Origin of the sequence: Brachybacterium rhamnosum (assembly GCF_039526185.1) — a bacterium.
Classification (GTDB): domain Bacteria; phylum Actinomycetota; class Actinomycetes; order Actinomycetales; family Dermabacteraceae; genus Brachybacterium; species Brachybacterium rhamnosum.
Map to the genome: position 1 here is coordinate 109,313 of NZ_BAAAIS010000001.1, position 112,229 is coordinate 221,541.

At 73.1% G+C, this 112,229-nt stretch carries 100 protein-coding genes and 1 riboswitch (2 of these 101 running past the window's edge); of the genes, 53 read left to right on the forward strand and 47 right to left on the reverse strand.

Annotated features, from left to right (window positions below):
• Both ABD080_RS00555 and ABD080_RS00560 read right to left on the reverse strand, forming a co-directional pair.
• Positions 1-620, reverse strand: the 5' portion of a protein-coding gene (locus ABD080_RS00555; protein WP_343903301.1) for a VOC family protein. Its footprint begins 178 nt before the window's first position; 620 of the gene's 798 nt are visible here — the first part of the coding sequence; the start codon lies at positions 618-620; its stop codon lies beyond the left edge, outside the window.
• 34 nt (positions 621-654) lie between these two features.
• Positions 655-822: a ribbon-helix-helix domain-containing protein gene (locus ABD080_RS00560; RefSeq protein WP_264451556.1), complete on the reverse strand. Its 168-nt coding sequence runs from the start codon at positions 820-822 to the stop codon at positions 655-657.
• A gap of 272 nt (positions 823-1,094) precedes the next feature.
• Between ABD080_RS00560 and ABD080_RS00565 the strand changes: the two genes are divergently transcribed.
• Positions 1,095-2,219 carry an AMP-binding protein gene (locus ABD080_RS00565; protein WP_343903302.1) on the forward strand — a complete coding sequence of 375 codons (1,125 nt, stop codon included), beginning with the start codon at positions 1,095-1,097 and terminating at the stop codon, positions 2,217-2,219.
• On the opposite strand, the gene ABD080_RS00570 is transcribed toward ABD080_RS00565, so the two are convergent.
• Positions 2,200-3,603 carry an L-serine ammonia-lyase gene (locus ABD080_RS00570; RefSeq protein ID WP_343903303.1) on the reverse strand — a complete coding sequence of 468 codons (1,404 nt, stop codon included), beginning with the start codon at positions 3,601-3,603 and terminating at the stop codon, positions 2,200-2,202. The two genes, ABD080_RS00565 and ABD080_RS00570, sit on opposite strands and share 20 nt — an antisense overlap.
• A complete protein-coding gene (locus ABD080_RS00575) occupies positions 3,600-5,249 on the reverse strand; it encodes a DEAD/DEAH box helicase (protein ID WP_343903304.1) in 1,650 nt (549 codons plus the stop codon). The genes ABD080_RS00570 and ABD080_RS00575 overlap by 4 nt, the downstream gene beginning before the upstream one ends.
• 58 nt (positions 5,250-5,307) lie before the next feature.
• Here ABD080_RS00575 and panD point away from each other — a divergent pair, with 58 nt between their 5' ends.
• The 3 genes from panD (at position 5,308) to leuS (ending at position 9,925) form a co-directional block, all read left to right on the forward strand.
• Positions 5,308-5,733, forward strand: a complete 426-nt coding sequence (gene panD, locus ABD080_RS00580; protein WP_137771089.1) for an aspartate 1-decarboxylase — start codon at positions 5,308-5,310, stop codon at positions 5,731-5,733.
• 107 nt (positions 5,734-5,840) lie between these two features.
• Entirely contained in the window at positions 5,841-6,767 is a 927-nt protein-coding gene (locus tag ABD080_RS00585) for an AEC family transporter (protein ID WP_137771090.1), read from the forward strand.
• Between the two features lie 236 nt (positions 6,768-7,003).
• Positions 7,004-9,925: a leucine--tRNA ligase gene (gene leuS, locus ABD080_RS00590; RefSeq protein WP_343903305.1), complete on the forward strand. Its 2,922-nt coding sequence runs from the start codon at positions 7,004-7,006 to the stop codon at positions 9,923-9,925.
• 93 nt (positions 9,926-10,018) lie between these two features.
• On the opposite strand, the gene ABD080_RS00595 is transcribed toward leuS, so the two are convergent.
• A complete protein-coding gene (locus tag ABD080_RS00595) occupies positions 10,019-11,371 on the reverse strand; it encodes an MFS transporter (protein WP_137771092.1) in 1,353 nt (450 codons plus the stop codon).
• A 121-nt stretch (positions 11,372-11,492) separates the two neighbouring features.
• Here ABD080_RS00595 and ABD080_RS00600 point away from each other — a divergent pair, with 121 nt between their 5' ends.
• Entirely contained in the window at positions 11,493-12,770 is a 1,278-nt protein-coding gene (locus ABD080_RS00600; RefSeq protein WP_343903306.1) for a hypothetical protein, read from the forward strand.
• Between the two features lie 56 nt (positions 12,771-12,826).
• On the opposite strand, the gene clpB is transcribed toward ABD080_RS00600, so the two are convergent.
• Positions 12,827-15,556 carry an ATP-dependent chaperone ClpB gene (gene clpB / locus ABD080_RS00605; protein WP_343903307.1) on the reverse strand — a complete coding sequence of 910 codons (2,730 nt, stop codon included), beginning with the start codon at positions 15,554-15,556 and terminating at the stop codon, positions 12,827-12,829.
• Between the two features lie 280 nt (positions 15,557-15,836).
• Between clpB and ABD080_RS00610 the strand changes: the two genes are divergently transcribed.
• Positions 15,837-17,258 carry a PrsW family intramembrane metalloprotease gene (locus tag ABD080_RS00610; RefSeq protein ID WP_343903308.1) on the forward strand — a complete coding sequence of 474 codons (1,422 nt, stop codon included), beginning with the start codon at positions 15,837-15,839 and terminating at the stop codon, positions 17,256-17,258.
• A gap of 16 nt (positions 17,259-17,274) precedes the next feature.
• On the opposite strand, the gene ABD080_RS00615 is transcribed toward ABD080_RS00610, so the two are convergent.
• The 4 genes from ABD080_RS00615 to ABD080_RS00630 all read right to left on the reverse strand — a co-directional run bounded on the left by ABD080_RS00615 (position 17,275) and on the right by ABD080_RS00630 (position 20,079).
• Positions 17,275-17,706, reverse strand: coding sequence for an RNA-binding S4 domain-containing protein (locus ABD080_RS00615; protein ID WP_240811311.1), 432 nt, complete (start codon positions 17,704-17,706; stop codon positions 17,275-17,277).
• An 83-nt stretch (positions 17,707-17,789) separates the two neighbouring features.
• The gene (locus ABD080_RS00620) at positions 17,790-19,241 is read right to left on the reverse strand and encodes an amidase (protein ID WP_137771097.1); all 1,452 of its coding nucleotides are present in this window, start codon (positions 19,239-19,241) and stop codon (positions 17,790-17,792) included.
• Positions 19,238-19,741, reverse strand: a complete 504-nt coding sequence (locus ABD080_RS00625) for a low molecular weight protein-tyrosine-phosphatase (protein ID WP_343903309.1) — start codon at positions 19,739-19,741, stop codon at positions 19,238-19,240. The genes ABD080_RS00620 and ABD080_RS00625 overlap by 4 nt, the downstream gene beginning before the upstream one ends.
• Positions 19,738-20,079, reverse strand: coding sequence for a GNAT family N-acetyltransferase (locus ABD080_RS00630; RefSeq protein WP_137771099.1), 342 nt, complete (start codon positions 20,077-20,079; stop codon positions 19,738-19,740). Before ABD080_RS00630 ends, ABD080_RS00625 begins: the two co-directional genes overlap by 4 nt.
• A 24-nt stretch (positions 20,080-20,103) precedes the next feature.
• Here ABD080_RS00630 and ABD080_RS00635 point away from each other — a divergent pair, with 24 nt between their 5' ends.
• Entirely contained in the window at positions 20,104-20,469 is a 366-nt protein-coding gene (locus ABD080_RS00635; RefSeq protein ID WP_137771100.1) for a DUF952 domain-containing protein, read from the forward strand.
• A 49-nt stretch (positions 20,470-20,518) separates the two neighbouring features.
• Positions 20,519-21,145 carry an L-threonylcarbamoyladenylate synthase gene (locus tag ABD080_RS00640; protein WP_259360237.1) on the forward strand — a complete coding sequence of 209 codons (627 nt, stop codon included), beginning with the start codon at positions 20,519-20,521 and terminating at the stop codon, positions 21,143-21,145.
• Here ABD080_RS00640 and ABD080_RS00645 read toward each other — a convergent pair.
• Entirely contained in the window at positions 21,132-22,496 is a 1,365-nt protein-coding gene (locus ABD080_RS00645; protein ID WP_343903310.1) for an MFS transporter, read from the reverse strand. The two genes, ABD080_RS00640 and ABD080_RS00645, sit on opposite strands and share 14 nt — an antisense overlap.
• A gap of 81 nt (positions 22,497-22,577) precedes the next feature.
• On the opposite strand from ABD080_RS00645, the gene deoD reads away from it, so the two are divergent.
• Entirely contained in the window at positions 22,578-23,300 is a 723-nt protein-coding gene (deoD, locus tag ABD080_RS00650; protein WP_137771103.1) for a purine-nucleoside phosphorylase, read from the forward strand.
• Between the two features lie 74 nt (positions 23,301-23,374).
• Here the strand turns inward: deoD and ABD080_RS00655 are convergent, their stop codons facing one another.
• From ABD080_RS00655 to gcvT, 7 genes are all read right to left on the reverse strand, one after another.
• A complete protein-coding gene (locus ABD080_RS00655; protein WP_240811123.1) occupies positions 23,375-23,617 on the reverse strand; it encodes a hypothetical protein in 243 nt (80 codons plus the stop codon).
• 77 nt (positions 23,618-23,694) lie between these two features.
• Entirely contained in the window at positions 23,695-24,450 is a 756-nt protein-coding gene (locus ABD080_RS00660) for a gamma-glutamyl-gamma-aminobutyrate hydrolase family protein (RefSeq protein WP_343903311.1), read from the reverse strand.
• A gap of 128 nt (positions 24,451-24,578) precedes the next feature.
• Complete coding sequence (locus tag ABD080_RS00665) at positions 24,579-25,730, reverse strand: glycosyltransferase family 4 protein (RefSeq protein WP_343903312.1); 1,152 nt, start codon at positions 25,728-25,730, stop codon at positions 24,579-24,581.
• Between the two features lie 100 nt (positions 25,731-25,830).
• The gene (locus ABD080_RS00670) at positions 25,831-27,042 is read right to left on the reverse strand and encodes a cobalamin-independent methionine synthase II family protein (RefSeq protein ID WP_343903313.1); all 1,212 of its coding nucleotides are present in this window, start codon (positions 27,040-27,042) and stop codon (positions 25,831-25,833) included.
• Between the two features lie 116 nt (positions 27,043-27,158).
• The gene (gene gcvP / locus ABD080_RS00675; RefSeq protein WP_343903314.1) at positions 27,159-30,095 is read right to left on the reverse strand and encodes an aminomethyl-transferring glycine dehydrogenase; all 2,937 of its coding nucleotides are present in this window, start codon (positions 30,093-30,095) and stop codon (positions 27,159-27,161) included.
• Between the two features lie 117 nt (positions 30,096-30,212).
• Positions 30,213-30,584 carry a glycine cleavage system protein GcvH gene (gcvH, locus tag ABD080_RS00680; protein ID WP_343903315.1) on the reverse strand — a complete coding sequence of 124 codons (372 nt, stop codon included), beginning with the start codon at positions 30,582-30,584 and terminating at the stop codon, positions 30,213-30,215.
• Positions 30,585-30,627: 43 nt separating this feature from the next.
• Positions 30,628-31,761 (reverse strand): glycine cleavage system aminomethyltransferase GcvT, encoded by a 1,134-nt coding sequence (gene gcvT / locus ABD080_RS00685; protein ID WP_343903316.1) that lies wholly within the window; start codon positions 31,759-31,761, stop codon positions 30,628-30,630.
• A 136-nt stretch (positions 31,762-31,897) separates the two neighbouring features.
• Here gcvT and ABD080_RS00690 point away from each other — a divergent pair, with 136 nt between their 5' ends.
• Positions 31,898-32,476: a GNAT family N-acetyltransferase gene (locus ABD080_RS00690; RefSeq protein ID WP_343903317.1), complete on the forward strand. Its 579-nt coding sequence runs from the start codon at positions 31,898-31,900 to the stop codon at positions 32,474-32,476.
• A gap of 31 nt (positions 32,477-32,507) precedes the next feature.
• Here the strand turns inward: ABD080_RS00690 and ABD080_RS00695 are convergent, their stop codons facing one another.
• On the reverse strand, positions 32,508-33,797 hold the full coding sequence (locus tag ABD080_RS00695; protein ID WP_137771110.1) for an arginine deiminase: 1,290 nt from the start codon (positions 33,795-33,797) through the stop codon (positions 32,508-32,510).
• Between the two features lie 117 nt (positions 33,798-33,914).
• Here ABD080_RS00695 and ABD080_RS00700 point away from each other — a divergent pair, with 117 nt between their 5' ends.
• Positions 33,915-34,763, forward strand: a complete 849-nt coding sequence (locus ABD080_RS00700; RefSeq protein ID WP_137771111.1) for an aldo/keto reductase — start codon at positions 33,915-33,917, stop codon at positions 34,761-34,763.
• Positions 34,760-35,551, forward strand: coding sequence for an SIR2 family NAD-dependent protein deacylase (locus ABD080_RS00705; RefSeq protein ID WP_343903318.1), 792 nt, complete (start codon positions 34,760-34,762; stop codon positions 35,549-35,551). The genes ABD080_RS00700 and ABD080_RS00705 overlap by 4 nt, the downstream gene beginning before the upstream one ends.
• Before the next feature lie 15 nt (positions 35,552-35,566).
• On the opposite strand, the gene epsC is transcribed toward ABD080_RS00705, so the two are convergent.
• Positions 35,567-36,160 carry a serine O-acetyltransferase EpsC gene (epsC, locus tag ABD080_RS00710; RefSeq protein ID WP_264449581.1) on the reverse strand — a complete coding sequence of 198 codons (594 nt, stop codon included), beginning with the start codon at positions 36,158-36,160 and terminating at the stop codon, positions 35,567-35,569.
• Positions 36,161-36,163: 3 nt separating this feature from the next.
• Positions 36,164-37,093, reverse strand: coding sequence for a cysteine synthase A (gene cysK / locus ABD080_RS00715; RefSeq protein WP_137771114.1), 930 nt, complete (start codon positions 37,091-37,093; stop codon positions 36,164-36,166).
• A gap of 202 nt (positions 37,094-37,295) precedes the next feature.
• On the opposite strand from cysK, the gene ABD080_RS00720 reads away from it, so the two are divergent.
• Positions 37,296-38,846, forward strand: coding sequence for a DUF5129 domain-containing protein (locus tag ABD080_RS00720; RefSeq protein WP_343903319.1), 1,551 nt, complete (start codon positions 37,296-37,298; stop codon positions 38,844-38,846).
• 80 nt (positions 38,847-38,926) lie between these two features.
• Here ABD080_RS00720 and trpS read toward each other — a convergent pair whose 3' ends face one another.
• Together trpS and ABD080_RS00730 are read right to left on the reverse strand one after the other, a co-directional pair.
• Positions 38,927-40,000: a tryptophan--tRNA ligase gene (gene trpS, locus ABD080_RS00725; RefSeq protein ID WP_343903320.1), complete on the reverse strand. Its 1,074-nt coding sequence runs from the start codon at positions 39,998-40,000 to the stop codon at positions 38,927-38,929.
• Entirely contained in the window at positions 39,997-41,004 is a 1,008-nt protein-coding gene (locus tag ABD080_RS00730; RefSeq protein ID WP_343903321.1) for a LacI family DNA-binding transcriptional regulator, read from the reverse strand. Before ABD080_RS00730 ends, trpS begins: the two co-directional genes overlap by 4 nt.
• A 159-nt stretch (positions 41,005-41,163) precedes the next feature.
• Here ABD080_RS00730 and ABD080_RS00735 point away from each other — a divergent pair, with 159 nt between their 5' ends.
• The 10 genes from ABD080_RS00735 to ABD080_RS00780 all read left to right on the forward strand — a co-directional run bounded on the left by ABD080_RS00735 (position 41,164) and on the right by ABD080_RS00780 (position 54,595).
• Positions 41,164-42,459, forward strand: coding sequence for a sugar ABC transporter substrate-binding protein (locus ABD080_RS00735; protein WP_137771118.1), 1,296 nt, complete (start codon positions 41,164-41,166; stop codon positions 42,457-42,459).
• A 109-nt stretch (positions 42,460-42,568) separates the two neighbouring features.
• Complete coding sequence (locus ABD080_RS00740) at positions 42,569-44,155, forward strand: ABC transporter permease subunit (RefSeq protein ID WP_343903322.1); 1,587 nt, start codon at positions 42,569-42,571, stop codon at positions 44,153-44,155.
• Positions 44,156-44,167: 12 nt separating this feature from the next.
• Positions 44,168-45,061 carry a sugar ABC transporter permease gene (locus ABD080_RS00745; RefSeq protein WP_137771120.1) on the forward strand — a complete coding sequence of 298 codons (894 nt, stop codon included), beginning with the start codon at positions 44,168-44,170 and terminating at the stop codon, positions 45,059-45,061.
• Between the two features lie 5 nt (positions 45,062-45,066).
• Positions 45,067-47,043 carry a glycoside hydrolase family 13 protein gene (locus tag ABD080_RS00750; RefSeq protein WP_343903323.1) on the forward strand — a complete coding sequence of 659 codons (1,977 nt, stop codon included), beginning with the start codon at positions 45,067-45,069 and terminating at the stop codon, positions 47,041-47,043.
• Positions 47,044-47,143: 100 nt separating this feature from the next.
• Positions 47,144-48,838: a glycoside hydrolase family 13 protein gene (locus tag ABD080_RS00755; protein ID WP_137771122.1), complete on the forward strand. Its 1,695-nt coding sequence runs from the start codon at positions 47,144-47,146 to the stop codon at positions 48,836-48,838.
• A gap of 80 nt (positions 48,839-48,918) precedes the next feature.
• Positions 48,919-50,178: a carboxylate--amine ligase gene (locus ABD080_RS00760; RefSeq protein WP_137771123.1), complete on the forward strand. Its 1,260-nt coding sequence runs from the start codon at positions 48,919-48,921 to the stop codon at positions 50,176-50,178.
• Positions 50,179-50,196: 18 nt separating this feature from the next.
• Positions 50,197-51,444 (forward strand): carboxylate--amine ligase, encoded by a 1,248-nt coding sequence (locus ABD080_RS00765; protein WP_137771124.1) that lies wholly within the window; start codon positions 50,197-50,199, stop codon positions 51,442-51,444.
• Between the two features lie 83 nt (positions 51,445-51,527).
• On the forward strand, positions 51,528-52,028 hold the full coding sequence (locus tag ABD080_RS00770) for a YbhB/YbcL family Raf kinase inhibitor-like protein (RefSeq protein WP_343903324.1): 501 nt from the start codon (positions 51,528-51,530) through the stop codon (positions 52,026-52,028).
• A 186-nt stretch (positions 52,029-52,214) separates the two neighbouring features.
• Entirely contained in the window at positions 52,215-53,459 is a 1,245-nt protein-coding gene (locus ABD080_RS00775; protein WP_343903325.1) for a glycosyltransferase family 4 protein, read from the forward strand.
• The gene (locus ABD080_RS00780; protein WP_343903326.1) at positions 53,456-54,595 is read left to right on the forward strand and encodes a glycosyltransferase family 4 protein; all 1,140 of its coding nucleotides are present in this window, start codon (positions 53,456-53,458) and stop codon (positions 54,593-54,595) included. The genes ABD080_RS00775 and ABD080_RS00780 overlap by 4 nt, the downstream gene beginning before the upstream one ends.
• Here the strand turns inward: ABD080_RS00780 and ABD080_RS00785 are convergent.
• The 4 genes from ABD080_RS00785 to dnaK all read right to left on the reverse strand — a co-directional run bounded on the left by ABD080_RS00785 (position 54,504) and on the right by dnaK (position 58,652).
• Positions 54,504-54,953, reverse strand: a complete 450-nt coding sequence (locus ABD080_RS00785; RefSeq protein WP_137771128.1) for a heat shock protein transcriptional repressor HspR — start codon at positions 54,951-54,953, stop codon at positions 54,504-54,506. The two genes, ABD080_RS00780 and ABD080_RS00785, sit on opposite strands and share 92 nt — an antisense overlap.
• Positions 54,954-55,012: 59 nt before the next feature.
• Positions 55,013-56,008 (reverse strand): DnaJ C-terminal domain-containing protein, encoded by a 996-nt coding sequence (locus tag ABD080_RS00790; RefSeq protein WP_343903327.1) that lies wholly within the window; start codon positions 56,006-56,008, stop codon positions 55,013-55,015.
• A gap of 128 nt (positions 56,009-56,136) precedes the next feature.
• Entirely contained in the window at positions 56,137-56,790 is a 654-nt protein-coding gene (locus ABD080_RS00795; RefSeq protein ID WP_137771130.1) for a nucleotide exchange factor GrpE, read from the reverse strand.
• Positions 56,790-58,652, reverse strand: coding sequence for a molecular chaperone DnaK (gene dnaK / locus ABD080_RS00800; RefSeq protein WP_137771131.1), 1,863 nt, complete (start codon positions 58,650-58,652; stop codon positions 56,790-56,792). The genes ABD080_RS00795 and dnaK overlap by 1 nt, the downstream gene beginning before the upstream one ends.
• Positions 58,653-59,017: 365 nt before the next feature.
• On the opposite strand from dnaK, the gene nhaA reads away from it, so the two are divergent.
• On the forward strand, positions 59,018-60,862 hold the full coding sequence (gene nhaA / locus ABD080_RS00805; RefSeq protein WP_425546101.1) for a Na+/H+ antiporter NhaA: 1,845 nt from the start codon (positions 59,018-59,020) through the stop codon (positions 60,860-60,862).
• A gap of 210 nt (positions 60,863-61,072) precedes the next feature.
• Here the strand turns inward: nhaA and ABD080_RS00815 are convergent, their stop codons facing one another.
• Positions 61,073-61,924: a helix-turn-helix transcriptional regulator gene (locus ABD080_RS00815; protein WP_137771133.1), complete on the reverse strand. Its 852-nt coding sequence runs from the start codon at positions 61,922-61,924 to the stop codon at positions 61,073-61,075.
• Positions 61,925-62,013: 89 nt separating this feature from the next.
• On the opposite strand from ABD080_RS00815, the gene hxlB reads away from it, so the two are divergent.
• Positions 62,014-62,589 carry a 6-phospho-3-hexuloisomerase gene (gene hxlB, locus ABD080_RS00820; RefSeq protein WP_370297002.1) on the forward strand — a complete coding sequence of 192 codons (576 nt, stop codon included), beginning with the start codon at positions 62,014-62,016 and terminating at the stop codon, positions 62,587-62,589.
• A 53-nt stretch (positions 62,590-62,642) separates the two neighbouring features.
• Positions 62,643-63,266, forward strand: coding sequence for a 3-hexulose-6-phosphate synthase (gene hxlA / locus ABD080_RS00825; protein WP_137771134.1), 624 nt, complete (start codon positions 62,643-62,645; stop codon positions 63,264-63,266).
• 994 nt (positions 63,267-64,260) lie between these two features.
• Here hxlA and ABD080_RS00830 read toward each other — a convergent pair.
• Positions 64,261-65,454, reverse strand: a complete 1,194-nt coding sequence (locus ABD080_RS00830; protein ID WP_343903328.1) for an alcohol dehydrogenase catalytic domain-containing protein — start codon at positions 65,452-65,454, stop codon at positions 64,261-64,263.
• 225 nt (positions 65,455-65,679) lie between these two features.
• Here ABD080_RS00830 and ABD080_RS00835 point away from each other — a divergent pair, with 225 nt between their 5' ends.
• The 7 genes from ABD080_RS00835 (at position 65,680) to ABD080_RS00865 (ending at position 72,836) form a co-directional block, all read left to right on the forward strand.
• On the forward strand, positions 65,680-68,358 hold the full coding sequence (locus ABD080_RS00835; RefSeq protein WP_343903329.1) for an excinuclease ABC subunit UvrA: 2,679 nt from the start codon (positions 65,680-65,682) through the stop codon (positions 68,356-68,358).
• Between the two features lie 483 nt (positions 68,359-68,841).
• Complete coding sequence (locus ABD080_RS00840) at positions 68,842-69,390, forward strand: type 1 glutamine amidotransferase domain-containing protein (protein ID WP_137771137.1); 549 nt, start codon at positions 68,842-68,844, stop codon at positions 69,388-69,390.
• A gap of 7 nt (positions 69,391-69,397) precedes the next feature.
• Complete coding sequence (locus tag ABD080_RS00845; protein WP_343903330.1) at positions 69,398-69,709, forward strand: putative quinol monooxygenase; 312 nt, start codon at positions 69,398-69,400, stop codon at positions 69,707-69,709.
• Between the two features lie 252 nt (positions 69,710-69,961).
• Positions 69,962-70,996 carry an NAD(P)H-dependent flavin oxidoreductase gene (locus ABD080_RS00850; protein ID WP_343903331.1) on the forward strand — a complete coding sequence of 345 codons (1,035 nt, stop codon included), beginning with the start codon at positions 69,962-69,964 and terminating at the stop codon, positions 70,994-70,996.
• Entirely contained in the window at positions 70,996-71,865 is an 870-nt protein-coding gene (locus ABD080_RS00855; protein ID WP_343903333.1) for a spermidine synthase, read from the forward strand. The genes ABD080_RS00850 and ABD080_RS00855 overlap by 1 nt, the downstream gene beginning before the upstream one ends.
• A gap of 208 nt (positions 71,866-72,073) precedes the next feature.
• Positions 72,074-72,412, forward strand: coding sequence for a hypothetical protein (locus tag ABD080_RS00860; RefSeq protein WP_137771140.1), 339 nt, complete (start codon positions 72,074-72,076; stop codon positions 72,410-72,412).
• Between the two features lie 10 nt (positions 72,413-72,422).
• Positions 72,423-72,836: an SRPBCC family protein gene (locus tag ABD080_RS00865; protein ID WP_137771141.1), complete on the forward strand. Its 414-nt coding sequence runs from the start codon at positions 72,423-72,425 to the stop codon at positions 72,834-72,836.
• A gap of 31 nt (positions 72,837-72,867) precedes the next feature.
• On the opposite strand, the gene ABD080_RS00870 is transcribed toward ABD080_RS00865, so the two are convergent.
• Both ABD080_RS00870 and ABD080_RS00875 read right to left on the reverse strand, forming a co-directional pair.
• A complete protein-coding gene (locus ABD080_RS00870; protein WP_137771142.1) occupies positions 72,868-73,065 on the reverse strand; it encodes a hypothetical protein in 198 nt (65 codons plus the stop codon).
• A gap of 131 nt (positions 73,066-73,196) precedes the next feature.
• Positions 73,197-73,796 carry a class I SAM-dependent methyltransferase gene (locus tag ABD080_RS00875; RefSeq protein WP_137771143.1) on the reverse strand — a complete coding sequence of 200 codons (600 nt, stop codon included), beginning with the start codon at positions 73,794-73,796 and terminating at the stop codon, positions 73,197-73,199.
• A 268-nt stretch (positions 73,797-74,064) separates the two neighbouring features.
• On the opposite strand from ABD080_RS00875, the gene ABD080_RS00880 reads away from it, so the two are divergent.
• Both ABD080_RS00880 and ABD080_RS00885 read left to right on the forward strand, forming a co-directional pair.
• On the forward strand, positions 74,065-75,303 hold the full coding sequence (locus ABD080_RS00880) for a glycosyltransferase (protein ID WP_343903334.1): 1,239 nt from the start codon (positions 74,065-74,067) through the stop codon (positions 75,301-75,303).
• Positions 75,300-76,073 carry a PIG-L family deacetylase gene (locus ABD080_RS00885; protein ID WP_137771145.1) on the forward strand — a complete coding sequence of 258 codons (774 nt, stop codon included), beginning with the start codon at positions 75,300-75,302 and terminating at the stop codon, positions 76,071-76,073. The genes ABD080_RS00880 and ABD080_RS00885 overlap by 4 nt, the downstream gene beginning before the upstream one ends.
• 28 nt (positions 76,074-76,101) lie before the next feature.
• On the opposite strand, the gene ABD080_RS00890 is transcribed toward ABD080_RS00885, so the two are convergent.
• A complete protein-coding gene (locus tag ABD080_RS00890) occupies positions 76,102-76,827 on the reverse strand; it encodes an endonuclease/exonuclease/phosphatase family protein (RefSeq protein WP_343903335.1) in 726 nt (241 codons plus the stop codon).
• Entirely contained in the window at positions 76,824-77,861 is a 1,038-nt protein-coding gene (locus ABD080_RS00895; RefSeq protein ID WP_240811127.1) for an ADP-ribosylglycohydrolase family protein, read from the reverse strand. Before ABD080_RS00895 ends, ABD080_RS00890 begins: the two co-directional genes overlap by 4 nt.
• A gap of 102 nt (positions 77,862-77,963) precedes the next feature.
• On the opposite strand from ABD080_RS00895, the gene ABD080_RS00900 reads away from it, so the two are divergent.
• The 6 genes from ABD080_RS00900 to ABD080_RS00925 all read left to right on the forward strand — a co-directional run bounded on the left by ABD080_RS00900 (position 77,964) and on the right by ABD080_RS00925 (position 84,620).
• Positions 77,964-78,806 (forward strand): hypothetical protein, encoded by an 843-nt coding sequence (locus ABD080_RS00900; protein WP_240811128.1) that lies wholly within the window; start codon positions 77,964-77,966, stop codon positions 78,804-78,806.
• 51 nt (positions 78,807-78,857) lie between these two features.
• A complete protein-coding gene (locus tag ABD080_RS00905; RefSeq protein ID WP_343903336.1) occupies positions 78,858-80,828 on the forward strand; it encodes a M13 family metallopeptidase in 1,971 nt (656 codons plus the stop codon).
• A gap of 19 nt (positions 80,829-80,847) precedes the next feature.
• Complete coding sequence (locus ABD080_RS00910; RefSeq protein WP_343903337.1) at positions 80,848-81,420, forward strand: hypothetical protein; 573 nt, start codon at positions 80,848-80,850, stop codon at positions 81,418-81,420.
• Positions 81,421-81,434: 14 nt separating this feature from the next.
• A riboswitch (TPP riboswitch) is annotated at positions 81,435-81,539 on the forward strand.
• A gap of 57 nt (positions 81,540-81,596) precedes the next feature.
• The gene (locus ABD080_RS00915) at positions 81,597-82,187 is read left to right on the forward strand and encodes an ECF transporter S component (protein ID WP_240811129.1); all 591 of its coding nucleotides are present in this window, start codon (positions 81,597-81,599) and stop codon (positions 82,185-82,187) included.
• 10 nt (positions 82,188-82,197) lie between these two features.
• Positions 82,198-84,231: an ATP-binding cassette domain-containing protein gene (locus tag ABD080_RS00920; protein ID WP_343903338.1), complete on the forward strand. Its 2,034-nt coding sequence runs from the start codon at positions 82,198-82,200 to the stop codon at positions 84,229-84,231.
• Positions 84,228-84,620: an ankyrin repeat domain-containing protein gene (locus ABD080_RS00925; RefSeq protein ID WP_343903339.1), complete on the forward strand. Its 393-nt coding sequence runs from the start codon at positions 84,228-84,230 to the stop codon at positions 84,618-84,620. The genes ABD080_RS00920 and ABD080_RS00925 overlap by 4 nt, the downstream gene beginning before the upstream one ends.
• Here ABD080_RS00925 and ABD080_RS00930 read toward each other — a convergent pair.
• Positions 84,593-85,060: a GNAT family N-acetyltransferase gene (locus ABD080_RS00930; protein ID WP_137771152.1), complete on the reverse strand. Its 468-nt coding sequence runs from the start codon at positions 85,058-85,060 to the stop codon at positions 84,593-84,595. The genes ABD080_RS00925 and ABD080_RS00930 overlap by 28 nt on opposite strands.
• 60 nt (positions 85,061-85,120) lie before the next feature.
• Between ABD080_RS00930 and ABD080_RS00935 the strand changes: the two genes are divergently transcribed.
• Both ABD080_RS00935 and ABD080_RS00940 read left to right on the forward strand, forming a co-directional pair.
• Complete coding sequence (locus ABD080_RS00935; RefSeq protein ID WP_377827173.1) at positions 85,121-85,456, forward strand: deaminase; 336 nt, start codon at positions 85,121-85,123, stop codon at positions 85,454-85,456.
• Between the two features lie 34 nt (positions 85,457-85,490).
• Complete coding sequence (locus ABD080_RS00940) at positions 85,491-85,631, forward strand: hypothetical protein (protein ID WP_168198108.1); 141 nt, start codon at positions 85,491-85,493, stop codon at positions 85,629-85,631.
• On the opposite strand, the gene ABD080_RS00945 is transcribed toward ABD080_RS00940, so the two are convergent.
• From ABD080_RS00945 to ABD080_RS00960, 4 genes are read right to left on the reverse strand one after another with little or no spacing between them, the layout of a single operon-like run.
• Positions 85,621-86,640 (reverse strand): alpha/beta fold hydrolase, encoded by a 1,020-nt coding sequence (locus ABD080_RS00945; RefSeq protein ID WP_343903341.1) that lies wholly within the window; start codon positions 86,638-86,640, stop codon positions 85,621-85,623. The genes ABD080_RS00940 and ABD080_RS00945 overlap by 11 nt on opposite strands.
• Positions 86,641-86,651: 11 nt before the next feature.
• Positions 86,652-87,701: an Fpg/Nei family DNA glycosylase gene (locus ABD080_RS00950; RefSeq protein WP_343903342.1), complete on the reverse strand. Its 1,050-nt coding sequence runs from the start codon at positions 87,699-87,701 to the stop codon at positions 86,652-86,654.
• Positions 87,701-88,189 (reverse strand): ribose-5-phosphate isomerase, encoded by a 489-nt coding sequence (locus ABD080_RS00955; RefSeq protein WP_137771155.1) that lies wholly within the window; start codon positions 88,187-88,189, stop codon positions 87,701-87,703. The genes ABD080_RS00950 and ABD080_RS00955 overlap by 1 nt, the downstream gene beginning before the upstream one ends.
• A gap of 34 nt (positions 88,190-88,223) precedes the next feature.
• Entirely contained in the window at positions 88,224-88,832 is a 609-nt protein-coding gene (locus ABD080_RS00960) for a DsbA family protein (protein WP_343903343.1), read from the reverse strand.
• 145 nt (positions 88,833-88,977) lie between these two features.
• Here ABD080_RS00960 and ABD080_RS00965 point away from each other — a divergent pair, with 145 nt between their 5' ends.
• The 6 genes from ABD080_RS00965 (at position 88,978) to ABD080_RS00990 (ending at position 97,781) form a co-directional block, all read left to right on the forward strand.
• Positions 88,978-90,696: an ABC transporter transmembrane domain-containing protein gene (locus tag ABD080_RS00965; RefSeq protein WP_343903344.1), complete on the forward strand. Its 1,719-nt coding sequence runs from the start codon at positions 88,978-88,980 to the stop codon at positions 90,694-90,696.
• Positions 90,693-92,579, forward strand: a complete 1,887-nt coding sequence (locus tag ABD080_RS00970) for an ABC transporter ATP-binding protein (RefSeq protein WP_343903345.1) — start codon at positions 90,693-90,695, stop codon at positions 92,577-92,579. The genes ABD080_RS00965 and ABD080_RS00970 overlap by 4 nt, the downstream gene beginning before the upstream one ends.
• A 234-nt stretch (positions 92,580-92,813) precedes the next feature.
• On the forward strand, positions 92,814-93,431 hold the full coding sequence (locus ABD080_RS00975; protein WP_240811133.1) for a ribonuclease FAU-1 family protein: 618 nt from the start codon (positions 92,814-92,816) through the stop codon (positions 93,429-93,431).
• Positions 93,432-93,726: 295 nt separating this feature from the next.
• A complete protein-coding gene (gene pepN / locus ABD080_RS00980; RefSeq protein ID WP_343903346.1) occupies positions 93,727-96,282 on the forward strand; it encodes an aminopeptidase N in 2,556 nt (851 codons plus the stop codon).
• Positions 96,283-96,328: 46 nt separating this feature from the next.
• Entirely contained in the window at positions 96,329-97,273 is a 945-nt protein-coding gene (locus ABD080_RS00985; protein ID WP_343903347.1) for a mechanosensitive ion channel family protein, read from the forward strand.
• A 13-nt stretch (positions 97,274-97,286) separates the two neighbouring features.
• Positions 97,287-97,781, forward strand: coding sequence for a globin (locus ABD080_RS00990; RefSeq protein ID WP_137771161.1), 495 nt, complete (start codon positions 97,287-97,289; stop codon positions 97,779-97,781).
• A gap of 31 nt (positions 97,782-97,812) precedes the next feature.
• On the opposite strand, the gene ABD080_RS00995 is transcribed toward ABD080_RS00990, so the two are convergent.
• Positions 97,813-98,292 carry an acyl-CoA thioesterase gene (locus tag ABD080_RS00995; protein ID WP_343903348.1) on the reverse strand — a complete coding sequence of 160 codons (480 nt, stop codon included), beginning with the start codon at positions 98,290-98,292 and terminating at the stop codon, positions 97,813-97,815.
• Positions 98,293-98,333: 41 nt separating this feature from the next.
• Between ABD080_RS00995 and ABD080_RS01000 the strand changes: the two genes are divergently transcribed.
• On the forward strand, positions 98,334-99,281 hold the full coding sequence (locus ABD080_RS01000) for an acyl-CoA thioesterase (RefSeq protein ID WP_343903349.1): 948 nt from the start codon (positions 98,334-98,336) through the stop codon (positions 99,279-99,281).
• Between the two features lie 79 nt (positions 99,282-99,360).
• Here ABD080_RS01000 and ABD080_RS01005 read toward each other — a convergent pair whose 3' ends face one another.
• The 5 genes from ABD080_RS01005 to ABD080_RS01025 all read right to left on the reverse strand — a co-directional run bounded on the left by ABD080_RS01005 (position 99,361) and on the right by ABD080_RS01025 (position 107,101).
• Complete coding sequence (locus ABD080_RS01005; protein WP_343903350.1) at positions 99,361-100,674, reverse strand: extracellular solute-binding protein; 1,314 nt, start codon at positions 100,672-100,674, stop codon at positions 99,361-99,363.
• A gap of 35 nt (positions 100,675-100,709) precedes the next feature.
• Positions 100,710-103,277, reverse strand: a complete 2,568-nt coding sequence (gene glgP / locus ABD080_RS01010; protein ID WP_343903351.1) for an alpha-glucan family phosphorylase — start codon at positions 103,275-103,277, stop codon at positions 100,710-100,712.
• 224 nt (positions 103,278-103,501) lie between these two features.
• Entirely contained in the window at positions 103,502-105,184 is a 1,683-nt protein-coding gene (gene ettA / locus ABD080_RS01015; RefSeq protein ID WP_137771166.1) for an energy-dependent translational throttle protein EttA, read from the reverse strand.
• Positions 105,185-105,326: 142 nt separating this feature from the next.
• A complete protein-coding gene (locus tag ABD080_RS01020; RefSeq protein WP_343903352.1) occupies positions 105,327-106,013 on the reverse strand; it encodes an HAD family hydrolase in 687 nt (228 codons plus the stop codon).
• A gap of 11 nt (positions 106,014-106,024) precedes the next feature.
• Positions 106,025-107,101 carry a YlbL family protein gene (locus tag ABD080_RS01025; RefSeq protein WP_240811135.1) on the reverse strand — a complete coding sequence of 359 codons (1,077 nt, stop codon included), beginning with the start codon at positions 107,099-107,101 and terminating at the stop codon, positions 106,025-106,027.
• Between the two features lie 83 nt (positions 107,102-107,184).
• On the opposite strand from ABD080_RS01025, the gene ABD080_RS01030 reads away from it, so the two are divergent.
• Together ABD080_RS01030 and ABD080_RS01035 are read left to right on the forward strand one after the other, a co-directional pair.
• Positions 107,185-108,648, forward strand: coding sequence for a zinc-dependent metalloprotease (locus ABD080_RS01030; protein ID WP_343903354.1), 1,464 nt, complete (start codon positions 107,185-107,187; stop codon positions 108,646-108,648).
• Positions 108,638-109,264: an NUDIX hydrolase gene (locus tag ABD080_RS01035; protein ID WP_137771169.1), complete on the forward strand. Its 627-nt coding sequence runs from the start codon at positions 108,638-108,640 to the stop codon at positions 109,262-109,264. Before ABD080_RS01030 ends, ABD080_RS01035 begins: the two co-directional genes overlap by 11 nt.
• Here the strand turns inward: ABD080_RS01035 and ABD080_RS01040 are convergent.
• Positions 109,243-109,857: a M48 family metallopeptidase gene (locus tag ABD080_RS01040; protein WP_343903355.1), complete on the reverse strand. Its 615-nt coding sequence runs from the start codon at positions 109,855-109,857 to the stop codon at positions 109,243-109,245. The two genes, ABD080_RS01035 and ABD080_RS01040, sit on opposite strands and share 22 nt — an antisense overlap.
• Positions 109,858-110,340: 483 nt before the next feature.
• Between ABD080_RS01040 and ABD080_RS01045 the strand changes: the two genes are divergently transcribed.
• Positions 110,341-110,499: a DUF5679 domain-containing protein gene (locus ABD080_RS01045; RefSeq protein ID WP_137771171.1), complete on the forward strand. Its 159-nt coding sequence runs from the start codon at positions 110,341-110,343 to the stop codon at positions 110,497-110,499.
• A gap of 144 nt (positions 110,500-110,643) precedes the next feature.
• Here ABD080_RS01045 and ABD080_RS01050 read toward each other — a convergent pair whose 3' ends face one another.
• Together ABD080_RS01050 and ABD080_RS01055 are read right to left on the reverse strand one after the other, a co-directional pair.
• The gene (locus tag ABD080_RS01050) at positions 110,644-110,931 is read right to left on the reverse strand and encodes a WhiB family transcriptional regulator (protein ID WP_137771172.1); all 288 of its coding nucleotides are present in this window, start codon (positions 110,929-110,931) and stop codon (positions 110,644-110,646) included.
• A 351-nt stretch (positions 110,932-111,282) separates the two neighbouring features.
• Positions 111,283-112,229, reverse strand: partial view of an ATP-dependent DNA helicase UvrD2 gene (locus ABD080_RS01055; RefSeq protein ID WP_137771173.1) — the end only. It continues 1,144 nt past the right edge of the window; the window shows 947 of its 2,091 coding nt (coding positions 1,145-2,091); the start codon falls outside the window, past its right edge; it ends in the stop codon at positions 111,283-111,285.

Sequence of the window (112,229 nt, forward strand, 5' to 3'; positions counted from 1 at the left end):
CCGTACTCGGAGGAGGTGACACGGGTGCGGGGCGCTCCCGGCAGCGGAGCGTGCAGACCGATCGAGCCCGCCCGGCCCGGCCCGCGCAGCTTCTGCCAGCCGGGCGCTGCGGGGCCGACGGGGGTGAGGCCGAGGTGGGCGAGATGGGCCGCGTCACGCTCGGGGTCCTCGCTCGCGAGCACCGCGACGACGGCGAGGCGGGCGTCCGCTCCGGAGGCGTCGTGGCCCTGGTAGCCGTACAGGTCCTGCTGATCCTCGTTCAGGGAGATGCCCTCCCCCGCCGGTCCGTCGATCCGGCCCTGGCGGCCGAAGCTCTCGTCCCACACGGAGACCTCCACGCCGGCCTCCTCGAGGTGGGCCGCGGCGGCGTCCGCATCGGGCACGGCGAGGCACAGGTCGGTGTCCCCGGGGCGGGCACCGCTCGCCGCGCCGGCGACGGAGTGGAGCATGACCCGTCCGGCGCCGGCGGCGAGGTCGCCGAACGCGTCGTCGCCGGCGGTGACGAGCCGCTCGAGGCCGAGCGTACGGAGGAACGCGATCATCGAAGGGACGTCATCGGTGAAGCGCAGGGGGAAGACGGTGAACATGGGGGTGTCGGAGGCGGGGTCGATGGTGGTCACGGGATCTCCTGCGGTGGGGGCGGGACTGCCGACGTCAGGCGCGGTCGCCGTCGAGATAGCGCCGGAGCGCCTCCTCGACGAGCGCGCTGAGGCTGAGGGACTCGTCGATCGCTCGGTGCTTGACCTCGCGGACGAGATCCGGCGGCAGGTACACGTTGAACTGCACCTTCGGGGGGCGGGACCTCGAGCTGCTCTCTACCATGCGAGGATGCTAGCAATGGTGGACGAGCGCGGCAAGGGCTCGACGGTGCGAGCCGGCGAGGGGCCCGGGGCACGGAGCGGACGCGCAGGCCCCCGCACCTCCGGCACACGGCCCGGAGGACGGGCGCACCTGCGGCGACGACGCGTCGCGACTACCGTGGTGCCCATGGCACTCCCCTCCTCCGACGGTCCGCTCCGCGGCACCGCCGGTCCGCACCTCCCCGCCCGCACCGGGGAGAGCGCGCCGCGTCCGGGCGCAGGGGTGCGGTGAGCATGGCGCTGCACCGTCCCGGCCGGCTCGCCCACGCCCGCACCGCCCTGCGGCTGCGGGCCGCGACGCGACCCCGGTCCGTCGTGCTCATCGACGTGCACGGCGAGCTCACGGCCGGCGACCTCCAGGGTCATCTCCAGCTGCTCGAGCGGCGCGGCGCGGAGCGCCCGCGGCTCGGCGAGCTCCCTCCCTGGGCGCCGCTGCGCCAGGTGCTCGTCACGGCGCTCGCCGGCCACGGCCACCTCGACCTGCGCTCGAGCGGCACCACCGGCGCCCCCCGGGTGCTCGAGCGCGGGCCGCTCACCGCCCCGCAGCTGCGCACGCTCACCGACCTCGCCCGCCGGATCGGCGTGCGCAGGGGAGCCCGCGTGGCGACCGCGATCCCCGGGGTCCACGCGCACGGGCTGCTGCTCGCCCTCGCCGCGCTGAGCGCCGGGTCCCCGCTCGTGGACGTGAGCCATCTGCGGGTCGTGGACCGGGTCGCCCTGCTGCACCGCACCTCGCCGCGGATGCTCGTGGGCACCCCCGTGCACCTCGCGGACATCCTCGCCGCGGACCGCGAGCTCAGCGGCCACGTGCCGCTGCGCATCGACCGGATCGTCTCCACGACCGACGTCCTGCCCGACGAGCTGCGCGCGGACCTCGCCCGCCACTGGCACGCCCGGGTCCACGACGTCTACGGGAGCGTCGAGACCGGGACCCTCACCGTGGACGGCAGGCCCCTCCACGGCGTGGAGATCCGGGTGCGGGACGGCGTGCTGCGCACCCGCACCTCCTTCACCCGCCGACGCTGGCTCGTCACCGACCACGGCGAGATCGACGAGCAGGGCTCCGTGCACGTGACCGCCCGGGCCGACGCCCCGGACGCGAGCCCCGGCATGCTCCGCGATCCCCGCGGCGTGGTGCGCCTGCTGCAGTCGCAGGACGGCATCCGCTCGGTGCACCTGCGCTTCGTGCCCGACGAGGAGCTCGGCCGGCGCACCGTGGCCCACGTGGTGCTCGAGGAGGAGGAGGAGCACGAGGAGGGACGCGTCATCACGCCGCACGGGGTGCGGGCGCTGGTCCGGGACCGGCTCGGCGCCTCCTCCGTCCCGCGCGAGGTGCGGATCAGCAGTCGGGGACGCTGACCGGGACCCCCTGGCCCATCGTCACGGCGAGCCCGCCCATGGCGGTCTCCTTGTAGCGCTCGGACATGTCCTTGCCCGTCTGCCGCATGGTCTCGATGACCGCGTCGAGGGACACGAAGTGCTCGCCCGTGCCGCGCAGCGCGAACCGCGCCGCGGTGATCGCCTTGACGGCCGCCATGGCATTGCGCTCGATGCACGGCACCTGCACGAGCCCGCCCACGGGGTCGCAGGTGAGCCCGAGGTTGTGCTCCATCGCGATCTCCGCCGCGTTCTCGACCTGGGCGGGCTTGCCGCCCATGGCCTCGCACAGCGCGGCCGCGGCCATCGAGCACGCCGAGCCCACCTCGCCCTGGCAGCCCACCTCGGCGCCGGAGATCGACGCGTGCTCCTTGTACAGCGAGCCGATCGCCCCGGCGGTCAGCAGGAAGCGCACCGCGATCTCGTCCGGGTCCACGCCCTCGATGTACCGGGTCGCGAAGTGGAGCACGGCGGGGATGATCCCGGCGGCCCCGTTCGTGGGCGCGGTGACGACGCGACCGCCCGCCGCGTTCTCCTCGTTGACGGCGAGCGCGGCGAGGGAGACCCACTCGAAGGCGTTCATCGGCAGGCGCACCGGGTCCTCGGCGCTCAGCGAGTCGAACCACGAGGCGGCGCGTCGCTTCACCTCGAGGCCGCCCGGCAGCACCCCCTGGGTGCGGACGCCCCGATCGATGCACTCGCTCATGACCTGCCAGATCTCGAGCGCCCCGGAACGGATCTCCTCGTCGCTGCGCCACTGCCGCTCCCGCAGCAGCATCGCCTCGGAGATCGAGATGCCGCGCTCCTCGCAGACCCGCAGCAGCTGCGCGCCGGTCGTGAAGATCGCCCGGCCGTCGTCCTCCGCGGCGAGCTCCGCGAGGGGGCGGTCCATGTCCGCCTCGTCCACGACGAAGCCGCCGCCCACGGAGAACATGGGTCGTCGGGCGACCTCCTCCCCCTCGGCGTCGAGGGCGAGGAAGGTCATCCCGTTGGAGTGCTGGGGCAGGAAGGTCAGCGGGTGCAGGACGATCGTGGAGGGCCGCAGGGAGACGGGCACGGCGCCTCCCAGCAGCAGCCCGCCCTCCGCCTCGATGCGCGCGACCCGCTCCCGGGCGGCGACCGGGTCGACGGTCTCGGGGTCCGCGCCCTCGAGCCCCATGACGACGGCGTCGAGGGTGCCGTGGCCCGCCCCGGTGGCCGCGAGGGAGCCGTAGAGGTGGACGGCGACGTCCGCCACGCGCGGGCCGAGCGCGGGATCGGCGAGGAGCTCACGGGCGAACAGCGCGGCCGCCCGCATCGGTCCGACGGTGTGCGAGCTCGAGGGACCGATCCCGATCTTGAACATGTCGAACAGGCTGATGCTCATCGCGAGCCGCGGCCCTTCCCGCCTGCGCCGGGGCCGCGGCCACGGCCGGTTCCGCGCCCTGTGCCGCGACCGGCGTCGGACCCCCCGGAACGCCCGCGGCCGGCATCGCCGCCGCGCCGCCCGCGACCGGTGTCGGCTGCGCCGTGGCGACCGCGGCCGCCCTGCTCGGCGCCCTCGACGCGGCCACGACCGGAGGCCCCTCCGCGCGGGGCGCGGGTGGGGGCGCCGGAGCGTCCCCGGGACCCGGCACCGCCGGCACCTCCGGCGCCGCCGGGGCGACCGCCGCCGCGGCGTCCGGAGCCGCTCTCCGGCTCCTCCTCCCAGGAGGCGCGCCGCTCCTCGTTCGCGCGGCGCTCCTCCGCCTTGCGCGCGCTCGCCCCGCCCTTGCGGCTGAGGTCGAGCTTGCGCGGGGCGCCCTTGTACTTCACCGCGGCGGGGTCCTCGGCCGGCTCGCCCAGCGGCGTGCGACCGCCCAGCGCCGCGATCGCCTCGACCGAGGCGTCGGGGGCGTCGGCCCAGGTCCCCTCGACCTTCGCGCCCTCGAGCACGGAGCGGGTGACCTTGACCTGGTGCGGGAGCGCAAGGGTGACGACGGTGCCGGCGGCGCCCGCGCGCGCGGTGCGTCCCGAGCGGTGCACGTACTCCTTGACGTCGTCGGCCGGGTCGACATGGATCACCATCGTGACGTCGTCGATGTGCAGGCCGCGCGCGGCGACGTCGGTCGCCACGAGCACCGGGTAGGCGCCCTGCCGGAACCCGGCGAGCACGTTGGTGCGCAGGCCCTGCTGCTTGTTGCCGTGGAGCGCCGCGGCGGGGACCCCGACCTCGATGAGCTCCTGGGCGACGCGCTCCGCGCCCAGCTGCGTGCGCGTGAACACGAGGGTGCGGCCCTCGCGGTTCGCGAGCTGGGCGGTCACCTCGCGCTTGGCGGAGGGGGCGATCGCGAGCACGTGGTGGGCCATCGTCTCGACAGCCGCGGCGACCGGGGTGGTCTCGTGGGTGACCGGGTCCACGAGGAAGGTGTCGACGATCTCCTCGACCTGACCGTCCAGCGTCGCCGAGAAGAGCATCTTCTGGGTGCCCATCTCCGTCGCGGCGAGGATGTCGCGCACCTGGGGCAGGAAGCCCAGATCGGCCATGTGGTCGGCCTCGTCGATGACCGTGGTCTCGACGCGGTCCAGGAAGATCCCGCCGCGCTCGGCGAGGTCGATGAGGCGGCCGGGCGTGGCCACGACGATCTCGACGCCGCGGTTCAGGGCCTCGGCCTGCTTGTCGATGTTCATGCCGCCGGAGACGAGCTGGGCGCGCACGCCGATGGCGCGGGCGAAGGGGTGGATCGTGTCCACGACCTGCACGGCGAGCTCACGCGTGGGGACCAGCACAATGCCCAGCGGCCGACGGCGGTGCACCTTGCGGTGCCGGAAGCGGGCGGTCATCGCGAGCGTGAACGCGAGGGTCTTGCCGGAGCCGGTCTCCGCGCGGGCGAGGACGTCGCGACCCGCGAGGGCGTCCGGGAGGATCGCCTCCTGGATCTCGAAGGCGCGGTCGAGTCCCTGCTCGGCGAGCACGCCGAGCAGCTCCTCGGGCAGGGCCATGTCCTCGAACCGGCTGGATCGGTGGGTGGAACGGCGGCGAGCCTTGGGCATCGTGATCCTCCTGACGGATGCGGGCGCCCCCATCATCGCGCATGGGAGACTGGTGCACGTGCTGCGCACTCTCATGACCTCGAAGATCCACCGTGCCACGGTCACCCAGGCGGACCTGCACTACGTGGGATCGGTGACGATCGACGCCGATCTCGTGGATGCCGCCGGCCTGGTCGAGAACGAGCAGGTGACGATCGCCGACATCACCAACGGCGCCCGCCTGACCACCTATGTGATCCGCGGCGACGCCGGGACCGGTGTGATCGGCATCAACGGCGCGGCCGCCCATCTGGTCGCCCCGGGGGACCTCGTCATCATCATGGGCTACGGCCAGCTCGACGAGCGCGAGGTCGCCGAGCACGAGCCGAAGGTCGTCCACGTCGACGACCTCAACCGGATCGTGGCCCTCGGCCACGACGGTGCCGAGCCGGTCCCGGGCATGGCCGACCAGATCAGCGGCCGCCACAGCGTCGGGGCACGCTGACCGCTCCCCCGGCCGGGTTCCGTCCCGCGCGCTGGACCTCAGCAGCGGACATCCACCTACCCCTATAGGATCGGGACCGTGCTGACCCCCGTGCCCTCCCCCGCCCGATGAGCGGGGTCCTGGCCGGGTTCTTCATCGTCTGGACGCTCATCGCGATCGGATGGATCGCCGGGCGCACCGGGATCCTCGGCCCCCAGGGCCGCTACGTCCTGAACCGCGCGACCTTCTTCCTCGCCTCCCCCGCCCTGGTGCTCGTGGGCCTGCTCGGGTCCGACCCCCGCGAGGTGTTCTCGGTGCCGATGGCGGTGGCCGGCATCTCCGGGCTCCTCATGGGCGTGCTGCTGTGGGTGGGCCTGCGGCTGTTCACGAAGCGCCGCGGCACCGAGCTCACGATCGCCGCGATCAGCGGCTCCGTCGTCAACGGCGCGAACATGGGCTTCCCGATCGCCGCATACGTGCTCGGCGACATCTCGCACGCCCTGCCGGTGATCCTCTTCCAGCAGGCGGTCTACACGCCCCTGTACCTCTTCGTCCTGCACACGCAGACCCAGGAGTCGAGGCTCGGGCTCGCCGGCGTCGCCCGCAGCATCGGTGCGAACCCGACGATCATCGCGGCCGCCGTGGGCGGGGTGCTCGCCGGCGCCGGCGTGCGGCTGCCCGAGGTGGTCCTCGAGCCGTTCTCCTCCCTCGGCGACATGGCGATCCCCGCGATGCTCCTCGCCTACGGGCTCTCCCTGCACGGGTCGAGGCCGCTCGCGAAGGACGACGGCTACCGAGGCCTCATCGCGATCTCCTCGATCGCGAAGATCGTGCTCATGCCGCTGCTCGCGCTCGGCATCGGGCTGCTGTTCGGCCTCAGCGGCCACGGGCTGTACGAGGTCGTCGTCATGGCGGCCCTGCCCACGGCGCAGAACGTCTACGTCGCCGCCGCCCGCTACCAGGCCGCGGAGAACCTTGCCCGGGACACGGTCCTCATCACGACGATCGGCACGGTCCTCGCGCTGCTCGCCGTCTCCGCGCTGCTCGGCGTGTGACTCCCGACCGGCTCCCCCGGGCAGGCAGGACCGACCCTCACGACGCGCGGTAACATGGCCGGGTGACTCGACGGCTCCTGCTTCCGTAGCCGCGTCGGACAATCCCGCCTCCCCCGCACCACGGTGCCGGGCGCGGAGCTCGGGACCGGCGCGGCTCCCCTCGCCTGTGCGGGGGTTTCTTCATGTCAGGACCGTCGTGCGGAGGCTCCGCACCATCCGAGGAAGGCGAGACATCCATGAGCGAGGCACCCCACCGGTACACGGCAGAGGTGGCGGATCAGATCGAGCTGCGCTGGCAGCGGCGCTGGGACGAGGAGGGCACCTTCCGTGCCGCGAACCCCGTCGGCGCGCTCTCCGACGGGCGCTCCGCCGCGGAGCTCGGCGAGAAGATGTACATCATGGACATGTTCCCGTACCCCTCGGGGGCGGGGCTGCACGTGGGTCATCCGCTGGGCTACATCGCGACCGACGTCATCGCGCGCCATCAGCGCATGCTGGGCAAGAACGTGCTCTACACGATGGGCTACGACGCCTTCGGCCTGCCCGCCGAGCAGTACGCCGTCCAGACCGGCACGCATCCCCGCGTGACCACCGAGTCGAACGTCGCGAACATGCGCCGCCAGCTGCACCGCCTGGGGCTGTCCCACGACTCCCGCCGCTCCCTCGCGACCACCGACCGCGAGTTCGTGCAGTGGACGCAGTGGATCTTCCTGCGCATCTTCGACTCCTGGTACGACCCCACGGCCGAGAACGCCGACGGCATCATCGGCCGCGCACGCCCGATCGCCGAGCTGCGCGAGGAGCTGCGCGCCGGGACCGTCGACCCGTTCGCGCTCGCCCAGCGGCAGTCGATCATACTGCCCGAGGCCTGGGCCGGCCGCACCGCCGCCGAGGTCCCCACCGCCTCCGACGCCGAGATCGCGCAGCTGGCCGACGCCTTCCGCCTCGCCTACATCTCCGAGACCCCGGTGAACTGGTGCCCGGGTCTGGGCACCGTGCTGGCCAACGAGGAGGTCACCAACGACGGCCGCTCGGAGCGCGGCAACTTCCCCGTCTTCACGCGGCGCCTGCGCCAGTGGAACATGCGCATCACCGCGTACTCCGACCGCCTCATCGACGACCTGGACCGCGTGGACTGGCCCGAGTCGGTGCGCTCGATGCAGCGCAACTGGATCGGCCGCAGCCACGGCGCCGAGGTCACCTTCCCGCTGGCCGGCGTCGAGGACGCGACCTTCGACGTGTTCACGACCCGCGCGGACACCCTCTTCGGAGCGACGTTCACGGTCCTCTCCCCCGAGCACCCGCTGCTCGAGGACGCCTCCGCCCTGCCCGCCGCCTGGCCCGAGGGCACGAAGGACACGTGGACCGGCGGCGCGGCGAGCCCGCGCGAGGCGGTCACCGCCTACCAGGAGCGCGCCGCGTCCCTCGGCGCGGAGGAGCGCACCGCGGACGACCGCGAGAAGACCGGCGTGTTCACCGGCTGGTTCGCCGTGAACCCCATGGACGGCCGCGAGATCCCCGTGTTCACCGCGGACTACGTCCTCACGGGCTACGGGACCGGCGCGATCATGGCGGTCCCCGCGGAGGACGAGCGCGACTTCGCCTTCGCCGACCGCTTCGAGCTGCCCGTGATCCGCACCGTGCGCCCGCCGGAGGACTTCACCGGCGGCGCCTGGACCGGCGAGGGCGAGAAGATCAACTCCGCCTCCGCCGAGCTGGACCTCGACGGCCTGGACAAGGACGAGGCGAAGGCCCGCGCCACCGCCTTCGCCGAGGAGAAGGGGTTCGGCCGCGCCCGCACCACCTACCGCCTGCGCGACTGGCTGTTCTCGCGCCAGCGGTACTGGGGCGAGCCGTTCCCGGTCGTCTACGACCCCGCGGACCCGGAGACCCCGATCCCGCTGCCGGCCTCGATGCTGCCCGTGGACCTGCCGGAGGTCGAGGACTTCTCCCCGAAGACCTTCGACCCCTACGACAAGGACACCGAGCCGCAGACCCCGCTCTCCCGCGCGACGGACTGGGTCGAGGTCGAGCTGGACCTGGGCGAGGGCCCCAAGCGCTACCTGCGCGAGACGAACACGATGCCGCAGTGGGCCGGCTCCTCCTGGTACCAGATGCGCTACATCGACCCCACGGACACCGAGCACCTGGTGCGCCCGGAGAACGAGGAGTACTGGCTGGGCCCCCGCGAGGCGGGCGGCACGGGCGGTGTGGACCTGTACGTGGGCGGCGTGGAGCACGCGGTGCTGCACCTGCTGTACGCGCGGTTCTGGCACAAGGTGCTCTTCGACCGCGGCGACGTCACGAGCCAGGAGCCCTTCCACCGCCTGTTCAACCAGGGCTACATCCAGGCCTTCGCCTACACCGACTCCCGGGGCGTGCACGTCCCCGCGGAGGAGGTCGTCGCCGAGGCCGACGGCACCTTCACGTACCAGGGCGAGCAGGTCACCCAGGAGTACGGGAAGATGGGCAAGTCGCTCAAGAACGCCGTCGCCCCCGACGACATGTACGAGGAGTACGGCGCGGACACCCTGCGCGTGTACGAGATGTCGATGGGCCCGCTGGACCTGTCCCGCCCCTGGGAGACCCGCGCCGTCGTGGGCTCGCAGCGCTTCCTCCAGCGCCTCTGGCGCCTGGCGGTCTCCGAGGAGACCGGTGAGCTGATCGCCTCCGACGCCGAGCCGGAGCCGGCGACCCTGAAGACCGTGCACCGCACGATCGAGGGTGTCACCCGGGACATGGCGCAGATGCAGTTCAACACGGCGATCGCGAAGCTCATCGAGCTCGTGAACCACCTGACCAAGACCTCCGGTGAGAACGGCGCGCCACGCGCCGCGCTCGAGCCGCTCGTGCTCATGGTCTCGCCCTTCGCCCCGCACCTCGCGGAGGAGCTGTGGCAGCGACTGGGCCATGAGGAGTCCCTCGTGCGGGCGCCCTACCCGGTCGCCGACCCGGAGCTCGCCAAGGCCGAGGCGGTCACCTGCGTGGTCCAGATCAAGGGCAAGGTGCGTCACAAGGTCGAGGTCGATCCCGAGATCGGCGAGGCCGAGCTCGAGGCGCTGGTCATGGCCGAGGGCCGGGTCCAGCAGCTGCTCGAGGGGCAGACGGTGCGCAAGGTGATCGTGAAGGCACCGCGCGTGGTGAACATCGTCGTCTGAGGCACCTTCCGCGGATGCGGACGGGGCGCGGGGAGCGCTGCTCCCCGCGGCCCGTCGTGCGTCCGGTGCCCCGTGGACGCCGGCGCCGGCCTCTCAGGCCTCGCTGCTCGCCGCGGCGCTCCGCGCGGGGCCGACGGGCTCGGAGAGGTCCTTGCCCCGCGTCTCGCGCAGGGTGAGGATCGTCAGGCTCGAGACGAGGATCAGCACGATCGCGTAGACGCCGAAGAGGTGCTGATCACCGATCGCGGTGTTGAGGTACGGGGCGGTGCCGCCGAACAGGGCGATCGCGACCGCGTAGGGGATGCCGAAACCGCTCGTCCGGCGCGCGGTCGGGAACATCTCCGCGTACATCGCCGGGGCGTGGGAGAGGAAGCCGGCGATGAGCCCGAGCTGCACGCTGATCGCGACGACGAGCTGCCACATCTGCCCGCCCTCCACGAGCGAGACCATCGGCAGGTAGCAGATGCCGCTGCCCACGAGGGCGATGAGCGCGCAGGTCCTCCGGCCGATCCGGTCCGAGAGCGCGCCCCAGAGAGGCAGCACGAGCACGAGCACGACGTTGCCGATCACCGAGGCGCCGAAGGCCTGCTGGGCGCTGTACCCCAGGTTCTGGGAGGCGAGCGAGGCCATGGAGACGGACCAGATGTAGAAGACGACGGTGAGCCCCGCGGTCATGAGGATGACCTGGAGGCTCGTGCGCCAGTGCACGAACAGGCCCACGAGGACGTTCTCCCGGGGACCCGCGGTGCCGTCCTCGGCGCGGGAGGCCTCGAACACCTCGGACTCCTCCATCGAGCGGCGGATCCACAGCGCGACGAGGCCCAGCACGGCGCCGATCGCGAAGGGCACACGCCAGCCCCAGGCCGCCATCTGCTCCTCGGTGAGGGCCGTGCTGAGCGCGAGACCCAGCACGAGGCTCGCGAGAAGGCCGAGGGTGCCGGTCACGTAGATCGAGCTCGCCCAGAAGCCGCGGTGCTCGCGCGGGGCATGCTCGGCGAGATAGGTCTGCGCGGAGGGGAGCTCGCCGCCGTGAGCGAGGCCCTGGATCAGACGGGCCAGGAGCAGCAGGAAGGAGGCGAGCACGCCGACCGTGCCGTAGGTGGGCAGCACGGCGATGAGCAGGGACCCGATCGAGGCGGCGAGCACGGCGAGGGAGAGCGCGTGCTTGCGCCCCACCCGGTCGCCGATCCAGCCGAAGACGACGCCGCCGAAGGGCCGGGCGACGAAGCCGACGGCGAAGATCGCCATCGTGGAGAGGAAGGCGGAGGTGCGGTCGCTGCTGTCGAAGGCCTGCGCCGAGAAGTAGACGGCGAAGGACGCGTAGACGTTCCAGTCGTACCACTCCAGCGCGTTGCCGATCCCGGTGCCCAGCAGGGTCTTCGCCCGTGACTGGCGGGCGGGGGCCGGCGCGGGAGCAGGATGGTCGGGAGTGTGGGGGAAGGACATGCGCGCCACTGTAGGACCGCGGGGAGGCGCCCCGCAGAAATGGTTCCTCCCCAGGACACCGTCGTCCACAGTCCGGCCGGCCGCCCGGCGCGCGCCGCACCGCCGCGCCTAGGTTCGCCGCATGGACACCTTCTGGGGATGCGACCCCCTCGACATGGACGAGTACATCGAGAGCATCGACGAGCGGATCGAGCTCCTGCGGGACCTCATCGAACTGCTCCGCGGCGCCTCCGCCTCCGTCGACTGGACCGGGCCGGACGCCGCGGCGCACCGCTCGCGCACCACCGCGGTCACCGATGACCTGGGCGGCGCGTGCGATCTGCTCGCCGCGCGCCGGGCTCTGCTCGAGGGCCACCGCGACGCCCAGGAGCGTGCTTCCTCCGCCGAGGGCGGCGGGGATCCCTACGCGATGGTGCGGATGGACGCCTTCGAGGGTCTCCGGGACCTCGGCGGGCGCCTGCGACCGTCCACCGGTGCGGGGCTGCCCGACCCCGGTGACCTCGGCCCGTGGATCGGGGGCCCGCTCGGCCACCCGATCGGCCCCTCCGGGCCGGACGAGCCCTTCGACACCCACGAGACCCTCGACCGCTGGCGCGAGCGCGCCGGGGAGACCTTCGAGAAGATCCGCCCGCTGCTCGGCGGTCCTCTCGCCGCCCCGATCGACCCGACGCTCCCCTCACTGCCCCACGACCCCACCGACGGCCTGCCCGACCCGGTGCCCGCTCCGGTGCCGGAACGGGGCGCGGTGCAGGACGACACCCCGTTCGCCCTGGACCAGGACCGGATCACCGAGGCCTCCACGAACCGGAAGATCCTGTTCGGCCAGGTCCCCGGGCTGGGCGGTCTGCAGACGGCCGCGACGCTCACCGAGAGCAGCAGGGAGTTCCTCGACGGGGTCGAGTCCCGGATGGAGTCCGCGGGGCTGGGCGCCGCGACACCGATCGTCGGCCTCGCCCGGATCCCCCATGACCTTGCCGGCGTCGCCCTGGGCGAGGGATCCGTCTACGACACCGTCACGGGCGCCGTGGACCAGCAGTTCGCGAACGTCTCCCAGACCTCCGCGGAGATCTCCGAGTCCGTGGGCGAGGGCGACTGGGCCGGGGCGGCCCGTGCCAGCGAGCGCGGCATGCTGCGTCACCTCGGAGCGAGCGCGGATGCGCTCACAGCGAACCCGGTGCCCGCGCTCAGCGAGGCGATCGGCACCGTCGCCGGGCGCGGGGCCGATGTCATGGACATGGCCTCCCCCGGCAGCGGCGATGCGCTGCGGGAGGCGGGAGAGGCGATGCACGGCGCGGGCGAGGCCTGGCAGGCGAAGGTCGACGAGATCACCGACACCGAGAAGATCTACCGCTACCGGCTCGAGAACGCGCCGTTCCCGTGGGAGCGCCGCAGCGCCTGAGACGGCGGGAGGACCGGACAGGGTTCACCCGTCCGGCCCTCCCCGCGGGCACGAGCTCAGCGCAGTGCGGGATCCCCGGAGGCGTCCTCGGAGCCCGGAACGGTCGCCCCGTCGGAGGTCCCCCCGTCCTCGGGCGCTCCCCGGTCCTCGCCGTCCACGTCCTCCTCCGGGTGATCGCCCTCCAGGACGGACAGGGCGAGACCGTCGCCGTCCGGCGCCACGCGCACGGCGACCGTGGCGTCGTCGAGCACCTCACCGCGCAGGATCAGCCGTGCGAGCGCGTCGCCGATCTCCTTCTGCACCAGCCGCTTGAGCGGGCGCGCGCCGTACAGCGGATCGAAGCCCACGTCGGCCAGCCAGTGCGTCGCCGCCTCGTCGACGTCGAGCCGGATCCGACGGTCCGCGAGCCGCGCGCCGACCGCCTCGATCTGGAGGGAGACGATCCGCGAGAGCTCCTCGCGCTGCAGCGCGTCGAACATGACGACGTCGTCGAGACGGTTGAGGAACTCCGGCTTGAAGGACGCGCGGACCACCTGCATGACCCGCTCGTGCTTCTCGGCCTCCGGCAGCGACGTGTCCTGCAGCACGTGGGCGCCGAGGTTCGAGGTGAGGATGAGGATCGTGGAGCGGAAGTCCACGGTGCGCCCCTGGCCGTCGGTGAGCCGGCCGTCGTCGAGCACCTGCAGCAGGATGTCGAAGACGTCGGGGTGGGCCTTCTCGATCTCGTCGAGCAGGACCACCGAGTACGGCCGGCGCCGCACGGCCTCGGTGAGCTGCCCGCCCTCGTCGTAGCCGACGTACCCCGGAGGGGCGCCGACGAGACGGGAGACGGTGTGCTTCTCCCCGTACTCCGACATGTCGATGCGGATCATCGCCCGCTCGTCGTCGAAGAGGAACTCGGCGAGCGCCTTCGCGAGCTCGGTCTTGCCGACGCCCGTCGGCCCCAGGAACAGGAACGAGCCGGTCGGGCGGTTCGGATCGGCGATGCCCGCGCGGGCACGGCGTACCGCGTCGGAGACCTCGGCCACGGCGCGCCGCTGACCGATCAGCCGCTCGCCGATGATGTCCTCCATCTCGAGCAGCTTCTGCGTCTCGGACTGCAGCAGGCGACCGGCCGGGATGCCCGTCCACGTGCCCACCACCTCGGCGATGTCATCGGGACCCACGTGGTCGGCCACGAGCGGTCGCTCGTCGCCCACCTCCCCCGCGGCCTCGGACTCCTCCGCCTCCCGCAGCTGGGTCTTCAGCGCGGGGATGTCGCCGTAGAGGATCTTCGAGGCGGCGGTGAGGTCGCCCTCGCGCTGGGCGCGGTCCGCCTGCATCCGCAGCTGCTCGAGCTGGGCCTTGAGCTCGCCGACCTGGTTCAGCCCGGCCTTCTCCCGCTCCCAGCGGGCGGAGAGCGCGGTCATCCGCTCGGTGCGGTCCGCAAGCTGACCGCGCACGGAGTCGAGGCGGGCGATGCTGCCCGGGTCCTCGCTGCCCTGGAGGGCCATCTCCTCCATCCGCAGGCGATCGACCTGACGGCGCAGGATGTCCAGCTCCTCCGGGGAGGAGTCGAGCTCCATGCGCTGGCGGGACGCGGCCTCGTCGACGAGGTCGATGGCCTTGTCGGGGAGCTGGCGCCCGGAGATGTAGCGGTCCGAGAGCGTCGCGGCGGCGACCAGCGCGGCGTCGGTGATCGAGACCTTGTGGTGCGCCTCGTACTTGTCCTTGAGGCCGCGCAGGATCGTGATGGTGTCCTCGACGCTGGGCTCGCCCACGAACACCTGCTGGAAGCGGCGCTCGAGGGCCGGGTCCTTCTCGATGTTCTCGCGGTACTCGTCCAGGGTGGTCGCGCCGACCATCCGCAGCTCGCCGCGGGCGAGCATGGGCTTGAGCATGTTGCCGGCGTCCATCGCCCCGTCGCCGGTGCCGCCCGCGCCCACGACGGTGTGCAGCTCGTCGATGAAGGTGATGATCTGGCCGTTGCTCGTGCGGATCTCGTCGAGGACGGCCTTCATGCGCTCCTCGAACTCGCCGCGGTACTTGGACCCGGCGACCATCGAGGAGAGGTCCAGGGAGATCAGGCGCTTGCCGCGGAGCGAGTCCGGGACGTCGCCCGCGACGATGCGCTGCGCGAGGCCCTCGACGACGGCGGTCTTGCCGACGCCGGGCTCGCCGATGAGCACCGGGTTGTTCTTGGTGCGGCGGCTGAGCACCTGGACGACGCGGCGGATCTCGGTGTCGCGCCCGATGACGGGGTCCAGTCGGCCCTCGCGGGCCTGCTCGGTGAGGTCGAGGCCGAACTTCTCGAGGCTCTGGAAGGTGCTTTCGGGGTTCTGGGAATCGGGGGTGCTCATACGATCCTCTCCGGAGGTGAGTCGGGTGACGGCATCGCGCAGGGCGGCGGGGCCCGCGCCGGCCGCCTGGAGGAGGCGGGCGGCGGCGTCCGTGCCGAGCGCGATGCCGATCAGGAGGTGCTCGGTGGACAGGTAGGTGCGGCCGGCGGCGTCGGCCTCGCGGCGTGCGGCCTCGAGGGCGTCATAGCCGGCGCCGACGAAGGTCGGATGGCCGGCGCCGTCGCCGCTGACCCGGGGCAGCTGTCCGATCGCGGTCGCGACCTGCTCGAGGACGGCGGCCGGATCGGCACCGGCCTCGATGAGGGCGGCACGGCCGATGCCGTCCGCCTGGCCGAGCAGCGCCTGCAGCAGGTGCAGGGAGCTGACCTGGGGGTTGCCGAGCTCTGCGGCGTGCTGGGCGGCGGCGGTGATCGCTTCCTGCGATCGGGTGGTGAACTGGAACTCCATGGCGCTCCTTCCAAGCTGTGCGGGGGACATGAAGTGCAACGGGTACAGAGTTGAGTCTATTCCGCTCAAGGTGCGGGAGTGTCGGGACGGGGCTTCCCTCCGACCCGACACTCCCGCACGACCCCCTCACTGTGGCGACCGTCACCGATAGCATCGCATCCAGACCGTCCCGCCGGGGAGAGGAGGGAACCATCGGTTCCACCGTTCTCCCCTCCCCCGCACCGCCCGCGGGCGACGCGCACCGCCGTCGTCCCTCCCCGATCCCGAAGGCGCTCCTCCCATGACCCAGCCGCCGTCCGCCCATCCGGGGCCGCCGCCCCCGGGTCGCCCCCAGCAGCCCACCAGCCGGCCCCGTCCCGGCGCAGGCTCCCCCGCCGCGGGTGCGCCGGGGTTCCAGGCGCAGCCCCCGTACGTCGACTACGGCATCCCCCGCTCCTACGACACCTCCGTGCGACCCTCCTCGGGCCTCACCGCGGCCCGCTACGCCCCCGCGCAGATCCAGCGCCCCGTCCAGCCGCAGCCGCAGTCGGCCTGGGCGACCCAGACCCGCCGGGTGCAGGAGGTCGGTCGCGAGGCGGAGCCGGTCCCCCGCGTCACCGTCCTCACCTGGATCGCCCTGGCCGTCCTCGGCATCGGCCTGCTCCTCGTGCTCGGCTTCTTCTTCGTCTACCTCACGCTGTCGTACTCCTCGAGCCCCGTCTGGTGGCCCGTCATGGGCTTCCTCGCGTTCCTCTCCCTCGTCGTGATCGTCGGGATCATCCTGCTCGCGGATCGCTGGGACCCGCAGCCGATCCCGCTGCTGCTCATCGCGGTGATGTGGGGTGCCGCCATCGCGAGCTTCGTGAGCTTCTGGGTGAACACCCTGGGCTCGGTCCTCGTCTGGCGGATCACGGGCAGCGAGGCGGTCACGAGCTTCTTCGGCCCCGTCATCAGCGCCCCAATCGTCGAGGAGACCACGAAGGGCCTCGGGCTCCTGGTCCTCATGCTGCTCGCCCGGCGCTACTTCAACGGGCCGCTGGACGGCCTCATCTACGGCGCGCTGATCGGCGGCGGCTTCGCCTTCACCGAGAACATCCTGTACTACGCGAACGGCTTCGATCAGATGGGCCTGGGCGGTGTCGCCGTGCTGGTCGTCATGCGCGGCGCGCTGAACATCTTCGGCCACGCCATCTACACCTCGCTGACGGGCCTGATCATGGGCTTCGTCGCCCGCAAGTGGGGCACGATCTCGGGCCTGCTCGTGTTCGTGGTCGCCGTGATCCCGGGGATGCTGCTGCACGCCGGATGGAACCTCACCGCCTCCCTCGCCGGCGGCTGGACCGTCACGATCATCATGTTCGCGCTCGAGGCCCTGCTGTCCCTGCTGTGGCTGTGCCTGATCGGCGTGCTGGTCTGGGACGAGGCGCGCCTCACCCGGGTGCGCCTGGGCGACTACGCGAACACCGGCTGGCTCACCCACGAGGAGGTCACGATGCTCGCCACCTGGAAGGGGCGCCGTGAGGGGCGTGCCTGGGCGAAGCAGATCGGCGCGAAGCCGCTCATGAAGCGGTTCATCCGGGAGAGCGCGGATCTCGCCTCCGTGCGCCAGCGGCTCCTGGCCGACGGCGCGAACCCCAAGGTCGTCGCCCTCGAGGCGGGTCTGCTGGGTCGTCTCTCGACCAACCGCCAGCAGCTGTTCGCCGCGAGCGGCCAGCCGCGCTGAGCCGGTCCGGTCGGGTTCAGCGCCCGGCGCGGTCCTCGGGCAGGTCCTCGTCGTGCTCGGCGCCGGGCAGGTCCCGGCCGCGCAGCCGGTCCAGCGCGCGCCGCTCCCGCTTGGTGGGGCGTCCCGCGCCGCGGTCCCGTCGCGGCGGGGCGCCGAAGAGCTGCGGCGGCGGCTCCGGGCTGTGGTCCTCGTAGGCGGTGCGCGCGACGGGCGCGCCCACCCGCTTCCCGAGCAGCTGCGTGACCACGACGATGCGCTCGCGCCCCGGGGAGCGCAGGCGCAGCTCGTCCCCCACCGCGATCCTCTGGCTCGCCTTGGTGGGCTCGCCGTTGCGCCGCACGTGGCCCGCGCGGCAGGCGGCGGTGGCCGCGGAGCGGGTGGGGTACAGCCTCACGCTCCACAGCCAGGTGTCCAGGCGCACCGCGGCGACGGTGGGAGCGGGGCGCACGGGTGCGGGCGCCGGCGCGCCGGGCCCTGCCGACGCCTCCGCGCCTGATGTCGTGCCCGCCGCAGCGGCCTCCTCGGCCCCGCTCATGCGCCGGCCCCGCCCCGGGAGGCGTCCGCGGCGCGCAGCGGCCACGGGTCGTGCTGCTCGATCTGGGCGGCGACCTGCAGCAGCAGGGCCTCGGCGCCGGGACCGGTGCCGCCCAGCTGGACGCCGAAGGGCAGCAGCACGCCATCGACCTCCTCCCGGTGCGCGGGGATCGCGATCGCCGCGGCGCCGGTCATGTTCCAGGTGCTCGTCCACGGTGTGAAGGCGCACTGCGCGTCGAAGTCCGCGGCGCCGTCGTCGAGCTGGAGGGTCTCCGGGCGGGCGGGCGGGCCCGCGAGCCCCGGGGTGAGGACGAGGTCCAGATCCGCGAAGGCCTCCCCCGTGCGTCGTGCGAGCGCCTGCACGCCGGAGATCGCCGTGAGCAGGTCCGTCCCGCTGTACCCGCGTCCCTGCTCGCGCAGCCAGCGGGTGAGCGTCAGCAGCTCGCCCTCGCGCTCCGGGGGCACGGGGATCGTCGCGGCGCCCACCGTCCACAGAGGCATGAAGCTGCGCCATTCCTGCGGGGTGAAGGGGGCGGGGACCGGCACGGGGTGGTGTCCGAGGTCGCGCAGCAGCGCGACCGTGCGCTCCACGGCGCGCAGGGCGGCGGGGTGGACGTCGACCTCGGCGGCGAGGGGCGTCGTGAGCACGCCGATCCGGAGCCCCTCGGGCGCCGGGGCCTCGCAGGCGGAGAGGTAGCCGCCGGGCAGGAGCGGCGCCGGCTGGGCGTCGCCGGGACGGGGCCCGGCGATGAGGTCGAGGCCGGCCGCGGCGTCGCGCACGGTGGTGGCGAGCATGCCGTCGGCGACGAGCCCGGCGCCCTCGGTGCCGAAGGGACCTGTCGAGACGAGACCGCGGGAGGGCTTGATCCCGACGAGGCCGCAGCAGGCCGCAGGGATCCTCACGGACCCGCCGCCGTCGGATCCGTGGGCGAGGTCGACGACCCCGCTCGCGACCGCGGCACCGGCCCCGCCGCTCGATCCGCCGGCCGTGCGCCGCACGTCCCAGGGAGTGCGGGCCGGGGCACCGGTCGCGGGCTCCGTGTACGCGGGCATGCCGAACTCGGGCGTGGTGGTCTTGCCGATCGTCACCGTGCCGGCGTCGAGGATCCGTGCGGCGACGCCGTCGGTGACCTCCGCGATCGTGCCGCGCAGCGCGGTGCTCCCGGCCTCGAAGGGCTGGCCGGCGATGCGGGTGAGGTCCTTGACGGGCAGCGGGACGCCGAGCAGGGGCCGGCGGCGGGCGAGGTCCTCGAGACGCCCGGCGCGGCGGGCGTCCTCGAGCTCGTGCTGGGCCCGTTCGGCCTGCTCCCGGCTGAGCTCGTCGAGGACGTGGGCGAAGGCGCCGACGGCGGCTCCGCGGGTCGCAGCCGCGGCGAGGGCCTGCTCGGTCACCTCCCGGGCGTCGAGGTCCCCGGCGCGCAGCGCGGCGGCGGTCCCGAGGGCGCTCATGAGGCGGTGCCGTGCCCGCCCGCGGCGAGGGCGCCGCGCACGTGCTCCACGAGCCCCGGGAGGGCCGCGTCCACCTGCGTGTAGGTGGTCTCGAAGTCCTCGTCGCCGCCGTACCAGGGGTCGCGGATGCCGAGGTCCTCCCCGGCCTGCGGGTCGAAGGAGCGCAGCATGCGGATACGCTCGCCGAGCCGTTCGCCGGCGAGGCGCTCGAGGGGTCGGACGTGGTCATGGTCCAGGGCGAGGACGAGGTCCGCCCGGGACAGCTCCTCGCGGGTCACGGCGCGGGCGCGGTGCGCGGAGGGGTCCATGCCGTGCTCGCGCAGGAGGGCCCCGGCGCGGGGGTCCACGGGGTTGCCCTCCTCGTAGGAGGTGGTCCCGGCGCTCGCGACGTCGACGCGGTCGCCGAGGCCGGCCTCCTCGAGGGCGGCGAGCAGCTGGAACTCGGCCATCGGCGACCGGCAGATGTTGCCGGTGCAGACGGTGAGGATGCGATAGGTCACCGGGGGTCCTTCCCCTCCTCGGGGACGTCGGCGAGGAGGTCGTGGTGCTCAGGATGCCGTTCGAGCCAGGCGCGGGCGAACCAGCAGGTGGCGGTGAGACGCAGGCCGCGCTCGCGGGAGTCCTGGACGGCGGCGCGGACGAGCGCGGAGCCGATCCCCTGCCCGCCGTGCTCCGCGGAGACCACCGTGGAGCGCAGGTCGCGGACGCCCTCGCGGAGCGGGTCCGGCCCGTAGGCGAGCACGCCGACGACGCCGTCGCCGGCGAGCGCCTCGAAGCGATCGCGATCCTCGTCGTGGACCAGCCGCACGTGCGGGGGTCCGCCGGGCTTCTCGTGCATGCACGGAACGCTACACTGCCCCTCATGCCCTCGCCCCTGATCTGGCACATCACCGAGCTGGCCGCCTGGGAGGCGGCCGTCCGGGAGGGCACCTACACCTGCTCCACCCGGGGTCGCGATCTCACCGAGGTGGGATTCCTGCACGCCTGCTGGCCCGAGCAGGTCTCGATGGTCGCCAAGCGCGTGTACCCGGACCGTCCTGCCGACCTCGTGATCCTCGAGATCGACGTCGCGCGCGTCGAGGCGACAGGCGTCGCCGTGGACATCGAGGCGGATCGGGACGGCCGCGGCCGCGGCTACCCGCACATCAACGGACCGCTCCCGATCGGCGCCGTGCAGCGGCTGCGCCGCACGAAGTGGATCGGCCGCGAGTTCGTCGTCGTCGCCTGATTGATGTGCGGATGCCGCCGTCGCGGCGCTCGCGGACGTAGCATCGAGCATGGCTCCCTCGGCTCGCTACCTCGACATCCATCCCGTGGACCCGCAGGCGCGGAACATCGACCAGGCCGTGCGCGTGCTGCGTGACGGCGGTCTCATCGCCTATCCCACGGACTCCTGCTACGCGCTGGGCTGCACGCTCGACTCCCCGGAGGGGCTCGAGCGGATCCGCCGCATCCGCCAGGTGGGCAAGGACCACCACTTCACGCTCGTGTGCGCGGACTTCGCGCAGCTGGGTCAGTTCGTCATCGTCTCGAACCCCGTGTTCCGCCTGGTGAAGAACGCGACGCCGGGCCCGTACACCTTCATCCTGCCGGCCACCAAGGAGGTGCCGCGGCGGATGTCCCACCCCAAGAAGCACACGGTGGGCGTGCGCATCCCCGATCACCGTGTGGCCCATGCGCTCGTCGAGGCGCTCGGCGAGCCGATCGTCTCCTCGACGCTGCTGCTGCCGGGCCAGGAGGACCCGCCGGCGGAAGGCTGGGTGGTGCAGGACCTGCTGGACAACCAGGTGGACGTCATCATCGACTCGGGTGAGGTGGGCATCGAGCCGACGACCGTCGTGGACCTCTCCTCCGGGGAGCTCGTGATCGCCCGGGAGGGCGCGGGGGACGTCAGCCGGTTCTGACGCTCCCCTCCTCCACGCCGCGGTCCCGCCCCGCGAGGGCGCCGGAGACCACGAGAATCCCCAGCGCGTAGAGCGGCACGAGCCACAGGGCGTGACGCAGGGTCAGGGCGTCGGCGAGCGCGCCGATGATCGGCGGGGAGACGAAGAACCCGAGCCGGGCGAGCCAGCCGACCACGGTCATGCCCACTCCGTGGGGGACGCCGGGGACCTCGTCCGCCGCGCGGTACACGGCGGGGAACAGCGTCGCGACGCCCCAGCCGGCGAGGGCGAAGCCGATCACGGCGGTCACGGGGCTCGGCACGAGCAGCGCGAAGGACATGCCGGCGGCGGAGACGAGCGCGCCGATCCGGGCGGTGGTCCGGTCGCCGAGCCGGTCGACGACCGCGTCCCCGGTGAAGCGTCCGACGGTCTGCGCCCCCTGGAGGGCCACGAAGGCCATGCCCGCGACGAAGGGGCCGACGGCGTAGGTCGAGGTCATGAACAGGGCGCCCCAGGTGTTGCCGGCGTCCTCGGTGGAGCCGGCGAAGACGAGCAGCATGCCGAGGGCGAGCACGAGTCCGAGCGCGCGCGGCGCCATGCCCGCGATCCGCAGGCCGGAGGGGGCCGGGTCCGCGGGGACCTCGGCGGCGGAGGCGGCCGACGGCGCCGCCTGGGCGGTGGCCCCGCCGGAGGCGGCCGACGGCGCCGCCTGGGCGGTGGCCCCGCCGGGGGCGGCCTGCTCCCTCTCGAGGGTGTCGTGCCCGGGGAGCATGCCGCGCAGGGCGAGCAGCGCCAGCGCGCCGAAGACCACGAGGCCGAGCACGCCCTGTCCCCAGGTCGGCAGGGCGATCTGGGCTGCGAGGGAGCCGAGGAGGCCGCCGGTGACCGCGCCGAGCGACCACCAGCCGTGGTAGCTGTTCATGATCGAGCGGCGGTAGCGGCGCTCGACGCGCATGCCGTGGGAGTTCATGGCGACGTCGGTGACGGCGTCGGCCGCCGCGGCGAGGAACAGCGAGAGGGCGAGCCACAGCCAGGATCCGGAGACGTACACGGCGAGGTGCACGGTCGAGGCGACCACCTGGGCGGCGACGCTCACCCGCGCGGAGCCGAACCGGGTCATCAGGGCGGCGACGGTGAGGCCCGCGGTGAGCCCTCCGAGGGGGCCGAGCCCGACGGCGAGCCCGAAGGCGGCATTGCTGAGCCCGATGTGCTCGACCAGCTCGGGGTAGCGGGGCAGGATCGCGCAGAACGAGGCGCCGTTGAGGAAGAAGAGCAGCGAGACCGCCCAGCGGGCGCGGCGGGCGTCCGCGGCGACGCCGGGCGAGGGCGTGGCGGGCCGGGCATCGCCGGGCTGCGGGGAGTGAGCGTTCACGGGGCACCATTGTGCTGCCCTCGTGCCCCGGGCGACAGCGCGCCGCGCCGCCCGGGCGCCGCGCGACCGTACGCTGGCGGCATGTCGACCCATATCGGAGCCGCTCCGGACCAGATCGCCCCTGCCGTGCTCATGCCCGGCGACCCCTACCGCGCGCGGTGGATCGCCGAGACCTTCCTCGAGGACCCCGTCCAGTACAACGACGTGCGCGGCATGCTCGGGTACACCGGCACCTACGCGGGGGTCCGCGTCTCCGCGCAGGGCTCCGGCATGGGCCAGCCCTCGCTCGCCATCTACGCCCACGAGCTGTTCAGCGACTACGACGTCGAGACCATCATCCGGGTGGGCACCTGCGGCGGTCTCTCGGAGCGGGTCGGCGTGCGGGACGTGGTGCTCGGCGTCGCGGCCTCCACGGACTCCGCCATGAACCGGGCCCGGTTCGGGGACGTCACCTTCGCCCCGGCCGCGGACTTCGAGCTGGCGCGGATCGCGGCCTCCGTCGGCGAGGAGCGGCTGCTGCCGGTCGTCGCGGGCGGGCTGTTCTCCGCGGACCAGTTCTACTCCCCCGCCCCCGAGGTCACGAGCACGCTCGCCGGCTACGGCGTGCTCGGCATCGAGATGGAGGCGGCGGCCCTGTACACGCTCGCGGCGCAGTTCGGTCGGCGGGCGCTGGCCTTGTGCACGGTCTCCGACCACCTCGTCACGGGCGAGGAGACGAGCGCCCAGGAGCGCCAGGAGACCTTCGAGGACATGGTCGTGATGGCGCTCGAGACGATCGTCCGGATGGACGGGCGATCCTCATGACCCGATGATCCCGGGACGCGGACGGGCCCGGCACCTCGCGGTGCCGGGCCCGTGTCGTCGCGGGGCGCTCCTCGTCAGACGAGGAAGCGCGGGACCGTGTCGAAGGTGAGGTACAGCGAGAGCAACACCATCGCGAGACCCACGATGAAGGTCACAGGGGTGAACAGGCTCAGCACGTACAGCCCGCCCGCGAAGAGGACGAACAGCAGCGCGAACAGCACGATCGACAGGACGGTGCTGTTGCCCTCCGACGTGGTGGCCGGTTCGACGGTCTCGACGTGATCGCCCTTGGCGACGATGGCCTGCTCAGTGCTCATGCTCTGCTTCCTCCGCTCCTCCCGGGCGCGCCGGCCGTCCCGGGTTCGGGACGGGGCGCAGACGGTCGTGGCCCATCCTAGACCAGCGCCGACGGTGCCGCGGACCGGCCCGCCGTGCGCAACGCCGTGACGAGCGCCGCGAACAGGCCCTCCCCAGGTCCGTGCCCGCTCTCGAGCTCGGGGTGCCACTGCACCGCGATGACGGGGCTGCCGGCGACGGCCTCGACGGCGAGCGGGAGGCCGCTCGCGTGGCGGGCCACGACACGCAGCGAGGAGGGCACCTCGCGCACGCCCTGATGGTGGAAGGCGGTGACCTCGGCGCGGGTGCCGACGGCGAGCGCGGTGTCGCTGTCCGCGTCGACCTCCGCGGTCACGGGCGTCGGGACGATGCCCGTGAGCGGATGCGCGGGGAGGTCCACGGGGAGATGACGGTGGAGGTCGCCGCCCTCGGCGACGACGACGAGCTGCAGGCCCCGGCAGACGCCGAGCACGGGCACCCCGGTACGGCGCGCGGCACGGTACAGCGCGGTCTCGAAGGCGTCGCGCGCCGGGTCCGCCGCCATGTCCGTCTCCCGCGGAGCCTCGCCCAGGAGCGCGGGGTCCAGATCGGTGCCGCCGGTGAGGACGAGGCCGTCGAGGTCCTGGACCTCCTCGTCCGTCCACTCGTCCTGCGGGGCGATGATCACGGCACGGGCGCCGGCCTCACGGATCGCGCGGACGTAGTGCGCGGTGAGGGTCACGGCCTCGTGCCCCTCCCACGCGCCGGACATCATGCGGCCGGTCCCTGCGGTCACGCCGATGAGCGGGCGACGGGTGGTGGGGCGCTGCGCCATGAGTGGTCCTTTCCGCGGGCAGGGTGGCCGCCGTGCGGCGACAGGACCATGTCACCCCATCGCGCGCACCCGCGGCGACATCTGTGGCCGAATGTGACGGCGACCGGATGCGACGGCGCGCTCCCGGTTCAGCGGACGGTGCGCTGGTGCACGTCCGCGTGCCGGGCGATCGCCGTCGCGTAGTGGCCGCGGAGCTGCTCGGCGAGGACCGGCCAGGTGCGCTTGCGCACCGAGTCCAGCGCCGCCCGCCCGAACGCGAGCCGCTTCGCGTCGTCGAACAGGAGATCCGCGGCGTGGTCGCGGAGCTCGTCGAGCATGCCCGGCGTGTACAGCCAGCCGGTCCGGCTCGGCGTCACGAGATCGACCGGTCCCCCGCGGCGCGGGGCGATGACCGGCAGCCCCGAGGCCATGGCCTCCTGGATGGTCTGCCCGAAGGTCTCGAGCTCGCCGGGGTGGATGAAGAGGTCCGCGCTCGCGAGGTGCGCGGCGAGGTCCGTGCCGGAGCGGAACCCCGCGAAGCGCGCCCGCGGCATGGCCCGGCGCAGCGCGTCCCGCTCGGGCCCGTCGCCCACCACGAGCAGCCGCACCCCCGGCGTGTCATGGATGACCTGGAGATCCGCGACCTGCTTCTCCGGAGCGAGGCGGCCCACGTAGACCACGAGCTTCTCGTCGGCCTCCGCGTAGCGGGCCCGCAGCCGGGCGCTGCGCAGCGACGGGGAGAAGAGGGAGGTGTCCACGCCGCGGCGCCACAGCGCGAGCCGCTCCACCCCGTGGGCCGCGAGCTGGTCACGGGTCGCGGTGGAGGGCGCGAGGTTCACGGTCGCACGGTTGTGGACGTCCTTGAGCAGCTGCCAGGACGCGGCCTCGAGGAACGGCATCCCGTACTTGGCGGTGTAGCCGGGGATGTCGGTCTGGTAGACGGCGACGGTGGGGACGCCGGCCTTCTGCGCGGCGACGACCGCACGACCCCCGAGGATCGTGGGCGAGGCGAGGTGGATGACGTCCGGGGCGAAATCGGCGATCCGGCGGCGCAGACCGGTCGCGCTCGCCGCCGCGATCCGCACGTCGGTGTAGCCGGCCAGCGGCACCGAGGCCACTCGGTGCACGCGGACCCGACGGCCACCCGAGGTGCGCCAGAAGCGGTCGGCGTGCGGCCACTGGGGGGCGATGATCTCGAGGTCGTCACCCTGGCCCGCGAAGTGGTCCACGACGCGGAGCACGGAGTTGGTGACGCCGTTCATGTGCGGAAGGAACGATTCGGTGATGACGAGGATCCTCACACCGGCGATGCTCCGCCCCCGCCGTTTCCACGGCCCCACCGACGTGTGACACATCGGGGACGCCCGGGTGAACTCTTCGCTCCCCCGGGCGCCCCGGCACTCAGAGGCGGGAGGAGGCGATCCGGGCGCCCGCGACGAGCGACTCGAGCTTCGCCCACGCGATGTCGGGGTGGATGCGCCCGCCCAGACCGCAGTCCGTCGAGGCAATCACGCGCTCGGGGCCGACGATCCGCGCGAAGCGCTCGATGCGCTGGGCGACGAGCTCGGGGTGCTCGACGACGTTGGTGGCGTGGGAGACGACACCGGGCACGATGACCTTGCCCTCGGGCAGCTCGACGTCCTGCCACACGGTCCACTCGTGCTCATGGCGCACGTTGCCGGCCTCGAAGGAGTAGTACTTCGCGTCGATCTCGAGCAGGAGACCCACGATGTGGCGCAGCTCGATGTCCGTCGTGTGGGGGCCGTGCCACGAGCCCCAGCACAGGTGGAACCGGGTCTGCTCGGTGGGCACGTTCGCGAGCGCGCGGTTCACGGCCTCGACGCGCTTGCGGGTGAAGGCGACGTAGTCCTCGACGCTCGGCTCGGGGTTGATCTGGTCCCAGTTCTCCGCGATCGAGGGGTCGTCGACCTGCACGATGAGGCCGGCCGCGGCGATCGCCTCGTACTCGGGAGCCATGACCTCGACCCAGGCGTCGAGGAAGGCGTCGACGGTCCCGTAGTGGGCGTCGACGATGCGGCTGCCGGAGCCCGGGGAGAGAGAGGGCAGGAAGCCGGTCGCGTAGCCCGAGGCGTCGAGCGCGGCGCGGAGGTTCGCGGTGTCCTGGGCGACGAGCTCCCGGCCCGCTGCCGAGTAGGAGACGGGGCCGGTCGCGGCCGGGAACGTCGTCTGCGCGCCGACGGTGATCCCGGAGGTCGGGTCCTGGTACGCGCGCTGGAAGATCGTCCAGTCGCGGCGGTCCGGGAAGACGGTCAGGCGCACGTCGCCGGGGGACGAGCGCACCGGCTCGGAGGAGAAGTGGTCCTCTCCCGTGAGCTCGAGGCCGTCGACGCGGTCGAAGATGTAGGACCACCAGGCGCCGTAGTTCACGGCCGAGGTCATGAGGTGGCCGTACTCGCCGTCGTTCGGGATCGAGATGCCGATCTCGCGCTGCTTGGCGACGACGTCCGCCACGGCCTGTCGCAGCACGCCGCGGAACTCGTCCGTGGGCTCCGGGGTCAGGCCGTCCTCGCCCACCTGGCGGGCGGAGTTGGCGGCGATGAGCTCGGGGCTGCGGGGCAGGGAGCCGGCGTGCGTGGTGAGGATCTCGGTCATACGTGCAGGCTAGCGGCCTGATCGTCCATTCGTCATCTGCGCGTCACGACCGTTCACATGCCGCCGGCCCGTCGGAGCGGTGCTCCGACGGGCCGGCGGCGGGTGGGGCGCCCTGCTCAGTCGCGGGGCCAGGTCGCCACGAGGTTGCGGTCCCCGTGCGCCTGGTCGATGCGGCGCACGGCGGGCCAGTACTTCGACTGGATCCGCATCTGGACGCTGTCGTGCACGGAGAGGTCCTCGGGCGTGGCCCAGGTGCCCGGGTACACGGCCACCTCGCGGGAGTAGGGGTGGGTCCACTCCCCCGCGACGACCGACGCCGCGGTGTGCGGGGCGCCCACGAGCGGGTTGTCGTCGGCCGGCCAGACGCCCGCGGCGACCTGCTCGGCCTCCTTCGCGATCATGAGCATCGCGTCGACGAAGCGGTCCAGCTCGACGAGGTCCTCGGACTCGGTGGGCTCGACCATGAGCGTGCCCGCCACCGGGAAGGACATGGTGGGCGCGTGGAAGCCGTAGTCCACGAGACGCTTGGCGACGTCGTCCACGGTGATCCCGGTGCGGGCGGTGAAGGGGCGCAGGTCCACGATGCACTCGTGGGCGACGAGCCCGTTCTCCCCCGTGTAGAGGATCTCGTACGCCTCGGAGAGCCGGGCGGCGAGGTAGTTCGCGGCGAGCACCGCGGAGGCGGTCGCGTGCCGCAGCCCCTCGGGTCCCATGAGCCGGATGTAGGTCCAGGAGATCGGGAGGATCGAGGCGGAGCCGTAGGGCGCCTGGGACACCGGGGCGCCGCCGTGCATCTGCGCGCCGGCCCCGGTCACGGGATGCTCGGCCTGCTGGATCGCGGGATGGCCGGGCAGGAACGGGGCGAGGTGCGCCTTCGCGGCGACCGGGCCCACGCCCGGCCCGCCGCCGCCGTGGGGGATGCAGAACGTCTTGTGGAGGTTCAGGTGGGAGACGTCGCCGCCGAACTCACCGGGCCGCGCGACCTGCAGCAGCGCGTTGAGGTTCGCGCCGTCCACGTAGACCTGGCCGCCCGCGTCGTGCACGAGCTGGCAGACCGTCCGCACCTGCTCCTCGTAGACGCCGTGCGTGGAGGGGTAGGTGATCATGATCGCGGCGAGCTCCTCGCCGTGGTCCTTGATCTTCTGCTGGAGGTCGTCGAGGTCGATGTTGCCGCGCTCGTCGGAGGCGACGACCACGACCCGCAGGCCGGCGTTCACGGCGGAGGCCGCGTTCGTGCCGTGGGCGGAGCTCGGCACGAGGCACACGTCCCGCGAGCCCTCGCCGCGGGAGGCGTGGTACGCGCGGATCGCGAGCAGGCCCGCGAACTCGCCCTGGGAGCCGGCGTTGGGCTGCAGGGAGACCGTGTCGTAGCCCGTGAGGTCCGCGAGCCACTGCTCGAGCTGGGTGACCAGCTCGAGGTAGCCCTCCACGTCCTCGCGCGGGGCGAGCGGGTGCACGGCGTTGAAGCCGGACCAGGTGATGCCCGCCATCTCGGTCGCGGCGTTGAGCTTCATCGTGCAGGAGCCGAGCGGGATCATCCCGCGGTCCAGCGCGAAGTCGCGGTCCGCGAGGCGGCGCAGGTAGCGCATCATCGCGGTCTCCGAGCGGAAGGAGGAGAAGACGGGGTGGCGCAGGTAGTCGACCTCGCGCGCGAGCTCCCCCCAGCCCTCGCCGGACTCCACGGGCGTGAGCTCGGCGCCCGGGGTCTCCGCGAAGGGGGCGAGCACCGCGGCGATCCCGGCGAGATCGGCCTCGGTGACCGTCTCGTCGAGGGAGAGGTGGACGACGTCCGCGTCCACGGCGCGAAGCAGCCATCCGGACTCCGCGGCGGCCGCGACGATCTCCGGCGCGCGGGCGGCCGTGCGGATCTCGAGGGTGTCGAAGAAGGAGTCGTGGACGAGCGCGAAGCCGCTCGCGCGCAGCTGCGCGGCGAGGGTCGCGGTGCGGTCCGCGACCTGCCCGCCGATCGCGGCGAGCCCCTCGGGCCCGTGGTAGACGGCGTACATGGCGGCCATGACGGCGAGCAGGACCTGCGCGGTCGTGATCGAGCTGGTCGCCTTCTCGCGGCGGATGTGCTGCTCGCGGGTCTGCAGCGAGAGCCGGAAGGCGGGGTTGCCGTCGGCGTCCACGGATATGCCGACGAGCCGGCCGGGCAGCTGCCGCTCGAGGCCCTTGCGCACGGCGACGAAGCCCGCATGGGGGCCGCCGAAGCCGAGCGGGATGCCGAAGCGCTGCGAGGAGCCGATGACGACGTCCGCGCCGAGCGAGCCCGGCGAGGCGAGGCGGGTGAGGGCGAGGAGGTCCGCGGCGACGATCGCGACGGCCTTGCTCGCGGTGACGGCGGCGAGCACCTCGCTCGGGTCCCACACGCGGCCGGAGGCGCCCGGGTACTGGACGAGGGCGCCGAGGTAGTCCTCCCCCTCGGGGGCCCCGTCGACCGCGAAGTCCACCTCGCGCAGCTCGATGCCGAGCCCCGCGGCACGGCCCGCGAGCACGTCCTTCGTGGCGGGGAGCGCGTCCGCGTCGATGAGGAACACGGGCGCCTTCCGCTTCGCGGTGCGGCGGGCGAGCATGAGCGCCTCCGCGGCGGAGGTCGCCTCGTCGAGGGTCGAGGCGTTGGAGACGTCCATCCCGGTGAGGTCGCAGATCATCGTCTGGAAGGTCAGGAGCGCCTCGAGGCGGCCCTGGGAGATCTCGGGCTGGTAGGGCGTGTAGGCCGTGTACCAGGCGGGGTTCTCGAGCACGTTGCGCTGGATGACCGCGGGGGTGTGCGTGCCGAAGTAGCCGGTGCCGAGGAGCGAGCGGCGCACGGTGTTGCGGTCGGCGAGGGCGCGCAGCTCGGCGAGGGCGACGGGCTCGGTGACGCCGGAGGGGACGGAGGTGGCCTCGCGGGCCTCCTCGTCGAGCAGGATCGTCGAGGGGACGGCGGCCTGCAGCATCTCGTCGAGCGTGGCGTAGCCGAGCGCGGCGAGCATGCGCTCCTGGGCGGCGGGGTCGGTGCCCACGTGCCGCGGCACGAAGGACTCGTGGGAGGGGACGGGCTGGGCGGTCATCGAGCTGGGGCTCCCGGGGGGTGAGGGGCGGGCGGCGGTGCGCGGCGGGGGTGGGCCGCACGAGGGGCAGGACGTCCGACGGCCCCGCGGCGGGTGCCGCGGGGCCGTCGGCTCCGCTCAGGACTGGGTGAGCTCGCGGTACTCGTCCGCGGAGAGCAGATCCTCCGGGAGCTCCTCGAAGCTCGCCTTGAGGAGCCATCCCTGCTCGAAGGGCGAGGAGTTCACGAGCTCGGGCGCGTCGACGACCTCCTGGTTCTGCTCGAGGACGGTGCCGTCGATCGGCGAGAACAGGTCCGAGACGGACTTCGTCGACTCGATCTCGCCCATCTCGGTGCCGGCGGTGAGCTCGTCGCCCACGGCGGGCAGGTCGACGTAGACGACGTCGCCCAGCTGGCCGGCGGCGAAGTCGGTGACGCCGATGACGGCGTGGCCGTCGGCGTCGATGCGGACCCACTCGTGGTCCTTGCTGTAGCGGATCTCGTCGGACATGGGGTGGTCCTTCCTCGGGGTGCGGAGGTCGTGCCGGACGGCGTCAGGCGCGGGAGTAGAAGGGGAGCTCGACGACGGCGACCGGGAGGTCCTTGCCGCGCACGTCGATCACGAGCGGTGTGCCGACGGCGGCGTGGTCGGGCCGCACGAGCGCGAGCGCGATCGGGTGGCCGAGGGTCGGCGAGAGCGCCCCGGAGGTGACGCGGCCGATCTCCTCGCCCTCCGGGGTCCGCACGGCGGCCTCGGCGCGGCCGGCGCGGCGGCCCTCGCCGGCGAGGCCGACGAGCACGGGGAGGGCGGAGGGATCCGCGGCCTCGTAGGCGGCGCGGCCCACGAAGTCCTCCTTGGAGCGCAGCGCCACGACGGGGCCGAGGTTCGCCTGACGGGGGTCGAGGTCGAGGGAGAGCTCGTGCCCGTACAGCGGCATGCCCGCCTCGAGGCGGAGGGTGTCGCGGCAGGCGAGGCCGCACGGCGTGAGGCGGTCCCCGCCGGCGGCGGTGAGCTGATCCCACAGCTGCTCGGCGAGCTCGTTCGGCACGTAGAGCTCGAAGCCGTCCTCGCCGGTGTACCCGGTGCGCGCGACCAGCAGCTCCTCGCCGCGGTAGGTGCCCGCCAGCGCCCGGTAGTAGCGCAGGGCCGCGAGGTCCTCCGCCGTGAACCCCTCCGTGCCGCCGTCGGCCCCGAGCAGCGCCGCCACGAGGATCTCCTCGCTCGCAGGTCCCTGCACGGCGATCAGCGCGGTCTCGAGGGAGGCGTCGCGCACCTCGGCGTCGAAGCCGGCGGCGCGCTCCTGCAGCGCGGCGAGGTCCGCCGCGGCGTTCGAGGCGTTGGGGACGGTGAGGAAGTGGTCCTCGGCGAGGCGGTAGGTGATGAGGTCGTCGATGACGCCGCCGTCCTCGGCGAGCAGCAGCGAGTACTTGGCCCGGCCCACGCTCATCGAGGAGAGCTTCCCGGCGAGCGCGTGGTCGAGCAGGTCCCCCGCCTGCGGGCCGCGCACGTGGATCTCCCCCATGTGCGAGAGGTCGAAGAGCCCCGCGGAGGTGCGCACGGCGGCGTGCTCGGCGAGGTCGGAGCCGTAGCGGACGGGCATCCTCCAACCGGCGAAGTCGGTGAACGTCGCACCGAGGCGCTCGTGCACCTGCTCGAGGGGGGTGCTGCGGAGGTCCGACGCGGACATGGGTCTCCTTCGAGGTGCTGGCCCTGACGCGCCCGGCACGGCCGGACGCATGGTCACCCTACCGCCAGCCCGCGGTGGTCACGGCGAGTTCGGCGGAGCCCGCCGCCAGGCCCCCGCCGCCCGGTACGGTGGGGGCGTGACGACGACGGGCGCCTGGGAATGGCCGGTGCGGATGCAGAGCGACAGGCTCTCGATCCGTGAGGCCCGCGAAGCCGACCGTCCCGCCCACATCCGCCTCATGACGGACCCCGTGACGCGGGAGTACCTCGGCGGCAGCGTCGACTACGCCTCGCGCCAGGCGCTCGAGCTCTCCCCCCTCGGCCTCAGCTGGGGCCAGTGGGCGCTAGCGCTGCGCGAGGACGACGCGATGATCGGCTCGATCAGCCTGGACCGCGACCGCGGCGAGCTCTCGCTCAGCTACGCGCTGCTGCCCGAGCGCACCGGCCAGGGCTACGCCGCGGAGGCGTGCCTCGCCGTGCTCGCCTGGGCGCAGGAGCATCTCGAGGACCGGCACGTCATCGCCGTCACCCAGACCCGGAACAAGCGGAGCGTGGCGCTGCTGCGCCGGCTCGGCTTCACCGTGCGCCAGGGGCTCGAGGAGTTCGGGGCCCAGCAGCTGCTCATGGAGCGCTCCCTGCTCGAGGCCCTGCCCACGCTCCCCGCCGCGCTGCAGACCTCCGCGGACCCGCCGCCGCCCACGCGCCGCCGGGCCTGAGCGGGCCCCGCACCGGCCCCTCCGCCCCCCCTCAGCCGCGGGACACGGGGCAGCTCATGCACCGCGGGCCGCCCCGGCCGCGTCCGAGCTCGTCCCCGTCGAGCTCGAGCACCTCGATGCCGAGCGAGCGCAGGTGGTCGTTGGTCGCGCTCGCTCGGGCGTAGGCGACGACGCGGCCGGGGGCGACCGCGAGCACGTTGCAGCCGTCGTCCCACTGCTCCCGCGCCGCGGCCGTGGGATCGAGCGGGGGCGTGATCACCCGCAGCGCGTCGACCCCCATCCCGCGGGCGAGCACCGCGTCCATCTCGCCCGCCGGGTGCGCCCGGGTGACGAGTCCTCCGGGACCCTGCTCGATCTCGATGGTCTCCAGCGGGCCGAGCGGTCCGTAGCGCAGCATCGACTCGTGGTCCACGACGGTGGTGACGGTGTCCAGGTGCATCATCGAGCGCCGGTGCGGGAGGGCGATCGCGACGACCCGCTCGACGGTGCCCTCCCCGCGGGCGGCGTCCTCGAGCAGGGCCGCGGCGAGGTGCTCGACCCCCACCGCGCTCGTGCGCTCGGAGAGCCCCACCGCGACGGTCCGCGGCGAGAGCACCATGACGTCGCCGCCCTCGAGGGTCGCACGGCCGCCGCCGTGGCCCGGCGCGTGCACCCGTCGCAGTCCCGTCGATCCGGCCCCGGCGCCCTCGCCCGTGCCGGCGAAGCGCGGGTGGTGGCGGTACACCGCCTCGAGATGGAGGGACTCGCGCCGGCGCGCACCCCGGCGCATGGGGCTCAGCACCGCGGTGTCCCCGATCCAGGCCGAGGGGTCCCGGGTGAACAGGTGGTTCGGCAGCGGGTCGAGCACCATGTCGTCCTCGGCCGCGAGCTGCAGGGCGAGGGAGCGGGGGGTGACGCCCAGCGCCCGCAGCTCCCCCACCGTGATCCCGCCGAGGAGGATCGTGAGCAGTCGGTCGGGGTCGAGCGCGCGGAAGGCGGCGCGGAGATCGGCCGCGGCCATGTCGCCGAGCACCCACGGGTCCAGGGTGCCCTCCAGCAGCTCCTCGCGGGCCGCGGGATCGGCGAGCACGCCCCGGAGGAGGTCCGCGAGGCGCAGCACCTCCGCCCCCTCGCCCTCGAGCAGGGTGATGAAGTCCTCGTGCTGGGCGCGGGCGCGGTCGCCCCACAGGACCTCGTCGAAGAGGAAGCGCTCCCGGGTGTCCGGGGTGAGGCGGTCGATCTCCGGCCCCGGCGTGTGGACGATCACCGAGCGCAGGGGCGAGATCTCGTCGAGGACCCCGAGGACCGGACGGGCGGGACGGGCGGGCGGCGCGGCGGTCATGGCTCTCCTTCACCTCGCGGTGCGTGCACGCTACCAGCGGCCCTCCCCGGTGCACCCGGACCTCGCCGGGCGGACTAGCCTGGTGACGTCCGAGACCCGCTCCCCGGAGGAGAACCCATGTCCGAGACCACCGGCCTCAGCATCCCCACCACGACCCTCGCCGACGGCACCCCCTTCCCGCTGATCGGCCTCGGCACCGGCCAGCCCAAGGGGCCCGCGGGCGCCGAGGTCGTCGCGGCCGCGCTGCGCGAGGGCTACCGCCTCGTCGACACCGCCGCCCAGTACGGCAACGAGACGGCCGTGGGCGAGGGCGTGCGCCGCTCCGGCGTGGACCTCGACGAGGTGCTCGTCGCGACGAAGATCGCGGGCGGCGACCAGGGCCGCGCGGAGGCCCGCGTGGGCTTCCAGGAGTCCCTGCGCCGGCTGGGCCTGGACCGCGTGGCGCTGCTGCTCATCCACTGGCCGAACCCCTCGCGCGGTCTCGCCCTGGACACCTGGCGCACCCTCATCGACCTCAAGGAGGAGGGCCTCGCCCAGCACATCGGCGTCTCCAACTTCCGCCCCGAGCAGCTCCAGGAGCTCTTCGATGCGACGGGCGTGTGGCCCGAGGTCAACCAGATCCAGCTCTCCCCCGCCCTGCCCCGCCAGGAGTCGCTCGCCTTCCACGCCGAGCACGGGATCGTCACCGAGGCCTGGGGCCCGCTCGGCGGCCGCGAGGGCCTGGGCGAGCAGTTCGCGCTGCGCAAGGTCGCCGAGAAGCACGGTGTGAGCACCTCCCGCGTGATCCTGCGCTGGACGATCGACCAGGGCGTCGTCGTGATCCCCCGCTCCTCGAACCCGGAGCGCCGCCGGGAGAACGCGACCCTCGACGGCTTCACCCTCGACGACGCCGACCGCGCGCTGCTCGCCTCCCTCGACCTCGGCGAGGAGACCGCTTGGGACTCCCGTGAGCACGAGGAGTGGTGACCTCCCCCCGTCGCAGCGCGTTCGTCCCCGGCCCTGAGCACCACCGCATCGTGGTGCTCACCGGGGCGGGGCTGAGCGCCCGGACGGGGCTGGGCACGTTCCGGGGGCCGGGCGGCGTGTGGGACCTCGAGCCCGAGCTCGAGGCGGCCATGCACGCCGGCCGGCTCCCCGGCTCGATCCCGCAGCTGTGGAGCGTGTGGGGCCGCATGGCGGGGATCGCCGCGGCTCACGGCCCCACCCCCGGCCACCGCGCGCTCGCCCGGATGGGCGCGCACGTGATCACGCAGAACATCGATGGGCTGCACCAGGCGGCGGGGAGCGAGGACGTCGCGGAGCTGCACGGCAGCGCGCTGCGGGCCACCTGCCTGGACGCGTGCTGCGACTGGCGCGCCCCCACGACCCCCGGCCCGGGTGAGCGCGCGGAGGACCACGGCGTGCCCGCGGCGTGCCCGGTGTGCGGGGCGCCGACCCGGCCGGACGTGGTGCTCTTCGACGAGCAGCTGCCCGCGACGGATCTCGACCTCGCCCTCGAGCTCGCCCGCTCGGCGGATCTCTTCGCCGCGGTGGGCACGAGCGGCGTCGTCTTCCCGGCGGCGCAGCTCGCGCCCCTCGCGAGGGAGGCGGGCGCGCTGACCGTGCTCGTCGACCTCGACCCGCCGTCCCAGGCGGGGCCGCGCACGGGCTTCGACCTCGTGATCGAGGGCGACGCCCATGAGGTGCTCCCCGCATGGGAGCGCGCCGTCAACGGCGTCGCCCAGCGGAGCTTCCTGGACCCCTTCGGCTCCTGACCCCGCGGCGCGGGCTCAGATGTAGATCGCGGGATCCATCTGCTCCTCGGGATGGGCGGCGCCGCGCCGCACCGTCGCCGGGACGCCCACGGCGGTGGCGCCGTCGGGCACGTCCTTGACGACGACGGCGTTGGCGCCGATCTGCGCGCCCGCACCGACCAGCACGGGGCCGATGATGCGGGCGCCTGCGCCGATGACCGCGCCGTCCCCGACGGTGGGGTGGCGCTTGACCCGCTGCATGGAGCGGCCGCCCAGCGTGACCCCGTGGTAGAGCATGACGTCGTCGCCCACCTCGGCGGTCTCCCCCACCACCACGCCCATGCCGTGGTCGATGAAGAAGCGTCGGCCGATGGTCGCGCCGGGGTGGATCTCCACGCCGGTGATCGAGCGGGCGCCCTGGGCGAGCACCACGGCGGCGGTGCGCGAGGGGCGGTCGCCGCGCGCCCACAGGCGGTGCGCAGCACGGTGCACCCAGATCGCGTGCAGCCCCGGCGAGCTCAGGAGCATCGTGAGGTCGTCGGTCGAGGCGGGGTCACGTCGACGCGCCGCCGCGAGGTCCTCGCGGACGCTCGCGACGGCGTCGAGGACGCGGTCGAGGGGACGGGGCACCCGTCAGTCCATGTACTCGGCGTACAGCGGGGTGGAGAGGTACCGCTCGCCGAAGGACGGGACGATGACGACGATCGTCCTGCCGGCGAGCTCCTCGCGGGAGCCCACGCGCACGGCGGCCTCGATCGCGGCGCCGGAGGAGATGCCGACGAGCAGACCCTCGCTGCGGGCGACGGAGCGGGCGCGCTCCATGGCGGTCTCGGCGTCGATGTCGAGGACCTCGTCGTAGACCTCGGTGTCCAGGAGGGCGGGCACGAAGTTCGCTCCGATGCCCTGGATCTTGTGGGGGCCGGGCTGGCCGCCGTTGAGGATCGCGGACTCCTCGGGCTCGACGGCGAAGACCTTCACGCCGGGCTTGCGCTCCTTGAGCACCTGGCCCACGCCGGTGATGGTGCCGCCGGTGCCGATGCCGGCGACGATCGCGTCGACCTCGCCCTCGGTGTCGGACCAGATCTCCTCCGCGGTGGTGTCGCGGTGGATCTGGGCGTTCGCCTCGTTCTCGAACTGCTTGACCTGGACGGCACCGGTCTCCGCGGCGATCTCCTGGGCCTTCTCGACGGCGCCCTTCATGCCCTTGGGGGCCTCGGTGAGCACGAGCTCCGCACCGAAGGCGCGCAGCAGCGCGCGGCGCTCCTTGGACATCGACTCGGGCATCGTGAGGACGACCTTGTAGCCTCGCGAGCTGCCGATCATGGCGAGCGCGATGCCGGTGTTGCCGGAGGTCGCCTCGACGATGGTGCCGCCGGGCTGCAGCTGGCCGGACTTCTCCGCGGCGTCGATCATGGCCACGCCGATGCGGTCCTTGACGGAGTTGGCGGGGTTGTAGAACTCGAGCTTCGCGAGCACGGTCGCCTTGACGTCCTCGCCCAGATGGTTCAGGCGCACGAGCGGGGTGCGGCCGACGAGCTCGGAGACGTTCTCATAGATGGGCATGCGGTTTCTCTCCTGTCCTGGGGCGGCCGCCACGGCGGTCCGCGGAGTCCGTGCAAAGTTCTGCTTCTGGGGAGTATAGGTGGGACCACCTGGACATCGGGGAGCCCCGTCCACCCTGCGTCATGCGGCGACGACCGGCGTCGGGCGGAGCTCCCGACGATCGTCGGCCCGTCGGCGGCGGGAGCCTGCCTACGGTGGGGTCATGAGCGCATCACCAGTCCCCGTCATCGCCGACGCCCTGCCGCCGGGCGCCGGAAGCCGCCCGCACGAGCGGAGCCACCGCCTGCTGATGCTCGCCCTCGCCCTGCTGGCCCTCCTCGCCCCGCTCGCGGCGGTCCCCGCCGCGCACGCGACGCCGCCCGCCGTCGAGGTCCTCGACGAGGCCGGGGTGCTCGGCGATCCGCAGGCGGTCGAGGACCGCATCTCCGCGGTCTCCTTCCGCGAGGAGGTGCAGCTCGAGGTGCTCACCCTCGACTCCGCGACCCAGGACGTGGACACCTCGGACGACCGCGTCCTCAACGACGCCGTCCTCGCCTACGCCCGCGCGGAGCACCCGGAGTGGATCGACGGGGACACCTGGGCGGACGGCGTCGTGATCGTCGCGCTCGACCCGGTCCAGCGCAAGCTCGGCACCTACGCCGGCGACGACGTCAAGCTCTCCGACAGCGGCTTCGAGGACGTCCAGGACGCGATGCGCGACGACGCCGCCGACGGCGCCTGGGAGGACGCGCTCGAGGCCGGGGCGCAGGAGTACGCGGACCTCCTGGGGCGTCCCTGGTGGCAGAGCCCCGGGGGGATCCTCGGCGCGGCCGTCGCCCTCGTGCTCGTCGCGATCGGCGCGATCTCCGCCCTCTGGCGCGGCGCGGGCGTGCGCCACCGCGTCGCCGAGGCCCGGGCCCGGCACGAGGACGTCCGCACCCGCCGACGGGAGACCGAGGACGCCGCGGCGCGGATCCCCCGCGACTCCGCCTACGGCGCCGCGGTCCTCGCGGACGTCGAGGACCATCGCCGCTCGGCCGACGAGGCGGAGCGCCTGGCCCAGCAGCTCCCGGACCGCCCAAGACCGCTCTGGGGCATCTCCCCCACCACCTCCCGTCTCGGGGAGGACTACGAGGAGGCGGTGGGCACCGCCGACGCCGCGGACGACACCATCATCAACGCGGCCCACCTGCTGGGCCGCTCGGGGGACCATCGCGCCGCCTGGCAGGAGGAGCGGCGACCGCTCGACGAGTCCCTCGCCGCGGTCGAGGAGACCATCCTCGACTCCGAGGTCGAGGAGAAGGGCCCGAGCGCGGCCGCGGACGCCCTGCGCGCGACCGCCCGCGAGGTCGCCCCGGAGCTCGAGCAGGTCTCGCGCGACTACCTCGAGGGCGCCCGGACCCCGGACGAGTGCCTCGAACGACTCGACGAGCTGACCGCTCGCCTGGCGACCGCGAGCTCCCGGCTGCGGGATGAGGTCATCGGCGCCCGCGCGGAGGACCGCGACGAGATCGAGCTGATGCGGCAGGCCGAGCCGGAGAAGGGCTTCGTGAGCGAGTTCCCCAGCTCGGTGCGGGGACGCCGACAGGCCCGGCACCCGGCGGCCTACGCCACGGACTACTCGCTGAGCCCCGTGCTGTGGACGGGCGCCTGGTACGGCGGGGCGACGTCGGCCCTGGACACCCACCGCCACCCGCCGGCCTCCTCGAGCGGCAGCACGAGCGGCTACTCGGGCGGCGGCTTCTCCGGCGCGGGCAGCTCGAGCAGCTTCTGAGCCCGCCCTCCCCGTCGACGCGAGGCGGCCCGGACCCCCGACGGGATCCGGGCCGCCTCTGCATCCGGCTGCTCAGCGGATCAGTAGACCATCCCCATGACCTCGCGCACGTGCGCGAGGGTCTCGTCGGCGACGGCGTTCGCGCGCTCGTTGCCCGCGCGGAGCACGGAGAAGAGGTACCCGGGATCCTTCTCGAGCTCGGCGCGACGGGCGCGCAGCGGGGCGAGGTGCTCGTTGATCAGCTCCGCGGTCATGATCTTGAGGGTGCCGGCGCCCTTGTCGCCGATCTCCTCCGCGATCTCCTCCGGCGTGCGGTCGGAGCAGAGAGACGAGAGCATGAGCAGGTTCGCGACCTCGGGGCGGTTCTCGGGGTCGTAGGTGATCAGCCGCTCCGAGTCCGTCTTCGCCTTCTTGATCTTCTTGAGCGTCTCCTCCGGGCTCATCCGCAGCATGACGGTGTTGCCGAGGGACTTGCTCATCTTCGCGGAGCCGTCGAGGCCCAGGATCGTGGGCGCCTCGGAGAGCAGCGCGTCGGGCTCGGGGAAGTACGCCTCACCGCCCGCGTAGCGCTCGTTGAAGCGCCGGGCGATGACGCGGGTCTGCTCGATGTGCGGCAGCTGGTCCTTGCCCACGGGGACGAGGTTGCCGTGGCAGAAGAGGATGTCCGCCGCCTGGTGCACGGGGTAGGTGAGCATGAGGCCGCCCATGGCCGTCTTGCCCGCCGCCTGCAGCTCCGCCTTTACGGTGGGGTTGCGCTCGAGCTCGGGCTGGGTGACCAGGGACAGGAACGGCAGCATGAGCTGGTTCAGGGCGGGCACCGCGGAGTGCGTGAAGATCGTGGAGCGCTCGGGGTCGATCCCGGCGGCGAGGTAATCGGTGAGCAGCTCGCGCACGGAGCCCTGGATGTCTCCGAGGATCTCGCGGTCGGTGATGACCTGGTAGTCCGCGACGATGACCCAGCTCTCCACCCCGGCGTCCTGCAGCCGCACCCGGTTGCGCAGCGAGCCGAAGTAGTGGCCGATGTGCAGGGCCCCGGTGGGGCGGTCGCCGGTGAGCATCCGGAGCCCCGAGGGGTCGGTGCGGATCTTCTCCCAGAGGGCGTCGCTGCGCTTCTGGGAGGTGGAGTAGCTGTCGGTGCGGTCTGTCTCGGTCACCGCCCCATGCTAGCGGCCGCGCCGGTCGAGCCGCGGGCCACGAGCTGGGGCCGGACCACGACCTCCGTGCGGGCGGGCCGGCGGGACTGCTCCCCGCCGCCGAGGGCCGCGCGCACGGCGGCGCGTGCGAGGGCCGGCACGGCCTGTCGCACGGTGGTCAGCGGCGGGTTCGTCAGCGCCGCCCAGAAGACGTCGTCGTAGCCGACGACGGAGACGTCCCCGGGCACGCTCAGCCCCATGGCGCGGACCGCCTCGAGGGCGCCCGCCGCCATGACGTCGGACCCGCAGACGATCGCGGTCGCGCCGCGGTCCACGAGGTCGCGCGCGGCCTCGTAGCCGCCCGCGTAGGAGAAGTCCGTGAAGGCGACGGGACGGTCCTCGGGCGCGGCGGCGGCCATGCCCTCGTCGAAGGCGCGGAGCTTCTCGCGCACCGGCCAGGTGTGCTCGTCGCCCATCGCCAGGCCGATCCGGCGGTGGCCGAGGTCCTGGAGGTGGCTGAGGGCGGAGCGCACGGCGTGCTCGTCGTCCGTGGAGAGGTAGGCGGCGTCGAGGTCGTCGCGCACGCCGTTGACGAGCACGAGCGGGGTGCCTGCGGCGATCACCTCGCGGTAGTGGTCCATGGGGCCGACCTCCTGGGCGTGGTGGCCGGAGACGACGATGATCGCCTCCGCCCCGCTCGAGAGGAAGCGCTGGAGGATCTCCCGCTCGCGGTCCACGGTCCGCGCGCGCATCCCGACCAGGAGCGAGGCGCCGCGCTCGAAGAGCTCCGCCTCGATCCGCTCCGCCCACGCGGTGAACACCTGGTTCTCGAGGTCCGGGACGAGCAGGCCCACGAGCGGCCCGCTGCGGACGGCGTCGAGGCCCACGTCGCGGCCGAGCCGCCGCGCGACGTCGATGACGACCCGCCGGGTCTCCTCGTTGACGCCGCTGCGGCCGTTGAGCACCCGCGAGACGGTCGCCTCGCTCACACCGGCCTCCTGGGCGATGTCGATGAGTCGTGCCATGCCGCCCATCCTCTCCGATCGTGGCTCCATCGCCGTGACCGATTCGTTGCCTGCAAGATCTTGCGTATTCTTGCACATCCTCCATCCGTGGATCTACAGTGCTCACATCATTCACCGGCCCAAGGGTGGTCCGGGATGACACGATTCGAAGGAGAAGACGTGCTGATCCGTCGCAAGAACTTCCTGGCCCTCAGCGGTGCCGCCACCGCCACTGCCCTGCTCGCCGCCTGCGGCGGTGGCTCCTCCGACGACGCGGGCACCACCGGTGGCGCCTCCGACGCCGGCGGGGCCTCGGGCGCCTCCGACGCGGGCGGCGCCGTCACCCGCGCCGACGCCGACCTCGTCATCTGGACCGACGAGGAGAAGGCCGTCTCCCTCGAGGAGCCGGCCAAGGCGTGGGGCGAGGCCAACGGCCTCACCGTCGCGGTGCAGACCGTCGCCGAGGACCTCCAGCCCAACTTCATCACCGCCAACCAGGCCGGCAACGGCCCGGACATGATCGTCGCGGCCCACGACTGGATCGGGAACCTGGTCCAGAACAGCTCCATCCAGCCCGTGCAGCTCCCGGCCGCCGCGACCGAGGCCATCGCCCCGATCGGCCTCGAGGCCGTGACCTACGACGGTCAGACCTACGGCGCCCCCTACGCGGTCGAGACCCTCGTGCTCTTCGCGAACAAGGCCCTCACCGACGTCCCCGAGCCGAAGACGGTCGAGGAGCTCGTCGAGGCCGCGAAGGCCGGCGGCGCCGAGAACGTCCTCGCGCTCCCGGTCGGCGAGCAGGGCGACGCCTACCACATGGAGCCCTTCTACACCTCGGCCGGCGGCTACCTCTTCGGCAAGGACGGCGAGGGCAACTTCGACCCGTCCGACGTCGGCGTCGGCAAGGAGGGCTCGATCACGGCCGCCGAGAAGATCGGCGAGCTCGGCAAGGACGGCGTGCTGAAGACCTCGATCTCTGGCGACAACGCGATCTCCCTGTTCACCGACGGGAAGGCCGCCTACCTGGTCTCCGGCCCGTGGGCGCTCGAGGACATCCGCACCGCGAAGATCGACTTCGCCATGAGCGCCGTCCCCGGCTTCGAGGGCATGGACCCCGCGGTGCCCTTCGCGGGCGTCAACGCCTTCTACGTCGCGACCAACGGCAAGAACCCCGCCTTCGCGCAGCAGTTCGCGACCGCGGTCGCCTCCTCCGCGGACATCGCCGAGCAGATGTTCCCGAAGAACGAGCTGCCCCCGATCAACCTCGAGCTGCAGGAGAAGCTCTCCGGCGACTACCCCGAGATCGTCAAGATCGCGGAGCTCGCCGGCAGCGCCGAGCCGATGCCCGCGATCCCCGAGATGGCCGCCATCTGGGGCCCGCTCGGCCAGGCCGACGCCAACATCGTCGGCGGCGCCGACCCGGAGTCGACCATGACCTCCGCGGGCGAGGAGATCACCAAGCAGATCGGCGGCTGACCGCCCCCCAGGTGATCCCGAGCGGGGTGCGCCGCGATCGCGCCGCACCCCGCTCCCCCTCCGCCGGCACCCCGCCGGCCCTCCGCCGTGACCGAAAGGCAACGCCGCCATGTCCTCCGCCCAGGCGCCCGCGCACCGCGAGCGCACCACGACCATCCCCGCCGTGATCGCCCGCGTGGTGCTGCTCGGCGCCGTCCTCGCGGTGGTCGCCTTCACCGTCCCGATCGCCGTCGCCCAGAAGCAGTGGATGTGGCTCGTGGTCATGCTGCTCGCCGCGGTCGCGATCTTCGTCGTCTACTCGACCAAGCGCTTCATCCCGGGGAAGTACCTCCTGCCGGGCACGCTGTTCCTCGCCGTCTTCCTCATCACCCCGATCGTCCTCACGATCGGCTACTCGTTCACGAACTTCGGCGACGGCACCCGCGGCACGAAGGAGCAGGCGATCGAGCAGATCGTCGCGAACTCCGTGCAGCAGACGGACGACTCGACCTGGTACAACATGTCGGTCGCGGTCGAGCCGGGCGGCGACGCCGCGGCCGGTCCCTTCACCCTCCTGCTCGTGGACCCCGCGAGCGGCGAGGTGCTCGCGGGCGACGCCGAGACCTCCCTCGAGCCGGTCCCCGCCTCCGACGTCACCGTCACCTCGGGCTTCGTCACCGCCGCGAAGGACTACGAGGTGCTCGACGCCCGCCAGGTCAACACGGCCTACAAGGCGCTGCAGGAGCTCGCGGTCCCCGTCGACGACACCTCCGCGGTGCGCGTCCAGGGCGCGAACCAGGCCTTCGTCGGCACCACCGCCCTCTCCTACGACGAGGCGAGCGACACCATCACGAACGCGGCCACCGGCGAGACCTACACGGTCGGCAAGGTCGGCGACTCCGAGTACTTCGTCGGCGCGGACGGCAAGCGCGCCTTCAGCCAGTCCTGGCTGCAGGGCGTGGGCGGCGAGAACTACCTGCGCCTGTTCACCAACGGCGCGATCGCCAAGCAGTTCGGCGCCGCCTTCGTGTGGACCCTCGTCTTCGCGCTCGGCTCGGTGCTGCTGACCTTCGTGGTCGGCTTCGCCCTCGCGCTCGTGCTCAACGACGAGCGGATGAAGGGCCGGCGCCTGTACCGCTCCGTGCTGCTGCTGCCCTACGCCGTGCCCGGCTTCATCTCGCTGCTGGTCTGGTCGAGCTTCTACAACAAGGACTTCGGCCTCATCAACGAGACCCTGGGCCTCTCGCTGAACTGGATGGGCGACCCGACCCTCGCCAAGGCGGCCGTGCTGCTGACGAACCTCTGGATGGGCTTCCCGTACATGTTCATCGTCTCGACGGGTGCGCTGCAGGCGATCCCGAACGACGTCATGGAGGCCGCGCGGATGGACGGCGCGAACCGCCTCCAGACCACCGTCAAGGTCGTCACGCCGCTGCTGCTGGTCGCGGTCTCCCCGCTGCTCGTGGCGAGCTTCGCCTTCAACTTCAACAACTTCAACGCGATCCAGCTGCTCACCGAGGGCGGACCGTTCCTCCCCGGCGAGTACACGCGCGGCGGCACGGACATCCTCATCTCGATGATCTACCGCATCGCCTTCGGCGGCTCGGGGGCCGACTTCGGCTTCGCCTCCGCCGTCTCCGTCGCCCTGTTCGCCCTCACCGGCATCCTCGCGGCGATCCAGTTCCGGTTCACGAACGTCCTCGAAGACGTCAACTGAGAGGCGGCCACCATGAGCACTCCCCCCACCTCCGTCACCCAGCAGCGACGTCTCCCGTTCGGCCGCTGGTTCGCCGAGATCGGCTGGCGCCACGTCGTCGGCATCCTCGCCGTCCTCTTCGCGATCTTCCCGATCCTCTTCGTGGTCTCCGCCTCGCTCAACCCGCTCGGCACGGTCTCCTCGACCGGGATCATCCCGAAGTCCTTCAGCCTCGTGCACTACCGCGAGCTCATCTCCGGCGCGCGCGGGCCCTTCCTCACCTGGTACCTCAACACGATCATCGTGTGCGTCGTCGTCGCCGTGGTGCAGGTGTTCCTCTCGACCCTCGCCGCCTACGCGTTCAGCCGCTTCCGCTTCGCGGGTCGCCGGATCGGCCTGCTCTCGCTGCTGCTGATCATGATGTTCCCGTCGGTGCTCGCGATGATCGCCGTGTACACGATGATCTCGGGCCTCGGCCAGATCTTCCCGGGCCTCGGCCTGAACTCACTGCCCGGCTACATCGTGGTCCTGCTCGGCGGGTCCCTGGGCCAGGTGTGGCTCATCAAGGGCTTCTTCGACACCGTGCCGAGGGAGCTCGACGAGGCCGCGATCATCGACGGCGCGAGCCACTGGCAGGTCTTCTCCCGGATCCTGCTGCCCACGCTCACGCCGATCCTCGCCACGACCGTGCTGCTCGCCCTCGTGGGCGTGCTCAGCGAGTTCCTGCTGGGCTCGATCTTCCTCACGGCGAACGACAAGAAGACCCTCGCGGTGGGCCTGTACGGCCTGCTCTCGGGTGACCGCTCGAACAACCTCGGCGTCTTCGCCGCGGGCTCCGTGATGATCATGATCCCGGTGATCGTGCTGTACCAGTTCCTCCAGCGCTACATCGTCGGCGGCTCGACCGCCGGCGCCGTGAAGGGCTGATCCCCGTGACCGATCTCCTCGTCGGCCCTCCCGGCCTCCCGCCCGTCGACGACTCCGGCGTGCCGCTCGCGGAGCAGCCGCACCACGACGGCGGCCCCCGCCACGTGCGGCACGAGGGCGCGCTGCGCCTCGGCGACCACGCCGTCCTGCGCGTGTGGGTGCCCGCCGCGTACCCGGTGCGCGCCGTCGCGCTGCGGGCCATGGTCGACGGGGAGATCCTCACCGCCACGCTCGAGGAGGAGCCCGCCTCCCCCGGCGAGCGCGGCCGCTGGTTCACGACGACCCTCGTCGCCGCGAACCCCGTGGTGGGCTACCGCTTCTGCGTGCTCGCCGATCCCGGCGCGGTCACCGCCTCCGGTGCCCCCGTGCCCGCCTACGCCTGGCTCACCGCCGCGGGCCTCGTCCCCTGGGACGTGGCCGACGCGACCGACTTCCGCCTCGTGGCCCACGACCCGGCGCCGGAGTGGGTCGACGACGCGGTCGTCTACCAGGTCTTCCCGGACCGCTTCTCCCGCAGCGCCCGCGTGCCCGTCGATGCCGAGGGCCGCCCCGCCCCCGCGGAGCTGCCCGACTGGGCGGTGCCCATGGCCTGGGACGAGGAGCCCGCCGTGCGCGGCGATCTCACGGGCCGCCAGTACTACGGCGGCGATCTCGACGGGGTCATCGACCGGCTCGACCACATCGCCTCCCTCGGCGCGGACACGCTCTACCTCACGCCCGTCTTCCCCGCCGGCTCCGTGCACCGCTACGACGCCTCGACCTTCGACCGCGTGGACCCGCTGCTGGGCGGCGACGAGGCCCTCGCCCGGCTCTCCGCGGCGCTGCACGAGCGCGGCATGCGCCTGCTGCTGGACCTCACCACGAACCACACGGGCGCGACCCACGAGTGGTTCCGCGCCGCCCAGGCGGACCCTGCCTCCGAGGAGGCCGGCTTCTACCTCTTCACCGATCACCCGGACGGCTACGTCAGCTGGCTCGACGTCGCCTCGCTGCCCAAGCTCGACCTGCGCTCCGACGCGCTCCGGGACCGCCTCACCCGCGGCCCCGGCTCGGTGGTGGGCCGCTACCTCGACTCGCCGATCGAGGCCGACGGTTGGCGCATCGACGTCGCCAACATGACCGGGCGCCACCGCGACGTGGACGTGACCCACGAGGTGGCGCGGGAGATCCGCGGCACCCTGCGGGAGGCGCAGGAGCGCACCGGCCGGGAGACCTGGCTGATCGCCGAGCACGGCCACGACGCGTCGGGGGACCTCGCCGGTGACGGCTGGCACGGCACCATGAACTACGCGGGCTTCACCCGCCCGCTCTGGGCCTGGCTCGCCGATCCCGGCTCGAGCCTGAACTGGCTCGGGCTGCCGATGACGCTCCCCTCCCTGCCGGGCACCGCCGTGCGCCGCACCCTTGCCGGCTACGGCGCCCACCTCCCCTGGCCCTCCCGCCTGCACTCCCAGAACCAGCTCTCCAGCCACGACACCCCGCGCACCCGCTCGGTGGTCGGGACGCGGGAGCGGCAGCTCGTCGCCGTCGCCGCCCTCGCGACCCTCCCCGGCGTGCCGACCCTCTTCGCCGGCGACGAGATCGGCGCCGAGGGCCTCACCGGGGAGCACTCCCGCACCCCGATGCCCTGGGACGCGATCGCCGCCGAGGACGTGACGGCCGTGGACACCGCAGTGCTCGCCGCGACCCGCGCGCTGCTGGGCCTGCGCCGCGAGGAGGTCGCGCTGCGCCGCGGCGGCCTTCGCTGGCTCCATGCCGGGGCCGACTCCCTCACCTTCGTGCGCACCCACCCGGACGGCGACGTGCTCGTGCACCTCGCGCGCGACGCCCATCCGCCGGTCCTGCTGGACCCGCAGGGACCCGGCCCGGCCGGGGCCCCCGCCGTGCGGGCGGTCGTCGGCGCGGTCACGGCCGAGGTCGACGGGCCCGTGCTCCGCCTCGCGGCCACGGGCCCCGGCGCGGTCGTGATCGCCCTGTCCTGAGCGGCGTCCTCGCCGCTCCCGCACCGAACACCCGCCCCGCGGTCCCGATACACCTGAGAACCTGTCCCGAGCCTCGGGCACCACCACCGGAAGGACCCCCATGACCCTCGCCCCCGCGCCCCTCGAGCAGTCCGCATCGTCCGAGCAGGCCGCCCGTGCCGAATGGTGGCGCGACGCCGTCGTCTACCAGGTGTACCCCCGCTCCTTCGCCGACAGCGACGGCGACGGCATGGGCGACCTCCCCGGCGTGACCGCCCGCCTGCCCTACCTCCGCGATCTCGGGGTCGACGCCCTCTGGCTGTCCCCCTTCTACACCTCGCCCCAGAACGACGCCGGCTACGACGTCGCCGATTACACGGACGTCGACCCCCGGTTCGGCACCCTCGCCGACGCCGACACCCTGATCGGGCAGGCGCACGCCCTGGGCCTCAAGGTGATCGTGGACCTCGTCCCGAACCACTCCTCGAGCGACCACGTGCTCTTCCAGCAGGCGCTCGCCGCCGCCCCCGGCTCCCCCGAGCGGGACATGTACGTGTTCCGCGAGGGTCGCGGCGAGCACGGCGAGCTGCCCCCGAACAACTGGACCTCGATCTTCCACGGCCCCGCCTGGACCCGCGTCACGGAGGCCGACGGCACCCCCGGCCAGTGGTACCTGCACATCTTCGACACCACCCAGCCGGACTGGAACTGGGAGAACCCCGCCGTCCACGAGATGTTCCAGGGCGTGCTGCGCTTCTGGCTCGACCGCGGGGCCGACGGCTTCCGGGTCGACGTCGCGCACGGCATGGTCAAGCCCGAGGGTCTGCCGGACGCGACCGTCAACGCCGAGGGGCTCATCGACATCCCCGAGGGCGAGGTGCCCGTCTACTTCGACAACGACGGCGTGCTGGACATCTACCGCGAGTGGCGCCCGATCGTCGACTCCTACGAGGGCGACCGCATGATGGTGCTCGAGGCCTGGATCCCCGAGCACCGCCTGCCGCTCTACATCGGCAGGGAGGAGGCTCACCAGTCCTTCAACTTCGGCTTCCTCCAGGCCCGCTGGGGCGTGGAGACGATGCGCGCCGCGATCGAGAAGCCGCTCGCCCTCGCCGACGCCGTCGACGCCCCCACCACCTGGGTGCTCTCCAACCACGACGTCATCCGCCACGCCTCCCGCTACGGCTTCGCCCCCGACCACGCCTTCGGCGAGGGCCTCGCGCGCGACGAGGTGCCCGATGCCGCGCTGGGCCTCGCCCGCGCTCGCGCCGCGACCCTGCTCATGCTCGCCCTGCCGGGCGCCGCCTACCTGTACCAGGGCGAGGAGCTGGGCCTGCCGGAGGTGCGCGACATCCCCGACGAGCTGCGCGAGGACCCCTCCCACCACCGCGCGGGCGTCCCCGGCCGCGACGGCTGCCGCGTGCCGCTCCCCTGGGAGCAGCACGCGCCCGCCTTCGGCTTCTCCGCGACCGGCGAGTCCTGGCTCCCCCAGCCCGCCGAGTTCGGCCCGCTCGCCGCGGACGCCCAGTCCGGCCGCGAGGGATCGACGCTCGAGATGTACCGCCGCGCTCTCGCGCTGCGCTCGGAGCTCGGCCTGGGCCGGCCCGGGGAGGGCGTCGCCTTCCTCGAGGGCCTGCCCGCCGGGGTGCTCGGCGTGCGCCGCGGCGAGGTGACGGTGCTCGTGAACACCTCGGAGGAGACCGTCGCCCTGCCCTCCGCGCTCGCGGGCGCCGAGGTGCTCGTCGGCTCCGGGGAGCGCCCGGCCCCCGCCGGCGAGCTCCCCGCGGACACCGCCGTCTGGCTGCGCACGGCCTGACACCCGCTCCCGGCGTGACCTGGGCCGCGCAGCCGTGTGGCTGCGCGGCCCGGGCCCGAGCCCTCGTTAGGATCGCCCCTATGCGCACGCCCTCCACGCCGACCGATCCCGGCTTCGACGTCGTCGTCCTCGGGGCGGGACTGAACTCCCTGAACCTGACGATCGCCTTCCACCAGCAGTACGGGATGCGATGCACCACCGTGGTGCGGATCCCCGTGGAGATGAACGCCCGCACCGTCTCCACCGACCTCGTCGAGCTCGGCGCCGACGCGACCGACGAGGACATGCGCGACGCACTCCTCGACCTCGCCGCCCAGCGCCCCGAGGGACGGCCCGCCCTGCTGCTGACGAACGCCGACTCGCTGATCGCCTTCATCAACCGCTTCCGCGCCGACCTCGAGCCGCACTACCTGCTCGCCCAGGTGCCCGCGGAGCTCCTCGAGCGCCTCGCCGACAAGGCGGAGTTCGCCGAGCTGTGCGAGGAGCTCGGCATCGGCACGGTCCCCACCGTCGTCGTCGACTTCTCCCGCCAGGAGGAGGAGGGCTGGAACGGCACCGCGGAGCTGCCCTGGTCCTACCCGGTCGTCGGCAAGGCCGCGAACACGGCGGAGTACCACGACGTGCACTTCCCCGGGAAGCGCAAGGTGTTCTTCCTCGAGTCCGCCGCGCAGCAGCAGGAGCTCATCGCGGACCTCCGCGCCGCCGGCTTCACGGGGCGCTTCCTGTTCCAGGAGCTGATCCCCGGGGACGACACCGCCGAGCGCTCGATCACCGCCTACCGCAGCAGCCGTGGGAAGGTCACCCTGCTGTGCGCCGCGCAGGTGCTGCTGGGCGAGCACACCCCGGAAGCGCTGGGCCGCCCGGCCGCGATGGTCACCGGCGACTTCCCGACCCTCACCGACGCCGCCGCCCGCTTCCTCGACGCGGTGGACTACGTGGGCTTCGCGAACTTCGACGTGAAGGTCGACCCCCGCACCGGCCGCGAGTGCTTCTTCGAGATCAACCCGCGGATCGGCCGCAACAACTACTACGTCACCGCGACCGGCGAGTCCGTCGCCCGGCACGTCGTCGAGGACCGCGTCCACGGGCGGGACATCACGCCCGTGCGGGTGACGGAGCCCGTGCTCTACTCGATCCTCCCGGTGCCTCTCGTACTGCGCTACCTGCGCGACCCGGTGCTCCGATCGCGCGTGAGGCGCCTGGCCCGCACGCGCCTGGCGAACCCCTTCCGCTACGGCCCCGAGGGCCTGTGGATGCGCGCCTACGCGACCGTCTCCGGGCTGAACTTCGTGCGCAAGTACCGCGCCGTCTACCCGCGGCCCACCGACTCCGGCTTCTGAGCAAAGGACCTCTCCCCCATGACCGGCACCCCGAGCACCCCCGGCGTCGACCTCGTCCTGCTGGGCGGCGACATCGGCGTCTACGCCCTCGCCCGCGCCTTCCACGAGCGCTACGGCACCGTCGCGACCGTCGTCACGCGCACCGTCTCCGGGCCCGTCGCGGACTCGCGCCTCCTCACCACCCGTGAGCTCGGCGCGGACGCCTCCGAGGACGCCATGGTCCGGGCGCTGCTCGCCGTGGGCCGCGAGAAGAAGGCCGCCGGCCTGCGCCCGATCCTGCTCGCCAACGCCGACTTCCTGGTGCTGCTCATCGCGAACCACCGCGAGGAGCTCGGCGAGCTCTTCCACCTGCCGCTGCTCGGGGACGACGTCCTCGCCGCGGTCGCCGACAAGGCGACCTTCTCCCTCACCTGCGAGGAGATCGGCGTGCCCACCCCGGGCACGATCGTCCTGGACTTCGCGGGCGGTGCGCTCCCGGAGATCCCGGAGATCCCCTGGGACTTCCCGGTCGTCGCGAAGGCCTCCCGCTCCTCGGCGTACTCCGCCGTGAGCTTCCCCGGCAAGCGGAAGGTCTTCGAGATCGCGGACCGCGCCGAGCTCGAGGACCTCGCCGGGCGGCTCCAGAGGGCCGGCTACACCGACCGCTTCGTCGTGCAGGAGCTCATCCCCGGTGACGACACCTCCATGCTCTCGGTGACCGCGTACGTCGACACCCGCGGCGAGGTGACCCTGCTCGGCGGCGCCCACGTGCTGCTCGAGGAGCACACCCCCGGGGCGCTCGGGAACCCGGCCGCGATGTTCACGACGGACCTCGGCGACGTGCTCGTGCAGTCCGAGCGGTTCCTGCGCCGCACCGGCTACCGCGGCTTCGCGAACTTCGACGTGAAGGTGGACCCCCGCGACGGCGTCGCGAAGTTCTTCGAGGTGAACCCGCGGATCGGCCGCAACAACTACTACATGACCGCCGCCGGGGCGAACGTCGCGATCCCCGTCGTCGCGGACATGGTCGAGGACCGTGCGATCGAGCGCATGGTCCCCACCGCGGAGATCCTCTACTCGATCGTCCCGTGGGCGCTGCTGCGGCGCTACATCGTCGACCCGGCGCTGCGGGCCCGGGTGCGCGCGATCGGCCGGCGCCGCACGGTGCACCCGCTCGCCTCGCCCGTCGAGGGGCCGCGCCGACGCGGCTACGTCGCGGTCGCGAAGGCCAACCAGGTGCGCAAGTTCCTGCGCCACTACCCCAGGCCCACGGCGCTCGGGTTCTGAGCACCCCCGCTCCCGCGCCCCGCGCGCCGACCCCGGACGGCCCCCGCCTCGACAGGCGGGGGCCGTCTTCCTAAGGTGGCGCCATGACCGACGCCGACGCCTTCACCCTCGTCTCCCGCGCCCTCCCGGACGGCTCCGTCGTCGGGCCTCCGCAGCTGGTGGCCTCGCAGGGCGGGCAGAACCTGTCCCCGGACCTCGCCTGGAGCGGAGCCCCCGAGGGCACCCGCTCCTTCGCGGTGACCTGCTACGACCCCGACGCGCCGACGGGCTCCGGCTTCTGGCACTGGATCGCCTGGGACGTGCCCGCCGCGACCACCTCGCTCCCCGCGGGTCTCGAGCGGGAGCATCCCGGGATCCGCCAGGCCGTCAACGACTTCGGCAACCCCGGCTACGACGGGCCCGAGCCCCCGGCCGGTCCCCCGCACCGCTACGTGTTCACCGTGCACGCGCTTCCCGTGGAGCACCTCGACGCGGATCCGGCGGCGCCCCACGTGGCCGCGCGCTTCGCGATCTTCACCCAGCAGCTGGCCTCCACCTCGTTCACAGCCACCTATCAGGTGTCCGAGGAGCACACAAGGGGGTAACACTCCGCAACGTCACGGGCGTGCCCCGTCGTCGCTCCCCGAACCCCGCCCTACGCTCGACGTATGAGCAGGCACCGGTCCGGGACCACCCGGCAGCACCGAGGATCAGACCGTGGTCGGACGAAGTTCCACCGCGCGGAGGATGTCCCCGGCGTTCCCAGGTGCGAGGCTCGGGGGGTGCACGTGATGAGGAAGCGACATGCGGAACGGACGACCGGCTCGGGCCGGCCGCTGCGGGTCCTGCTGACCACCGACTGGTGGGAGCCCGTGGTCAACGGCGTGGTGGCCTCGGTCGCCACCCTGCGCCGCGAGCTGATCGCGCTGGGCTGCGACGTGCGGGTGCTGACCCTCGCCTCCGGCCTGCGCACCCGCAACGAGGACGGCGTGTACCGGATCGGCTCCGTCTCCGCGGGCATGGTCTACGACCGCGCCCGGATCGGCATGCCCGCCTCGAAGCGCGTGCTCCGCGAGATCCTCCGCTGGCACCCGGACGTCATCCACTCGCACTGCGAGTTCTCCTCCCACATGTGGGCCCGCAAGATCGCCCGCGCGCTCGACGTGCCGATCGTGCACACGTACCACACGATCTACGAGGACTACACGCACTACTACTCCCCGAGCCGCACCGTGGGCCGGAAGGTCGTCGCGACCTTCTCCCGTCGCGTGCTCGACGGCACCGACGCGGTCGTCGTGCCCACCGAGAAGGTCGCCCGGCTGCTCGCCGGCTACGGCGTGACCCGCCCGCAGTACGTCATCCCCACGGGGCTGGACCTCGACCGCTTCCGCCCGGCCCGCACGGAGGCCGAGCTGCGGGACGCGGCCGAGCTCCGCGCGGGCCTCGGCATCCGGTCCGACCAGCGGGTGCTGCTCTCCGTGGCGCGCCTGGCGAAGGAGAAGAACCTCGACGAGGTGATTGACCTGGTCGCCGGCGCGGGCCGCGAGGACAGCGTGCTCGTGCTCGTGGGCGACGGCCCGTACCGCGAGGAGCTCGTCGCCCATGCCGCCGCGCGCGGCGTGAGCGACCGGGTCGTCTTCGCCGGCGTCGTGGACCCCGCCGAGGTCCAGCGCTGGTACCGGATCGGTGACCTCTTCGTCTCCGCCTCGCTCTCCGAGACCCAGGGCCTCACCTTCATCGAGGCGATGGCCTGCGGCCTGCCGCTGCTCTGCCGCCGCGACCCGTCCCTGGCCCGCGTGGTCGTCGACGGCCGCACCGGCTGGCAGTACGACGGCGCGGCGGACTTCGCCGCCCACCTCGACCAGATGCTCGGCGACGACCTGCTGCGCGCGGCCATGTCCCACGAGGGTGTCGCCCACGTCCACGCGACCTTCGGCTCGCGGGCCTTCGGCTCCTCGGTGCTGTCCGTGTACCGCTCGGCGATCGAGCGGCGCTCCCCGCTGCGGGTCCTCGCGCTCGAGCCCCTCGCCGCATGAGCGGCCCCGCCCCCGTCCCTGCCCCGCGGCTGCGGGTGCTCGTCCCCCGCGGCATGGACCAGCTGGCCCGCGAGTCCGGGATCGGCGCCGCGATCCGGCACCAGGAGAAGGTCATCCGGTCGCTCGGCCACGAGGTCGTCCGCAGCCCGCTGGACGACTTCGACGTGGTGCACCTGAACACCCCCTTCCCGGACACCCCGCTGCTCGCCCGCTGGGCGCGGCTGCGGCGCCGGCCCGTGCTCATGTGGGCGCACTCCACGGAGGACGACTTCCGCGACTCCTTCACCGGGGCGAACGCGGTCGCACCGCTGTTCCGTCGCTGGATCGCTTACCTGTACCGCCGCGGCGACGCGGTCGTGACGCCGAGCGGCTACGCGCGCGAGCTCATCTCCGCGCCGAAGTACGGTCTGCGGGCACCGATACACGTGCTCTCCAACGGCGTGGACACGTCCTTCTTCCGCCCGGACCCGTCGGCCCGTGGGCGGCTCCGCGAGAGCCTGGGCCTCGCCCCGGAGGCGGAGGTCGTCGTGAGCGTCGGCATGCAGCTCGTGCGCAAGGGCATCGTGGACTGGGTGGAGCTCGCCCGGTCCATGCCCGGCACCACCTTCGTCTGGTACGGCCGCACGGACCCCCGGATGCTCACCGCCGCCGTGCGCCGGGCCCTCGCGGGCGCTCCCCCGAACGCCCTCTTCCCGGGCTACGTGCAGGCCCCCGAGCTCCGTGACGCCTACTGCGGGGCGGACGCCTTCTGCTTCCTCACCACGGAGGAGACCGAGGGGATCGTGCTGCTCGAGGCGCTCGCGTGCGGCGCTCCCGTGCTCGTGCGCGGCATCCCCCTGTACCGCGACCAGTTCCCCGACGGCGAGGTCACCCACCAGGTGACCGGCGAGGGCCCCGTCTTCGTCGCGGCGACCGCGCGGAAGCTGCGGGCGCTGCTGGACGGGGAGCTCGCGGATCTCCGCGCGGCGGGTCGCGCGGCCGCGGAGGACGTCGACCTCGACCGGGTCGCGGAGCGGCTCGCGGCGATCTACGACGCCGCGGGCGTCACGCCCCGCCGCCGCGCCGGGGTGGGCGCCACAGCACGAGCGCGCCGGACTGGCGGCGCCCCGGACGCTCCCCGCGCCGCAGCGCGCTGACCTCACCGGTCCTGTCGGCGGAGAACACGCGCCGACGGTCGCTCGGCGTCATCGCGGCGAGCGCCTCGCTCACGCGGTCCAGCTGCTCCTGCAGCGCCCCGACCTCGTCCTGCAGCTCGAGGATGCGCTTGATGCCCGCGAGATTGATGCCCTCCTCCTGGGAGAGCCGCTGGACCTCGCGCAGGTTCGCCACGTCCCGCGCGCTGTAGCGGCGGCCGCGCCCGCTCGTGCGCTGCGGGGAGACGAGCCCCAGGCGGTCGTACTGGCGCAGGGTCTGCGGGTGCATGCCGGAGAGCTCCGCCGCGACGGAGATGACGAAGACGGGAGCCCGTTCGTCGAGACGCTGCTGCGGTGCCATGCGCCGCTCCTTCCCTGGGTGATCCGACGGCCCGCCGCGTGGGCGGGCCCGTCGGGATGTCAGCGCGCGGCGGCCTCGGCCAGGCCGGCGCGCGGATTCTCGTCGCCGCGGGCCGCACGGAAGTCCTCGACGGCCTGCTTCGCCGCGCCCTCGACGTGCGAGGGGACGGCGACCTCGAGGGTCACCAGCAGGTCGCCGGTGCCCTTGGACGTCGCGAGGCCCTTGCCCCGGGCGCGCAGCACGCGACCCGAGGGCGTGCCCGCGGGGACCTTCATGCGCACGCTGCCGCCGTCGAGCAGCGGCACCTCGAGCGTCGTGCCGAGCACGGCCTCGTCGAAGGCGACGGGGACCGTGAGACGCAGGTTCCTCCCGTCCATGGACCACACGGGGTGGGGGTCCACCTCGAGCAGGAGCAGGAGGTCGCCCGCGGGACCGCCGCCCTGGCCGGGCCGGCCCTTGCCGCGCAGGCGGATCTTCTGGCCGTCGTGGACCCCCTCGGGGATCCGGGCGGTCACCGACCGGCCCTCGACGCTCACCGTCACCTCGGTGCCGAGCGCGGCCTGGCGGAAGGTGATGCGGATGCGCGCCGTGACGTCCTCGCCGGCCCGGGGGCCGGCGGAGAAGCCCGCGGGCCCGCCCGCGCCGCCGCCCTGGTTGAACATCCGCAGGATGTCGTCGAGATCGGGGTTCGCACCACCGCCCCCGGCGCCGGCGAAGCCGCCGGCGCGGCCGCCCGCCCCGCCGAACATGGCGGAGAAGACGTCGTCGAAGCCGGCGCCCGAGGCGCCGCCCTGCCCGGCGGAGAACCGCGCGCCGCCCGAGCCCATCGCGCGGATCGCGTCGTACTGCTGCCGCTGCTCGGGGTCGTTGAGCACCGCGTAGGCCTCGCCGACCGCCTTGAAGCGGTCCTCGGCCGTGGGGTCATCAGGGTGGCGGTCCGGGTGCAGCTCCTTGGCCTTCTTCCGGTACGCCTTCTTGATCGCCGCGGCATCGGCGTCCTTCGAGACGCCGAGGACCGCGTAGAAGTCCTTGTCGATCCAGTCCTGTCCGGACATGTGTCGCGCCTCCTTCCGGGGAGCGTCGATGGGGAGGGTCGTGGCACGGGGTCACGACGGGAAGGGCCTGGCCGTGGGGCCCGTCGGAGGGGGTCCGACGGACCCCACGGCCGGGGAGGGGGCGAGGGTCAGGCGGGGCCCTGAGTGGCCACGCGGGCCGGCCGCACGACGCGACCGCCCACCGTGTACCCGGGCTGCATGACCATCGTCACCGTGGTGGAGGTGGCCTCCTCGGAGTCCTGGTGCATCAGGGCCTCGTGGAGGGACGGGTCGAACTCGTCGCCCACCGCGCCGAAGCTCTCGAGACCCTGCGAGCGCAGCGTCTCCTGGAGCTTCCCGGCGATCGAGTGGAACGGGGTGCCCTCGGCGATGTCGCCGTGCTGCCGTCCCAGCTCGATGTCGTCGAGCACGCCGATGAGCGAGGCGAGGACGCGGCTCGCCGCCGCCTCCTTCGCCGTCTCCGCGGCCTGCTCGATGCGACGACGGGAGTTGACGTACTCCGCCTGCTCGCGCTTGAGCTGGTCGGTCAGCGACGCGACCTGCGCCTCGAGCTCGGCGACCCGCCCGTCGGCCTCGGAGGCGGCGGCCTCCTCGAAGAGCTGCGCGGCCTCGGCGTCGATCGGGTCGACGGCCTCGTCCTGCGGCTCCTGGGCGGCGGGGGCCTCCCCCGCAGGACGGACGCTGCCGTCCTGCGGGTCGACCTTGCGCTTGTCGGTGAAGGAGAACCTCGGCTCGCCCTCGGGCCGCTGCGCGTCGTCGGGGGTGCTCCGGTCCTCGGTCATCACTTCTTCTCCTCGTCCTCGTCCACGATCTCCGCGTCCACGACGTCCTCGTCCGAGGAGGAGGCGTCGTCGGCGGTGCCCTCGGCGCCCTCGGCGCCCGCGGCGTCGCCCTGCTGGGCGTAGATCGCGGTGCCCACGGCCTGCAGGGCCTCGTTGAGCGCGTCGCGCTTGGCCTCGAGGTCCTCGGTGGAGGCGTCCTCGGTGGCCAGCAGCTCCTTGCCCGCCTTGATGGCGTCCTCGGCCTGCGTGCGGTCCGCGTCGGAGATCTTGTCGGCGTTGTCGGCCAGGAGCTTGTCGCCCTGGTACGTCAGCTGCTCGAGCGTGTTGCGGGCGTCGGCGTTCTTGCGACGCTCCTCGTCCTCCGCGGCGTGGGCCTCGGCGTCCTTCACCATCCGGTCGATGTCGTCCTTGGAGAGGGCGGATCCGCCGGTGATCTGGATGGACTGCTCGTTGCCGGTGCCGCGGTCCTTGGCGGTGACGTGCACGATGCCGTTGGAGTCGATGTCGAAGGTGACCTCGATCTGCGGGATCCCGCGCGGGGCCGGCGCGATGCCGGTCAGCTCGAAGGTCCCGAGGAGCTTGTTGTCACGGGTGAACTGACGCTCGCCCTGGAACACCTGGATCGCGACGGAGGGCTGGTTGTCCTCCGCGGTCGAGAACACCTCGGAGGTCTTCGTCGGGATGGCCGCGTTGCGCTCGATGAGCTTGGTCATCACGCCGCCCTTGGTCTCGATGCCGAGGGAGAGCGGGGTGACGTCCATGAGCAGGACGTCCTTGCGCTCGCCCTTGATCACGGCCGCCTGGAGGGCGGCGCCGACGGCGACCACCTCGTCCGGGTTGACGCCCTTGTTGGGCTCCTTGCCGGTGAGCTCCTTGACGACCTCGGAGACCGCGGGCATGCGGGTCGAGCCGCCCACGAGGACCACGTGGTCGATGTCGGAGACCTTCACGCCGGCGTCCTTGATCACCTGGTGGAAGGGCGCCTTGGTGCGCTCTAGGAGATCCTTGGTCATGTCCTCGAACTGCGCCCGGGTGAGCTTCTCGTCCAGGTGCAGCGGGCCGTTCTCCGACATGGAGAGGTACTGCAGCGAGATCGACGTGGAGGTCGAGGAGGAGAGCTCCTTCTTCGCCTGCTCGGCGGCCTCCTTGAGGCGCTGCAGGGCGATGCGGTCCTTGGAGAGGTCCACGCCGTCCTTCGACTTCACCTGGGAGATGAGCCAGTCGACGATCTTCTGGTCCCAGTCGTCGCCGCCGAGGCGGTTGTCGCCCGCGGTGGCCTGGACCTGGATGGCCGAGCCGTCCTCGTCCTTGCTCACCTCGAGGAGGGACACGTCGAAGGTGCCGCCGCCGAGGTCGAAGACGAGGATCTGCTCGTCGTCCTGGCCCTTCTCGAGGCCGTAGGCGAGGGCCGCGGCGGTGGGCTCGTTGATGATGCGCAGGACGTTGAGGCCGGCGATCGTGCCGGCGTCCTTCGTGGCCTGACGCTCGGAGTCGCTGAAGTACGCCGGCACCGTGATGACGGCGTCGGTGACGGGCTCACCGAGATAGGACTCGGCGTCCTTCTTCAGCTTGCCGAGGATGCGGGCGCTGATCTCCTGCGGGGTGTACTTCTTGCCGTCGATCTCCACGGTCCAGTCGGTGCCCATGTGGCGCTTGACCGAGGCGATCGTGCGGTCGACGTTCGTGACGGCCTGACGCTTGGCGACCTCGCCGACGAGCACCTCGCCCTGCTTGGAGAAGGCGACGACGGACGGGGTGGTGCGAGCGCCCTCGGCGTTCGCGATGACCGTCGGCTGCCCGCCCTCGAGGACGGAGACGACGGAGTTGGTGGTGCCGAGATCGATTCCGACGACACGGGACATGTGTGCCTGCCCTTCTGCGGCGTTGGCGCCGCGGTGGTTCGACTGGCCGCGGGGTCCGCGGCTCCGCCGGCCGCCTGGCCGGCGGCACGATTGAGTGACTACAGCTCAAGTACATGACGCCCGATCGCGGTTGTCAATCAGTCGCTCATCGAACTTGAGTTCAACAGACTCAACTGCGCGGTGGTCGCCATCATTCCCGCCGTCGAGCGATGTGACGCAGGCCACTCTTGCGCGTTCTCGGGTCTCGCGTCTCGTCGCCGCCGACGCGGCCCTGGCGCGCCCCAGCCCTCGGACACCCGCCACGTCGAGACATTCGGTACGACCGCGAACTGCACGGGGCACCCATGCTCCGTCATAATCGAGCCGTGCCCCATGAATCCGCGCCCCCGCGCGGCATCGCCGGACGACTCCGCACGGAGTCGGGCTCGGCCGTGGTGCTCATCGTCGTCACGGCCTTCGCCCTCCTCTGGGCGAACTCGCCCCTGTCCTCGTCCTATGACGAGCTGTGGCAGCAGAGCGTCGGGATCGACGTCGGCCCGTTCGGCCTGCATCTGGATCTGCACCACTGGATCAACGACGGACTGATGGTCGTGTTCTTCTTCGTCGTGGGACTCGAGGTGCGCCAGGAGTTCGCGCACGGGGCCCTCCGGGACAGCAGTCGCGCACGCCTGGCAGTGATCGCGGGCATCTCCGGGGTGGCCTTGCCTGCGCTGGTGTACGTCCTGGTCGTCGGCGCGTCCGGTGGCGAGGGGCTTCGGGGGTGGGGGGCCGTCGTCGGCACGGACACAGCGTTCATGCTCGGCGCTCTCGCGATCGTCGGCCCCCGGCTCTCCGGGCAGCTGCGCGTCTTCCTCCTGACCCTCACGGTGGTCGACGACTTCCTCGCGGTGTCGATCATCGGGGTGTTCTACAGCGACGAGATCCACCTCGCCCCGCTGCTGCTCGCTCTCGGCTGCCTCGTCGCCCTGTGGCTGGTGGGCCGTTCCCGGCAGTGGAGTGCCGCTCCGTACGTCGGGATCGTCATCGTGCTGTGGCTGGCGACTCTTTCCTCCGGCATCCACGCCTCGCTGACGGGCATGATCGCCGGCCTTCTGATCCCCGCCTACCCGACGCAACGGCAGGAGGTGGTCGCCGCCCGGCAGCTGTTCCGCGACTTCTGGCAATCCCCGAGCGCTTCCTCGGCGCGAGCTGTGGGACGGGGGCTGTCCAAGGGCGTATCGGTCAACGAGCGGTTGCACGAGTACCTCCGTCTCCCCACGGCATTGCTCGTCGTGCCGATCTTCGCACTCGCCAATGCCGGGGTGAACCTGGGCGGCGGGGTGGTGGCCGACTCGCTGGGCTCGCCTGTGACGTGGGGCGTCATCGCGGGGCTCGTGCTCGGCAAGCTCCTCGGAATCGGGATCGCGACGCTCCTCGCCGTTCGGATGGGCGCAGGTCGACTTCCGGAGGGGGTCGGAATGGGCAGCGTGTTCGGCGGGGCAGCACTTTCGGGCATCGGTTTCACCGTGTCGCTGCTGGTCATCAGCCTCGCTTTCGACTCCTCCTCGGATCTGGGGCGCCAGGCGACGCTGGGCGTGCTCGTGGCGATGGTGCTCGCCACTGTTCTGGGCTGGTCGATCTTCAAGGTGGCGGCCCGTCGGTGGGGAGAGGAGACGGCGGATCTCCCGATGACGCTCGACTCCCCGGTGGACCCCGAGGTGGATCACATCCGCGGACCGGAGGACGCCCGGCTCACCCTCGTGGAGTTCGTGGACTTCGAGTGCGAGTACTGCGCGCACGCCACTGGCTCATGGGAAGACCTGCACGGGCGCTTCGGTGACGATCTGCGCTACGTCGTGCGGCATCTGCCTCACCATCCTCACGGCCCCCTCGCCGCACGGGCCGCCGAGGCGGCCGCGAAGCAGGAGATGTTCTGGCCGTGGCTCGACTTCGTCTTCACTCGGCAGGACGCGCTCGAGCGGGAGGATCTCATCGGCTACGCGGCGGAGCTGGGACTCGATGTCGAGGCGTTCATCGAGGATCTCGACAGCGACGAGGTTGCTGCGAGGGTGCAGCGGGACATCGCGAGCGCGGAGGCGAGCGGCGCCAAGATGACCCCGACGTTCTTCGTCGACGGCTGCCGGATGGTGGGCAGCTATGACGCGCGCTCACTGACCGAGATGCTGGAATCCAGCCGTCGCGGGAGCCGCACCCAGGCGGCGAAGGCCTGAGGCCGATCCGCGTACCCAGAACACGGTGGGACGCGGGCGGTGCCAGCGCGTATGAGTCACAGCTGCGCGCTCACCGCTCTCGCGTCGGGCTGGTCATGGACACCGTGCGGCATCGCCTTCACCGCCGGCCACCAGCTCTTCGAGGTCACGGTCATGAGGCTCGCAGCGCAGCGGGTGCGACACCGCTGCCGACGTCCGGACCGAGGCCCGCTATCGAGTCTGGGCGCTCGGAGAGTGCGCATCATGGGAGTGAGCGATGCTTGCGAGCTCGGCGCGCGTGCGGGCACCGTATTTCCGCAGCAGGTTGGCCACGTGGTACTTCACGGTGTTGGCCGTGATCCCGAGCTGATCGCCGATGCGCTGGTTCGAGATCCCGGTCGCGACCAGGCGCAGCACCTGCTTCTCGCGGTCGGTGAGCTCCTCGGCGCCCTCCACGGTGAGCGCTGCGCTGGGTGGGTCCAGCGGGATCTCGATCCGCAGCGTCGTCCCCCAGCCCGGAGTCGTCTCCACGTCCATGGTTCCGTCGAGCGCCGCCACCCGCTCCACGATCGGACGCAAGGAGTCGTCGTGCGCCGTCACCGCGATTCCCCCGTCGTCACGGACCTCCATCAGCAGGTTGCGGCCATCGCAGTCCCAGCCGACCCGGGCGCGTGCAGCGTCCGCGCGGTCCATGAGCGAGAGCACTGCTGTGCGGGAGATGGCGCGGGCCTCCCGAGCGACCGGGCCCGGCAGCGCCCGTCCTCGCGCAGGAGGCTCTGCGAACTGGACCTGCAACGGCCCGGAGCGGATCAGAGGACGCAGTTCGGTGCGCAGGCGCGAGAACGCCTCCGCCACCGGCTCGAGCACGCTCTCCTGCTGCTCATGGACCGAACGAGCACGGATGAGCGCGGAGGAGGCGATCTCCGTGGCCTCCCTGCGCGCGGCCGCATCCGCGAGTCGGCCGGAGCGGAGCACGGCGAGGATCGATTCGAGGGTGATCGCATGCTGATCGGCCTGCTCGGTCAGGGCACGGTCCCGCGACAGGGAGCGGGCACGTTCCAGCGGGGTCGGGAGGTCGCTCACTCCGCTACTCTAGCCCGACCTGGGAGGCCCACCCGATCGAACGGGGCGCCCCGCTCATCGGGCAGCAGTGGAGCGCCGCGGGCCGGTCCATGCTGGTCGACATGGAAGAACGAGGTATCCAGGATTCGCTGGCGCGGATCGTCAACGAGATCGAGGGGGCAGCTGCCCTTCCCGACGCGCCCGCGCTCGCGGCCGCCGTCGAGCTGACAGCGGACGCCCGGCGAGTCTTCGTCCACGGCGCTGGACGGTCCGGGCTCGCGCTGCGGATGACGGCCATGCGCCTCATGCATCTCGGGCTGCAGGTCCACGTCGTCGGTGAGACGACGACCCCGGCGATCGGAGAGGGCGACCTGCTCCTGACCGCCAGCGGTTCCGGCACGACCTCGGGGGTGGTGAGCGCGGCCGAGACGGCGCGATCCGTCGGTGCCCGCGTCATCGGGATCACGACCGACCCCGAGTCACCGCTTGCTCAGCTGTCCCACGCCGTCCTGGTCATCCGGGCGGCGACGAAGACGGACCGGTCCGAGCAGCAGTCGGCCCAGTACGCAGGCAGCCTCTTCGAGCAGCTCCTCGTCCTCGTCGGCGACGCTCTCTTCGACGTCCTGTGGCAGAAGAGCGGACAGAGCGCGGATGCGCTCTGGCCACGTCATGCCAACCTCGAATGACCTTTCTTCCCCGTTCCACCATCGACACCACCACGAGAAAGAGACACCCTGACATGCGACTGCAGTTCGCCATGGACACCCTGACCACCGAGTCCGCCCTCGACCTCGCCGCGAAGGCCGCCCCCTACGTCGACATCCTCGAGCTGGGCACCCCTCTGATCAAGAGCGAGGGCCTCGCGGCGATCACGGCGGTCAAGGCCGCCCACCCCGACAAGACCGTCTTCGCCGATCTCAAGACCATGGATGCCGGAGAGCTGGAAGCTGACATCGCCTTCTCCGCCGGAGCCGATCTCGTCACCGTCCTCGGCGTCGCCGGTGACAGCACGATCGCCGGAGCGGTCGCCGCGGCGACCAAGCACGGCAAGGGCGTCGTCGTCGATCTGATCGGCGTGTCCGACAAGGCCGCACGGGCCCGAGAGGTCGTCGCCCTCGGCGCCGTCTTCGTGGAGATGCACGCCGGCCTCGACGAGCAGGCGGAGGACGGCTACAGCCTCGACGCCCTGCTCGCCGCCGGCGAGGCCGCCGAGGTCCCGTTCTCCGTCGCCGGCGGCGTCAGTGCGGACTCTGTCGAGGCCGTCCAGCAGGCGGGAGCAGACGTGGCCGTCGCGGGCAGCGCCATCTACAGCGCATCGGACGTCGCCGCCGCGGCCGCCGCCATCCGCTCCGCCATCCGGTGACCACCGCCCACCGCATCCGGTGGTGAGGGGGCAGGTGACGGCACGCCCGGACCCTGTCCCCTCCCCGGGTGCGGTGGACTGATGCCGCAGACGATTGCCCCGTGGCGCAGAGCTCCACATGGCGCTCAGCCCCGGAGGGCGTGCCGGACGGTGATCGGGTCCCGACGCCGCGCTGGCCCACCAGCACCCGTCCACTCCCCCTCGAGGCGTCGGGCAGAACAAGGGACGAGCGTGCTGCACGACGAGGTGCCGGGCCGCGACCGGGTGCAGGACGGTCTGTCTCCCCGATGGGGGTCGACCGACCCAGGTGTGCCCGGCATCGGCGCCGGTCGGAGGTCCGCTCGATCCCGGCGATGGCTGCTGTCATGACGCGCATACGCCGGGCTCCCCGCAACGGCTCGATCGACAGCGGCGGACTCCGGCTCATCGACCGCCGTCGGGGCCTCGGAGCACACGATCTCGCCGGGCGTCCGGCGCGGGCGTCGGCGATGCTCTCGCAGAAGCGCTCGATCCGCGTCAGGGTGATCGTGACGTGCCGGGCGGCGCCGCGGCGCATCCCGACGGCCCCGCCGTGGGCGATGTCGCTGCGGTCCCCTCGGACCTTCTCCGCGCCGGCCCCGTGGTGGACCGGCGCTCGTCCGCGTGACACCCCCGCTGGAGCTCCCCGCCAGGACCGGCGCCGGTGACACCGGCCCCTCCGCGACGTGGGCGCGCCGACGGCCCTGGCACCAGTGATCGTCCCCCTCGCCCCGCGAGGCGACCGGGATCGGGAGGTGGGGGCGTCAGGAGCGTCGCAGCGACCTGCCCCCGTCTCCCCCGATCACACCCCCTGCGCACTCGTCACCGCCGCTGGGCTCCGGCATGCCGGCCCCACCGGCGCCGGGCCCGCCCCGGGCATCGTCCAGGACGGGATCGGCGAAGGATCCGTGCACAGAACCGGCCCGCGACCGCCGCTGGAGTGACGATCGCGGGCCGGGTGCACGACGGCCTGGGATCAGGCGGGGATCATGCCGTGGGGATCGATGATGAACTTCTCCGAGACACCGGTGTCGAACGCCGCGTAGGCGTCGGGGGCCTCGTCGAGGCTGATGACCTTGGTGTTGAGCATGTCGCTGAGGTAGGGCATGCGGTCCCAGAGGATCGACATCATCAGCTCACGGTTGTAGTGCATGATCGGGGCCTGGCCGCCGGAGATCCGAGGCGACTTGATCCACGCCTTGCCGAAGTCGATCGAGAAGGTGCCCTCCTGCTCGGCCTTGGAGGAGGCCAGCGGGTCGGGGCCGTAGACGCCGACGATGCCGGTGGCACCGCCTGCGCGGGTGGCGTCGATGACCTGGTTGATGGCGTGGGCCGGGCTCATGTCCTCGGCCTCGCGGCCGATCCCGTGTGCCTCGTTGCCGACGTAGTCGACGGCGCAGTCCACCATGGGCTCGCCGAGGATGGCCTCGATCTGATCGGTCAGCGGCACGTCCTGGTTCAGGTCGATGGTCTCGCAGCCGTTGTTCTTCATCAGGTCCAGCCGGTCCTGGTGGTAGTCACCGACGATGATGCAGGACGCCCCCAGAAGACGGGCCGCCGCGGCGCCGCAGCGTCCCACAGGTCCGGCGCCGGCGATGTAGACGGTGGAGCCGGGCTTGGCCCCGGCCTCGACGAGGCCGTGGAACGCGGTGGGCAGGATGTCCGAGAGAAGGGCGAGGTCACGGATCTTCTCCATGGCCTGGTCCTTGTCCGGGAAGCGGAGCAGCTGGAAGTCGGCGTAGGGGACGAACAGGTACTCCGCCTGCCCACCCTGGAAGTCGCCCAGGTTGAACCCGTAGGCGCCGCAGGACACGTCGGGGTTCACGGTCTCGCACACCTCGGTATGGCGGGCACGACAGTTGCGGCATCGGCCGCAGGCGACGTTGAAGGGAACCGAGACCAGGTCGCCCTCGGAGAGGAACTCGACGTCGGAGCCGATCTCGACGACCTCGCCGGTCATCTCGTGCCCCATCACCATGCCCTGGGGGACGGGGAAGGAACCGCGGTAGATGTGCAGGTCGGAGCCGCAGATGTTGGTGGCGACGATCTTGAGGATGACGCCGTGCGGGGCGCTCTTGCCGTTCGGCATCTCGAGCTTCGGGAAGTCGAGGGTCTCAACGCGCATGTCCTTGACGTTCTGGAACACGACGGCGCGGTTGCTGCTTGCCATGACGTTCTCCTCCGGTTGGGGATGGCCCGGTCGCGGAAGTGCCACGGTCATATGGATGCCCGTCGCCCGTGACCTCGGCTCGTTTCGAGCATAGGACAGACGGAGCCCCGTGCTCCACCCTGGCGCCTGCCGCCGCTGCGGCGACAGGCGCCACGGGCAGGTGGGCCGTGGAGGACGGGGCCATGCTCCGACCGATCGGTGGAACGCGTTGCTAGTGTCGCTGGCATGGTCGACGCACGCAGGTCCGCACCGTCGGACTCCACATCCGTTCAGCCCGACGTGCAGGTTCTCGGCGCACGGGAGCACAACCTCCAGGACATCGACCTGACGGTGCCTCGCGACGCGCTGGTGGTGTTCACCGGGGTCTCGGGCTCGGGGAAGTCGTCCCTGGCGTTCGGAACCCTGTTCGCGGAGTCCCAGCGCCGTTATCTCGAGTCCGTCGCTCCCTACGCTCGTCGCCTGATCGACCAGGCCGGCGTCCCGGACGTCGACTCCATCACGGGCATGCCGCCGGCCGTCGCTCTTCAGCAGCAGCGCGGGGGCCGCAGTGCGCGGTCCTCGGTGGGCAGCATCACCACGCTCTCGTCACTGGTGCGCATGCTCTACTCCCGGGCCGGCCACTACCCCGATGACCAGCCGATGCTCTACGCCGAGGACTTCTCCGCCAACACGGTGCAGGGCGCATGCCCGGAGTGCCACGGCATCGGCCGGGTGTACGAGGTCACCGAGGACACGATGGTGCCGGACCCTTCGCTGACGATCCGCGAGCGGGCCATCGCCTCCTGGCCGACGGCCTGGCACGGTCATCAGCTGCGCGATGTGCTCGTCGCGCTCGGCTACGACGTCGATGTGCCCTGGAAGGATCTGCCGAAGGAGGATCGGGACTGGATCCTCTACACGGACGAGACGCCGTACGTCCCGGTCCACTCGCGGCTCACGCTCTCCGAGGCGCAGGCCGCGACCGCGGCAGGCGTGGAACCGAGTTACTCGGGCACCTTCGTCGGAGCTCGTCGGTACGTCCTGGACACGTTCGCGAACACCAAGAGCGGGTCGATGAAGCGTCGCGTGGCGGAGTTCCTCACGGTTGCTCCCTGCCCCGCCTGCCATGGGAAGCGGCTGAAGCCGGAGGCCCTGTCCGTGACGTTCGACGGCCTCGACATCGCCGATCTCTCCGCTCTGCCGCTCGCGGAGCTCTCGACGCTGATCGACCGGGCGGTCGAACGGGCCACCAGCGCTCTCGACGGGGCTGAGTCGGCGGGCAGCACCGGTGGCCGGGCTGGCCGGCGCGACGCCGGGCAGCGGGCCGACGCCGGAGGATCCGCCCCCGCGGTAGTCGAGGACGCACGCATGTCGTCTGACCGATCGGTCGAGAAGCTGGCCGCGACAGCACGATTGGGCGCGGAGCTCGTCAACAGACTGCGGCCGATCATCGATCTCGGTCTGGGGTACCTGTCCCTGGGCCGCACCACCCCCACCCTCTCCGGCGGGGAGCTGCAGCGGCTGCGGCTCGCCACCCAGCTGACCTCCGAACTTTTCGGCGTGGTCTATGTGCTCGATGAGCCGTCCGCTGGGCTTCATCCGCAGGACGTCAGCGCGCTGCTCGGCATCCTCGACGGGCTCAAGCGCCGGGGCAACAGCCTGTTCGTGGTGGAGCATTCGGTGGATGTGATGCGGCACGCGGACTGGCTGGTCGACATCGGGCCCGGCGCGGGTGAGCGCGGCGGGCGTGTCGTCTACAGCGGGCCCTACGAAGGACTCGCCGAGGTGGAGGAGTCCGTCACCCGCGGATACGTCTTCGGGGGCAGCGGCCTGCCCCACCGGACGCCTCGCGAGCCGCAGGGATGGCTGAAGCTCGAGCACGTCACGCGCAACAACCTGCGCGACGTGTCGATCTCCTTCCCGCTCGGGGTGTTCACCGCCGTCACCGGAGTGTCGGGTTCAGGCAAGTCCAGCCTGGTCAGCCAGGCCCTCCCCGCACTGCTCGACGAACGGCAGGGACGAGCTGACCAGGCGGAGGACGCTGACGCCGCCGAAGGGGACGAGCTCCTGCTGTCGGACGAGCCCGACGAGCTCGAGGGAGAGATCCGCGGCGACGTCGACGGGGTGCGCCGCGTCGTGAGCATCGACCAGAAGCCCATCGGGCGCACCCCGCGCTCGAACGTCGCCACCTATACGGGCCTGTTCGACCACGTGAGGCGGAGGTTCGCGGAGACGCCCGAGGCTCGCGCTCGCGGGTACAAGGCGGGCACGTTCTCCTTCAACGTCACCGGCGGTCGCTGCCCGACCTGCAAGGGCGAGGGATCCGTCATGGTGGAGCTGCTCTTCCTCCCCTCGGTCTACACCGAGTGCCCCGACTGCCACGGCACCCGCTACCAGTCCAGCACGTTGGAGATCGCCTGGCGCGGCCGCAACATCGCGGAGATCCTCGCCATGAGCGTCGAGGAGGCCCACGACTTCTTCCAGGGCGAGTTCGACATCATGCGGTCGCTCGCGGCGCTGGTCGACGTCGGCCTCGGATATCTCCGTCTCGGACAGCCGGCCACCGAGTTGTCCGGAGGCGAGGCGCAGCGGGTGAAGCTCGCCTCCGAGCTCCAACGATCCCAGCGCGGTGACACCCTCTACGTCCTCGACGAGCCGACGTCCGGGCTGCACAGCGCCGATTCCGACCGGCTCGTGACGCATCTCCAGACCCTCGTGGACGCAGGCAACACCGTCGTCGCGGTCGAGCTCGACATGCGCATCGTCGCCGTGGCCGACCACGTCATCGACCTCGGGCCCGGGGCGGGGGACGATGGCGGCACGGTGGTCGCCTCAGGCACGCCCGCACAGGTCGCCTCGTCCGGAGCCGGTGCGTCGGCACCGTACCTCGAGGCCGCGCTCCGGGAGGCCGCCTCCCGGACGTGAGCGTCGGACGGCTGCGACGGGGTCGATGACCTCGTCGCAGGGAGCGCATCGGACGAACAGGCTGCGTCGCCAGATCGGCGACCCTCGGACGACGCCGACCGGACGTCCTGCGGCGTCGTCGACGTCCTCGTGCCCCGGCGTCCCGGCGTCCCGGCGTCCCGGATGAGATGGCCACGGGCGCCCCGTCGCTGACGTGCGAGGTCTACACTGGCTGACGGGCCAGACGCTCACATTCGGCCAGGCCTCGGTGAAGAAGCCCCACCGTCGATGGCGGAACGTCAGCGACGACCTCCGGGCCGAAGCTTCTTCTCCGTCCCCCACCACCCGGCCCGAGAATCGGCAACCACCACCTGCCGGGACCTCGATGAGCGCAATGACGACTGCACCCGAGTCGTCCTGCACCCGAACCACGCCGCCCGGTACGGACGGCGTGCGGCTCGCCCCCACGGGCGAGCCGTCATCTCTCGCAGAACGGAGCAGAACATGGCAGACGAATTGCATGGCAAGCGGATCGCGATCCTGGCCGCGGACGGCGTCGAGCGCGTGGAGCTCGAGCAGCCGCGACAGGCTCTTCAGGACGCCGGGGCCACGACCGTGCTGCTCTCGCTGCACGATGGCGAGATCAAGGCCCGCGAGAACGACCTGGACGAGGCCGGAACGTTCTCGGTCGACGCCCTGGTGAAGTCCGCCTCGGCCGACGAGTACGACGCCCTGCTGCTTCCCGGCGGCACGGTCAACCCCGATCAGCTGCGTATGGACGCCGACGCCGTCGGATTCGTGCGCGACATCATGGTCGCCGACAAGCCGGTCGCCGCGATCTGCCACGGACCGTGGACGCTGGTCGAGGCCGGTGTCGCGAAGGGTCGGACGCTGACCTCGTACCCGAGCATCCGCACCGACCTGCGCAATGCCGGAGCGAACGTCGTCGACGAAGAGGTGGCGCGCGACGGGAACCTGATCACCAGCCGCTCGCCCGAGGATCTCCCGGCCTTCAACGCCGCGATGGTCGAGCTGTTCAGCCAGGACAAGTGAGGAAAACATGGTCAACGTTGCATTGTCGGTCGTCGTTCACGCCAAGCCGGGTAAGGAGCAGGACGTCGCGGACTTCCTCCGCAGCGCCCGCCCCATCGTCGAGCAGGAGGAGGGGACGCAGGCCTGGTTCGCCCTGCAGTTCGACGCATCGACCTTCGGGATCTTCGACGTGTTCCCCGACGACGAGGCCCGCCAGACCCACCTCTCGGGTGGCGTCGGTCAGGCACTCGCTGCGCAGGGAGATGATCTGTTCAGCACCGAGCCGAGCATCCAGAACGTCGACGTGATCGCGTACAAGCTGCCCGGCGAGACCGCCTAGAGCATCAGAGTCGATTGACATCGGGGTGCGGCCCCGATCGGCTCCACAGCCGTGACCACGGCTGTGGAGCCGACTCATCGCACCTGCCGATCCCGGATGCCGCGAGGGACGGGGCCCCGCGGCCGACCGGCCTGCAGCGGTGATGCGATCGTCGCCGCGCACGGACGAGCAGCATCGGCATCGGATCGCGGAGCCTTCCGACCAGCGCTCCCGGTGCACCCGTCCCCGGCCGCCGAGCGCTACCGTCGGACCATGACCCCGTCCCCGCTGCTGTCCTCCCTCGGCGTCGACCTCCCCCTCGTCGGGGCACCGATGGCCGGCGGGCCCGGCTCCCCCGCGCTCGTCGCCGCCCTCGCCGCCGGCGGCGCCCTGCCCATGGTCGCGGGCGGCTACCTCTCCCCCGGGGCCCTCGGGGAGCGCGTCACCGCGGCGCGGGCCACCGGTCACGCCTTCGGCGTGAACCTCTTCGTCCCCGGTCCCCCGGACTTCGACCGGGACGCGTTCGCCCGCTACGCGGAGCGCCTCGCCCCCGAGGCGGAACAGCTGGGCATCAACCTCGACCCCGCGCCGCGCGTGGACGACGACGCCTATCCCGCGAAGCTCGCACTGCTCCTCGGCGACCCCGTCCCGCTCGTCAGCTTCACCTTCGCCCCGCCCGCGGCGTCCGACGTCGCGGCCCTTCAACGCGCCGGCTCCCGGGTGCTCGTCACCGTGACGACGCCCGAGGAGGCCCGCGAGGCGGAGGCGCGCGGGGCCGACGGCCTCGTCGTGCAGGGTCCGCGCGCCGGCGGCCACTCGGGCACCTGGGACCCGGGGCGGCGGATCGGCGAGGAGGACACCGCAGCCGTGGTGCGCGCCGTCCGCGCGCAGACCCGCCTCCCCCTCGTCGCCGCCGGCGGCGTGGACGGCCCGGCCGCCGTGACCGCGCTCCGGGAGTCCGGGGCCGAGGCGGTCGCCGTCGGCACCCTGCTGCTGCGCACCGCGGAGGCCGGGACCTCCGCGACGCACCGCGACGCCCTCGCCGACCCGCGCCTCACCGCCACCGCCGTCACCCGTGCCTTCACCGGACGACCCGCCCGCGCGCTGCGCACCCCGTTCCTTCAGCGGCACGAGGCGGAGGCGCCCGCCGCCTATCCCGCCGTGCACCACCTCACCCGTGCCCTGCGGGCCGAGGCGAGCCGGCGCGGCCTGGCCGAGCTCGTGCACCTCTGGGCCGGCACCGGGTTCCGTGCGGCACGCGCGGTCTCCGCCCGCACCGTGATCGACGACCTCGCCCGCGACCTCTGATGGGACGCACCCACCCCGTCACGGGCCCCCCGGACGACGATCTGCCCCGCACCCCGGACGGCCCGGCCCGGCCCCGCACCGTGCACCTGTCCGAGAGCGGCCTGCCCGCCGTGGTCGAGCGCTCCGACTGGGACGAGGGGTGGGTGCTGAGGATCGGCGGGATCGAGCAGTCGCACGTGGACCTCGCGGATCCCTCGCGGATCTCCCACGAGTACCTCCGCCGCATCGCCGCAGCCGTGGACACCGTGCGGCCCCGCGGCGAACCGCTCACGATCGCCCACCTCGGCGGCGGCGCCCTCACCCTCGTGCGCTACGTGCAGGCCACGCGGCCCGACTCCGAGCAGCTCGTGGTCGAGCTCGAGCGCGAGCTCGTGAGCTTCGTCGTCGGCGCGCTGCCCCTGCCCGCGGGCACGCGGCTCGAGGTGGTGGTGGGCGATGCGCGCGACCGGCTGCGCGAGATGCCCGGACGCCTCTTCGACGTCGTGGTGCTCGACGTCTTCTCCGGCGAGGCCTCTCCCCCGCACCTCGCCGCCGAGGAGTTCTACGTCGAGGCGCTCGAGCACCTCGAGGTGGATGGTCTGCTGCTGGTCAACGTCGGCGACGACGCCGGGCAGCACTTCATCGCGGCCCAGGCCGCGGCGCTCGAGGCGGCGAGCGTCTCCCTCGGCCTGCCGGGCGTGTGGATGCTGACGGCGGCCGCCCTCGTGGAGCGCGGCGACTTCGGCAACTACGTGCTCCTCGCCGGCGGCGCCCTCGCCGCGGCGGACATCGACGAGCAGTCGCAGCGCTGGTGGGCGGCGGGCCCCCATCCCGCGGCGGTGCTCGATCCGGAGGAGACCGCCCGCTTCGTCTGGAGGCGCGGCCGCTGATCCCGGCGACCCCGCGCCATGACGCGCTGACGCGCGCGCCGTCGGCGTCTCCTTCCGCTGACGGGAAGGGGACGCCGACTGCTCGCCGGGCACCGGCCCACGGGGGAGCGAGGGAAGGACCGGGAGACCTCCGCCCCGTCCGCGGCACCCGCTCGTCCGTCGGCCCCCTTCCCTAGCGTGAGCATCACACCACGGAAGGAGGCAGCCGATGTCCCCGACGATCCTCGACCGGTCCTCCGGTCGCAGCCCCGCCGAGGTCGAGCGCGACCGGATCCTGGAGGGTCTCCTGGAGGCGCGCCCGGCACTCGCCGCGCACATCACCCGCGGCCCGAGCGGCGCGCTGACCATCCCGCTCGCGGGTGGGCGGCACGTGGAGATCGGCCGCCTGCCCCGCCGGGGCCGCGCCCGCTGGGTGGTCGTCTCCCCCGCGGGCCAGGGGGCGATGGTGCAGGAGCCACGTGGCACCGCCGCGCTCGTGCGCACGGTGCTGCGCGCCCTCGACAGCGCCGCGGGCGGAGCCGGGCTCCCCGTGCACCGCGCCTGCTAGCGTCGATCGCATGAGCACGACGAGCAGCAGCGACAGCCGGCACCTCAGCGTGGTCGTGGAGCGTCCCTGGAAAGACGTCTACGCCTTCACCGCCGATCCGCGGAACCTGCCGCGCTGGGCCGCGGGCCTCGCGGGCAGCGATCCGCAGCGGGAGATCGAGCAGTGGTCGATGAGCTCCCCGATGGGCAGAGTGCTCGTGAGCTTCGCGCCCGAGAACCCGTACGGGGTGCTCGACCACACGGTGACCCTCGAGAGCGGCGAGTCCACGCTGAACCCGATGCGGGTGCTGCCGCTGGGCGAGGAGCGCAGCGAGGTGGTCTTCACCCTGCGCCGCGGCACGATGGGCGAGGATGAGCTCGCGGCCGACGAGGCCGCGGTCAGCGCGGACCTCGCGACCCTGAAGGGCCTGCTCGAGGAGCGCTGAGCCGCGGCTCGTCCCCGCCGGCGGCGGTCGCTCAGTCCCAGCAGGCGGCGCTCTCGTCCATGAGGGCGATCCTCTCGATCACGGCGTCCACGGTGCGGGCCGTGGCGGTGAGGCGGGTGATGCGCTCGGGAAGGAGCGTGGACCGCCGCCGCAGGTGCGCGAGCAGGATCCCGATCTCGCGGTGGACGAGCACCTGCAGGAGTCGGGCGATGTCGCCCGTGACGCGCACGCCCGGCGGCGGGACCGGCCGCTCAGGCGCGGCGGCTCGGTTCGTCCGTCAGGGCGCGCACGGAGGTGGTGGACGGTGCTCCCGCACGGCTCCGCGACGGGCCTTCGGTGCGCTGGGGACCGCGACGGCGGTCAGGCGGTCTTCCGCGCGAGCGTCGTGATGACGTGCCAGTGCTTCTTGTCCGCCTGGAAGCGGCCGTCCTCGTCGCGGATCGAGCGATCCAGGACCTGGAAACCGCGGAACATCGCGTCGATCTGCGGGGCGTCGAGAGCGGCGATGTCGTCCCGCTCGGCCCACGAGTCGTTCCGGCCGATGACGTCGACGGCCATCACGCCGCCGCGGGGCAGCGCGGAGACCAGTCGGGGCCAGGTCCGGGTGAGTCCCTCCTCGCCGAGCAGGGAGAGGGTGTAGGTCGAGTAGACGATCCGCGCGGGCGGGAACTCGAGCACCGAGGTGACGTCCGTGTGGTGGAAGCGCACGGTGCCGCTCATCCGCTGGTTCTCGACGAGCCGGGCGGCGAGGGTGTCGTCCGCATCGTAGGCGTGCACGGTCCAGCCGCGGCGGGCGAACTGGAGGGAGTCGGCGCCGGCGCCGGCGCCGATGTCCAGCACGGTGCCGGGGCGGCGCGCGCCACCGGCGGCGGTGATCGCGCGGTCCACCAGGCGGCGCGCGGGTCGCCCGGCGGCGCTCGCGTTCAGCGCCCCCCAATCCACCGTCTGGGCTGTGTCCATGCCCACGACTCTGGACCCTTGTCGGGGCGTGTTCAACTTCTCGTGACCCAGGCCGCCCCGGTTTTCGTCACGGGCGAACACGGGTGCCGGCGGGGAATAGACGGGACCCCCGGGGAGTATGGGTTCGGGACCTCCGGACGAGGACCGCGCCGGGACCCTCGCCGCGGTCGCGGACCCCGCCCGGCAGCGCACCGGGGACGTCTCCCGGCACCGGCAGGGGCCGAGTGCCGGCACGGCACCGACCGTGCTCCCACCTAGGATGGCTCCCATGCCGGAGACCACCTCGCGAAGCGGCGCTCCCCTGAGGATCGCCGCGATCTCGCTGCACACCTCCCCGCTCGAGGACCCGGGCGGGGACGACGCCGGCGGCATGAACGTCGTGGTGCTCGAACTGTCCCTCGCCCTCGCCCGGGCGGGCCACACCGTCGAGCTCATCACGCGCCGAGCCGCGCCGGACGCCCCGGACGTGGTCGACGTCGCCCCGGGGGTGCGCCTGCACCACCTCGTCGCGGGCCCGCCCGCGACGCTCGCGAAGAGCGCGATGGAGCAGGCGATCGCCCCGTTCCGCGAGCACCTCGGCGGCCTGCTCGCCGAGCTCGACGTGGACCTCGTCCACTCCCACCACTGGTTCAGCGGCGTCGCCGCCCTGCCCGTGGCGCGCGAGCTCGGGGTCCCGCACCTGCAGTCCTTCCATTCGGTCGCGGCCCCGGAGGGCTCCGGCTCGCTCGACGCGGGCGAGCCCGCGGAGTCGCCCGGCCGGATCCCCGGCGAGGCTGCCGTCGCGGAGGGCTCCGACCTCGTGGTCGCGGTCTCCGAGGCGGAGGCCTGCACCGTCGCCGAGCGCTACGGCGTGCCCGGGGAGCGCATCACGATCGTCCGCCCCGGCGTGGACGTCGAGCGCTTCCGCCCCTCCCCGGAGGATCCCGAGGAGCGCCGCCGGCGCCCCACGCTCCTGTTCACGGCACGCCTGCAGCCGCTCAAGGCCCCCGATCTCGCCCTCGAGGTGCTCGCGCACCTCGATCCCGCGATCGGGGCCCGGCTCGTGCTCGCGGGCGGCGTCTCCCAGGACTTCGCCCCGTACCTCCAGCAGCTCCGCGACCGGGCCCGTGAGCTCGGTGTCCAGGACCGGGTCGAGTTCGCCGGATCGATGGGCCGGGAGCAGCTCGCCGCGGCCATGCGCGGGGCCGGCGTGCTGCTGCTCACGAGCTGGTCGGAGACCTTCGGCCTCGTCGCGCTCGAGGCGCAGGCGAGCGGCACCCCCGTCGTGGCCTGGCGCTGCGCGGGCGGCGTGAAGGAGGCGGTGGGACCGGGCGGCGTGGTGCTCGGCAGCCGTGACCCGGACGTCTGGGCGGAGGCCGTGGAGGCGATGCTCGGCGACCCCGCACGCTTCGCGGAGGCCGTCACCGCCTCTCGCGAGTTCGCGACGACCCGCACCTGGGAGGCCTCCGGGGAGGCCCTCGCCGCGCTGTACCGCGAGCAGCTCGCACGCTCGGAGGCCCGGCGATGACCCCCTCCCCGCAGGACCCGTGGGCGCTGCTCGACGCCGCCCGCCGGGTGCTCGTCGTCCACGCCCATCCGGACGACGAGACCCTCTCCACCGGCCCGCTCATCGCAGATCTCACCGCGCGCGGTGTGCACGTCGAGCTCGTCACCGCGACCCGCGGCGAGGAGGGCGAGGTGGTCCCCGGTGCGATCGCGGAGGACGACGACCGCCCGCTCGACGAGGTCCGCGCCGCGGAGATCGACGGGGCGACCCGCGCACTCGGCCTCGCGGCCCGGCACCTCCTGGGGACGGCGCCGGCCCTCGCCGCGGGCGCCGCCCCACGCCGCTACCGCGACTCGGGCATGCAGTGGATCCGTGAGGGGCTCGCCGGCCCCTCGGACACCGCCGGGGAGGACAGTCTCACCCGTCGGCCCCTCGAGACGGAGGTCGCGGACCTCCTCGCGCTGATCGCCTCCACCGGCCCCGACCTGATCGTCAGCTACGACGACGAGGGCACCTACGGCCATCCCGACCACGTGCGCACCCACCACCTGGCGCGCGCGGCGAGCGCGGAGAGCTCCGTCCCGATGCTCGAGATCTCCGAGCACGGCGCGGTGCGGGAGCTGCCGGGCACCGCCGCGGCGGTGACGGCGGCGCTGCGCTGCTACCGCACCCAGCTCACGGTCGTCTCGGCCGACGACGCGGGGGTGCTCGTGCGCCACGTGGGCGGACAGGACCAGCTCGTGCCCTTCTCCGCCGGGCTCCGCACCGCGACGACCGACGCCCGGCCCTGAGCCCGGGGCAGGGGCGGGGCGGTGACGCTCAGAGGGTGACGTCGAGCAGGGTCGGCAGGTGGTCGGAGGCCCCGGCCAGCCGCTCCCGGCTCACGCGCTCCGTGGCGTGCACCGACCGCGCCGCCCGGACCCGCACCCCCGGCGAGGCGAGGACCGCGTCGATCCGGCGCTGCGGCCGGCGCGCCGGGAAGGTCCACTCGCCCTGGTCGGCGGGATCGTCGCACAGCGGAGCGAGCAGCGTGCGGGCGGTGCCGTCGGCCGTCTCGTTGAGGTCCCCTCCGAGGATCACCGGCGACCCGGCGCCGCGCACGAGCGCGGCGAGGTGCTCGGCGTGGGCACGGCGGTTGTCCTCCTGCAGGGCGAGGTGCGTCGCGGCGACGACGACCGAGCGGCCGTCCCCCTCCGGGACGGAGAGCCGCACCGCGGCGACGCCCCGCGGGTAGGTCGAGTTCAGGTCCGAGACCCTCTGGGAGACCCCGTGCGCCCCGCGGCGGACCACCTGCGCGGCGACCGCATCGGTCCCGAGCACGGCGAGGCCGCGGCCGCGGGCCCCGCCGCCCACGAGCACGCGCCGGTCCAGCCGCCGGGACAACCAGCCGAGCCGTGCGCGCGGCAGCACGAAGCGCGGCGCCTCCTGGACGAGCAGGACGTCCGGGGCGAGGTCCTCGACGGTGTCGATGATCGCGGGGAGGTCGCCGCGCAGCTCCCACAGGTTCCAGGAGAGGATCCGCAGGTCCCAGACGGCGCCGCTCATGCGGACCGCTCCCGCCCCTCGCCGGCGCCCCCGACCGGACCGATCACGCGGTCGGTGAGGCTGACCAGCTCGTCGAGCTCGTAGCCGGGCCAGCCGAAGAGCATGCGCCGCCACTCGGGCGGCACGGACTTCACGCCGAGGGCGGCGCCGGCGAGGGCGCCCGCGATGCACGCGACGGTGTCGGTGTCGTAGCCGGCGCGCGCCGCGGAGTCGAGCACGCGGCGCAGCATGTCGCGGCGGGCGAAGCGGTCCTCGGGGATCGGCCCGGCGCCGTGGACGGCGGCGAGCGCCGCCTGGAAGGCGTGGACGACCCAGCCGTTGCGCCGGAAGTCCTCCGGCGCGGCGCCCTCCGCCTCGTCGATGCGGCTGCTCCACAGGGCGCGACGGTCCTCGTCGAGCCGCTCGAGGCCGCGCCGCACGTCGATCTCCCCGGTCAGCACCGCATGGCGCACGGCGAGGCCCCAGAGCATGCACGCCTCGACCGTGTCGGGGTGGACGTGGGTGAGCGTGCACACGGCCTCGATGCCGGCGACGGCGTCGTCCTCGGAGGTGAGGAGGTACGGGAGCACGGCGGCGTGGGTGCGCATGAGCGAGCCGTTGCCGGCGTTGCGGGGCGTCGCCGCGTGGGCCGCCTCCGCGGCGCGGCGGAGGTCCGCGGCGCGCGGGGCGAAGTGACCGTCCTCACGGGCGTTGTCCGCCGCGCGGCGCATGACGGAGGAGGTGAGGGTGCCGATGTCCGGGGTGCCGAGGGACCACGAGTACCACTCGCGGGCGATCTGGTCCTGCGCGGAGTCGACGCGGAGGTCGTGCAGACCCGGGGACGTCGCCGCCGCCTCGAGCACGACGATCGCCATCGAGGTGTCGTCGGTCCACTCGCCGGGCTGCCAGTCGAGGATGCCGCCGCCCACCATGTCGACGTCGTCGGAGGCGGCCACCGGGGCCTGGAACTCGTAGGGTGCGCCGAGGGCGTCCCCCGTCGCCGCGGCGACCACGGCACCGAGCGCTCGCTGCCTCTGCGCAGGCGTCAGCCCCATGCCCTCGACCTTCCTGCCGTCCGACGTCACAGGGGGCATCGTCGCACATCGGATCGGGGCCACCCTGATCCCGGTACCCTGGTGGGGACCAGAAGGAGCTCCATGACCGAGACCCCGGGGACCTCCCCCCGCGTGGAGGGCACCGCCGATTCCTGCGCCGCGACGCCGCAGGATCCGCACACGGCCCACGACCCGCACGACCACTCCGACCACGACCATCCGCCGACGGGAGCGGACCTCGTCCGGGACCTCGTGCGCGGGCTCTCGGTCGTCGCGCTGCTGATCCCCGTCGTGATCGTCGTCCTGCTGCTCACGATCCTGCCGATGGCGCCCTCGACCCCGCTGCCGCTTGTGCTGGGTCTCGCGCTCGGCGCCGCGCACCTGCTCTCCCTCGTGGTGACGAGCCTGTTCGTGAGCCGCACGCGCCGTCAGCTGGCCGTGAACCCGGGGCTGCTCGCCGTGCGCAGCGCGGTCGACGAGCTGCTGCGCGTGGCCGCCGTGCTGCTGGGCCTGCTGCTGTGGCCCGGGGAGCTGCGCGGTGAGCTCGGCGTGTGGATCGGCGCGGGCGCCGCGATCGTCTGGCTCGTGCTGGCCACCACGCAGACCGTCTCCACCCGGCGCCGGATCGCGAGCCCCTCGCAGTGGGCGGAGGACGCCGTGGCGACCCTCCTGCACCATCGTGTGGGCGCCCGCTCCACGGTCGTCATGCGCCTGCTCGACGTCATCGGCACCGCCTGCTTCCAGGTGGGGGCGACGGTGCTGGTCATCCTCTCCCCCGTGCTCGTGATCGGCACGGCCGTGCTCTCGATCGGCTCCGGCCTCTCGACGCTCGTGCTCCAGCGCCGCCCGCCGGCGGAGCGCGCCGGCACCGCCTGGGCGTACGTCCCGCTCGGCGTGGGTGTGCTCACCCTGCTGCTCGCCGTCCTCGGCCTCGCCACCGCCTGACCCACGCCCGACCACCGCCCTCGCCCGCTGACCGTCAGAAAGGTCGCCCTCATGACGACACCCCGCCCCTCCGGCCTCGACCTCAGCGCCCGCGACGACGCGGTGAGGATCCAGGACGACCTCTTCGGCCACGTCAACGGCACGTGGCTGCGGGAGCACACGATCCCCGCGGACCGCTCGACCGACGGCGCCTTCCACGCCCTCCGCGACCTCTCCGAGGAGCAGGTCCGCGAGATCGTCGAGGATGCGGCGGGCGCGGAGGAGCCGGGACGGATCGGCCGCCTGTACCGGATGTTCATGGACACCGAGGCGATCGAGGCGGCGGGTATCGCGCCGCTCGAGCCGCTGCTGGGCGGGATCGGCGAGGCGGCCTCCCTCGAGGACCTCGTGCGCCTCATGGCCTCCCCGGACTCGGGCACCTCCGCCGTCCTCGCCTACGTGTGGACCGACGATCACGACTCCAGCCGCTACCAGGTCAAGATCCACCAGGGCGGTCTGGGCCTGCCGGACGAGTCGTACTACCGCGAGGAGTCCTATGCGGCGATCCGCGAGGCCTACGTCTCGCACCTCGCCGAGCTCGCGCGCCTGGCCGACCTCCCCGGCCGCCCCGGCCTCCCCGAGGGCGACGCCGAGGCGCTCGCCGCGGCCGTCATGGATCTCGAGACCCGCCTCGCCGCGTGCCACGTCGACGTCGTCCGTGTGCGCGACCGCGAGAAGTCCGACAACCCGATGACCGCCGCGCAGCGTGCGGAGCTCGCCCCCGCCTTCCCGTGGGACGCCTTCGTCGAGGGGACCGGCGCCCCGGCGGGGACCTTCGACGTGGTCTCCGTGGGACAGCCCGAGTTCGTCTCCGCGGCAGCCGAGCTGCTCGCGGCCGAGGACCTTGCGGTGCTGCGCGCCTGGATGGCCGTGCACACCGTCTCCGCCTACGCCCCCTATCTCCCCGCGGCGCTCGTCGACGCGAACTTCGCCTTCTTCGGCACCGTGCTCTCGGGCGCGGAGGAGCTGCGTGAGCGCTGGAAGCGCGGCGTCGGCTTCGTCGAGGGAGCCGTCGGCTTCGAGGTCGGCCGCGAGTACGTCTCGCGCCACTTCCCGCCGGAGCACAAGGCGCACATGGAGCGTCTGGTCGCCGCGCTGCTCGAGGCGTACCGCGTCTCGATCGAGGGCCTGGACTGGATGACCGAGCAGACGCGCGCGAAGGCGCTCGAGAAGCTCTCCCTGTTCGTCCCGAAGATCGGCTACCCGGAGACCTGGCGGGACTACGAGGGCCTCGAGATCGTCGAGGGCGACCTCGTCGCGACCGTGCGCGCCTCGCGCCGCTTCGACGCCGAGTTCGAGTACGCGAAGGTGGGCGGCGAGGTCGACGAGACGGAGTGGCACATGACCCCGCAGACGGTCAACGCCTACTACAACCCCGGCCGCAACGAGATCGTCTTCCCCGCCGCGATCCTGCAGCCGCCGTTCTTCGACGCGGAGGCCGACGACGCCGTGAACTTCGGCGGGATCGGCGCCGTGATCGGCCACGAGATCGGCCACGGCTTCGACGACCAGGGCTCGAAGTTCGACGGCCACGGCAACCTCGTCACCTGGTGGACCGAGGAGGACCGCGCCGCCTTCGACGAGCGCACCGCAGCCCTCATCGAGCAGTACTCGGCGCTCTCGCCCCGGGACCTCGACGACGCCCACCACGTCAACGGCGCCCTCACCGTCGGCGAGAACATCGGCGACCTGGGCGGCCTCACGATCGCGGTGAAGGCGTACCTCGCGACCGCGGGCGAGGGGTCCCCCGAGCTCGACGGCCTCACCGGGCTGCAGCGCGTGTTCTGGTCCTGGGCGACCGTGTGGCGGGGCCTGACCAGGCCGCAGGAGGCGATCCGCCGCCTCGCGATCGACCCCCATGCGCCGATGGAGTTCCGCTGCAACACGGTGGTGAGCCACCTCGACGCCTTCCACGAGGCGTTCGACGTGCGCGAGGGCGACGGCATGTACCGGGCGCCCGCCGAGCGCGTCCGCATCTGGTGAGCGCGCACGCGGGGCGGGCATGAGGCCCGAGGCGCCCTCGTTCACCGACACGACCCGGCCCTCGGCCGTGGGCTGGACGCGGATCGCGCTCACCGCCGCCTCCGGGGTCGTGCTGCTGGTGCTCGCGCTCGTGCGGGCGACCGTCCCGCCGCCGCTGCTGGTCGCCGCGGCCGTGCTCTTCGCGCTGCTCGCCGTGTGGACGTGGATGCACCATGCGACGCGCATCCTGGTCGACGGCCGCGGGGTGACCGTGAGCCTCGGCGGGTTCTGGCCGCAGGCCACCTGGCCCGTCGAGGACTTCCGCGGCGTGCAGCTGCGCGAGCTGGACGCCACGGTCGTGGGCGTCACCGTGGGCGGCTACGGATGGCGTCGCGGGCGCGCGCTGACCCCCGCCCCGGAGCAGCTCACCGCCGTCGGCTCGCGCCGCACCCTCACCCTGGCCGAGACGCAGGCGACCTACCGCCTGCTCGTGACCCGGCCGGGCACCCAGGTCGAGATCGTCGGTCGCGGCGGCACCCACTACCTGTTCTCCCCCACGGACCCGCGGTCCACTGCGGAGGCGATCGACCAGGCGATCCGCGCGCGGCGGTAGACTGGCCCGCGGTCATCCACTGACAGGGGAGCACCGCACGGTGCTGAGAGTGCGCGCATGCGCAGACCCTCGAACCTGAACCGGGTCATGCCGGCGGAGGGAGTCGGGATTTCCGTCGCGGCGCCCCCGGCGCCACGACGCCCCTTTCCACGAGGAGAGGAGTCGGAATGACACGCATGAGGACGATCGACCTGCTGGTCAGCGTCGCGATCGGAGCGGCCTTCGGGGTCGCCTTCCTGGGCTACGGGGCCCTGTACTCGCTGATCGGGCCGCTCACCGCGGCCTTCAAGCCCGCCGAGGGCATCCTCGCCGGCATCTGGTTCCTGCCCGCCGTGCTCGCCGCGCTCATCGTGCGCAAGCCCGGCGCGGCGCTTCTCGCGGAGCTCGTCGCCGCGACGCTCGAGATGATCCTCGGCGGCCAGTGGGGCTGGGGCACCGTCGTCTCGGGCCTGCTGCAGGGCGGCGGCGTCGAGATCGGCTTCCTGCTCTTCGTCTACCGCCGCTTCACGCTGCCCGTCGCGATGCTCGGCGGCGTGATCGCGGCGGCGCTCGAATGGGTGTGGGAGCGCTTCTCCTACTACCCCGAGATGAGCTGGACCTTCGCCCTTCTGCTGCTGGCCTTCTTCCTGGTCTCCGGTGCGCTGCTGTGCGGAGCCCTCGGCTGGGCGGCCGTGCGAGCCCTCGGCGCGACGGGAGCCCTCGACGCGCTGCCCGCGGGCCGGGACCGGGATCGCGAGCGCCGCGCCGCCGCCACGACCGCCGCGTGAGGGCGGCTGCGTGAGGGACCTGCTCCTGGACGGGGTGCGCTGGCGCCCCACGGGCCGCGACGAGCCCACGCTCGACGGCCTGCGCCTGCACGTGCCCGGCGGGCAGAAGGTGCTGCTCACGGGGGTGAGCGGGAGCGGGAAGTCCACCGTGCTGCGCGCCCTGGCGGGCCTGCTCGACCCCGAGGCCGGGGACCTCGAGCAGGCCCCCACCGGGCCCTCCCGCCCCGGGGAGCGGGGGCTGCTGCTGCAGAACCCCGCGCATGCGGTGGTGGGCGCGACCGTCGCGCGCGACGCGGCGATCGGCCCGGAGAACGCGGCCCTCCCCCGCCCCGAGATCCACGAGCGGGTGAGGCGCGCGCTGGACGCCGCGGCGGTCGACGTCGACGGCTCCCGGGATCCGCTCGCCGTCTCCGGCGGGCAGCAGCAGCGGGTGGCCCTCGCGGGCGCCCTCGCCCTGCACCCCGAGGCGATGCTGCTCGACGAGCCCACGAGCATGCTCGATCCCGAGGCCGCCGCGACGGTGCGCCGCGCCGTGCTCGCGGCCTCCGCCGGGCGGACCCTCGTCATCGCCGACCACCACGTGGAGCCGTGGCGGGAGCACCTCGACCGGATCGTCGTGCTGGGCTCCGGCGCGCAGGTGCTCGCCGACGGACCGCCCGAGGAGGTCCTCGCCCGGCGTCCCGAGCTGCAGGAGACGGAGCCCGCCCCGGGCCCGGCCCCGGAGGCCGAGCTGCGGATCGAGCCGGGGCTGCTCACCGTCGTCACCGGGGCGAGCGGCGCGGGGAAGACGACCCTGCTGCGCTCCCTCGCCGCGGAGGCCGGCCGGCGGCGCGGCTCGCTGCTGCTGGTCCCCCAGGACCCGGCGCACTTCTTCCTCGCCTCGACCGTGCGCGGTGAGCTCGGCGACGCGGCGGATCCCGCGGCCGCGGCGGATGCCCGGTCCCTGCTGGACCGCGCAGGCCTCGCGCACCTCGCCGGTGCCAACCCCCATCGGCTCTCCGGCGGGGAGCAGCGGCGCCTCGCGATCATCGCCGCCCTCGCGGCGCGGCCCGAGGTGCTGCTGCTCGATGAGCCGACCGTGGGCCTGGACGCCGAGCGGCGGTCGGCGGTGCTCGCCCTGCTCGAGGAGGCCCGGGACCGCGGCACCGCCGTCGTCGCCGCCTCCCACGACCCCGTGCTCGTCGCGGCCGCCGGGTCCCGGCACCACCTGGAGGGCACCCCCTCCCCCGCCCCGACGGCGGCGAGCGCGTCGGCCGGGGCAACGACCCCCGCCCCCGGGGCCTCCGCCGAACCCGATCGTCGGATCCTGCCCGTCCCCCGCGCCGCGCACCGGCCCGCGGACGCCCTGAACCCGCTGATGCTCTGCCTGATCGGCATCCTCGCGGCGGTCGGCTCCTACGCCGTCTCCACCTGGCAGGGCGGGCTGCTCGCTCTGCTGCCCACGGTGCTGCTCGCCCCGCTCGCGCTCCGCTCCGTGCGCGGCGCGGTGTGGCGACTCACCCCGGTGCTGCTCTCCGCCGTGAGCATCGCCTGGACGACGGCCCTGCTCGGCGAGGCCCCGGCGCTCAGCGGTGAGGCCTGGCTGCTGGGCCTCAAGGAGGCCTGCCGGATCACCGCCTTCGTCGCCCCCGGGGTCATCGCGCTCACGAGCCTGGACGTCACGGCCCTCGGCGACGCGCTGGGCGGGCGGCTGCGCTGGCCGGCGCGGCCCGTCGTCGCGGTCGTCGCGGCGCTCGTGCGGGCCGGGCACACGGGCCGCCAGTGGGAGATCATCACCTCGACCCGGGTGCTGCGCGGCCGCGGAGGCCGCCGCTCCCCGCGGATGCTCGCCGGCGCGACCCTCGCCCTGCTCGTTGACTCCCTGCGCGGTGCGGAGCAGCAGGCCCTCGCCCTCGACGCGCGCGGCTTCGCGACCGCGACCCGGCGCACCTGGGCGCTGCCCAGCCGCTTCACCCGGGCGGACCTCGTGGGCGGCGCGGTCGCGGTCCTGCTGCTGGTCTGGCCCGCCCTCGCGCAGCTGCTCTGGGCTAGCCTGCCCGGATGAACGACCAGACCGATCCTGCCGACGAGCAGGTCGTGGCCCTCGCCCAGCAGATCATGGACCTCGCCCGCGGCGGCGACCTCGCACTGCTGCCCGTCATCGACCAGGGCGTCCCGGTGGACATGCAGGACGCCGCGGGCAACACCCCGATCATGCTCGCCGCCTACCACGGGCACGCAGAGCTCGTGCGGGGTCTCGCCGCGCGCGGGGCCGACGTGGACCTCGCGAACGACCGCCGGCAGACCCCGCTCGCGGGCGCCGCCTTCAAGGGCGACACGGCCGTGGTGCAGGCGCTGCTCGACGCGGGCGCCGATCCGGCGGCCGGCACCCCGAGCGCGAGGGACACCGCCGCGTACTTCGGGCGTCAGGAGATCGTCGACCTGCTGGGGTGACGGAACACCATGGGCACGTGCTCGATCCCGGCCTCGAGGAACATCGGGCCCACGGTCTCGTAGCCCATGCCCTGGTACCACTTCTCGAGGTAGGCCTGGGCGTCGATGTGCACCTCGGCCTCGGGGGCGAGGCGCTCGGTGAGGTCGAGGGCCGCGCGCATGATCCGCCCGCCGAACCCGTCGCGGCGGTGCGCGGCGGCGACCGCGAGACGGCCGATCCGCAGGGTGCCGTCGGCCTCCGTCAGCACGCGGATGTGGGCCGCGGGCACACCGCCCGCCTCGATCCACAGGATGGTCGTGCCGTCCTCGAGGTCCCGGCCGTCGAGGTCGGGATCAGTGGCGCCCTGCTCCATCGTGAAGACGTCCTGACGCAGCTTCGCCAGGAGGTACACGGTGGTGGGATCGATGTCGCGCAGGTGCGCGGAGTGCAGGTCGGACATGGTCCCACGGTACGACACCGGAGGCGTCGATCCGGTCTCGGCACGGGCCACAACCAGCGCGTGCAGCGCGGCTCCGCGATCCTGCACGGCGAGACCGATGCGATCGAGCGGGCCGGCCGGCGCAGCGCCTCGGTGTATCGCAGGCGTGTGCTCTACACGACGCTCTCGCCGTGCATCATGTGCGCGGGCACGGCCCTGCTGTACGAGATCCCGCGGATCGTGGTGGGCGAGAACCGGAGCTTCGAGATGTCCGAGGCGCTGCTGCGCGATCGGGGTGGGCAGGTCGACGTCGTGGACGACGCGGAGTGCGTGGCGCTCACGGAGCGCATGATCGCCGAGCGCCCCGAGATCTGGAGCGAGGACATCGGCATGGAGGCCGCGGAGCTCGAGCGCTGATCCCCCCTCCCCGCTCGGCACCCCCGACGCGGAGATGACCGACGGGGCGGGCGCCGACCTCCCGCTCGGCATCGCCCCGCTGAACGGGATCCTCGTCGCGCTCGCGCTCGCATGGCAGCTGGGCCGCGTCACCGGGAGCCGCACGCCGGGGAGGGCGGAGCCCGTCACCGCGTGAGGCGGTCCATCGCCTCCTGCCAGGCGCGCACCATCACGGGGCCGCCGTGGCCCTCCTCCTCGACCACCACGAGGTCGCTCGCGGGCCAGGCGCGATGCAGCTCCCAGGCGGTGAGCGCGGGACCGGAGACGTCGCGGCGGCCGTGGATCAGCACCGCGGGGACATGGGCGATGCGGTGCATGCCACCCAGCAGGCCGCTGCCGGGAGCCGCACCCCAGGGCACGGCCCAGTCCGCGACGAAGCCGTCCCGCGCCCAGTAGTGGGTGACGAGGCGGGCGAAGCCGCGGGCGTGCTCCGTCACGGGCTCGTCCTCGGGCACGGCGTGGGAGCGTGCCGCCTGCCCGGTGCCGATGCGGATGTGCTCGTCCTCCCAGACGTTCCAGGCGCGGGCGGCGGCGTCCACGAGCTCGGGGTCCTCCGCCGTGAGCATCCGCCGGTACGCCTCGACCAGGGGCAGGTCCCCGCCGCGGCGGTAATCGGTGTGCTCCTCGGCGAGCGCGGCGAGCTCGTCCCACGCCTCGGGGAGGAGCGCGCCGACGCCCTCGCTGATCCACTCGACCTCCCGGCGGGAGGTCGAGGTGACGGCCATGAGCACCACGCCGCGCACCCGCTCGGGATGCGCCTGCGCGTAGGCGATCGCGAGGGTCGATCCCCAGGAGACGCCCTGGACGATCCAGGCGTCGATCCCGAGGCGCTCGCGCAGCGCCTCGATGTCCGCGACGAGGTGGGCGGTCGTGTTCGCGGAGACGTCCACGGGCCCGGGCGCCCCGGCGCTCGGCGTGCTCTCCCCCGCTCCGCGCTGGGAGAGGCCCACGAGGTAGGTGCGATCGGCGGGGACGTTGCGCCGGTAGCCGGGGCTCAGCCGCCCGCCCGGACCGCCGTGGAGGTAGAGGGCGGGCACGCCGTCGGGGTCGCCGGAGGTCTCGTAGGCGATCTCGTGCCCGTCGCCGACGGGGAGGCGGCCGGTCCCGAGCAGCGGGGCGAGCGGCGGGAGCGCATCGGGGTCCATGACCGGCGACCCTAGCCCGCCGCCGCCCATCCCGCCGCCGGGTGCTCGCGCACCCACGGCGAGCGCCGCGTGCGCATGCCCTGGCAGCGCGGGCACCAGTAGACGGTGCGCCCCGCCATCGCGGCGCTGCGCACCGTGGTGCCGCAGACCCGGCAGGGCAGGGTCTGGCGGTGGTAGACGTAGAAGGACTGCTCGCGCGGGACCACGCCCTCACGCTCGTCCCCGTTCTGGCGGGTCGCGCGGCGCGGCTCCACGATCCTCGCCTCGATCCCGCGGTGCTCGGGCTGGGTGGTGACGATCCGGCCCGTGCGCGCCCCGTAGCCGATCAGCGGCACGAGGTCCTCCCAGATCCCGGTCACGAGGCCGCGGGACAGGTCCCGGCCCGGCACCCAGGGATCCAGCCGCGCGCGCCACAGCAGCTCGGCGCGGTAGATGTTGCCGATGCCCGCCACGACGGACTGGTCCATCAGCTGCGTGCCGATCGCCGTGCGGGAGCGCAGCACGCGGTCCACGAAGCGGCCCGGATCAGCATCCGCGCGCAGCGGGTCCGGTCCCAGCCGCTCGAGCAGGGCGGTGCGCTGGGACGGGTCGTAGAGCTCGCAGGCGGTGGGGCCGGTGAGGTCGGCGAGGCCCTTCTCCCCCACGATCCGCAGGCGCACCGTCCCCCGCGGGACGATCTCCCGCCAGGACACGGTCGCATCCCCGTCGGACCCGCCACCGCCCGAGGGGAGGGCCTCCTCCCGCTCGCCGACCCGCAGCCGCGGGGCGCCGATCGCATGGGCGCTCGCGAAGCCCGACTCGCCCGCGAAGGTCCACGAGCCGTACAGGCCCAGGTGCACGTGCACCATGCGGGTGCCGGGCGCGCCGGGGTCCAGCCCCTCCTCCGGGCCGAGGTGCAGCAGCAGGTGCTTGCCCGCCGCCTCCGCCTCGAGCAGCACCATTCCCGAGAGCGCCGCGGCCTCCGGGAAACGGCCCTGCGGGCTCGAGGTGCGGAGGCGCTGCCCGCCGAACCCGCGGCGCAGCGCCGCGGCGAGGCGGTGGACGGTGTGCCCCTCCGGCATCAGAAGGCGGCGTCGGCGGAGCCCGCACCCTGGTCGTAGGAGCCGGTGGTCTCGTAGCGGGCCACGAGGTCGATCCGGCGCTGGTGGCGCTCCTCGCCGCTGAAGGGCTCCGCGAGGAAGAGGTCGATGAGGTGCTCGAGCTCCTCCTCGGAGTGCTGGCGGGCACCCACGGAGACGACGTTCGCGTCGTTGTGCTCGCGGGCGAGGCGCGCGGTGTCCTCGTTCCACACGAGCGCGGCGCGCACGCCCTTGACCTTGTTCGCGGCGATCTGCTCGCCGTTGCCGGAGCCGCCGATCACGACGCCGAGCGAGCCCGGGTCCGCGACGACGGCCTCGCCGGCATCGGTGCAGAAGGAGGGGTAGTCGTCCAGCGGGTCGTAGCTGAACGCCCCGTGGTCGACCACGTCGTGGCCCTTCGCGGTGAGGGAGGCGATGAGCCGGTTCTTCAGCTCGAAGCCGGCGTGATCGGTGCCGATGTGGACGCGCATGGGGGTGGTGGTGCCTTTCGCGGGGTGGGGCGGGTCAGTCGAAGATGGGGCCGACGGTGCGGGTGCGCTTGAGCTCGAAGAAGCCCTCGGTGCGGGTCATCAGCTCGAGGCCGTCGAAGAGCGTGCCCGCCTCCTCGCCCTTGGGGGCGGGCGAGATGACGGGACCGAAGTAGGCGCGGCCGGGGCCGAAGGAGATGACGGGGGTGCCGACCTCGTCGCCCACGAGCTCGATGACGACCTTCTGGCGGGTGCGGAGCTCGGGATCGAGGGACTCGTCGTCGTAGGCGGAGATCAGATCGGCGCCCAGCGAGGTCGCGGCGAGGCCGGCGACGGCGGCGGCGCGGCGGTCGCTGTTCCCGCCCACGTGGTACTCGGTGCCGAAGGCGGTGTAGAAGGCGGCGAGGTCCTCCTGCGAGCCCTGCTGCGCGACGGCGAGCGCGGTGCGGGCGGGGCCCCAGGCGTCGTCCATGGAGCGGCGGTAGCCCTCGGGGAGATCGCGGCCCTCGTTCAGCGCGGCCAGCGACATGATCGAGAAGGTGATCTCCACCTCCCTGACCTGCGACGCCTCGAGCAGCCAGCGGCTGGTCATCCAGGCCCAGGGGCAGATCGGATCGAAGAACAGCTCGACGGGACGCGCGCTCATGGAGGGCTCCTTCTCTCGCGGTGGTGAGCCCCCATTCTGTCACCCCGCAAAAGGCGTTGCGCAGGGGCGTCCGCCGGTGTTGGATTCCCTGGTGCCCCGCCGTGATCGTTCCCCCGCGCCCTCCCGCTCCACCGCTCCTTCCGTGATGCGGTCGATCGTGCGCGGCCACCGCCGCCGGATCCCCTGGATCATGGCGCTCTCCTTCGTCGTCGAGGGCGTGGACATGCTCGTCCCGGTGCTCGTCGGCCTCATCATCGACGCCGGCATCGTGCGCGGCGACCTCGTCCTCACGATCGCGGGCGCCGCCGGCATCTTCGCGATGCGCCTGGTGAGCACCTGGGCGTGGACCGTCATGTTCGCCGCCTCGCAGCGCGCCCGCATGTTCGAGCGGCACCGGCTGCGCGTCGCCGTCACCGGTGCCGTGCTCGACCCGCGCTCCACGCCCGTCCAGCGGCCCTCCGGCGAGGTGCTCTCGATCGCGACCTCCGACGCGGACAAGGCCTCCGACGTCATGGACATGCTGCCCTGGGCGTTCCCGGCCTCCGCCGTGGTGCTCGTCGCCTGCGGCTGGCTCGCCTGGCTCGACGCGTGGCTCGGCGTCGCGACGCTCATCGGCATCGTCGTCATGATCATCGTGATCCGGGTGATCTCCCCGATCCTCTCCGCGCGCTACGACGCCCAGCAGTCCAAGGCGGCCGACGCCGCCGCGACCGCGACGGACCTCGTGCACGGCCTGCGCGTGCTGCAGGGCCTCGGCGTGCAGTCCCGCGCCCGCGCCCAGTACCGCCGCCGCTCGCGCACCGCGCTCGACGCGGCGCTCGTCAACGCCCGCTTCTCCGGCGTCGCCGGCGGCCTGACCACCCTCGTCACCGCCGGCATGATGGCGGCCGTCGTCATCATCGCCTCGCAGCGCACGATCACCGGCGAGATGACCATCGGCACGCTCATCGCCGTCGTCGGCGTGGCCCGCTCGAACATGGGCATGCTGCAGGGCCTCTCGGGCCTGCCCGTGTGGTGGGCCTCGATGTCCACCTCGGGGCGGCGCGTCCGCGACCTGCTCGCGGACCTCGGCCGCACGATCGACGACCCCGAGCTCACGCTCACCGCGCTGCGCGACGCCCATGACGACCGCGGGGAGCAGCGCCGCGGCGAGCGCCGCCCCGGCGTGGGCGGCCTGCGCCTGGACGGCGTGGACACAGGCACCCTGCAGGGGCTCGACCTCGTCGTGCCCGACGGCCGCGTGATCGCCCTCGCGTGCGCCGACGCCCGTGACGCCGAGGCCGTCGTGGCCGCCGTGAGCGGACGCGGCGTCGCCACCGGCGTGCACCTCGGCGACATGGAGGTCACCGCGGAGGACCGTTTCCGGACCCGCGCGGACCTCCTCGTGGAGCCGCACGTCGTGGACCTCTTCGACGGCACGCTGCGCGAGCAGCTCGCGACCCGGGTGCCGGACGGCTCCGGTCCCGGCTGGGAGGACCGCGCGCTGCACGCGGCGGGCGCCGACGACCTCCTGCGGATCCTGCCCGACGGCTACGACACCCGCATCCTCGACCGCGGCGCGAACCTCTCCGGCGGCCAGCGCCAGCGGATCGCGCTCGCCCGCGCCGTCGCGGCGGACGCCCCCGTGCTCGTCCTCCACGACCCGACGACCGCGGTCGACGCGGTCACCGAGCAGCACATCGCCGAGGCGCTCGTCGCGGCCCGCCACCTGGAGGACCGGGCGACCCTGCTCGTGACCCGTGCGCCCGCGCTCCTGCGCGCGGCGGACGAGGTCGTCTACCTCCGCGGCGGGCGCGTGACCGCCGCCGGCGACCACCAGGACCTCATGGACCGCGACGACTACCGGGAGATGGTGCAGCGATGACCGCTCAGCGCACGGCCCCCACGGGCCCCACCGGTCTGGCCGACCTCCGCCTCGTGGACTGGGACGCCTCGACCGACGACGTCCTCTCGGCGGACGCCACCGCCCGCCGCCAGCTCGACGAGCACGCCCAGATCCTCCCGATCGCGGACGTCCCCACCGCGCTGCGCCATGTGGGCGGTCGCCTCTGGCGCTACCGCTGGATGACGCTCGCGACGCTGCTCGTGGTCACCGCGGGCGCGGTCGCCGCCGCCTGGATGCCGCGCCTGATCGGCGGGGCGGTGGACGTCGTGCAGTCCGGCGAGGGCTCCGCGGCGCTCTGGCGACAGGGCGGCCTGATCATGCTCGCGGGCGTGCTGCAGGCGGTCCTGGCCGCGCTCGGCTGGTCGCTCGTGAGCGCGCTCGGCCAGCGGATCCTCGCGGGCATGCGCGAGGACGTCATCGACCGCGCCCTGGACCTGCCCGCGCAGACCATGGAGATCACGGGGATCGGCGACGCGCTGTCCCGCGTCGCCGACGACGTCGACGTCACCGCCCGTGCGGTGAACAACGTCGTCCCGAACCTCATCCAGATGGGCTTCTACGTCGTCGTGACCCTCGTCGGCATGGTGGTGCTCTCGCCGTGGCTGCTGATCCTCGTCGTGGTCGTCGTGCCGATGTACGTCGGTTCCGCGGTCTGGTACCTGCGCCGCACGGCGCCGATCTACCGCCGGGAGCGGGTCGCCATGGGCGCCCGCGCCCAGGGCCTGCTCTCCGCGATCCACGGCATCCCCACGGTGCACGCGTACGGCATCGAGAAGCGGGAGACCCGCCACGTCGCGGTGCTCTCCGAGACCGCCGTCGTGCTCGGCATGCGCGTGATGACCCTCGTGACGAAGCTCGTCAAGGTCATGGTGTGGCCGGAGAACATCGCGATCGCGCTCGTGCTGATCCTCGGCTACGTCATGGTCAACGTCTCCGGGGCGCCGGTGGGTCTCGTGACCGCGGCGGCGCTGTACCTCATCAGCCTGCTGTGGCCGATGATGAACCTCATCTTCAGCCTCGACGACGTGCAGTCCGCCGCCGCCTCGCTCACCCGCATGGTGGGCGTCATCGACGCGATCGACCCCGCCTCCTCCCCCGGCGACGAGGTCCCGGCCGGGGCGGGCATCCGCCTCGAGGGCGTCTCCCACGCCTACGGGACCGATGCCGAGGGCGAGGAGCGCGTGGTGCTGCGCGAGATGGACCTCGACATCGCCGCGGGCGAGACGATCGCGCTCGTGGGCGCCTCCGGTGCGGGCAAGTCGACGCTCGCCTCGATCATCGCGGGCACCCTCGAGCCGCGCCACGGCCGGGTGCTCCACGGCGGGGCGGATCTCGCCCATGCCGACCTCGAGTCGGTGCGCGGCCACGCGAGCATCGTCAGCCAGGACGTGCACGTCTTCCGCGGGACCCTCGCCGAGGACCTCCGCCTCGCGAGCCCGGAGGCGAGCGACGAGGAGCTGCGGGAGGCGCTGCGCATCGTCGATGCGGAGGCGTGGGCGCTCGCGCTGCCGAAGGGTCTGGAGACCGAGGTGGGCGAGAAGGGCGAGCGGCTCACCGCGGAGCAGTCCCAGCAGCTGGCGCTCGCGCGCATCGCCCTGCAGGACCCGGCGGTGCTCGTCCTCGACGAGGCCACGGCCGACGAGGGCTCCTCGGGCGCCCGGGTTCTCGAGCGCGCCGCGCTCGAGGTGGCCCGCGGCCGCACCACCGTGATCGTCGCCCACCGCCTCTCCCAGGCGGAGCACGCCGATCGGATCCTCGTCATGGCCGACGGCGCCGTCGTCGAGCAGGGCCCCCACCGGGAGCTCGTGAACCGCGGCGGCGTGTACGCCCGGCTCTGGGCCGCCTGGAGCGGCGAGGACTGAGCCGACGCTCTCCGGTCCCGGGGCGCTCCCACCCCCGGGACCCCGGCGCGGATCGACGGCGGGTCGCCCGCACCGCGAACGGGGTGGTCGCGGTATGGTCGGCCCATACTCCTTCCCCTTCGCGGGCAGTGAAGCCCCGGCCCCGCGGCCGGACGGAACGGGGCGCCCGTGGAGGCCGAGCCGGCCGGGAACCCCACCATGTCCACCACATCACGGTGGTCGCCTGGAGACCAGGTGACCTGGACCTACTACACCCCTCAGCACCCCACGCGCACCGTCAGGCCGGGCACCGTCGTGCTCGACGACGAGCGCGGCATCGTCGTCTGGATCGCCCCGGGCACCGAGGTGCTCCTGCCCGTCCTCGAATCCGGGGCGGCCCTGCGCCGCGCCGGCGACGAGGGCATGTTCACCGCGCCGCGGATCCAGTCCAAGCAGCTCTGGACCGGCAACGGGATCCTCATGATCGGCCTGCCGGACTCGCCCTACTCGGTCTGGCTGTTCTACAAGGACGACGGCTCGCTCGGCTGCTACTACGTGAACCTCGAGACCCCCTACGAGCGGACCGAGGAGGGCGTGCGCACGCGCGACCTCGTCCTCGACCTCGTGGTCCTGCCCCGCCGGGACTGGCACTACAAGGACGAGGACGAGCTCGAGGGCGCCGAGCGCACCGGCTACTTCTCCCCCGAGGAGGTCGAGGAGATCCGCGCGGCGGGACGGCAGGCGGAGGAGCACATCGAGCGCTGGGCGTATCCGTTCTCCGCGGGCTACGAGTACTTCTTCCCGGACCCGCGCTGGCCCGTCCCGCGCCTTCCCGCGCACTACACCTGGGACGTGGACCTCACGCGGCGCTGAACTCCTGGAGGGCCCCGCCCGTCACGGGGCGGACGGCGCAACACACCCGCTCCCGGCGCGGGAGGCCGGGGCTCGCGGCGATCCGTTCGCGCGGGAGCAGATCGCGTCCTCGGCGAGCAGCGCGTCGGCGACGGTCCAGGGTGCCCCTGGCTCGTGATGGTCCGCTCCGGACACCCCGCCGGGCCGATGGCGCCCACCGCGGACGTGACAGCCTCACGTCACAGATCGGCCACCATCAGCCCTCGGCCGCGCGAGCGCGGGAGACCCCGGACACAGCGGTGGCAGGATGGCACCCATGACCTCTGAGAACCTCACCCGCGAGGAGGCGCGCCGCCGCGCCTCCTTCCTCTCCACCGCGACCTATGACATCCGACTGGACCTCACCACCGGGCCGGAGACCTTCCGCACGGAGACCACGATCGCCTTCACCGCGAGCGCCGCGGAGGAGACCTTCCTCGACCTCATCGCCCGCACCGTCCACGAGATCGAGCTCAACGGAGAGCTGCTCGAGGACCCCTCCTCCCGCTTCGACGGCGCCCGGGTGAAGCTCCCCGCCGTGCGCGAGGGCGAGAACACCGTGCGGGTCCTCGCCGACGGCGTCTACATGAACACGGGCGAGGGCCTGCACCGCTTCGTGGACCCGGTCGACGACGAGGTCTACCTGTACACGCAGTTCGAGGTCTCCGACGCGCGCCGCATGTTCGCCTGCTTCGAGCAGCCGGACCTCAAGGCCGCCTTCCGTCTCACCGTCACCGCCCCGGACCACTGGCGCGTCATCTCCAACTCCCCCACGCCGGAGCCGGTCCCGCTCTCCCACCGCGAGAACGTCGCGACCTGGGCCTTCGAGCCCACCGAGACGATCTCCACGTACCTCGTCGCGCTCATCGCGGGGGACTACCGCGGCGGTGAGGGCACCGTGACCTCGCGCGACGGCCGCACCATCCCGATGGGCGTCTACGCCCGCGCCTCGCTCGCCGAGCACGTCGACGCCGAGTACGTCATCGACATGACCCGCCGCGGCCTCGAGTTCTACGAGGACGCCTTCGACCAGGACTTCCCGTTCCGCAAGTACGACCAGATCTTCGTCCCGGAGTACAACATGGGTGCGATGGAGAACCCGGGCGCCGTCACCTTCGTGGAGTCCTACGTGTTCCGCTCCGAGGTCTCCGACGCGATCCGTGAGCGCCGCGACCTCACGATCCTCCACGAGCTCGCTCACATGTGGTTCGGCGACCTCGTGACGATGCGCTGGTGGGACGACCTCTGGCTGAACGAGTCCTTCGCCGAATACGCCTCGACCCTCGCGAGCGCCGAGGCGACCCGCTGGACGGACTCCTGGACCACCTTCGCGAGCTCCGAGAAGGCCTGGGCCTACCGGCAGGACCAGCTGCCCTCGACCCACCCGATCGTCGCGGACATGGTGGACCTCGAGGCGGTCGAGACGAACTTCGACGGCATCACCTACGCCAAGGGCGCCTCCGTGCTGCGTCAGCTCGTCGCCTACGTCGGCAAGGACTCCTTCTTCGAGGGTCTGCGCGCCTACTTCGCGAAGCACGCCTGGGGCAACACCGAGCTGAAGGACCTGCTCGTCGAGCTCGAGGCGACGAGCGGCCGCGACCTCGGCGCCTGGACCCGGCAGTGGCTGCAGACCGCCGGGGTCAACACGCTGCGCCCCGTCGTCGAGCGCGACGCCCAGGGCGCCGTGACCCGCTTCGCGATCGCCCAGGAGGCCGCGGAGGAGCACCCGACGCTGCGCGCGCACCGCCTGCGCGTGGGCGGCTTCTCCCTCCAGGACGGGCGCCTCGTGCGCACCGAGCAGGTCGAGCTCGACGTGGACGGCCCGCTCACCGAGGTGCCGCAGCTGGTCGGGAGGCGCGCGGACCTCTGGCTGGTCAACGACGACGACCTCGCCTACGCGAAGATCCGTCTCGACGACGCCTCCCTCGCCCTCGCGACCGAGCACCTGCGCGACCTCGAGGACCCCCTCGCCCGCACGCTGCTGTGGTCCGCCGCGTGGGACATGGTGCGCGACGCCGAGCTGCCGAGCCGCCGCTTCCAGGAGCTCGTGCTCGCGAACCTCACCGGGGAGGACTCCTCGAGCGTGGTGCGCACCCTGCTCCAGCAGCTCGAGTCCGTGGCCGGTCCCTTCGCCGCGCAGTCCGAGCGGGCCGCCCGCACCGCGGGCGCCGCGAGCGCCGTGTGGGAGCTCGCCGAGGCCGCTGAGGCCGGCTCCGACACCCAGCTGCAGCTCGTGGAGACCTTCGCCCGCCTCGCCTCCACCGAGGAGCATCGCGCGGTGCTCGCGGGCCTGCTCGACGGCTCCCGCACGCTCCCCGGCCGCACGATCGACACCGACCTGCGCTGGAAGCTCGTCATCGGCCTCGCGGCGCTCGGCGGGATCGACGCCGCCGGGATCGACGCGGTGCTCGCGGACGACGACACGCAGTCCGGCCGGAAGTCCGCCCTCACGGCGCACGCCGCACTGCCGACCTCCGAGGCCAAGGCCGACGCCTGGCGGCGCACCGTCGAGCGTGACGAGCTCGCCAACGAGTCCGTCACCGCGGTCGTCATGGGGCTGCGCCGCGTCGTCGACCCGGCCCTGCTCGCCCCCTACGAGCGCGCGTACTTCTCGATGATCGACGGGGTCTGGGCCGACCGGTCGAGCGAGATCGCCAACCGGCTCGTCCAGGGCTACTTCCCCTCGACCTTCGGCGGGCAGTCCGTGCTCGACGACGCCGACGCCTGGCTCGCGGACCACGAGGACGCCCCCTTCGGGCTGCGCCGCGTGATCATCGAGGGCCGGGACACGGTGGCCCGCCAGCTGCGGGTGCGCGAGGCGGATCACGCCTGAGGACGCCCTGGACGACGGTCGGCGTGGGCATGGATAGAGTCGCGGCATGGACGATCGCGCACTCCCGGACCTGTCCGCGCCGGCCTCCCCGGACGCCGCGCTGACCTTTCTGGACTCCGCCTGGGGCTGGCTCCTGAGCTCAGGCCTGACCATCGTCGTCATCCTCGTGGCGGCGACGGTGATCAGCGCCGTCACGGGCTGGCTCATCCGGCGCTTCTTCCGCACGATGAGCCAGTCCTCCGCACGGCTGTCCACCGTCGCGGGCTCGATGACGAAGCGGGACTCCCGGCAGGCGAAGGCCGCCCGCTCCCGCCGTGAGCAGCGCACGGAGACGCTCTCGAGCGTCGCCCGGAACGTCTCACGACTCGTCATCTGGGCGATCGCCTCGGTGATGATCCTCAGCGAGATCGGCGTGAACGTCGCGCCCGTCATCGCCTCCCTCGGCGTCGTGGGCCTCGCCGCCGGCATCGGCGCGCAGACCCTCATCAAGGACGTCGTCGCCGGCATCGTCATGCTCTTCGAGGACCTCGTCGCCGTGGGCGACACCGTGGACCTCGAGTACGCGACCGGCACCGTCGAGGGCATCAACCTCCGGGTCACCCAGGTGCGCTCCCTCGACGGCACGCTGTGGACCGTGCGCAACGGCGAGATCATCCGGATCGGCAACTTCACCCAGGGCTACTCCAACGCCGTCGCCCTGTTCGACATCGACACCGAGGCGGAACACGCCACCGTGACCGATCTGCTGCAGGGCGTGACCGACGAGTTCGTCGCGGATCCGGCCTGGTCGGACCGCGTCACCGGCGACCCCGCAGTGAGCGGCATCCTCGGCGTGGACGGCTCGCGCGTGCAGCGCCGGATCGTCGTGCCCGTCGAGGCCGGTGCCCAGTGGGACGCCGAGCAGGAGCTGCGCCGGCGCGTGCGCGCCGCCTTCCACGAGGCGGGGGTCGCCTTCGCGCAGCCCCGCTTCTCCGACACCCTCCCGAAGTGAGAGCATCCCGGTCATGACCGATCCCCGTCCCAGCCTCCCCGTCGGCCCCGCGGGACCCGCCGGACCCGCCGAGCCTTCCGGACCCTCCCCGAGCTTCTTCGAGGCGGTGGGCGGGCATGCGACCTTCACCGCGCTCGTGGACCGCTTCTACGCGGGCGTCGCGGAGGACGAGCTGCTGCGTCCCATGTACCCCGAGGAGGACCTGGGGCCCGCGAAGGTGCGCCTGCAGACCTTCCTCGAGCAGTACTGGGGCGGCCCCAAGACCTATGGCGAGCAGCGCGGCCACCCGCGGCTGCGCATGCGCCACGCACCCTTCCCCGTCTCCCCCGCCGCCCGGGACGCGTGGCTCGCGCACATGCGCGCGGCCGTGGACTCGCTCGAGCTCTCGCCGCTGCACGAGGCGACCCTGTGGGACTACCTCGAGCGCGCCGCTCACTCGATGGTCAACACGGTCGACGGCGGCGCCGCGCCGATGGCCGGCCAGCAGATCCCCGACCGCCTCTCCTGAGCGCCGGCGGCGACCCGCCCGGCGCGGAGCGTCAGTCGCGGAAGGCGAGCCCCTCGCCCGCGAACGGTGCGAGCGCCTCGCGGGCCGCGGCGTCGAGCCGCACCGGGCGCCCGCTCACGGCGTCCACCATGACGATCACGGTGCGCGCCCGCGCGTACGGCGCGGCGCCGTCGGGGTCGTCGGCGGTGAGCACGAGGTAGTCCACCGTGAGGCTCGCCCCGCCGATCCGCGAGATCCACAGCCGCACCACGGCGCCGTCGCGGCGGTGGCCGAGCTGGCGGGCGTACTCCACCCGCTGGGAGGCGATGACCGTGCTCACCGGTGCGCCGGCGCCCGAGACGGGCAGCGCGGCCGGGGGCGCCTCGGCGCCGAGGGCGATCTGGTCCTCCGGCACCTGCCAGAACGCCGCGATGCGGGCCTCCTCGAGCAGCCGCAGCATCGCGGCGTTGTTCACATGCCCGTAGGCGTCGAGGTCGGTCCAGCGAACGGGGATGGTGAGGTCGAGATGCATGGGAGCCATCGTAGGCGGCTGCGACCAGTACGATTCCCCGCATGAGCACCCCGGACCCGTCCCCCGCCACGATCGCCCAGGGACTCCTGGACCTCCTGGACCTGCGCCCCGCGGAGCTCGACGAGCGCACCGCGACCCCGTCGACCGTCGCCGCCTTCGAGGGCGGCTCGAACCCGCAGCCGGGCGGTCACGTGTTCGGCGGCCAGGTCATGGGGCAGGCGGTCACGGCGGTGGGCCGCACGGTCCCCGAGGGACGCCGCATCCACTCGATGTACTCCTACTTCCTCGCCCCCGGCGACCCCGAGCACCCGATCCGCTTCCAGGTCGAGAACCTCCGCGACGGCGGCTCCTTCTCCGTGCGGCGCGTGCTCGCCACCCAGCCCGGCCGGCAGGACGGCGAGGAGGAGCGGACGATCCTCGCGATGACCGCTTCCTTCCAGGAGGACCAGGACGGTCTCGAGCACTCCGAGCGCGCCCCCGAGGCCCCCTCCCCCGACGGCCTGCCCACCACGGCCGACGTGCTCGCGGGCATCGACCACCCCGTCGCCCGCTACTGGGCGACCCAGCGCCCCATCGACATCCGCCACGTCACGGACCCGATCTACCTGGGCCCGGACCCGCGCGGCGCGGGCGACCCGCACACGACGGACACGCAGATGGTGTGGATGCGCACCCTCGCCCCGGTGCCGGCGACCCCGCTGCTGCACGACGCGATCCTCGCCTTCGCGAGCGACTACACGCCCTTCGAGCCGATCCTGCGCCGGCAGGGCCTGAGCTGGGTGACGCCGGGCCTGCGGATGGCGACGATCAACCACGCCATCTGGTGGCACCGCCACGTGCGGGCCGACGAGTGGCTGCTGTACGTGCAGCGCTCCCCGAGCGCCTCGGGCGGCCGCGGGCTGACCCACGGGCAGGTGTTCGACCGCGAGGGCGATCTCGTGGCGACCGTGACCCAGGAGGGCATGATCCGAGTCAAGCAGCGGCCCTGACATGACCCGACCCGACCTGATCTGATCTGGTCTGACCGGATCCGACCGCCGTCCCGGCCGGCTCCCGGGGGATGCCGGCTCAGCCCTGGCCGACGGCCTCCGTCGCGGCCTTCTGCGCCTTCGGGAGCGCCTCCGCGGCGGTCGCCTCGCCGGTGAAGATCGTCGCGATGATCTCGAGCGCGGCGCCGGTGCCGTCCGCCGAGCGCACGCCGACCTCCGGGGTCGCGATCGCATCGGGGAGCTCCGCGATCTCGGAGACGTCGACCTTCAGCTCCGCCCAAGCGTCGGACCAGGCCGAGCGCAGGTCGCGGTGCGCAGGCACCCCGAGGCGCGCCTCGACGAGGGGCCGCTGGGCGTCCGCGCCCCCGAGGAACCGCAGCAGCTTCGCGATCGCGGCGGTGCGGTCGTCGTCCTTCGTGGCCGCGCCGACCGCCGCGACCGTGTGCACGAGCGGCCGGGCGCCGTCGGTGCCGGCGACGACCTCGTGCACCGTCCACCCGAAGGTGCCCTGGACGCCGTCGCTCACGGCCGCGAGATCGTAGGTGCCGGTCTGCAGCAGGGCCAGGCGGCCCTGGGTGAAGAGGTCGCGGCAGAAGGCGGTGTCCGTCGTCGTCTCCGCGCCCGCGGGGGCGAGACCGTCCGCAGCCATGTCGGCGAGGTACTGCACGACGGCGACGCCCTCGTCGGAGGCGAAGTCGAAGGCCTCGTCCTCGTCCTGCCAGGTGCCGCCGGCACCCGCGAGGAACGGTCCGAGCACGCCGCTGCGGTCCGGCTGGGCGCTGAAGCCGATCCGACCGGAGCCGCCGCCGTCGTCGCTCGCCCCGCCCCCGGCGACGGCCCGGGCGGCGTCGCGCAGCGAGTCGCTCTTCGCCCCGGGATCCGCCTCGAGCTCGGCCGGGTCCGCGCCCGTCGGGTCCAGGAGATCGCGGTTGGCGATCAGGACGCTGCGGTCGTAGAGCTGCGGGACGCCCCAGAGCGTGTCCGCCCGGCGGTACTGGTCCGTCGCGGCGGTCTCCCAGGAGGAGACGTCCTTGCCGACGACCGCGCCGACGTCCACGAGCGACTCGGCGTCGACGAGCTGGGCGAGGTTCGCGGTGTTCATCCACAGCACGTCCGGCAGGGAGCCGGCCGCGGCGTCGAGCGGCACCTGCTTCCAGTACTCGTCCCAGGCGAGCACCTCGACCTCCACCTCGAGGCCCGTGTCCTCCGTGAAGGCGGCGAGCGCCGTGCGATAGGCGGAGGCGGCGGCGTCGTCCCAGACCCGCATGCGCAGGGCGTCGCCGTCGGCGAGCTCCGCGGACTCCTCGGGCTTCGAGCAGGCGGAGAGGACGCCCGCCCCGGCCACCCCTGTCGCAGCGGCGGCGGTGTGCAGGAGCTGGCGGCGGGTGAGCACGGGGCGGGGTCCTTCCGTCGGGGTGCTGCGGCGGCTCAGGCGGTGGCGACCAGCCCGAGCTCGGCCCGGGAGGCGAGCACCGGATGCTGCGGCGTGGCGCGCACGGTGCATCCGATCTCACCGGGGACCGTGAGCGCGAAGCGGGCGGCCCAGCGGCCGTCCTCCCCACGCCGCAGCGGGATGAGCTGTCCGCCGATGATCTCACCCTTCTCGTCCACCGGGCCCAGCACGGCCTCGACGAGCAGGTCCTGCTCCTCGAGCCCGCCGCGCTGCACCTCCGCGGAGAGCCTCACCTCGCCGCCGGTCGCGACCCGGCCGCCCTCGACGCCCTCAAGCCGCACGTCCTGCACCGCGACCTGCGACCACGCGGCGCCCACGCGCTCCTTCCAGGCGGTGAAGGAGGAGGCGGTCGAGGGGTCCTGCGCGAAGCGCGCGGCGGCCCGGGCCGCCGGCGTGTAGAGATCGGTCACGTAGTCGCGCACCATGCGCGCCGCGGTGATCTGCGGCGCGATCCGCACGAGCGAGGTGCGCACCGTCTCCATCCAGCCGTGCTGGAGTCCGCGCTCGTCCCGCTCGTGGAACAGCGGGACGATCCGGTTCTCGAGGATCTCGTAGAGCGCGTTCGCCTCGAGGCGGTCGCGCTCGTGCTGGTCGGCGACCTGGGCGGTGGGGATGGTCCAGCCGGCCTCGTCGTCCTTCATCTCGTCCCACCAGCCGTCGGAGACGGAGAAGGTGAGCCCGCCGTTGAGGACGGCCTTCATACCGGAGGTGCCGGAGGCCTCCTCGGGGCGGATCGGGTTGTTCAGCCAGACGTCGGCGCCCGCGATGAGCACGGAGGCCATGCGGATGTCGTAATCCGGCAGGAACACGATCCGGTGGCGCACGCCGGCCTCGTCGGCGAAGCGCACGAGCTGCTGGAGGAACTCCTTGCCGGGGCGGTCCGCCGGGTGGGACTTCCCGGCGATGACGAACTGCACGGGCCGCTCGGGGTCCAGCAGGATGCGGCGCAGGCGCTCGGGGTCCGAGAGCATGAGCGTCAGGCGCTTGTAGGTGGACACCCGGCGGGCGAAGCCGATGGTGAGCGCCTGCGGGTCGAGGATGTGCTCGGTCCAGTCGAGCTCCGCCTCGTCTGCGCCGCGGCGCAGCCAGGCCCGCTTCACGTGCTTGCGGGCCATGTCCACGAGGTCGCTGCGGAGGCGGTCCCGGGCGCCGGTGAGCTCGTGGTCGGTGAGGGCGGCGAGCGCGCTCCAGTCGGAGAGCGCGGAGACGTCCACGTCGCCGAGGGCCTTCTTGTAGAGGTCGTCCATCACCGGGGAGGTCCAGGTGCGGCGGTGCACGCCGTTGGTGACCGAGGTGATCGGCACCTCGGGGACGTCGAAGCCGGGGTAGAGCTCCTGGAACATCGCCCGGGAGACGGCGCCGTGGAGTTTCGCGACGCCGTTCGCGCGCTGCGCGATGCGGAAGCCGAGGTGCGCCATGTTGAACACCTCGCCGCCCTCCTCGGTGCCGAGCGCGAGCGCGGCCTCGACGGGCAGCGCGGGGATCAGCCGGGAGAGGCCGGACTCGTCGGCGTCGAGGTAGCGGCGCAGCTCATCCGTGTCGAAGCGGTCGATGCCCGCGGGCACCGGGGTGTGGGTGGTGAAGACCGTGCCGGCGCGCACCTCGGCGTGGGCCTCGGCGAAGGAGGCGCCGCCCTGCATGAGCGTGCCCACGCGCTCGAGGCCGGAGAAGCCGGCATGGCCCTCGTTGAGATGGAAGACGGTGGGCGCAGGGGCGCCGGTGAGGCGCGAGTAGGCCTCGACGGCGCGCACGCCGCCGATCCCGAGCACGATCTCCTGCACGATCCGGTGCTCGTGGTCGCCGCCGTAGAGGCGGTCGGTGATGGCCCGCAGGTCCTCGTCGTTCGACGCGACGTTCGTGTCCAGGAGCAGCAGCGGCACACGGCCCACCTGCGCCACCCACACGGCGATGGCGACCTCGCGGCCGCCGGGGAGGGTGACGGAGACGGTGAGCTGCTCACCGTCCTCGCCGCGCACCTCCTGCACGGGCAGGGAGGCGGGGTCGTTGAGCTTGTACTCCTCCTGCTGCCAGCCCTCGCGGTCCAGCGACTGCGAGAAGTAGCCCCACTGGTAGAGCAGGCCGATCGCGGTGAGCGGCACGCCGAGGTCCGAGGCGGACTTCAGGTGGTCACCGGCGAGGATGCCGAGACCGCCGGAGTAGATCGGCAGGGTCGGGGTGATGCCGAACTCCATGGAGAAGTAGGCGACGGAGGTCGGCGCGCCGGCGCCGCCGCCCGTGCTGCCCGCGGTGCGCTGGAACCAGCGGCCCGAGTCGAGGTAGGTGCGCAGGTCGCCGATCTCTCCGCGCATGCGGGAGAGGAAGGACTCGTCCCGGGCGGCCTCGGCGAGGCGCGAGGCGGGGACGGTGGGGAGCATGGCGATCGGGTTGCCGTCGCTCGCGGCGAAGGCCGCCGGGTCGAGCGTGCGGAAGAGGTCCGCGGTCTGGCGGCGCCAGGTCCAGCGGAGGTTCATGGCGAGCTCCCGCAGCGGCGAGAGGGCGGCGGGCAGGTCCGAGGACACCGTGATCGTCGAGATCGGCTTCATGGCACCACGATACCCGAGGGGACGCCGATTCTTGCGTCTCTGCCGCAAGCCCCTGACCTGGCACTTCACCCCGAAGCTCGGAGGTTCCCCCCGGTTTCTGCAAGTTCTTTCAGCCTGCGGGCACGGTCGACGGCGACGGCCCCGCCGCGGCCGGCCGGAGCCGGTCGCGACGGGGCCGCGTCAGGTCGGGAGGGTCGCCGGGGCGGTCATGCCCCGGCACCCGCTCAGTCGCGGGTGAGGCGACGGTGCGTCACGCGGTGGGGACGCGCCGCGTCCTCGCCCAGGCGCTCGACCTTGTTCTTCTCGTACGCCTCGAAGTTGCCCTCGTACCAGTACCAGTTCGACGGGTTCTCCTCGGTGCCCTCGTAGGCCAGGATGTGCGTCGCGACCCGGTCCAGGAACCAGCGGTCGTGGGAGACGACGACGGCGCAGCCGGGGAACTCGAGCAGCGCGTTCTCGAGCGAGCCGAGGGTCTGCACGTCGAGGTCGTTCGTCGGCTCGTCGAGCAGGAGGACGTTGCCGCCCTGCTTGAGGGTGAGCGCGAGGTTCAGGCGGTTCCGCTCGCCGCCGGAGAGCACGCCGGCCTTCTTCTGCTGGTCCGGGCCCTTGAAGCCGAACTGGCTGACGTAGGCGCGCGAGGGGATCTCGACCTTGCCGACCTGGATGAAGTCGAGCCCGTCGGAGACGACCTCCCAGAGGTTCTTCTCCGGATCGATGTTCTCGCGGTTCTGGTCGACGTAGCTGATCTGGACGCTCTGGCCCACCTTCAGCTCGCCGCCGTCGAGCTCCTCGAGCCCCACGATCGTCTTGAACAGCGTCGTCTTGCCGACGCCGTTCGGGCCGATGACGCCGACGATGCCGTTGGGCGGCAGGGAGAACGAGAGGCCGTCGATGAGCACGCGCTCCCCGAAGCCCTTCTTGAGGTCCTTGCCGTCGATGACCTGGTTGCCGAGCCGCGGGCCCGGCGGGATGGTGATCTCCTCGAAGTCGAGCTTGCGGGTGCGCTCGGCCTCCGCGGCCATCTCCTCGTAGCGGGCCAGTCGCGCCTTGGACTTCGCCTGGCGACCCTTGGCCGAGGAGCGCACCCACTCGAGCTCCTCCTTGAGGCGCTTGGCGAGCTTCGCGTCCTTCTTGCCCTGGACGGCGAGGCGCTCCTCCTTCTTCTCCAGGTAGGTGGAGTAGTTGCCCTCGTAGGGGTAGAGGTGGCCGCGGTCGACCTCGGCGATCCACTGGGCCACGTGGTCCAGGAAGTACCGGTCGTGGGTCACGGCGATGACGGCGCCCTCGTACTGCTGGAGGTGCTGCTCGAGCCAGAGCACGCTCTCCGCGTCGAGGTGGTTGGTGGGCTCGTCGAGGAGGAGCAGATCCGGCTTCTCCAGGAGGAGCTTGCACAGCGCCACGCGGCGGCGCTCACCGCCGGAGAGATGGGTGACCTGCTCGTCGCCGGGCGGGCAGCGCAGGGCGTCCATCGCCTGCTCGAGCTGGGAGTCGAGGTCCCAGCCGTTCGCCGCGTCGATCTCGGTCTGGAGCTTCCCCATCTCCTCCATGAGCGCGTCGAAGTCCGCGTCCGGCAGGGCCATCTCCTCGCCGATGGCGTTGAAGCGCTGCACCTTGCGGTAGAGGTCGCCCATGCCCTCCTGGACGTTCTCCAGGACGGTCTTGGTCTCGTCCAGCGGCGGCTCCTGGAGCAGGATGCCGACGCTGTAGCCGGGGCTGAGGCGGGCCTCGCCGTTGGAGGGCTGGTCGAGACCGGCCATGATCTTGAGGATCGTCGACTTGCCGGCGCCGTTGGGGCCCACCATGCCGATCTTGGCGCCGGGGTAGAAGCTCATGGTGACGTCATCGAGGATGACCTTGTCTCCCACGGCCTTCCGGGCCTTGTACATCGTGTAGATGAACTCTGCCACCTGAGGTTCCTTCTCGAAGAGGGGTCGGGGGTCCGCACCGGCGCGCCACAGCGGGGCGCCGCACGGGACGGGCGATCCCCGACTCTACCCGGAGCCCGTCCCCGGCTCACCCAGACCGCCCGCAGCAGCGGGGAGGGTCGTGTCAGTCCAGCGGGATGCCGCGCTCGGCGAGCACGCGCCGCGCCTGGACCGCGCCATGCTCGACGCCCTCGGGGCGGGGGTCGCCGTTGCGCGGCCACAGGTGCGCGTCGATGCCGAGGGCGCGGGCCGCCTCGACGTTGTCCTCGCGGTCGTCGAAGAACACGACGTCCCCGGGCCGCGCCACCCCGCCGTTCTCGTGCGCGAGCACCTCGAGCAGGATCTCGTAGATCTCGCGCTCGGGCTTGACGACCTTCTCCTCCCCCGAGATCACGGCGAAGGAGAAGGCCTCGAACCAGTCGGTGCGGCGCACGGCCTCGCCGAAGCCCACCGAGGCGTTGGAGAGCAGCACGAGGCGCACCTCGTTGCGGGCGAGGTCGTGCAGGAGCGCGCGGGACTCGGGGTTCAGGCGCAGGAAGTAGCGGTCGTCGGCCGCCTGCAGCTCGGCGACCTCCTCGGCGCTCAGGGTCTCGATCCCGCTCGCGGCGGCCACGCTCCCCCAGTAGGTCGCGGCGTCGACGGTGCCGCGGTCGTAGTCGGGGCGGTGGGACCAGAGGGACTCGCCGAGGGTCGCGGCGTCGCCGCCGAGCAGCTCGTGCAGGTCCGGCACGGGGTCGTGCCCCGCGCTCAGCACACCGCCGAAGTCGAGCACGACGGTGGGGCGGGCGGGGGTGCGGCGCTTGCGGGCCATGGGTGTCCTCCTCAGGAGCTGCAGGTGGGCAGGTCGTCGGTGCTGCCGGTGGAGCCGATCGTCTCGACCGCGTGTCGGGCCTCCTCGAAGGTGGAGACCTTGACGACGGCGAGGCCGTCGGGGACGTGTCCCGTGACCTCGTCGCAGTTCTCCGCCGGGGCGAGGAAGTAGTCGGCGCCGGCGTCCCGGGCGCCGACCATCTTCTGGCGGATCCCGCCGATCGCGCCGACGGCGCCCTCCGCGTCGATCGTGCCGGTGCCCGCGATGTCCTTGCCGCCGGTGAGCGCGCCGGGGGTGAGCTCGTCGTACACCGAGAGCGCGAACATGGTGCCGGCGCTGGGACCGCCGACGTCGCCGACGGAGATGCCGACGTCGATCGGGAAGTCGTGGCCGGCGCCGAGGACGATGCCCATGCGGGGCTTCCCGTCGGCCTGCTCGGTGGGCACCTGGAGCGTCTGCTCCTCCCCCTCGCGCTCGACGGTCATCTCGACGTCCTGGCCGGCGGGCGTCGCGGCGGCGAGCGCCTGGAAGCCCGCGGTGTCCGAGGCGGACTCCCCGTTGATGCGGAGCACGCGGTCGCCGGGCTCGAGGACGCCGTCCGCGGGGGCGCCCGTCTCGACGCCGGCGACGATGACCGTGTCCTCGTAGGGGATGTCGAGCTCGTCGAGGGCCACGGCGACGGCGTCCTGCTGGGAGGTGCTCATCTGCACGGAGGTCTCGAGGCTGCTCTCCTCGGCGCTCTGGTCCTCGGGGTAGAGCAGCTCGCGCGGCAGCACCGAGCGGGTGCCGTCGAACCAGGCGACGAGGACCTCCGCGGCGGTGACCCGGTAGCCGGGGCCGCCGTCGACGGAGACCGTGGTCATCATGAGCTCGCCGTCGGTGGGATAGGTGGGGTGCTCGTCGCCGCCGTCGATCGTGAGGATCTTCTCGTCCTCGTAGTCGCCGAGGACGTCGATCGCCGGGCCCGGGCTCTCGATGACGTACGGGACCGGCAGCAGCGAGGCCCCCAGGATCATGACGCACAGGGAGGCGAGGCTCACCCCTGCCAGGACCGGGCGGTGCAGGGTGGAGGGGGCGGGAGAGCTCACCGGGACATTGTGCCGCACCGCGCGCACACCACCCCCAGGCTGTGCTCGGTACGCTGGGCGGCGACGAACCTCTGGAGGTGGCGATGAGCCAGAACCCGATGCCGGGAGGGTCCGGCGACATGGACGAGGAAGCCCTGAAGCGCCTGCTGAAGGAGACCTTCGGCGACGCGCTGCCGGAGGGCGCGCTGGACGGCCTCGACCTCGGCGCGATCGCGGCGCAGGCGAACCTGCCGCAGGACCCGGCGCAGCTGCGCGCCGCCGCGGCGCAGATGCAGCAGATGTTCATGGGCTCCGGGGAGGGCCCCGTGAACTGGACGATGGCGGAGGACCTCGCGCGGCGCGCCGCGGTGGGCTCTCTCCAGATCCCCGGAGCGCCCGGGGCTCCCGCGCCCACGGGCTCGCCGGGGGATCCCGATCCCACCCCCGCCCAGGTGCAGGAGCTGCGGGAGGCCGCGCAGGTGGCACGGCTGTGGCTGGACCCCGTGCTCGCGATCGACGTGCCCGCAGCGGAGCTCGCCGTGTTCAGCCGCGGCACCTGGCTGCATCGCACGCTCCCCCGCTGGCGCTCCCTCGTGGAGCCCGTCGCGGCGTACATGGCCGGGGCGATCGGCGAGGCGATCGCCGCGCAGACCGCCCAGATGGGCGAGGCGGTGCTGCCGGGCGGCGCGGATCCGGCCGGGATGATGGAGCGGATCGGCGGAACGCTCTTCGCCGTCCAGTACGGCCAGGCGATCGGCACCCTCGCCCGTGAGGCGATGGGCACCACCGATCTCTCGCTGCCGCTGGGCCGCGACGGCGAGCCGGCCCTCGTGGCCGCGAACGTCGCCGATCTCGTGGACGAGAACTCGCTGGACGCGCCCGCGGCACGGATCTTCCTCGCCGCCCGGGAGATCGCGCACACGGCCCTGTTCGCGGCCGCCCCCTGGCTCGGGAAGGCGCTGTTCTCCGCGATCGACGACTACGCCCGCGGGATCACCCTGGACCTCGACGCGCTCGACGAGGCGGTGCGGGAGCTCGACCTCTCCGACCCCGAGTCGCTGCAGTCCCGGCGCCCCGAGGACCTCTTCGTCTTCACCCGCCGGGCCGCCCAGGAGCGAGCGCTCGAGGAGCTCGCGACGACCCTCGCGCTCATCGAGGCGTGGGTCGACCACGTGACCTCCCGCGCGCTCGAGGGCAAGCTGCCCCAGCTGGACGCGCTGCGCGAGGTCCTGCGGCGCCGCCGTGCCTCCGGCTCCCCGGCCGAGCAGATGCTCGCGAGCACCGTCGGCATCGAGCTGCGTCCCCGCCGCGTGCGCGAGGCGCTCAGCTGGTGGGAGAGCGTCCTCGCGACGGAGGGCATCGAGGGCCGTGAGGCGAAGTGGGCGCACCCGGACCTGCTGCCGGGCTCCGAGGTGCTCTCCGGGACGCCGCAGGCGCCGCGGCCGGCCCCCGAGGGCGCCGGCGACGGCGCGGAGGCCGTGGAGCTGCCCGCGGACTTCGACGCGGAGCTCGAGAAGCTGCTGCGCGAGGAGGAGGGCGGCACCGACGCCTCCGGCGATGGGCGCTGAGCCGGCGCCCGCCGGCCCGAGCAGCGTCGACGGCCTGCGGGACCGGGCGCTCCTCGAGCTCGCGGCGGCCCGTGACGCGGGCATCGACGGCGCGGCCGACTATCTCTCGGTGCTCCGCGCCGAGCCCGATGCCCTGTGGCGCGACGGCGGCCCGCGGCACCTGACCGCGAGCGCCGTGGTGATCGACGCGCCGGCGGAGCACGTGGCGCTCGTCTGGCATCGCAAGGGCCGCTTCTGGGTGCAGCCCGGCGGTCACCTCGAGGCGGGCGACCCCTCCCTCGAGGCCGCCGCGCGGCGCGAGGTCGCCGAGGAGATCGGCCTGGACGATCTGGAGCGCGTGGGCCCCGGGCCCGCGGTGCTGCACCGCCATGCGCTCTCGGCCGCCTTCGGGAGCTGCCGGGAGCACTGGGACGTGCAGCACCTCTTCCGCGCCGCAGCGCCCGCGGCGGAGCTGACCCTGCGTCCGAGCGACGAGTCGCCGGAGGTGCGCTGGGTGCCCTGGCCGCTGCTCAGCACCGGCCCCGAGCGCTCAGTGGCGGAGCTCCCCGAGGGGACCGTCGAGGACATGCCGGAGAAGCTCGCGGCGATCGCGCGCTACCTCTCGACGTCGTCCTGATCGGGGTCCCCGAGACCCTGCTCCCCGCCGGCCTCGTCGAGCGCCCAGGCGTAGCCGCGCAGGAAGCCGTCCGCCCGCTCGGCGAGCGGGTAGCGGTGCAGGAGCGCCTGGAAGGCGGGGCCGTGCCCCGGCTCCAGGAGATGCACGAGCTCGTGCATGACCACGGCCCGCACCACCCAGTCCGGCATGCCCTGGAGACGGTCGGAGAGACGGATCGTCCCCGTTGAGGGGGTGCAGGATCCCCAGCGCTGGTTCTGCCGCGAGGTCCACGTGATCGAGCGCGGACGGGCGCGCCCTTCCAGGTGGTTGGCCGAGAGCTCCCGCGCGAGCGCGACGAGGTCCTCGTCACTGCGGGCTCTGGGGGCATGGGCCTCCATCTTCGCCCCGTACCGCACCAGCAGCCCCTCGACCGCCTCCCGCTCCTGGGCCGCGCTGTAGGTGGACGGGATCGCGACGACGAGGCGACCCTCGCGCAGGCGGATCTCGACGCTGCGCCGGCGCTGCGCCGAGCGGCGCACCCAGACCTCCTCCCCGCGCGGTCCGCGGGCGTCGACGCGGTACGGGGCAGGGACGGCGGAGGCGCGACGGGGCATGGCGCACAGCCTGTCACGTGAGTGTGGGATCTTTTCTCCGTCCACAGCTGTGCGCTCGAGATCTGCAGGTCACAGGCTTTTCCAGGGGATATCCCGCCTCTCCTCCACAGCAGGCGCACCACCGCCCACGTGTCGTCCACAGCCCGTGGGCACTTGTCCACAATCCATCCCCGACGCAGCTTTGACCGACGGCGCCCGGTGGGGATACGTTCAGCAGGACGTGGGGCCCCGGGATAACTAGCAGGACGCACACGGGGAAGGTGCGCGTGGTGCTGAGCGCCCCCGGGGCCCCACGGCTCGAAGGGCCGATGTCGGCCTCCTTCGGACCCGACGCGGGCCCGTCGCACGCACTTCCTCCGCTCCTCCGGGAGCCCCTTGAACCCGAAGCGTGCGACGGGCCGCCCCACGGAGCGTTACAGTGAACGGCCGGCGGTCCCCTTCAGCGGATCGCCTCCACCGAATCACCGATTTCAAGGAGCGGGTATGGCCGACGAGACCTACGCCGGAGAGTTCTACTGCGTCAAGTGCCGGGAGAAGCGAGAGGCCGAGGGCAACGTCGTCGTCTCCAACGGTCGGCGCATGGCGAAGGCCGTGTGCCCCGTGTGCGGCACCAAGCTGAACCGGATCCTCGGCAAGGCCTGATCGCGACCACGACGCCGGACGGGGCGGGACACCAGCTGGTGTCCCGCCCCGTCGGTGCTCTCGGGCGGTGTGCCACGACATCCGCGACGTCGGAGGCGTCGGGGGTCGGTGCGCGCGCGCGGTCGGTGCGTCGCGCGCATCGGCTCAGGCGGCGTTCTTGCGGGGACGCCCACGGCCGCGCTTGACGGCGATGATGCGGCCCGCGTCGAAGATGGCCCCGCCCCAGACGCCCCAGGGCTCGGAGCGCTCGAGAGCGCCGCGACGGCACTCCTCGAGGAGCGGGCAGCCGGTGCACAGGACCTTCGCCTGCTCGAGATCGGCGGGCCGCTCCGAGAAGAAGAGGTCGGCCGCCTCCGGCTCATGGCAGGGCAGGAGATCCGCTGCGAGAGCGGTCGGGAACGGGAATGCGGTGGTGAAGGTGGAGGAGGTCATCGTCTCGCTGCTTCAGGAATCGTCGTGGGGAGCCGGTGGGCTCCGAGGGGCGGCGGTGGTGGCGGCCCCGGCAGCGAGAGAGCGTTCTCGTCAGCTGCGCGTGGGCACCACGGGGGAGAGCGTGCGCAGGCGGGCAGTGCCGCCGGTGGGCACGGAGCTTCCTCCGATGAGATCTGCATAATCGATCACGACGACACCTCCTTCTCTCTCTGCGCGCGGCCCGGTCTCCCGGTTCACGACGATCAACGATGGACGACGGCGAGTCTACACACCCCGCAGGACGGGGCCAATCTTTTTTTGACCTGGGTTTTCGTCCGTCTGCGGCAGCCCGTCAGCGCATGTCAGCGCATGTCAGCGCATGTCATCGAGGACGGCCAGGATGGCCTCCCCGTGGCGCTGGATCGCCGTCGCCCCGAGCCCCGGCACGGCCAGCAGCTCACGGGCGGTGCGGGGGTTCCGCTCGGCGATCGCCTCGAGCGCGGCGTCGGTGAGCACCGCGAAGGGCGGGCTGCCCTGCTCCCGTGCCCGCTGCGCGCGCCACGTGCGGAGCGCGTCGCGCACCTTCTCCCCCGCGCCGGCGGGGCAGCCGCCGTGGCGGCCCACCCGCTGCTCGCGTGCGGAGACCAGCGCCTCGCCGCACACCGTGCACTCGCTGTACACGGTCGCGCCGCGGCGCCCCGTGCGGCGCGCGGTCGCCCCTCCCCCGCCCGCTGGCTCCGCGGGGGCGGCGATGATGCCGTCGAGGAAGCGTGAGGGCTTGCGGGACCCGCGGGCCCCCGGCGTGCGCGCGGCGGCCCAGCTGATCGTCAGGAGGTCGCGGGCGCGGGTGAGCGCCACGTAGAAGAGCCGTCGCTCCTCCTCGATCTCCATCGCCGTGCGGGCCATGGAGATCGGCAGCAGGCCGTCGCTCGCCCCGACCAGGTGCACGACCGGCCACTCCAGGCCCTTCGCCGCGTGCACGGAGGCGAGGGTGACGCCGTCGACCACCGGCGCGGACTGCGCCTCGGCCCGCTCCTCGAGCTCCCGGACCACCTCGGGCAGCCCGGCGCCGGGCCGGGCGAGGACGGTGTCCGCGAGGCCGACGAGCGCCTGCAGGGAGTCCCAGCGCTCGCGGAGCGCCCCCGTCCCCTCGGGCGGGTTCGGGGACCAGCCCAGCTGGGTGAGCACGTCCCGCACCGCGCGATCCGGCTCGAGCTGCTCGACGCGGGTCGCGGCCCGCAGGGTGACCATCGCGCGCCGCACCTCCTGCCGGTCGAAGAACCGGTCGCCGCCGCGCACGAGGTAGCCGATGCCGCGCG

What these genes read in the sequence shown, in the direction of transcription:
- ABD080_RS00560 (WP_264451556.1), bottom strand. Translation starts at nt 822, where the DNA reads ATGGTAGAGAGCAGCTCGAGGTCCCGCCCCCCGAAGGTGCAGTTCAAC.
- ABD080_RS00565 (WP_343903302.1), top strand. Translation starts at nt 1,095, where the DNA reads ATGGCGCTGCACCGTCCCGGCCGGCTCGCCCACGCCCGCACCGCCCTG.
- ABD080_RS00570 (WP_343903303.1), bottom strand. Translation starts at nt 3,603, where the DNA reads ATGAGCATCAGCCTGTTCGACATGTTCAAGATCGGGATCGGTCCCTCG.
- ABD080_RS00575 (WP_343903304.1), bottom strand. Translation starts at nt 5,249, where the DNA reads ATGCCCAAGGCTCGCCGCCGTTCCACCCACCGATCCAGCCGGTTCGAG.
- ABD080_RS00585 (WP_137771090.1), top strand. Translation starts at nt 5,841, where the DNA reads ATGAGCGGGGTCCTGGCCGGGTTCTTCATCGTCTGGACGCTCATCGCG.
- leuS (WP_343903305.1), top strand. Translation starts at nt 7,004, where the DNA reads ATGAGCGAGGCACCCCACCGGTACACGGCAGAGGTGGCGGATCAGATC.
- ABD080_RS00595 (WP_137771092.1), bottom strand. Translation starts at nt 11,371, where the DNA reads ATGTCCTTCCCCCACACTCCCGACCATCCTGCTCCCGCGCCGGCCCCC.
- ABD080_RS00600 (WP_343903306.1), top strand. Translation starts at nt 11,493, where the DNA reads ATGGACACCTTCTGGGGATGCGACCCCCTCGACATGGACGAGTACATC.
- clpB (WP_343903307.1), bottom strand. Translation starts at nt 15,556, where the DNA reads ATGGAGTTCCAGTTCACCACCCGATCGCAGGAAGCGATCACCGCCGCC.
- ABD080_RS00610 (WP_343903308.1), top strand. Translation starts at nt 15,837, where the DNA reads ATGACCCAGCCGCCGTCCGCCCATCCGGGGCCGCCGCCCCCGGGTCGC.
- ABD080_RS00620 (WP_137771097.1), bottom strand. Translation starts at nt 19,241, where the DNA reads ATGAGCGCCCTCGGGACCGCCGCCGCGCTGCGCGCCGGGGACCTCGAC.
- ABD080_RS00630 (WP_137771099.1), bottom strand. Translation starts at nt 20,079, where the DNA reads ATGCACGAGAAGCCCGGCGGACCCCCGCACGTGCGGCTGGTCCACGAC.
- ABD080_RS00635 (WP_137771100.1), top strand. Translation starts at nt 20,104, where the DNA reads ATGCCCTCGCCCCTGATCTGGCACATCACCGAGCTGGCCGCCTGGGAG.
- ABD080_RS00640 (WP_259360237.1), top strand. Translation starts at nt 20,519, where the DNA reads ATGGCTCCCTCGGCTCGCTACCTCGACATCCATCCCGTGGACCCGCAG.
- deoD (WP_137771103.1), top strand. Translation starts at nt 22,578, where the DNA reads ATGTCGACCCATATCGGAGCCGCTCCGGACCAGATCGCCCCTGCCGTG.
- ABD080_RS00655 (WP_240811123.1), bottom strand. Translation starts at nt 23,617, where the DNA reads ATGAGCACTGAGCAGGCCATCGTCGCCAAGGGCGATCACGTCGAGACC.
- ABD080_RS00660 (WP_343903311.1), bottom strand. Translation starts at nt 24,450, where the DNA reads ATGGCGCAGCGCCCCACCACCCGTCGCCCGCTCATCGGCGTGACCGCA.
- ABD080_RS00670 (WP_343903313.1), bottom strand. Translation starts at nt 27,042, where the DNA reads ATGACCGAGATCCTCACCACGCACGCCGGCTCCCTGCCCCGCAGCCCC.
- gcvP (WP_343903314.1), bottom strand. Translation starts at nt 30,095, where the DNA reads ATGACCGCCCAGCCCGTCCCCTCCCACGAGTCCTTCGTGCCGCGGCAC.
- gcvH (WP_343903315.1), bottom strand. Translation starts at nt 30,584, where the DNA reads ATGTCCGACGAGATCCGCTACAGCAAGGACCACGAGTGGGTCCGCATC.
- gcvT (WP_343903316.1), bottom strand. Translation starts at nt 31,761, where the DNA reads ATGTCCGCGTCGGACCTCCGCAGCACCCCCCTCGAGCAGGTGCACGAG.
- ABD080_RS00695 (WP_137771110.1), bottom strand. Translation starts at nt 33,797, where the DNA reads ATGACCGCCGCGCCGCCCGCCCGTCCCGCCCGTCCGGTCCTCGGGGTC.
- ABD080_RS00700 (WP_137771111.1), top strand. Translation starts at nt 33,915, where the DNA reads ATGTCCGAGACCACCGGCCTCAGCATCCCCACCACGACCCTCGCCGAC.
- cysK (WP_137771114.1), bottom strand. Translation starts at nt 37,093, where the DNA reads ATGCCCATCTATGAGAACGTCTCCGAGCTCGTCGGCCGCACCCCGCTC.
- ABD080_RS00720 (WP_343903319.1), top strand. Translation starts at nt 37,296, where the DNA reads ATGAGCGCATCACCAGTCCCCGTCATCGCCGACGCCCTGCCGCCGGGC.
- ABD080_RS00730 (WP_343903321.1), bottom strand. Translation starts at nt 41,004, where the DNA reads ATGGCACGACTCATCGACATCGCCCAGGAGGCCGGTGTGAGCGAGGCG.
- ABD080_RS00740 (WP_343903322.1), top strand. Translation starts at nt 42,569, where the DNA reads ATGTCCTCCGCCCAGGCGCCCGCGCACCGCGAGCGCACCACGACCATC.
- ABD080_RS00745 (WP_137771120.1), top strand. Translation starts at nt 44,168, where the DNA reads ATGAGCACTCCCCCCACCTCCGTCACCCAGCAGCGACGTCTCCCGTTC.
- ABD080_RS00755 (WP_137771122.1), top strand. Translation starts at nt 47,144, where the DNA reads ATGACCCTCGCCCCCGCGCCCCTCGAGCAGTCCGCATCGTCCGAGCAG.
- ABD080_RS00760 (WP_137771123.1), top strand. Translation starts at nt 48,919, where the DNA reads ATGCGCACGCCCTCCACGCCGACCGATCCCGGCTTCGACGTCGTCGTC.
- ABD080_RS00765 (WP_137771124.1), top strand. Translation starts at nt 50,197, where the DNA reads ATGACCGGCACCCCGAGCACCCCCGGCGTCGACCTCGTCCTGCTGGGC.
- ABD080_RS00770 (WP_343903324.1), top strand. Translation starts at nt 51,528, where the DNA reads ATGACCGACGCCGACGCCTTCACCCTCGTCTCCCGCGCCCTCCCGGAC.
- ABD080_RS00775 (WP_343903325.1), top strand. Translation starts at nt 52,215, where the DNA reads ATGAGGAAGCGACATGCGGAACGGACGACCGGCTCGGGCCGGCCGCTG.
- ABD080_RS00780 (WP_343903326.1), top strand. Translation starts at nt 53,456, where the DNA reads ATGAGCGGCCCCGCCCCCGTCCCTGCCCCGCGGCTGCGGGTGCTCGTC.
- ABD080_RS00785 (WP_137771128.1), bottom strand. Translation starts at nt 54,953, where the DNA reads ATGGCACCGCAGCAGCGTCTCGACGAACGGGCTCCCGTCTTCGTCATC.
- ABD080_RS00790 (WP_343903327.1), bottom strand. Translation starts at nt 56,008, where the DNA reads ATGTCCGGACAGGACTGGATCGACAAGGACTTCTACGCGGTCCTCGGC.
- ABD080_RS00795 (WP_137771130.1), bottom strand. Translation starts at nt 56,790, where the DNA reads ATGACCGAGGACCGGAGCACCCCCGACGACGCGCAGCGGCCCGAGGGC.
- dnaK (WP_137771131.1), bottom strand. Translation starts at nt 58,652, where the DNA reads ATGTCCCGTGTCGTCGGAATCGATCTCGGCACCACCAACTCCGTCGTC.
- hxlB (WP_370297002.1), top strand. Translation starts at nt 62,014, where the DNA reads ATGCTGGTCGACATGGAAGAACGAGGTATCCAGGATTCGCTGGCGCGG.
- hxlA (WP_137771134.1), top strand. Translation starts at nt 62,643, where the DNA reads ATGCGACTGCAGTTCGCCATGGACACCCTGACCACCGAGTCCGCCCTC.
- ABD080_RS00830 (WP_343903328.1), bottom strand. Translation starts at nt 65,454, where the DNA reads ATGGCAAGCAGCAACCGCGCCGTCGTGTTCCAGAACGTCAAGGACATG.
- ABD080_RS00835 (WP_343903329.1), top strand. Translation starts at nt 65,680, where the DNA reads ATGGTCGACGCACGCAGGTCCGCACCGTCGGACTCCACATCCGTTCAG.
- ABD080_RS00840 (WP_137771137.1), top strand. Translation starts at nt 68,842, where the DNA reads ATGGCAGACGAATTGCATGGCAAGCGGATCGCGATCCTGGCCGCGGAC.
- ABD080_RS00845 (WP_343903330.1), top strand. Translation starts at nt 69,398, where the DNA reads ATGGTCAACGTTGCATTGTCGGTCGTCGTTCACGCCAAGCCGGGTAAG.
- ABD080_RS00850 (WP_343903331.1), top strand. Translation starts at nt 69,962, where the DNA reads ATGACCCCGTCCCCGCTGCTGTCCTCCCTCGGCGTCGACCTCCCCCTC.
- ABD080_RS00855 (WP_343903333.1), top strand. Translation starts at nt 70,996, where the DNA reads ATGGGACGCACCCACCCCGTCACGGGCCCCCCGGACGACGATCTGCCC.
- ABD080_RS00860 (WP_137771140.1), top strand. Translation starts at nt 72,074, where the DNA reads ATGTCCCCGACGATCCTCGACCGGTCCTCCGGTCGCAGCCCCGCCGAG.
- ABD080_RS00865 (WP_137771141.1), top strand. Translation starts at nt 72,423, where the DNA reads ATGAGCACGACGAGCAGCAGCGACAGCCGGCACCTCAGCGTGGTCGTG.
- ABD080_RS00875 (WP_137771143.1), bottom strand. Translation starts at nt 73,796, where the DNA reads ATGGACACAGCCCAGACGGTGGATTGGGGGGCGCTGAACGCGAGCGCC.
- ABD080_RS00880 (WP_343903334.1), top strand. Translation starts at nt 74,065, where the DNA reads ATGCCGGAGACCACCTCGCGAAGCGGCGCTCCCCTGAGGATCGCCGCG.
- ABD080_RS00885 (WP_137771145.1), top strand. Translation starts at nt 75,300, where the DNA reads ATGACCCCCTCCCCGCAGGACCCGTGGGCGCTGCTCGACGCCGCCCGC.
- ABD080_RS00890 (WP_343903335.1), bottom strand. Translation starts at nt 76,827, where the DNA reads ATGAGCGGCGCCGTCTGGGACCTGCGGATCCTCTCCTGGAACCTGTGG.
- ABD080_RS00895 (WP_240811127.1), bottom strand. Translation starts at nt 77,861, where the DNA reads ATGGGGCTGACGCCTGCGCAGAGGCAGCGAGCGCTCGGTGCCGTGGTC.
- ABD080_RS00900 (WP_240811128.1), top strand. Translation starts at nt 77,964, where the DNA reads ATGACCGAGACCCCGGGGACCTCCCCCCGCGTGGAGGGCACCGCCGAT.
- ABD080_RS00905 (WP_343903336.1), top strand. Translation starts at nt 78,858, where the DNA reads ATGACGACACCCCGCCCCTCCGGCCTCGACCTCAGCGCCCGCGACGAC.
- ABD080_RS00910 (WP_343903337.1), top strand. Translation starts at nt 80,848, where the DNA reads ATGAGGCCCGAGGCGCCCTCGTTCACCGACACGACCCGGCCCTCGGCC.
- ABD080_RS00915 (WP_240811129.1), top strand. Translation starts at nt 81,597, where the DNA reads ATGAGGACGATCGACCTGCTGGTCAGCGTCGCGATCGGAGCGGCCTTC.
- ABD080_RS00925 (WP_343903339.1), top strand. Translation starts at nt 84,228, where the DNA reads ATGAACGACCAGACCGATCCTGCCGACGAGCAGGTCGTGGCCCTCGCC.
- ABD080_RS00930 (WP_137771152.1), bottom strand. Translation starts at nt 85,060, where the DNA reads ATGTCCGACCTGCACTCCGCGCACCTGCGCGACATCGATCCCACCACC.
- ABD080_RS00940 (WP_168198108.1), top strand. Translation starts at nt 85,491, where the DNA reads ATGACCGACGGGGCGGGCGCCGACCTCCCGCTCGGCATCGCCCCGCTG.
- ABD080_RS00945 (WP_343903341.1), bottom strand. Translation starts at nt 86,640, where the DNA reads ATGGACCCCGATGCGCTCCCGCCGCTCGCCCCGCTGCTCGGGACCGGC.
- ABD080_RS00950 (WP_343903342.1), bottom strand. Translation starts at nt 87,701, where the DNA reads ATGCCGGAGGGGCACACCGTCCACCGCCTCGCCGCGGCGCTGCGCCGC.
- ABD080_RS00955 (WP_137771155.1), bottom strand. Translation starts at nt 88,189, where the DNA reads ATGCGCGTCCACATCGGCACCGATCACGCCGGCTTCGAGCTGAAGAAC.
- ABD080_RS00960 (WP_343903343.1), bottom strand. Translation starts at nt 88,832, where the DNA reads ATGAGCGCGCGTCCCGTCGAGCTGTTCTTCGATCCGATCTGCCCCTGG.
- ABD080_RS00965 (WP_343903344.1), top strand. Translation starts at nt 88,978, where the DNA reads ATGCGGTCGATCGTGCGCGGCCACCGCCGCCGGATCCCCTGGATCATG.
- ABD080_RS00970 (WP_343903345.1), top strand. Translation starts at nt 90,693, where the DNA reads ATGACCGCTCAGCGCACGGCCCCCACGGGCCCCACCGGTCTGGCCGAC.
- pepN (WP_343903346.1), top strand. Translation starts at nt 93,727, where the DNA reads ATGACCTCTGAGAACCTCACCCGCGAGGAGGCGCGCCGCCGCGCCTCC.
- ABD080_RS00985 (WP_343903347.1), top strand. Translation starts at nt 96,329, where the DNA reads ATGGACGATCGCGCACTCCCGGACCTGTCCGCGCCGGCCTCCCCGGAC.
- ABD080_RS00990 (WP_137771161.1), top strand. Translation starts at nt 97,287, where the DNA reads ATGACCGATCCCCGTCCCAGCCTCCCCGTCGGCCCCGCGGGACCCGCC.
- ABD080_RS00995 (WP_343903348.1), bottom strand. Translation starts at nt 98,292, where the DNA reads ATGCATCTCGACCTCACCATCCCCGTTCGCTGGACCGACCTCGACGCC.
- ABD080_RS01000 (WP_343903349.1), top strand. Translation starts at nt 98,334, where the DNA reads ATGAGCACCCCGGACCCGTCCCCCGCCACGATCGCCCAGGGACTCCTG.
- glgP (WP_343903351.1), bottom strand. Translation starts at nt 103,277, where the DNA reads ATGAAGCCGATCTCGACGATCACGGTGTCCTCGGACCTGCCCGCCGCC.
- ABD080_RS01020 (WP_343903352.1), bottom strand. Translation starts at nt 106,013, where the DNA reads ATGGCCCGCAAGCGCCGCACCCCCGCCCGCCCCACCGTCGTGCTCGAC.
- ABD080_RS01030 (WP_343903354.1), top strand. Translation starts at nt 107,185, where the DNA reads ATGAGCCAGAACCCGATGCCGGGAGGGTCCGGCGACATGGACGAGGAA.
- ABD080_RS01035 (WP_137771169.1), top strand. Translation starts at nt 108,638, where the DNA reads ATGGGCGCTGAGCCGGCGCCCGCCGGCCCGAGCAGCGTCGACGGCCTG.
- ABD080_RS01040 (WP_343903355.1), bottom strand. Translation starts at nt 109,857, where the DNA reads ATGCCCCGTCGCGCCTCCGCCGTCCCTGCCCCGTACCGCGTCGACGCC.
- ABD080_RS01045 (WP_137771171.1), top strand. Translation starts at nt 110,341, where the DNA reads ATGGCCGACGAGACCTACGCCGGAGAGTTCTACTGCGTCAAGTGCCGG.
- ABD080_RS01050 (WP_137771172.1), bottom strand. Translation starts at nt 110,931, where the DNA reads ATGACCTCCTCCACCTTCACCACCGCATTCCCGTTCCCGACCGCTCTC.